The sequence below is a fragment of the Hoyosella altamirensis genome, assembly GCF_014191505.1.
Classification (GTDB): Bacteria; Actinomycetota; Actinomycetes; order Mycobacteriales; family Mycobacteriaceae; genus Hoyosella; species Hoyosella altamirensis.
The window spans coordinates 1-115,343 of record NZ_JACHWS010000005.1 but is presented as its reverse complement, the minus strand read 5'-3'; the positions used below and the strand labels follow the sequence as shown (position 1 = coordinate 115,343).

Here is a 115,343-nt window from a genome sequence, read left to right as displayed (position 1 = left end):
CTTGAAGGTGAAGCCGGCCAGGAGTTCGACACTCCTTTCGGTCGTGCCGTCATCAGCCACACATGTGCGAACGACGGGACCGTCGAGGGTGTGAAGCTCCTTGATGGCTCAGCTTTCTCCGTCCAGTACCACCCAGAAGCGGCAGCGGGGCCCCACGACGCCGCTTACCTCTTCGACCAGTTCATTTCCACGCTCGACGCAGCTTCGGCCAAGAAAGGCGCTGTGTAATGCCACGCCGCACTGACCTCTCCCACGTGCTCGTGATCGGCTCCGGGCCGATTGTGATCGGCCAGGCATGTGAGTTCGACTATTCCGGTACCCAGGCATGCCGCGTGCTCAAAGAAGAAGGCCTGCGCGTCACTCTGGTGAACTCGAACCCGGCCACGATCATGACGGATCCTGAGTTCGCTGATGCGACCTACATTGAACCCATTACTGCAGACTTCGTTGAACTGGTCATCGCTCGCGAACGCGACAATGGGCATCCGGTGGATGCCCTTCTCGCGACACTTGGCGGTCAGACTGCGCTGAACACAGCGGTGGCGCTGCACGAGCGCGGCATCCTCGAAAAGTACGGAGTTGAGCTTATCGGTGCAGATTTCGACGCGATTCAGCGCGGCGAAGATCGCCAGAAGTTCAAAGATATCGTGGCGAAGGTGGGCGGGGAGTCAGCCCGCTCTCGTGTGTGCTACACCATGGACGAGGTTCATGACACCGTTGCGGAACTGGGCTTTCCTGTGGTGGTCCGGCCGAGTTTCACGATGGGTGGCCTCGGTTCGGGGATGGCATACAGTTACAACGATCTTGATCGAATCGCGGGGGGCGGCCTGTCTGCGTCTCCCACAGCAAACGTGCTGATCGAAGAGTCAATTCTCGGCTGGAAGGAATTCGAGCTCGAGCTGATGCGCGACGGCCGCGACAACGTCGTGATCGTGTGCTCTATCGAGAACCTTGACCCACTGGGCGTTCACACCGGAGATTCCATCACCGTCGCTCCCGCGATGACGCTCACGGACCGTGAATACCAGGACCTTCGCGACCTCAGCATCGCAATTCTCCGCGAGGTGGGGGTCGATACCGGCGGCTGCAACATTCAGTTCGCTGTCAATCCCGACGATGGCCGCATCGTTGTGATCGAAATGAACCCTCGCGTTTCTCGTTCGTCCGCGCTTGCGTCGAAAGCGACAGGTTTCCCGATCGCCAAGATCGCCGCAAAACTGGCCATCGGATACCGCCTCGACGAGATCGTCAACGACATCACGAAGGAGACACCTGCATCCTTCGAGCCGACGCTTGACTATGTCGTTGTGAAGGCACCGCGGTTCGCGTTCGAGAAGTTCCCTGGCGCGGATGCGACGCTGACAACGACGATGAAATCTGTCGGCGAGGCAATGTCGATCGGACGCAACTTCCGGGAGGCGCTGGGCAAAGTCATGCGTTCGCTGGAAACCAGGGAAACCGGTTTCTGGACAGGCCCCGATCAGCATTTCGATACCGTCGAAGAGGTCCTCGACGATATACGTACGCCGCTCGACGGCCGACTCTACCGGGTAGAGACCGCGTTGCGGATGGGTGCCACCATCGAGCAGATCTACGAGGCGACAGGTATCGACCCGTGGTTCCTCGCAGAGATCGCCGCGCTAGTCGACCTTCGGGCTGAGCTTCTAGCTGCGCCTGTCATCGAGGAGTCACTGCTGCGCAGGGCGAAGAACTCCGGTTTATCGGACCGGCAGATCGCCGCCTTGCGTCCCGAGCTCGCTGGTGAGCAGGGCGTCCGGGTCTTGCGGCACCGACTGGGGGTGCGGCCCGTCTACAAGACGGTTGACACCTGCGCGGCCGAATTCGAGGCGAAGACCCCCTACCATTACTCGACGTACGAGCTGGATCCGGCGGCGGAGAGCGAGGTCGCGCCGCAGCGCGAGCGTGACAAGGTCATCATTCTCGGTTCTGGGCCGAACCGCATTGGCCAGGGCATCGAGTTCGACTACTCGTGTGTCCACGCTGCACTGACATTGTCCCAGGCCGGGTACGAGACAGTGATGGTGAACTGTAACCCCGAAACCGTCTCGACTGATTACGACACAGCTGACCGGTTGTATTTCGAACCTCTTACCCTGGAAGACGTCCTCGAGGTGGTTCACGTCGAACAACAGTCGGGCACCGTAGCTGGGGTGATCGTGCAACTCGGCGGACAGACTCCGCTGAAGCTGGCGCAGCAGCTCGAAGACGCTGGGGTCCCGATCGTTGGAACCACGCCGGAAGCCATCAACCTTGCAGAAGATCGTGGGGAATTCGGGGAGGTTCTGCAGGCAGCGGGGCTGCCCGCGCCCAGTTTCGGCACGGCCACGAGTTTCGCGCAGGCGCGTGCGGTAGCGGCGAATATCGGCTATCCAGTGCTGGTGCGCCCGTCATATGTGCTCGGCGGCCGGGGAATGGAAATCGTCTACGACGAGCAGTCGCTGGAGGACTACATTTCCAGGGCGACGGAGCTCACCCCTGAACATCCGGTACTGGTCGACCGGTTCTTAGACGACGCAATCGAGATCGACGTGGACGCCCTGTGCGACGGTACCGAGGTGTTCATCGGTGGCGTAATGGAGCACATCGAGGAAGCTGGTATCCACTCGGGCGACTCGGCGTGTGCCTTGCCCCCGATCACGCTCGGCCGGGCAGACCTCGACGCGGTACGCCGGTCGACTGAGGCGCTTGCTGCCGGAATCGGCGTTAAGGGCCTCCTGAACGTCCAGTACGCGCTGAAAGACGATGTTCTTTACGTCCTCGAAGCAAATCCGAGGGCAAGTCGTACGGTGCCATTCGTGTCGAAGGCCACCGCCGTACCGCTCGCGAAAGCGGCCGCGCGCGTCATGCTCGGCGAGTCAATCGCAGACCTTCGCCGCAGTGGTCTGTTGCCCTCAGCCGGTGATGGCGGCACGATGCCGGTGAACTCCGCTATCGCTGTGAAAGAAGCGGTGCTTCCGTTCAACAGGTTCCGCCGTGCCGATGGCGCGGCGATCGACTCTCTCCTCAGCCCCGAGATGAAGTCGACCGGCGAAGTGATGGGGATCGACGCAGACTTCGGGAGCGCTTTCGCGAAGAGTCAAACCGCGGCGTACGGATCGCTGCCCACCGAGGGAAAGGTGTTCGTTTCGGTCGCCAACCGTGACAAGCGTGCGCTTGTGTTCCCAATCAAGCGGCTAGCCGACCTCGGCTTCACCATCCTCGCCACCAAGGGAACTGCGGAGATGTTGCGCCGCAATGGAATTCCCTGCACCGAAGTGCGCAAACTGTCGGGCGAAGTGCTGGCCGAAGGCGAACGGACGATCGTCGATCAGATCCGGAACGGTGAGGTCGATATGGTGATCAACACGCCTTACGGCAACTCCGGCCCGCGGATCGACGGCTATGAGATTCGCAGTGCGGCGGTTGCGACCTCGACTCCGTGCATTACGACAGTGCAGGGCGCGGCGGCGGCCGTGCAGGGCATCGAGGCGCTCCGGCGCGGTGATATCGGGGTTCAGCCACTCCAGGTGCTGCACGCAGTCCTCCGGGGATGACAAAGTGGTGAGGGCACCGTTCGGTGCGCGGCTGAGCGCCGCGATGGATCAGCGCGGACCCGTCTGCGCGGGAATAGACCCGCATCCCCAGTTGATGCAGGCATGGGGGCTCTCGACGGGCATAGCGGGGCTTGTGGAGTTCAGTCGGCGGTGCGCAGACGCCTTTGCGGGGACTGCAGCGATTGTCAAGCCCCAGGTTGCGTTCTTCGAGGCGTACGGATCTCCGGGACTCGCCGTGCTCGAGGAGACGATAGCGGCGCTGCGTTCCGGCGGTGCTTTGGTTCTGGCTGACGCGAAGAGAGGCGACATCGGATCAACGATGTCGGCATACGCACGAGCGTGGCTCGACGACGCCTCTCCGCTCGCGTCAGACGCGGTAACCCTCTCCCCGTACCTGGGCTTCGGTTCTCTGCAGCCCGCGTTGGAGTTGGCGCAGCAAACGGGACGGGGAGTCTTCGCGCTGGCGGCGACGTCCAACCCGGAAGGCCAGACAGTTCAGCGAGCCCAGTGCAGCGGCGGAGCTACCGTCGCGCAGATGATCGTCGACGAAGCTGGAGACCGGAATCGGGGCGCTGAGCCTATGGGGTCAGTCGGTGTGGTGGTCGGCGCGACTTTGAGCGAGATTCCGGACCTGAAGTACCTCAATGGTCCAGTGCTACTGCCCGGCGTCGGCGCACAGGGCGGCACGCCGGGATCTGTCGCGAAACTCATGGGGGAGTACGGCCACCTTGCGGTGCCCGCAGTGTCTCGTGACATTCTGAAAGCAGGACCGGATGTGGCACGATTGCGCACCGCGACAGTGCAGGCAGCCGAAAGTTTCGCGTTCCTGAAACAACGCTGAGAGTGCCGAGTCTGAAGTTGCGCAGCGCACCAGTTCACGGACTGAAAGCCCAAGAAAACTCCACATTCGTGTGATCTGGATCACAAATTTGCCGGATTTGTGGAAAGTTGCCGGTTTCGTTTGACGTTTTCCCTGCGTGTCGCAAGGATTGCCACGGTGACCGGCGATTGTCGCGGTATGGTCGATGCGCGTTTCAGTGCTCCAGGCCGACACGCTGGCCCGAAGTGGCTTAGCGAACCGTTGGCTTCGTGTGTACGGTCGCACTCGCCGCGGGGTTGCGGTGAGAACAACGAAGGTAGATGAGACGGAGGAATCGTGGCCCTTCCCCAGTTGACCGATGAGCAGCGAGCCGCTGCTCTGGCGAAGGCGGCGGAGGCACGCCGGGCCCGGGCAGAGCTCAAGGATCGGCTCAAGCGCGGTGGAACCGACCTCAAGCAGGTTCTCGCCGATGCGGAAACCGATGAGATCCTCGGCAAGATGAAGGTCTCTGCGCTGCTCGAAGCCCTGCCAAAGGTTGGCAAGGTGAAGGCTCGGGACATCATGACCGAGCTGGAAATTGCACCAACACGCCGCCTGCGTGGCCTCGGCGAGCGCCAGCGTAAAGCGCTCCTGCAGCGGTTCGATTTCGAGGCGTGAGTGTGAGGTGTTTGCTGCCGTGAACGACTCGTCAGGCGCAGCTGTGTCTGGCACCGAATCGGCAGTACAGCGGAGGGGTCGGCTGGTTGTGCTAGCCGGTCCCTCCGCTGTAGGCAAGTCGACAGTTGTGAACCGCCTTCGCGAAGTGGTGCCTGACCTGTGGTTCAGTGTGTCAGCGACGACGCGAGATCCACGCCCCGGCGAGGTGTCAGGCAGGGATTACTACTTCGTGTCGCGAGCTGAGTTCGATCGGATGATCGAAGCCGGTGAACTTCTTGAGTGGGCAGAGGTGCACGGTGGCCTCCAGCGTTCAGGGACACCAAAGACGCCGGTCGCTGAGGCACTCGCTGCTGGAAAACCTGTTCTGCTGGAAGTGGATCTGGCGGGAGCGAGAGCGGTCCGTGAACGTCTGAGCGAGGCAACACTGGTCTTTCTTGCTCCGCCGAGCTGGCAGGTTCTGGTGGACCGTTTGTCGGGCAGAGGAACGGAACCGCCCGAGGTTGTCGCACGTCGTTTGGAGACGGCGCGCGGGGAACTCGCAGCGAAACATGAGTTTGATCATGTCGTCGTCAATGACGACGTGGAACGTGCGGTCGAGGAGTTGGTATCCTTGCTCGTTGGGGCATGACTGCGCAGCAGTTGCCCCTGGTTGGCCCAGATTGGCCCCGACCGCAGTATCAAGAGGAGTATGTGTGACAACGCCCAGCGCTGACGCCACTGCCAGTGCACTACCTGTGTATGATCCGCCGGTCGGTTTGACGAACCCACCGATCGACGAGTTGCTTGCGCGCACGTCGTCGAAGTATGCCCTGGTGATCTTCGCTGCGAAGCGTGCCCGCCAGATCAACGACTATTACAACCAGATCGGCAGCGGGATGCTCGAATATGTCGGCCCGCTCGTTGATCCTGGAATGCACGAGAAGCCTCTTTCCATCTCGCTGCGTGAGATTCACGGGGACCTTCTCATTCACAACGAAGGCGAATAGCGGGGGTACCCAGTGTCCGCGACAGAAGCTGGCGCGCTGGACGACACCCCACCTCGCAAGCGCGTCATCGTTGGCGTGACCGGTGGCATTGCGGCATACAAAGCATGTGCGCTGGTGCGATCGTTTGCTGAGGCGGGGCATGACGTTCAGGTCATCCCAACACAGTCGGCCCTGAAGTTCGTTGGTGCCGCGACTTTCGAGGCGCTTTCGGGCAACCCGGTGCACATCGGAGTGTTCGAAAACGTTCATGAAGTCCCGCACGTGCGCCTCGGGCAGGAGGCCGACCTTGTCGTCGTGGCCCCGGCGACTGCTGACGTCCTCGCGCGCGCCGCCCACGGGCGCGCTGACGATTTGCTTACGGCGACACTGCTGACTGCGCGGTGCCCGGTTCTCTTCGCTCCCGCGATGCACACTGAAATGTGGGAGCATCCCGCGACCGTAGACAACGTCGGAACGCTGCGCGGGCGCGGTGCCCTGGTCATGGAGCCTGCGGCGGGGCGGCTGACGGGAGAGGACACGGGTCCTGGACGGCTTCCTGAGCCTGACGAGATCTTCGGGCTCGGCAGCATGCTCCTGGAGCGCGCAGACGCACTGCCGCGCGACCTCGCGGGATGCAGGGTGGTGGTTTCCGCTGGAGGTACGCGAGAACCGCTTGACCCCGTTCGTTTCCTGGGCAACCGGAGTTCGGGCAAGCAGGGCTACGCTGTTGCGCGCCTCGCGGTGCAGCGGGGAGCATACGTGACCCTGATCACCGGGCCTACTGGGGGTCTAACGGATCCAGCGGGCGTGGAAATGGTCAGGATTTCCACTGCGGAGGAAATGCGTGCAGCGGTACGCAAACACAGCGACAACGCCGATGTTGTGATCATGGCTGCCGCAGTGGCAGATTTCCGGCCAGCCTCGATCGCTGAAAGCAAAATCAAAAAGGGTGCGGGGGAGCCGGACACCATTCCGCTGGTGCGAAACATCGACATTCTTGCTGAGACCGTGCAGCGTCGTGACGAGGGCGAACTTCCGGCGACACGCGTCATCGTGGGGTTCGCCGCCGAGACTGGGGATGAGCACGGTGACGTGCTCACTCACGCTCGAAGCAAGCTAGAGCGAAAAGGCTGCGAGCTACTTGTCGTTAACGCGGTGGGAGAAGGCAAAGCATTCGAGGTCGATTCCAACATGGGATGGATCTTGTCGCGGGATGGGGCAGAGAAGGCGCTCCCGCTGGGGTCAAAAAACCTGATGGCAAGCCGGATTCTTGATGCGGTCAGCGGCTTGCTATACGCCGGATAAAGGCACCCAGACCTCGCTCAGCGAGTACGGCAAAATACCTCAGCCGTGCCTAGACTGGGCGTAACAACCACAGGGTAAACAACCGAGAGGCAGACGACGTGAGCCCGTCCAGTCGCAGACTGTTCACAAGTGAATCGGTAACCGAAGGCCATCCCGACAAGATCTGCGACGCGATCAGCGATTCCATCCTCGATTCGATTCTCAAGGAAGATCCCCGCGCTCGTGTTGCGGTCGAGACTCTTGTGACTACCGGTCAGGTACATGTCGCGGGTGAGGTCAGCACGACTGCCTACGCCGATATCCCGACGATCGTCCGGGAGCGCGTGCTCGAAATCGGTTACGACTCGTCATCCAAGGGCTTCGACGGAAATTCCTGTGGCGTGAATGTGGCGATAGGCGCTCAGTCGCCGGAGATCGCCCAGGGCGTCGAGAACGCATATGAATCGCGAGTAGAAGGCCTCAGCGAGGACGACCTCGATCGCCAAGGAGCCGGCGATCAGGGCCTGATGTTTGGCTTCGCGTGCCAGGACACACCCGAGTTGATGCCGCTGCCGATCGCCCTTGCGCACCGGCTGTCGCGTCGCCTTACCGAGACCAGGAAGACCGGCGTGCTGCCATACCTGCGGCCGGATGGCAAGACTCAGGTCACCATCGAATACGTCGGCGAAAAGCCCGTCCGGCTTGACACGGTGGTGGTTTCCACTCAGCATGCCGCGGACATCGATCTTGATAACCTGCTCGCCCCCGATATCCGGGACCACGTGCTCGGCGCGGTCCTGAAGGATCTCGACCTTCCCAACCTCGACACTTCCGAGGTCAAGCTGCTGGTGAACCCTACAGGGCGCTTCGTTCTCGGCGGTCCGATGGGGGACGCAGGCCTGACCGGACGGAAGATCATCGTGGATACTTATGGCGGCATGGCCCGTCATGGCGGTGGGGCGTTCTCAGGAAAAGATCCGTCGAAGGTTGATCGCTCCGCTGCCTACGCGATGCGTTGGGTCGCGAAGAACGCTGTAGCAGCTGGTCTTGCAGACCGCCTTGAAGTTCAAGTGGCCTACGCGATCGGCAAAGCCGCACCTGTTGGCCTCTTCGTCGAGAGCTTCGGAACTGAGAAGATCGATCCACTCAAGATCCAGTCAGCGATCGTGGATGTTTTTGATCTGCGGCCCGCAGCGATCATTCGTGACCTGGATCTTCTCCGGCCGATTTACGCGCAGACCGCTGCTTACGGTCATTTCGGTCGCACCGATATCGACCTGCCGTGGGAGCAGACCGACCGGGCTGATGCGCTTCGCGCGGCAGCAGGTCTCTGAGCGGAGCAAAACTGGAGCGAACAGCGGCAGCGCAGCGGCCGATCGCCCGGGTGCTGCCGATGCTGCCGCTGCCGCACCTCGATCGCGAGTTCGACTACCTTATCCCCGCTGAACTCGATGAACAGGCTCAGCCGGGGGTCCGGGTCCGTGTCCGTTTCGCTGGGCGGCTCGTCGACGGTTACCTCGTTGATCGCGCGCAAACCAGCGAGCGAGAGGGAAAGCTCGGCTGGCTCGATCGTGTGGTCTCACCGGTTCAGGTGCTGACGCCCGAGATCTCCAGGCTCGTCGATGCCATAGCCGAACGATATGCCGGCACTCGCGCCGATGTGCTGCGGCTGGCGATCCCACCGCGTCACGCCCGTATCGAATCCGAGAACAGGGCGCCCGTCGACCCGCCGGTCAACGCGGCACCGGACGTATCAGCATGGTCGACGTACACGCTCGGCCCGGAGCTGTGCGAAGCCCTCGGGGATGGCAAGGCCGCTCGAGCGGTGTGGCAGGCTGCGCCGGGAGAGCAATGGCCGCGCCGTTGCGCAGAACTCGCCGGACAAGTAGCCGCGACGGGGCGCGGAGCCATCATCGTGGTCCCCGATCAGCGTGACCTCGACCGTGTAGCTGACGCATGCAACGAAATCATCGGTACTGGTACCGTCTCGGTACTTTCTGCCGGGCTGGGTCCAGCACAGCGTTATCGCCGGTGGCTCGCTGCGCTGCGAGGTGATGCGCGAGTTGTTGTAGGCACGCGTAGCGCGATGTTCGCGCCGGTGCACAACCTGGGCCTCATCGTCGTCTGGGACGACGGTGATGATCTTCACGCTGAACCTCGGTCACCGTACCCGCATGTGCGCGACGTCAGCATCCAGCGGGCGCATCTGTCGGGTGCTGCGTTTGTGTCGGCCGGCTTCGCCAGGACATGTGAATCTCAATTGCTTGTCGAGTCTGGGTGGGCCCAGGAAGTCGTTGCGCCGCGCGCTGAGGTTCGCGCCCGTGCCCCCCGGATCGTGGCGCTTGCGGATAGTGAGGCGGCCCTTGTGCGGGACCCCGCAGCCCGAGCGGCCCGGCTGCCCGCGATTGCGTTCGCCGCGGCACGCGATGCACTAGCCCGCGATGAACCGGTGCTTGTCCAGGTGCCTCGCCGTGGATACGTGCCCGCTTTGGCATGTCAGGACTGCCGGGCGCCATTGCGGTGCCGAGTGTGTGCGGGGCCGATGGAGATGGTGAGCGAGGATGGCCGTCAGGCGTTTCGTTGCAGGTGGTGTGCTACGAGAGTCGGTGCCCCGAAGTGTGATGCGTGCGGCTCAGGTCGCATTCGGGCGCAAGTTGTCGGCGCACGCCGGACTGCGGAGGAACTGGGGCGTGCTTTTCCAGGTGTCCCAGTACTGACGTCGGGTGGGGAGGCAGTGCTTGCGTCGGTGCAACAACGAAAATCGCTTGTGGTGTGTACACCTGGAGCCGAACCGGTGGCAGATGCTGGTTATGGCGCTGCGCTGCTGCTCGATGGCTGGGCCCTACTTGGCCGTGCTGACCTGCGAGTATCGGAGGATGCTTTGCGGAAATGGATGCTGGCTTGCACGCTCGTGAAGCCGGCGTCGGCGGGTGGGATGGTGGTGGTGGTTGCCGACTCGGGCATTCCTGTTGTTCAGGCGCTGATTCGGTGGGATCCAGCTGGATTTGCTGATGTGGAGTTGCGGCAGCGTGAAGAGGTGGGCTTCCCGCCAGCGGTAAAGATGATCGCGATTGACGGTGACTCAGCGGCAGTTGCGGATTTCGTAGCTCACGGCGAAATGCCCCAGGGTACGGATGTGCTTGGGCCCGTGCCGCTTCCATCAGGGGCCCGGTTGCCAGTTCAGGGCGCGGGCGCGGATCCCGAGGACGTCGAACGTGTATTGCTTCGAACGGGCCGGAGATCGGGGGCCGCATTGGCTGGGGAAGTGCGCAAAGTGCAGGCCGTGCGGAGCGCGCAGAAGGGGGCGGGTCCCGTGCGGGTGCAGGTTGACCCACTTCACATCGGATAGGATGTTGCAATGCGATAGGTTCCGATATATCGTTAGAAGTGCGATATATCGGAACTATTCAAGGAGGTGCGCTAATGCGCCACGAACATCGCAATCGCAACAGCCGAGTGGAAGAGCGTCGCGCGGAGCGGCGAGCACGTCAGGAACGCCCCCGCGGTGGCCTGCACATCGAAGGCTTCGGGGCAGGTCCAGGATTGATCAGGATTGGTGGCCCTGTGGCACGGCGGACGAGGGGGCGTCGCAGGGATGTCCGATCCGCGGTCCTGCTGCTGCTCGCTGAGTCGCCGATGCATGGATATCAGCTGATTCAGGAGATCGAGGAGCGCAGCGGTGGCGAATGGAAGCCAAGCCCAGGTTCCATTTACCCGACGCTATCCGCGCTTGAAGACGAAGGTCTCCTCGTCATCGAACGGATCGAAGGCCGCAAGACCGCTCGTCTGACCGCCGAAGGCACAGAGTACGTGGGTGCGCAGCGTGAAACACTTGGCGACCCATTCCTCTCTGACGGTGCAGGCGCCACTCAGGCACGCGACTTGCGTGAACTGGCCCGCCTGCTCGCTGCTGCAGCACGCCAGGTCGCAGCGGTCGGCACAGTCGAACAATACGATCAGGCGTCGACCATCCTCACCGACGCACGGAAGGCGCTCTATCGGCTCCTCGCTGAAGACAGCGGTCAAGGCGAGTAGAAAAGAAGAGTAGAGGGGGTAGCTGTGCCGTTTCCTGTGGTCCTTGCCAGATTCAACCGTCACGTCACGAATAGGCTGGCGATGCTCGCGGCTGGCCGCGTGCCTGGCTATGGGATCGTGGTGCACAAAGGGCGCCGTTCGGGCAACGTGTATCAGACGCCCGTGAATGTGTTTCCCGACGGCAGCGGCGGCTACCGGATTGCGCTCACCTACGGCACGGGCAGCGACTGGGTCCGGAACGTTCTTGCTGCGGGGGAGTGCACGCTGGAAACACGGGGTACTGCGGTAACTCTCGTGAACCCCGTCGTTGAAACTGACCGTCGGTACGGGTGGGCGCCTCCGTTTGCCCGGCTCGTTCTCAGGGCGATCAACGCGCCTCATTGCCTTCATTGCCGGGCTGAGTAGCGGCAACCGAAGTCAGCGCATCAGAAGCTCGATGTCACATTTGGTTTGCTAGCTCGTTGGCGGCTTCGACGGCGATGTCGATGGCACGGGCCACCAGTGGCGATTGCCTGCGCTCGGCCGACCAGTGCAGATACATCTCCCGGAGGGGTGACGGCCGCAATTGGTGGATGCTGAGCCGGTTGTCGGACCAAGCATCGGATCCGTGTAGGGCAAGCCATGGCAGCACCGCGGAGCCTATGCCTGCACGGACCATCGACAAGATTGTTTCGTGGCCGGCGGTGCGAAACACGAACCGTGGACGCGCGCCACCGCTGGCGAGGGCCCGCTCCAGCCATCTTTGGTGATAGGTGAGAGGCCAGCCCACCATGGGAGCTTCGTCAAGCAGCTTAATTTCTACTGGACCATCAGGGAACGCGCCGGTGCGGGCCACCAAGAGGTAATGCTCGTCCAGCAGCTTGATGTGCTCCACCTCGCCTTCGATCCGGCCGTCTTGGAACAACAGGTCGAGGTCTCCGATCTGCGGATCCTCCGGTTTTACCTCGGACAGCCTGATGTCACAGCCGGGGTATTCCTCCAGCAGTCGGCCCACGACAGCCGGCAAGATCAGACTGGATACGCTCGGAAAGGTTCCAACGTCGATCCGGCCGTTGCCTGCCCTGAAGCGATCGACGGCGTCGGCAAGTGCCGCGGCCTTCGCGAGCAGATCGCGTCCGTGCGCCAGAATCACCTCGCCAAGAGGTGTAATGCGCACCGGGTTAGCGGTATGACCACCTTTGGGGCATCGGCGCACGCAGTGAGGAAGGTCGTCGAACTCGACGGCATCGAGTTGGCGATCGAGCGTTTCGGGCCTGAGGGAGCACCTGCGGTTCTCCTCATCGCTGGTGGCGCCCAGTCGATGGACTGGTGGACGCCGGAGTTCTGCAACGCGCTCGGCGCCGGTGAACTGCAGGTAATTCGGTACGACCATCGCGATACAGGTCAGTCGAGCACATCGCCGCCGGGACGTCCCGACTACACGGGCGATGATCTCGCCGCCGATCCACTGCGCGTCCTCGATGCCCTGAGCATCGAGAAAGCGCACCTGATTGGCCTGTCGATGGGGGGCGGCATCGCGCAGAACATTGGGGTGCTCTCTCCCGACAGGGTTCGATCCTTGACGCTCGTCGAAACCAGCCCCGCAGGTGGCAACCATGATGAACTGCCGCCGCCGAACCCGGCGATCATTGCGACCTGGGAGTTGCCCGGGCCGGAAATCGATTGGGCCGACCAGGCGGCGGTCATCAATTACCGAGTCGAGGTCGAGCGCCCCTACGCCGGATCGCTCGGATTCGACGAGGAGGTTGTGCGTGCGCTGGCCACGCTCGAGGTGCGCCGGAGTCGCAACATGGAGTCGGCGATGACGAACCACTTCATCGCCGAATCAGGGGCTGCGGTGGACCCCGCCGAGATTCGTGTGCCGACTCTCATTCTGCATAGCGCTGCCGACCCGATGTTTCCTCTCCCGCACGGCGAGGCCCTCGCGGAAGCGATCCCGGGAGCCCGGCTCGTGCGGCTCGAGGGAGTGGGTCATGAAATCCCGCCGCCTGCCGTGTGGGATGTGGTAATGCCGGAACTGCACAGACACTTACATCGCACCTAGCGCAATTGCGGACCGCGCGCGATTTACAAGATCATTTGTGCGGTATTCTTATGGCAACAAGCTGTCGATTAAAATTGCACACATTGTGGTAATTAATTAGTAACCAATTTGATCTTTTTTGCCCCGTAGTATCCCGTGCCAGGATGTTTCAACCTGGCGCGGTGGAGGGTGGTCTGTGAGAAATTCGCGGAGGTTATTCTCAGGGGCGCGCGCGAGAATGGCGTGGGCATGTCTTGCTCTGGCGAGCCTGTTGGCCGTGCTGGTGGCGCTGCCGGTCGGCGCCGAGGTTCGGCATCCTGTTATGCCGGAGGCGCAAGGACCGCGCCAAACCTCGGCTCCTGATGCGAAACAATTCGATAAGAAGAATCCAGGGTATGTGCCCGCCGGAAGCAACGAATTCGATTGTTCACCCACAGAAACCCTGCCGTACCCGGTGCTGCTTGCGCACGGCACCGACGCGTCTGCATACGCCGACTACGCGAGGCTAGGGCCTGTTCTGCGCGATCATGGTTATTGTGTGTTCGCGCTGAACTACGGACTGGGAAAGCCTGGCGTTAATTTCAGTCCTGCCACGGGACTCGATGCGGATACTTACGGGACCACCGACATGCGGCAATCGGCTCAAGAAGTCGCGGAGGCAGTGACACGAATACGGACTGCGACTGGTGCTGAGAAGGTTCACTTAATTGGCTTCTCCCAGGGTGCGAATGTCACCCGCTACTACGTCAACAAGCTTGACGGTGCCGCGCATGTCGACGCCTGGGTGGGGATCGCGTCGCCTTCGTACGGCACCGACGCGCCGCCAGCGGTGGCAATGGTTCCGGGGGGTGAAACTCTCGCTGATGACTATTTTGCCCCAGCTCTGGTGCAGCAGATTGCGGGCTCAGAGTTCCTCAACGATCTCAACTCTCCCGCGGACACCGTCGAAGGAGTGCGGTACACGACAATCGGCACGAGGCACGACGAGGTGATCCAGCCGTTGCGCAACACGCACCTCAAGGGTGCAGGTGCTCGGAACGTCTTCATTCAAGATTCTTGCGAGATCGATATGAGCGGCCACTTCCAGCTGCCTTACAGCCCCCTGGTCAGCGAACTCGTACTGGAAGCACTGGAGCCTGGTTACCAGCGGAGCGACGTCTGCACCTTCGTGCCGCCAGGAGTGGGTTTGCTCGAAACCATCATCGTTAACAACTTCTAGAGCATCAGAGACCGGCGGCTGAACGAGCTCGCGCAAGCGGTCCCTAGACTGGTGCGGTCAGATCCGCTCAGCCACACCAAGGAGACCGATGCGGCTCGTTTTTGCGGGCACCCCCGAACCTGCTGTTCCATCGCTGCGCCGACTTGCGGAAAGCGGGAATCACGACGTAGTTGCTGTCGTCACCCGACCTGACGCAGTCGCGGGCCGCGGACGTAAGCAGAAACGTTCGCCGGTGGGTGTCCTCGCTGATGAGATGGGAATTCCCGTCCTCACGCCGCGCAGTCCGAGCGATCCGGAGTTCGTGTCAGCGCTGAAGGAACTCGAGCCTGAGTGCTGCCCTGTGGTTGCGTACGGCGCGCTGCTGCCGCCGAACGTACTTGCCATACCCCGCTTCGGTTGGGTCAACCTGCATTTCTCGTTGCTGCCTGCCTGGCGGGGAGCAGCGCCAGTCCAGGCTGCGATCAGGGCGGGCGACGACATCACCGGTGCCAGTACCTTCCTGATCGATTCAGGGCTAGACACTGGTCCAGTATTCGGGGTCGCCACTGAAACTGTGCGCGAGTCCGACACTGCGGGCGAGCTTCTCGGCCGACTCTCGGAAACAGGGGCTGCCCTGCTTGAGAAGACAATGGATGGCATCGCCGACGGCTCGCTTAACCCGATTCCGCAACCAGCGGAAGGCACCTCGTACGCCGGGAAGATCACGGTTGATACAGCGCACATCGACTGGCAACAGCCAGCGCACGCAGTTGCCCGGCACATACGCGCGATGACTCCGGAGCCTGGCGCATGGACGATGATCGACGGTCTGCGGATGAAGGTCGGGCCGGTCATGGTGACGGACAGCCCGGATGTTCCGCGGCTCGCGCCAGGAGTCATTGCGGCCACGAAATCCGCGGTCTTCATCGGCACAGCATCCGCGGCCGTGCGGCTCGGAACGGTTCAGCCGCAGGGAAAGAAAGTGATGGCAGCAGCCGATTGGTCGCGGGGTGCGCGGCTTACCGAAGGAACAGTTGCCCAATGAGGGGGATCCAGTGAACGCCGACGAGTCAAACAGCGGCCGGGAGCAGGGCCGCGGCCGACAGGGCCGCAACCGGAAAGACACCCCGCGCGGTGGGCGGCAGGCGGGAAACACGCGACCGGGTCCCAGGCGCAGCGGTGAAGACCCCGGCCGGCGCGGGCCGCGCCGGAGTGAGCCGAAATCACTAGTGGATCCAGCGCGACACGTGGCCTGGGACGTCCTGAACGCAGTCCGTACCCGCGATTCGTACGCAAACCTGATGCTGCCCGCGCTGCTACGGGAACGAAAAATCACCGGCCGCGATGCCGCATTCGCGACAGAATTGACGTATGGGACCTGCCGTGCGTTCGGTCTCCTCGACGCGATTATCGGCGCGGCGGCAGACCGCGACGTGTCCACCATCGATGGTGACGTCCTCGATGTGCTGAGACTTTCGGGATATCAGCTCCTTCGGACCCGAGTGGCCGCGCACGCTGCTGTCAGCACTGGGGTAGCGCTCGCAAGAGAACAGTCAGGCGAGCACATCACAGGATTCGTCAACGCTGTGCTGCGCCGGATATCCCAGAAGACCGAGGCGGAGTGGGTTGCTGAACTGTCGCCGCCCGATCCGATAGGACGGCTCGCGTTCACGCACGCCCATCCTCGATGGATTGCCCAGGCCTTCGCTGACGCTCTCGGAGCGGCGGCGGGTGAGCTGGCAGATGCTCTCGCTGCCGACGACGCGCGACCGGTCGTCCATCTTGCCGCCCGTCCGGGGGAAATCTCCGGTGAGGAACTCGCGCTGATCACGGGCGGCGAAGAGGGACCGTATTCCCCGTATGCTGTGCGCCTCGAATCGGGGGGCGACCCTACAGGACTGGAGCCCGTTCGCGATGGGCTCGCGTTCGTTCAGGATGAGGGGAGCCAGCTGGTCGCGCTCGCGGCGGTTCGGGCAGAGGTCGACGGTGACGACAGGGGCCGCTGGCTTGACCTTTGCGCAGGTCCCGGCGGGAAAGCCGTGATGATGGGTTCGCTTGCGCGGATCGACGGCGCGCACCTCGATGCGGTGGAGGTAGCGCCGCACCGGGCGAAGCTGGTCCGTCAGGCTGTTGACGGTTTACCAGTGACAGTGCACGAAGCGGACGGCCGTGACCCGAATCTGGCCCCAGGCTTCGACCGGGTCCTTGTTGACGCACCCTGCACGGGCCTTGGCGCGCTTCGGCGACGGCCCGAAGCACGCTGGCGGAGACAGTCGAGCGATATCCGGGAACTCGCGAAATTGCAGCGCGAACTACTGGAGTCAGCGGTAAAGCTCGTTCGCCCTGGCGGGGTAGTGGTGTATTCCACGTGCTCGCCGCATCTTGCTGAAACGACGATGATCGTGGCACAAGCCGTCCGCAAGCACACGTTGGAGGAACTTGACGCTTCCGCAATCCTCGGTGATATTGAACGCGCGTCCAACGGGAAGAGCGTGCAGCTGTGGCCGCACCGGCACGGCACCGACGCTATGTTAGTCGCGGTGCTGAAAAAGCCGCAGCACCCCCAGCAGCTAGCTGCCGAGTAGCATCGCTTGAGTGTTGGAGAACCAGACGTTCCCACGGCGCGGAACCGAGCGGACACATGCGTTCACAGATGACGTACTCGGAGATGCGGACGCGGTAGGTATCGCACAACGGATCCGAAGCCGGGATATCAGCCCCGCAGAGGCGCTCGAGGCGGCGATATCGCGGGCGCAGTCTGTCAACGGGCCTCTGAATGCGATACAGGTGCCTGCTTTTTCGCGTGCCCGGGACTCGCTGCGCGGCGGGGCGCACCCCGACGGCGAGTTCGGTTGCGTGCCCACGTTTCTGAAAGACAACGTGAATATGGCGGGGCTGCCCACAACGCGTGGCTCAGTCGCGTTTTCTCCGTCTCCGGTGCGGCGGGATGACCGCTTCGTCACCCAGTTTCTGTCGCTCGGTTTCAGTGTTCTCGGAAAGACGCGTCTCCCAGAATTTGGATTCAACGCGTCGACTGAATTCATGGACGACGAGCCGACGCGGAACCCGTGGAACCGCGCGTACTCGGCGGGGGCATCGTCAGGCGGGGCCGCGGCGCTCGTTGCGAGCGGGGTGGTCCCAATCGCACACGCAAACGACGGAGGCGGTTCCATCCGCATCCCGGCCGCGGCCTGTGGGCTTGTCGGGCTGAAGCCAAGCCGTGGGCGACTGCGGTCGGAGCCGTTACACGATGCGCTGCCGGTCCGGATCATCTCGGACGGCGTACTGAGCCGCAGTGTCCGGGACACTGCGGCGTTCTTCACCGCCGCTGAACGCGTTCATCGCAACTCAAGCCTTCCGCCCATAGGTGCAATCGACCGGCCTGGCCAGCGACGACTGAGAATCGGCGTGGTGACGGATTCGGTCCTCGGGCACCAGACCGACAGCGAGACGACAGCAGCGGTGCTGGCGACGGCCGAATTGCTCTCAGACCTCGGCCACCACGTCGACCAGGCGCCGACCCCAGTGGATCCCGGTTTCGCGGAGGACTTTCTGCACTACTGGGCATTGCTCTCGGTGATGCTCACGGTCCCGGGCCGGTGGATTCATGGCAAGGATTTCAGCATGGAGCGCATCGACGGACTGACTCGCGGCCTGGTCGAACGGTTCTGGCGCAACGCCCACCTGACACCGGCCGTGCTATACCGTTTGCGCCGGACCGGCGACCTCGTTCGGACGAAGCTCGAACGGTGGGACGTCATTCTGAGTCCAGTAGTCAGTCATACGACGCCGCCGATCGGCTACTTATCGCCGCGTCAGCCTTTCAGCGAGTTGATCGAACGGCTGACCAGGTACGTCGCATTCACACCGTTGAACAACGTGGCGGGTACTCCCGCGCTGTCCCTTCCGCTCGCCAGCACAGCGGCGGGGCTACCGATCGGAGTGCAGTTCTCGGCGCACGAGGGACAAGAGCGCGTACTCCTGGAACTTGCACTGGAACTGGAGGCGGCGGCGCCATTCCGGACGATCACCGCGTGAGTTCACTCGAGTTCACTCTGGAGTTTGATTACTCGTGTGCCGTCGTCTTGCGTGATGACGACGGCGGGATTGTCCGAGCTGCCATTGCGAGTGATCGTCTGTCCCTTGCTTTGAATGCTTGTTTTCTCAGGCGATACGCGCACAACCTCGCCTGAGGCGGTTCCATTGCCCCATTTCCACGCGACCATGTCACCGGCGCTGCAACTTTTGCTCATTTCTTGCCGACCGCCTAACTCGCTCGAGATGAGTTGCTAGTTGAAGATGTCCCCAACAAATCCATCAGTAAACGTCAACGAAACCCCCTGATTCAGGCATGTTTTGCTGACCTGGGCAGATGGATTTCTTCAGGGGGTGGACCTCAGCGCGCGGTATGGCGCAGCCACCACAGTCCGACGATGGGCAGCACGAGCGGGATGAAGAGGTATCCCTGGCCGAAATGTGACCACACCGTCGGCTCGGGGAACCATTCTGGGACAACGAAACTGATTGTTCCGACGGTGACGACGCCGACGAACTCGATGATGCAGGACCAGGTGGCGAGTCGCCGGGAAACCGAACTGGCGCGCGCGAGCGCGAACGTCGCGAGGATGTAGAACGCAGCAGCTACAGCGGACAGGATGAAGGCGATCGGTGCGACGTGAAATCGATCCACGATCTGTACGAACGAGCGCGCCGCCGCCGCGAGACTAAACACCGCGTAGACGGCGATGAGAATGCGGCCAGTCCCCGTACGGGTGCGTTCGCGCACCACGTCTTCGGAACTGCCAGATGTGCTGACTGTCATACTCCTGCGCTCCATAGTTCGTGCATTCGAAGCACCATCACGGGTACTGCGACGAGGCCTACTGTCAGTACTCCAGCGCCAGCGCGACTCCGGTCACCCAGCGCCCACCAGGTGGCGATGGGGATGATGAACGGAACGCCGATCAAGTAAAGCACCAACGTGAGTGCCGACACTTCGCGGTCACTTGTCAGGAGCAGCATAAACCCCGCGAATGCCTGCACGATGGTGAGCGCCTCAGTGAGTGCGAGCACGCCAAACAGGGCCTTGTCACTCACCCGGCGGAGATCGACGGGCCGATCGGCAATGAGTTTGATCAGCGCCCACAGCGCGGCGGCGAGAGCGAGCACTGTGATGGCGATGGAAAGTGCGGTGATCATCGGGTTTAAGACTTTAACACCGCACCTCTTAGACTCGCACCATGGCTGCTCACCCAAAGGGTCCGATGATCGCCCCTTCGATCCTGTCCGCGGACTTCGCGCATCTCGCCGATGAGGCCGACGCCGTCCGGGGCGCCGACTGGTTGCATGTCGACGTCATGGACGCACATTTCGTCCCAAACCTCACGCTCGGCCTCCCCATCGTCGAAAGCTTGCTTAAGGCGACGAACATCCCACTCGATTGCCACCTGATGATCGAAAATCCGGAACGGTGGGCGCCGCCGTACGCGGAAGCGGGTGCATACAACGTGACGTTCCACGCCGAAGCCACCGACAACCCGGTAGCGGTCGCACGTGACATCCGCGCCGCGGGGGCCAAAGCGGGCCTGTCGATTAAACCCAATACCCCGCTGGATCCGTATCTCGAGATTCTCCGTGAGTTCGACACACTGCTTGTGATGAGTGTCGAGCCGGGCTTCGGCGGTCAGAAGTTCATGCCGGAAGTGCTGGAGAAAGCTCGGCGTGTTCGCAATCTCGTCGATTCCGGTGAACTCACACTCCTCGTTGAGATCGACGGGGGTATCAACATGGATACCGTCGAGGCGGCCGCGGAAGCAGGGGTTGACTGCTTCGTCGCAGGGTCTGCTGTCTACGGCGCCGACGATCCCTCCGTAGCAGTGGAGAAGCTGCGTTCGCGAGCGCTTCACTCGTCCCCGCACTTGGCGATCTAGCAGGCAACCCATGCTTCATCTCAGTGATGCGATGCGGCTGGCGGTCGAGGCTTCGGAGCAGGTTCGGGGCACGACAAGCCCAAACCCGCCGGTCGGGGCTGTCATCCTCGGCGTGGGCGGCAATGTCGTCGGGGTAGGTGCGACACAGCCGCCTGGTGGACCGCACGCTGAGGTTGTAGCGCTCAACGAGGCGGGTGCGCAGGCTTTTGGCGGAACCGCGGTCGTGACGCTGGAGCCGTGCGACCACTTCGGCCGTACCCCGCCGTGCACCAGGGCGCTCATTGAATCGGGAGTCGCCCAGGTGCACTACGCGGTGGCGGATCCTGTCGCGGAAGCATCTGGCGGGGCGCAGACACTGGCGCATGCCGGCATCGTGGTCACGGCCTGGCATGACCCGGCGCCGGTGACGCAGGGGCCGCTGCGGGCCTGGCTGCACCGCCAGCGGACAGGACGGCCGCACGTCACGTACAAGTACGCGGCGAGCCTTGATGGGCGGTGCGCGGCGGCGGACGGTTCAAGCCAATGGATTTCCGGCGTGGAATCTCGTGCCCGAGACCGGCTCGAACGTGCCCGGGTTGACGCCATTGTCGTTGGAACTGGCACTGTCTGCGCCGACGATCCTTGGCTCACGGCCCGCGCGCCAGACGGGACGCTCGCCGATCACCAGCCGATTCGGGTCGTGATGGGCGTGCGGGAGCTCCCGAGCGGTTCACGGGTGAATGATGATGCCGCCCCGACGCGCATCGTACGGTCCCGTGATCCCATGGACGTGATCGAAGCGCTCGACGACTGTGTGGACGTCGTGGTGGAGGGTGGACCAACGGTCGCGGGTGCGTTCCTGCGCGCAGGTCTGGTCGATCGAATCACCGCCTATGTGGCTCCGATTGTGCTGGGGGCCGGCCCTGCAGCGGTCGCGGATGCTGGGGTAGGAAATATCACAGACGCAATTCGGTTTCAGTGTGAGAGCGTTGATCGGCTTGGGGACGATGTGCTTATAAGCCTCATACCGCGATAACGTGGTTGACGGACAGCGGTGAGGAGCGTAGGCGAGTGTTCACAGGGATCGTCGAAGAACTGGGTGAGGTTGTCGCTACGGAGATGCGTGGTGATTCCGCGCGCCTGACAGTGCGGGGACCCCTGGTGACCTCCGATGCGTCGCACGGAGATTCGATCGCGGTCAACGGTGTCTGTCTCACTGTGGTTGATGTTCTTTCTGACGGCAGCTTCACCGCAGACGTCATGGGCGAAACTCTCCGGCGCAGCAGTCTTGGTGGTGTAAGCGCAGGCGGGCGGGTCAACCTAGAACGTGCGCTGGCTGTTGGCGGTCGTCTCGGCGGGCATATCGTGCAGGGCCATGTCGACGGCACGGGCGCCATCATCAGCAGAAACCCCATGGAGCATTGGGAGGTGGTGCGCCTTTCGCTGCCCACCCACCTAGCGCGTTACGTCGTTGAGAAGGGATCGATCACCATTGACGGTGTCTCCCTGACGGTGTCGGCCGTCGGCAGGGATGAGTCCGGCGACTATTTTGAAGTGTCTTTGATACCCACGACGCGAGAGTTGACCACGTTGGGCAGCGCCAGCGCTGGCGCGACCGTCAACCTCGAGGTCGATGTGATCGCGAAGTATGTGGAGCGGCTTCACAGCGTCAGCAGTGAAAGCTCTCCCGGTGAAGGGCTCCGCTACGGCGGCGCCGCCCTACAGGACACCGCTTCGGGCGGGGTCGAGGAGTAAGTGCAGTGATCAGATTCGACAGTGTCGAACGCGCGATCGCCGATATTGCCGCGGGCAAGGCGGTTGTCGTCGTTGACGATGAAGATCGTGAAAACGAAGGTGACTTGATCTTCGCCGCGGAGAAAGCCACGCCGGAGTTGCTGGCCTTCATGGTGCGCTACACGTCAGGCTACGTGTGTGTGCCGCTCGACGGTGCTGATTGTGACCGCCTCGGCCTTCCGCCGATGTTTGCGACAAACCAGGACAAGCATCAGACCGCGTACACGGTAACGGTGGACGCGAAAGAGGGCGTTGGGACAGGGATTTCCGCGGCCGACCGTTCGATCACGTGTCAGCTGCTAGCGGACCCGGCTGCCCGCCCCGAGGACTTCACGCGGCCAGGTCACGTCGTACCACTGAGGGCGAAAGAGGGCGGCGTCATGCGGCGGGCCGGGCACACCGAAGCGGCTGTGGACCTGTCGCGCCTTGCCGGCCTCCGGCCTGCAGGCGTGATCTGTGAGATTGTCAGCCAGAAGGACGAAGGCTACATGGCCAAGGCTGATGAGCTTCGAGTCTTCGCCGACGACCACAATCTTGCGATGATTTCGATCGCTGATCTGATCTCCTGGCGGCGTAAGAACGAGAAGCACGTCGTTCGAGTCGCAGATGCGCGAATCCCAACGCCTTACGGTGAGTTCCGGGCCGTCGGCTTCCGCAGCATCTATGACGAGGTCGAGCATGTCGCCCTGGTTCTGGGGGATATTCCAGGTCCGGACGGCAAAGGCACGGACGTTCTGGTCCGGGTGCACTCAGAGTGCCTCACCGGAGACATCTTCGGTTCGCTCCGGTGTGATTGTGGTCCACAGCTTGATGCCGCGATGCGGATGGTTGCTGAGGAAGGCCGCGGTGTAGTCCTCTACATGCGCGGACACGAAGGCCGCGGAATTGGGCTGATGCACAAACTGCAGGCCTACCAGCTACAGGATGCCGGTTCTGACACCGTCGACGCGAACCTGGCGCTCGGCCTTCCCGCGGATGCGCGTGACTATGGAATCGGTGCACAGATCCTCGTTGATCTAGGGGTAACCACCATGCGGCTGCTAACGAACAATCCAGCTAAGCGTGCCGGGCTGGATGGATACGGGCTTGCCATCAGCGACCGAGTACCGATGCCCATCCGTGCTAACAAGGAGAACATTCACTACCTGCGCACGAAGCGTGACCGGATGGGTCATGAACTCGAAGGTCTCGATGAGCACTTTGACCAGCGCGGGATTGAAGGGGGCGCGACATGAGTGGCGGCGGCGAGCCCGAACTTCGCCTCGACGAGGCATTCGACGTAAAGCTCGGGATTGTGGCGGGCCAATGGCACACCGAGATCTGCGAAGCGCTCATCTCTGGAGCCCAGCGGATCGTTGACGAAGCCGGCGTGCGGAAGGTGACCCTTGTGCGCGTCGCCGGTTCGATGGAGATCCCAGTGGTGGTCCAGGAACTCGCCCGGACCCACGATGCGGTGGTCGCGCTGGGCGTCGTCATCCGCGGCGAGACGCCGCATTTCGAGTACGTGTGCCAGTCAGTCACGGACGGTTTGACACGTGTTTCGCTGGATGAGGCAACCCCGGTAGGTAACGGTGTGCTGACGGTCAACACGGAAGCGCAGGCGCGCGATCGTGCCGGACTGCCAGGTTCGTCGGAGGATAAAGGTGCGCAGGCGTGCAGCGCGGCACTGGACACGGCGGTTACGCTGCGCCGTCTGCGACAGACTGGGGGAGCAAGGGCATGACAGCGAAGACCGGCGAATGGGAACTCGTCGTCCGGGCGCGGAAGATGCCAAAGTGGGCTGCGGTCGCTGCGCTCTCAATGTTCCTCACCTTTGTGGTGCTTGGGATCTTGCTCGGCAGCGCAAACACAGGCGTGTATTTCCGGCTGGCGGATCAGATTGCGATGGTGCTGCTGGGCGCGTTCTTCGGTGGCCTATTCCTGCTTCTTGCGCGTCCGAGACTGCGAGTGGGCCGCGCCGGGGTGGGTGTGCGCAATTTCTTCTCGGAGCGCGTGATCCCGTGGGAAATTGTGGACGGACTCAGCTTCCGGAGCGGGGGAAGCTGGGCTCGCCTCGAGTTACCGGAAGACGAGTACATTCCGGTGCTGGCCATCCAGGCTAAAGACGGTCGGCACGCTGTCGCAGCGGTCGAAAAGTACCGCGATCTGGAGGCGCGCTACGGATTGCCGCGCATCGATGCGGTGTGATCTGCATGCGAGTTCGCTGCGTACGGGAGTTTGTCGGATCGTGCCGCTAATCTGGGCTCGTGCCTGATCCGTCGACCTACCGGCCCGCTCCGGGTTCGATCCCGCTAGAACCCGGGGTTTATCGTTTCCGTGATGCCAGCGGACGGGTGCTCTACGTGGGTAAGGCTAAGAGCCTGCGCAGTCGGCTGAACTCGTACTTTGCGGACCTAACCGGGCTGCAGCCCCGGACCCGCAAAATGGTGACGACCGCGTCCGGGGTGGAGTGGACAGTTGTAGGCACCGAGGTCGAAGCGCTGCAACTGGAATACAACTGGATCAAGGAATTCGATCCGCCCTTCAACGTTCGGTACCGGGACGACAAATCGTATCCCGTGCTCGCGGTGACGCTGAATGAAGAGTATCCCCGCCTATTCGTGTATCGCGGGCCGCGAAAGAAGGGCGTGCGGTATTTTGGGCCGTATTCTCACGCGTGGGCGATCAGGGAGACACTCGATCTGCTGCTCCGCGTATTCCCGGCCCGAACCTGTTCGGCGGGGGTGCTCAAGCGGCATCAGCAATTGGGACGGCCTTGCCTGCTCGGATATATCGGAAAGTGCTCAGCTCCTTGCACGGGGCAAGTAGACGCTACGGAGCATCGCCGGATAGTCGAGGATTTCTGCGACTTCCTTTCTGGCAAGACTGATCGTATGGTCCGCGAGCTTGAGCGTCAGATGAATGAGGCGTCGGAGGCCCTCGACTTCGAGCGCGCGGCCCGGCTGCGTGACGACATCGGCGCGCTGCGCCGTGCACTGGAAAAGCAGGCCGTTGTGCTGGGTGACGGCACTGATGCGGACGTTGTTGCTTTCGCCGCGGACGACCTGGAGGTGTCACTGCAGGTCTTCCATGTTCGCGGCGGGCGAGTGCGGGGCCAGCGCGGCTGGGTGATTGAGCGCGTCGGTGAGCAGGACGATTCCGAGATGGTGGAGGAATTCCTCACGCAGTTCTATGGCGAGCAGCAGGCGCTTGCCCAGGATTTGCCTGAAGGCGCGCGTAAGAGCGCGAGTCCGATTCCGAAGACGGTGCTAGTTCCCATGCTGCCACCCAATACTGAAGGTCTGGAGCGATGGCTCAGCGAGTTGCGGGGGTCGGCGGTGCGCGTCCGGGTACCACAACGCGGTGATAAGAAGGCACTTGCTGAGACAGTGCGGCGTAACGCGCACGAGTCACTCGCGCAGCACAAGTTGCGCCGCGCCGGGGACCTGACTGCGCGCTCTGCCGCATTGCAGGAACTGCAGGACACCTTGAGTCTCGACACAGCGCCGCTGCGAATCGAATGCGTCGATATCAGCCACGTACAGGGGACTGACGTGGTCGGTTCGCTTGTCGTGTTCGAAGATGGCCTGGCACGGAAATCGGATTATCGGCACTACACGATCAGGGAAGCTGCCGGTGAGGGCCGTTCCAACGACGTCGCGAGCATCGCAGAGGTAACGCACCGCAGGTTCGCGAGGTACCGGAGGACTGAAGAAACCGGCGTGCCTGCCGACGGGGCCGCGTTTCAGGCGCTGGATCCCGAAACCGGTCGGCCGCGAAGGTTTGCCTATCCGCCAAACCTATTCGTCGTGGATGGTGGCTTGCCTCAGGTCAATGCCGCGTCGGCGGCGCTCGAGGAGCTGGGGATCACCGACATCGCGGTTATCGGGCTCGCGAAACGCCTCGAAGAGGTGTGGCTGCCTGGCGAGGAATACCCCGTCATTTTTCCGCGTACGAGTGAAGCGCTATTTCTGCTGCAGCGAATCCGCGACGAAGCTCACCGGTTCGCGATCACGTTCCACCGCAGCAAACGGTCTCGCCGCATGACCGAATCAGTCCTCGACACCATCCCAGGACTTGGGCAGACGAGGAAGACCGCGCTCGTCACCCACTTCGGCTCCGTCGCGCGCCTGAAAGCCGCCTCATTGGGCGAGATCACCCAGGTTCCAGGGATCGGCGACATGACCGCGCGCGCCGTGCACGAGGCACTGAATAGGGATTCTTCGCCCGAGCGCTCCCCAGGGCGGGCCTCGGTCGAATAACCTCAGCTGTGGCGCTTCCGCGCCCGGCGAACCTCAGACGACTGCGAGGGACAGGAACACACGTGAGTGAGCTACAAAGCCCGCCCGATATTGACGTCACTCTCATCACGGGGCTTTCTGGAGCGGGCCGCGGAACCTCGGCGAAGGTACTGGAAGATCTCGACTGGTACGTGATCGACAATGTTCCGGCTGAACTCGTGCCGCAGGCCGTAGACCTGAGCCTTGCTGCCGACAACCCGACAAAACGTCTCGCGGTGGTGCTCGACGTACGTAGCCGGGCCTTCGCCGGTGGCCTCGATTCGGTGGTGCGCGAGCTTGCGACGCGCAACATCACACCCCGCGTGCTCTTTCTGGAGGCATCAGACGCCGTCCTGGTCCGGAGGTACGAGCAAGTCCGCCGGAGCCACCCGCTCCAGGGGGACGGCACCCTCCTTGAGGGGATCGCAGCCGAACGCAAGCTCGTGGCGCCTGTCCGTGCGATGGCTGACGTCGTCATCGATACGTCCAACTTGTCGGTGCACGATTTGCGCGCACGCATCGAACCGGTATTCGAGGATGCGAACACTCGCAAAGTGAAGATCGCGGTACTTTCTTTCGGGTTCAAGTACGGCCTGCCGATCGACGTGGACATGGTGCTTGACGTACGCTTCCTGCCCAACCCCCATTGGATTCCGGAACTCCGGCCCTTCACGGGACGTGACGATGGCGTGCGGGAGTATGTGCTCAGCCAAGCTGGTGCGGGTGAGTTTCTTAAAACGCTCCGCGACTTGCTCGCTCCGGTGCTGAAGGGCTATCGGACGGAGGGCAAGCGCTATATGACGATTGGGGTGGGCTGCACTGGTGGAAAACACCGGAGTGTCGCGATGACGGAAGCGATCGCACAGATACTGTCTGAAGACGACGGCATCACTGTTCGTACTCGTCACCGGGATCTGGGCAGGGAATGACAGCGCCGAACTCACACATGGAAACGCCCCGCTCGCCATCGATTGTTGCGCTTGGCGGCGGTCATGGCTTGTACGCGACGCTGAGTGCCGCACGGCAGCTCACCGACGACATCACCGCCGTGGTGACTGTCGCTGACGATGGGGGATCGTCGGGACGCCTTCGCTCTGAGCTTGATCTTGTGCCCCCGGGTGACCTTCGGATGGCGCTCGCAGCGCTCGCAGATCATGAGAGCCATGCGCAACTGTGGCGGGACGTGGTTCAGCACCGGTTCCGCGGTACGGGGGCACTCGCGGGCCACGCCGTTGGAAACCTCATCCTGGCGGGGCTTACCGATGTGCTCGGGGACATCATCAGCGCCCTCGACGAACTAGGCCGAATTCTGGGCGTACGAGGCCGCGTGCTGCCCATGGCCACGATCCCATTGCAGATTGAAGCCGACGTAGTAGGGCTTGAGGAAGACCCGCGTATCAACAGGGTCATCAGAGGGCAGGTCGCGGTCGCGACGACGCCCGGCCGGGTGCGCCGCGTACGCCTGTTGCCGAGCGAACCGGTTGCGTGCCGCGAAGCGGTCACGGCAATAGCGGATGCCGATCTGGTGGTGCTGGGGCCGGGCTCATGGTTCAGCAGCGTCATTCCGCACGTGCTCGTACCGGCCCAGCGCGACGCGCTGATCGAGAGCCGGGGCAAGCGCGCGCTGGTGCTCAACCTGGGCCCGCAGGCGGGGGAGACCGCTGGATTCTCCGCCGAGCGGCATCTTCACGTACTCTCGCAACACGCCCCCAGTTTCCGGGTAGATCAGGTCATAGTTGATGCGGGCACGGTGCCGCCTGGCAGCGAGCGAGCTCATCTGTGCCGGGCAGCCGCGCAACTGGGTGCAGAAGTGCGTTACGCCGACGTGGGCGTACCAGGTACCGCTAAGCACGACATCTTCAAGCTCGGCGCGGTGCTAGGCGAATTGCTGGGGGACGGCAGTCAGCGCACGGATTTACGGAAAGATACTGAAGTAAGGATCGACCGGAAGGAATCGGCGCCGTGGCAATGACTGCGGAGGTCAAGGATGAACTCAGCCGTCTGTCTGTCACCCAGGTCAGTGCGCGAAAGGCAGAAGTCTCTTCGCTGCTCAGATTCTCCGGGGGACTCCATATTGTCGCCGGACGAGTCGTTGTCGAGGCAGACGTAGACATGGGTTCGATAGCTCGCCGACTGCGGCGGGAGATCCACGACCTGTACGGATACAACGCAGATATTCACGTAGTTGGCGCGAGCGGACTACGAAAAAGCACCCGATATCTTGTTCGGGTCGCGAAAGACGGGGAAGCGCTCGCCCGGCAGACGGGTCTGCTTGATCTTCGCGGACGTCCGGTTCGCGGACTGCCCGCCCACGTCGTTGGTGGCGGCATTCAGGATTCGGAAGCCGCCTGGCGAGGGGCTTTCCTGGCGCACGGTTCCCTCACTGAACCCGGCCGTTCAGCCGCCCTCGAGGTCGGCTGTCCAGGCCCGGAGGCAGCGATGGCGCTGGTAGGAGCTGCGCGGCGGATGGGGATCGCTGCTAAAGCGCGCGAGGTGCGGGGCGCCGACCGTGTAGTGGTTCGCGATGGCGATGCCATTGGTGCGTTACTCACCCGTATGGGCGCTCAGGACACTCGCTTGGTGTGGGAGGAGCGCCGGATCCGCCGTGAGGTGCGCGCAACGGCTAATCGCCTGGCAAACTTTGATGACGCAAACCTTCGACGTTCGGCGCGGGCTGCTGTGGCAGCCGCAGCGAAGGTCGAGCGCGCATTGGAGATTTTGGGCGAAGAGGCCCCGGAGCATTTGGCTGCAGCGGGGCGGCTGCGTATCAAGCATCGGCAGTCGTCGCTCGAAGAATTAGGGCAGCTTGCCGACCCGCCATTGACCAAAGATGCCGTTGCGGGCCGTATTCGCCGACTACTGTCTATGGCCGACCGCCGAGCACGTGAACTGGGCATTCCAGACACGGATTCAGCGGTTACGCCCGAACTTCTCGACGAAGCATGAATGCCGGTCCGATTGGACCAGGGTTGAGACTAGGGTGAAGAAAAACCAGAGCAGGAAAGAACTACCCAGTAGGCCGCTGAGAATGTGCGGCAGATAATCACGACAGATTGAAAAGGAGCTCACAGTGACGATTCGCGTAGGTGTGAACGGCTTCGGCCGAATTGGACGTAACTTTTTCAGGGCAGTCGACGCATTGCGTTCCGCTGGAAGCAGCGATATCGAAATCGTTGCGGTCAACGATCTCACAGCCACGGAAACACTCGCTCACCTGCTGAAATATGACTCAATTCTGGGTCGCTTGCCTTACGACGTGTCGGTTGAAGGCGACGAGATCGTTGTGGGAGAGCAGCGGATCAAGGCCCTGAGCCTCCGTGAGGGCCCGGCAGCGCTTCCGTGGGGCGACCTCGGGGTCGACGTGGTGGTTGAGTCCACCGGTATCTTCACCGATGCAGCCAAGGCCAAGGGCCACATCGACGCGGGCGCGAAAAAGGTCATTATCTCGGCCCCAGCGAAGGGCGAGGACATCACGATCGTGATGGGTGTCAACGATGGCAAGTATGACGGCAGCCAGAACATCATCTCGAACGCCTCATGCACCACAAACTGCCTTGCTCCGCTCGCGAAGGTAATCGATGACGAGTTCGGCATCGAACGCGGTCTCATGACCACAATTCACGCCTACACGCAGGATCAGAACCTGCAGGACGGTCCGCACAGTGATCTGCGGCGCGCGCGTGCTGCCGCGCTGAACATCGTCCCGACCGGCACCGGCGCAGCGAAGGCGATCAGTCTCGTCCTTCCGCATCTCCGGGGCAAGCTCGACGGATACGCGCTGCGCGTTCCTATCCCGACGGGTTCTGTCACCGACCTGACGGTCAATGTGCGCAAGTCCGGTTCGATCGATGAGGTGAACGGGGCTTTGAAGTCGGCTGCAGAGGGTCCTCTCAAGGGAATTCTCAAGTACTCCACCGCGCCGATTGTGTCTAGCGACATCGTCACCGATCCGCACTCGTCCATTTTCGATGCACCGCTGACCAAGGTGATCGATGATCAGATCAAGGTTGTCAGCTGGTACGACAACGAGTGGGGCTACTCGAACCGCCTCGCGGATCTCGTTGGTCTTGTCGGCAAGTCCCTTTAAGAGGTCACCATACAAATGACGGTCAAAACTCTCCAGGAACTCCTGGCAGAAGGTGTTTCAGGGCGCACTGTGCTCGTTCGCTCTGATTTGAATGTTCCGCTCGAGAACGGACGCATCACGGACGCCGGCCGGATCATCGCATCCGCGCCGACGATCGGGGCTCTCGCGGACGCGGGTGCTCGCGTGATCGTGGCGGCTCATCTGGGGCGGCCGAAGGGTGCGCCGGATTCCGCGCTGTCACTCGCTCCGGTCGCGCAGCGGCTCGGCGACGAACTCGAGCGGTACGTGCAGCTAGCGGGTGACGTCGTGGGTCAGGACGCGCAGGAACGCGCTGCCGGACTGACCGAGGGCGATGTTCTCTTGCTGGAGAATGTGCGCTTCGAATCGCGGGAGACGAGCAAGGACGATGCTGAGCGTCAGGCGCTAGCGCGTGAACTGGCAGCGTTGACGGGAAATGACGGCGCCTTTGTCTCTGATGGGTTCGGCGTTGTGCACCGTAAGCAGGCCTCGGTATTCGATGTGGCGCAGCTCTTGCCGAACTATGCGGGCGGGTTAGTCGCGACTGAAGTTGATGTCCTCACACAACTCACCACGGAGGCTGCCCGCCCCTATGCGGTGGTTCTCGGCGGTTCCAAGGTGTCCGACAAGCTCGCGGTTATTGAAGCACTCGCACCGAAGGTCGACACCCTTGTGATTGGTGGCGGGATGTGTTTCACGTTCCTCGCCGCTGAGGGGCTGCAGGTCGGTTCATCCCTACTACAGGAAGAGATGATCGATACCTGTAAGGATCTGCTGGATCGCTATGCCGACGTCATCCATCTTCCCGTGGACGTTGTTGCCGCGGACAGTTTCAGCGCGGACGCGCAAACTCAGACGGTGCCCGCCACGGGCATTCCGGAAGGCTGGATGGGGCTCGACGTTGGCCCAGATTCAGTTAATCGTTTCTCTGCGGTGCTCAGAAACGCCAAAACAATCTTCTGGAACGGCCCCATGGGTGTCTTCGAGTTCCCGGCTTTCGCTGCTGGAACCCGCGGGGTCGCCGAGTCGATCGTCGAGGCTACCTCGAAGGGGGCATTCAGCGTCGTCGGCGGCGGTGATTCCGCGGCTGCTGTGCGACTTCTCGGTTTACCCGAGGATGGCTTCTCCCACATTTCGACGGGTGGCGGAGCCTCGCTAGAGTATCTCGAAGGCAAAGAGCTGCCGGGTATCTCGGTACTCGCTGACGACCCAGCATCGGAAGGATGAGGCATGCCGCGTAAGCCGCTCATCGCGGGCAACTGGAAGATGAACATGAATCATCTTGAGGCGATCGCGCTGGTCCAGAAGATCGCCTTCGCGCTCCCCGATAAGTACTACGAGAAGGTTGACGTAGTCGTCGTGCCACCGTTCACCGACCTGCGCAGCGTTCAGACCCTGGTTGAGGGCGACAAGCTGAAGGTCGCCTACGGAGCGCAAGATGTCAGTGTTCACGAATCGGGTGCCTACACCGGTGAGGTGAGCGGGCCGATGCTGGCGAAACTCGGCTGCAAGTTCGTGGTTGTGGGCCACTCGGAGCGTCGCATTTACCACGGTGAGGACGATGAACTCGTTTCGAACAAGGCCAAAGCGGCGCTGAAGCACGGGCTGACCCCGATCATTTGCATCGGTGAGGGGCTCGACATCCGTGAGGCGGGCTCGCATGTTGAATACAACATCAACCAGTTGCGAAACTCGCTCGCTGGGCTGTCGCAGAAAGAACTCGCGAAGATCGTAATCGCCTATGAGCCTGTGTGGGCGATTGGAACTGGCAAGGTTGCGTCCGCGGCTGACGCGCAAGAGGTATGTTCCGCTATCCGTTCAGAGCTGTCGCGAATAGCGACGCCAGAAACGGCCGGAAGCATCCGTGTGCTGTACGGCGGTTCCGTCAGCGCGAAGAACGTCGGTTCGATCGTGGGGGAATCTGACGTTGACGGTGCCCTTGTAGGTGGAGCCTCACTCAAGGCGGACGATTTCGCGCAACTGTGCGCCATCGCCGCTGGCGGCCCCTTCTGATTCGCGGCAGCGGCATGCACTAATTGTTGAGCGCCGCGGCCCCATCAAGCCCCAGGGCTGACATGATGGGCCGCGGCGTCTCGGCGTGTTCGAACTGATGCCGAACGACAGGTAAGATCGACCCGGCAACTGCGCCGATTCGGCGCCGAAGCGACGCAAACATAAGGACCTTCATGTCACTGTTTCTGGACATCGTGCTGGTCGCTACCAGTGTGATGATGATCCTGCTAGTCCTCTTGCACCGTGCTAAGGGCGGCGGTCTGTCCTCACTGTTCGGAGGCGGCATGCAGACCAGCCTGTCAGGGTCGACTGTCGCGGAGAAGAACCTCACCAAGCTGACGATCTACATTGCGATCGTATGGGCAGTGTCCATCGTCGGGATGGGTCTTAATATTCGCTACGCGTGACCTTAGGGTTGTGAATGCGGCTGCGGCCAGGCAGATGATGCTGGTCCGGCCGGATGGCCGGGACCTGACCGTCCTGGACCGTTCCCTGTGAAGCTCTCCAGCCGGTTGCGCACCGCGGGCACCCGGAGCACGATGAGCAGCAGGGGAGTCGCGACCGCGATGCTGAGTGCATTTAGGTGGCGCTCAGAAACCAGGTAGCCGACAACGGCCACCGCGCCGAGGGTGCCGTAGACGAAGGTGATGTAATCAACCGTCGGCCGCCAGTAGTTCCCTGCACCCCACGCTGCGACAACAGTGATGACAACGATGCACGCGGCCAGCACCCATGACTGCCACTGGGCGGCAAGGGACTCCTCTCGCGAATAGTCGACCTCCAGCCAGCGTGTAACGGTCATGAATGCGGCGGTAATACTCAGAACCGCACCCACCACGACGTTGGCCATTTCGTGGCGGCTTAGCCGTGCAGGGAGGCGGGTAGGCTCAGGCGGGCTTTCTGGCTCGGCGATCCGGGCCGGCGCGTGTGAATTTCTCTGATCATGTGTAGGCGAACGCGTGAGGGTGTCGATCCATCGGTGAACTCCGAGCAGGAAGATGACGCCAAAGAACAACGGAATCCACACGATGCCGATCAGCATCTCGAAGTAGCGGGCGGTGACACCATCGATGATGACGGAAACTACCGCGAAAACAAGGTAGACCCTCCCGAGGAAGCCTGCTGAGGACCGCTGGAAGTGCTGGGAGGTCCAGCCGCTGCCGGGCACGATCACAGCGGCACACAAGCCGAGCGCGATGCGCCGCCACAACGCTCCGTCGTCCGGCACCTCGGGCCACAAACTGCCAACACGAAAGAGCAACCCACCAGCTAGGGTGATAAAGATTGCGAGGTTGACTAGTTCGTGTCGTTTCACCGTAGGAGCTCTGCCGCGTTCTTGTCGAGGAACCAGGTTGTGCCGTCACGGCCTTGCGCTCCCGCAGCTGGGTAGTCAGCCGGTGACGCGCGACCCACGGCTTTTGCCACCGCGGGCGCCTTGTCCGCTCCTGCTACGAGGAACCACACTTCTCTCGAGCTGTTCACGACCGGGTATGTCAAAGTGATTCGCTGGAGCGGGGGTTTCGGGGAGTCGAACTCCGCGATGACAGCTCGTTCACGCTCGGCAAGTGTCGCTTTACCCGGAAAGAGTGAGTTGATGTGGCCGTCCGGGCCCATGCCCAGCAGGTGGACATCTAGCTGCGGAATATTGCCGTCAGGTGTGAGGGAGCGCAATTTTTCCTCGTATGCTCGCGCACCGGCAGTCACGTCCCCGGCGAAATCACCTTCGTCGCACGGCATGCGATAGACGCGAGCCGCATCCACAGGAACATGTGAAAGCAGCGCTTCGTCCGCTTGCGCATCGTTGCGGTCCTTGTGACCCGCTGGGAGGAAACGGTCATCGCCCCAAAAGATGTCCACCTTGCCCCAGTCAATAGGGTTGCCGACCGAACGCAAGGCGCGAAGCACAGCGATTCCTGTACTTCCACCTGTGAGCGCGATTCGCGCAACCCCGCGGTCCGACTGCGCAGTGACGATCGTCGCAGCAAGGCGTTGCGCCGCAGCCGAGGCGAGCGCATCGCTGCTGTCGAAGACGAGGATTTCGGGGGAATGCTGAGCGTGCTGAGAATTCATACCCGAATCCATCTCACGAGCGCTGACGTGCGGCGTCGATCTGCTGCGACGTTGCCTCGAGCAATTCGTTCCAGGACTTTTCGAACTTGTCGACGCCTTCTTCTTCAAGTTTAACGAAAACGTCAGCAAGATCGACTCCGGCATCCGCGAGAGCGCTGAATACGCGCTCCGCATCCTGAGCGGTGCCGGAGATGGTGTCGCCACGCACTTCGCCGTGGTCGGCGAATGCCTGCATTGTCTTTTCTGGCATGGTGTTGACGGTGTTCGGTGCGACGAGTTCACTGACATACAACGTGTCGGAATAGTCAGGGTTCTTGACACCGGTGGACGCCCACAGCGGTCGCTGCACGTGCGCGCCCGCAGCCTTCAGTCCGTTCCAGAGGTCATTCGAGCCCCCGAAGACACGCTCAAACGACGCGTACGCGAGACGTGCGTTCGCCACTCCGGCCTGGCCCAGGAGGCCGCGTGCCTCCTCTGTGCCGAGCTTCTCGAGCCGCGCGTCGATCTCGCTGTCTACCCGAGAAACGAAGAACGAGGCGACCGAACGGATCCGCGAGAGATCCCGGCCGATCTGCCGGGCTTGTTCGAGGCCCGCCAGGTAAGCGCTGATGACAGCCTCGTACCGTTCGACTGAGAAAATGAGCGTGACGTTCACGCTGATTCCGTCCGCGATGACCGACGTGATCGCAGGCAGGCCAGCCAGTGTCGCGGGGATTTTGACCAGCAGGTTGGGGCGGTCCACGATCTTCCACAGCTCGTGCGCCTGCGCGATAGTCCTATCGGTATCGTGAGCGAGCCGCGGATCGACTTCGATGGAAACCCGACCGTCCTGGCCTCCGGTAGCTTCATAGACTGGCATCAGCAGATCGCAGGCGTTACGAACGTCGTCCGTTGTGAGTTCCCGGACCACATCGTCCACACCGGCGCCCCGGCTGACCAGCTCGGTGAGCTGCGCTTCGTACGCGTGCCCGCTCGCAAGGGCGCCCTGGAAAATCGTTGGGTTCGTCGTTACACCAACAACGCTGCGGGTCTCGACGAGCTCCGCGAGATTGCCCGAGCTCAGGCGCTCACGCGAGAGGTCGTCGAGCCACACTGATACGCCTGCCGCGCTAAGTGCGGCAAGGTTTTCGTTCTGAGTCATAAGTGGTCACCTCTAACTAGAGAAATCCGCTACAAGTTGTCACCGGCGACCACGGACTGCGTGAAGCATTCCTAGCCGCTGGTGCGAGTGAGGGAACGACGTGCCGCGGCCTCTACTGCCTCCGCCGTGAAGCCGAACTCCCGGAAAAGCGTCTTGTGATCAGCGGACGCTCCGAAGTGCTCGATCGACACCGCTTCGCCGTAGGAGCCAAGGTGCCGGTGCCACGGCATCGCAATCCCAGCCTCTACAGTCACCCTAGCGCGAACCTCAGGGGGGAGCACACGATCCTGATAAGCCTGATCCTGCTGTTCGAACCAGTCGAGGCACGGAGCGGAAACGACGCGTGTACCAATGCCTTCCGCTTCGAGGGCCTTGCGTGCTTCAACCGCGTACTGCAGCTCGGATCCGGTACCGATCAAGATGACTTGCGCCTCGGTCGCCTCAGCTTCGCAGAGGACATAGGCGCCGCGCTTGACGCCCTCTTCGGCATTTTCGCGCGTCCCCTCCAGCACTGGGATGTTCTGGCGCGTCAGTGCGAGCGCGGTCGGACCGTCGAGATGCTCGAGAGCTGCCTTCCATGCGAAAGTCGTCTCATTCGCGTCGCCCGGCCGGATGACCGTCATGTTCGGGATCGCACGCAGCGCTGCGAGGTGCTCGATAGGCTGGTGCGTCGGACCGTCCTCACCGAGCCCAACTGAGTCGTGCGTCCACACGTACAGTGCGGGCACCTTCATCAAGGCTGCGAGCCGCACGGCCGGTCGCATGTAGTCGCTGAAAACGAGGAACGTTCCACCGTACGGGCGGGTCGGGCCGTGAAGGGCAATCCCGTTAAGGATGGAACCCATCGCGTGCTCACGCACGCCGAAGTGCAAGGTTCTGCCGTACGGGTGAGCGTTCCAATGCTTGGTCGAGATCGACACCGGGCCGAACGAATCAGAACCGCTGATTGTCGTGTTGTTGGATTCTGCGAGGTCGGCGGAGCCGCCCCAGAGTTCGGGCAAGATCGGCCCAATCGCGGCGAGAATGCTCCCAGAGGCCTTGCGGGTGGCCATGCCCGATTCGCTTGGATCCCAGGTGGGCAGCGCCGATTCCCAGCCCTCGGGCAGTGAACGCGACGTGAGGCGATCGAAAAGTGCCTTGCGCTCAGTTTCGCGCGCCGCCCAGGCATCGAACTCCGCCTGCCACCGTGCGCGCGCGGCGGCACCACGTGCGACGACCTCCCGAGTGTGGGCGATCACGTCTGGGGCAACGTCGAAGCTCTTCTCTGCGTCGAAACCCAGTGCTTCCTTGACTGCGGAAACCTCGTCGGCGCCGAGTGCGGCACCATGTGAGGCGCCCGTGTTCATTTTGTTCGGCGCAGGATAGCCAATGATGGTGCGCAAAATGATCATTGAGGGCTTGTCCGTCACAGACTTCGCGTTCTCAATCGCGTCGAGGATGCCAGCGACATTCTCGCCACCGGCGACGCTCTGTACATGCCACCCGTACGCCTCGTATCGCTTCGCGACATCTTCACCGAGCGCAATCGCGGTGTCATCCTCGATGGAGATCTCGTTGTCGTCGTAGATGGCAATGAGGTTGCCGAGTTCCTGGACACCTGCGATGGACGACGCCTCGGAAGTCACACCCTCCTGGATGTCCCCGTCGGAAGCGACGACGTAAATGAAATGGTCGAAGGGACTGGACCCCTGGGGAGTGTCAGGATCGAAAAGTCCGCGTTCGCGACGTGCCGCCATCGCCATGCCGACCGCTGATGCCAGGCCCTGGCCCAGAGGACCGGTCGTGATCTCTACACCAGGGGTGTGGCCGAACTCGGGGTGGCCGGGCGTCAGGCTTCCCCATTTGCGCAGCGCCTTCAGGTCGTCGAGTTCGAGACCGTAGCCAGAGAGGTAAAGCTGTATGTACTGGGTGAGGCTGGAGTGGCCGCATGAGAGCACAAACCGGTCACGGCCAGTCCAGTCCGGATCGGACGGATCATGCCGCATCACCTTTTGGTACAGGACGTACGCGAGAGGCGCGAGGCTCATCGCAGTACCCGGGTGGCCGTTCCCGGCGTTCTGAACCGCGTCCGCCGCGAGCACACGGATGGTGTCGACTGCCTTGGTGTCGAGTTCCGTCCAGTCCTCTGGAAGGTGGGGGGTGGTCAGGGTGCGGATCTCGTCTGTAACCGACACTGGCGAGGCTCTCCTGGATGCTGGCTGAATCGTCACGGGATGCTGGATCTTTTGCGAACCGGTAGGTCCAACTGTAATGGTGCCATTACATCAGCCAAGTCTCCGAATCCGGCGGCAGCGCGCCGTCGCCGCACCACGATGCGTTACCGTGGTTCGGCAGGGTCGTTCGCCAGGTCTACCATCAGAGGCATTCAGGCAAGGCGTTTAAGCAAAGACATTTGGGCGCGGGCTGCGGGGCCAACTAGAGTGCCCGGGTAATGCCGGTGGGTATCGCGAGGAGAAGCAGTGCGGATTAGGGCGCAGGCAGGCGGGCATGGTTTCGCCCCCAGCGCGCATAGCCACTCTCAGAGTGCCGGGACGGCCAATGAGAACGGTGATGGCAGCGATTCTGGGAACGCCTCCGGCAGTGCGCCTCAAGGCCCCCTGAACTGGGTCAACGGAAAGGTCATGGCGTACATAGCGCTGACCAAGCCGCGGGTTATTGAACTCCTGCTTGTCACCACGATTCCCGCGATGCTTCTTGCGTCCCGTGGGACTGTCGACCCGCTACTCATCCTTGCGACGCTCTTTGGCGGCGCGATGGCAGCAGCAAGTGCCAACAGCCTGAACTGTGTTGTCGACGCAGACATTGACAAGGTGATGAAACGCACAGCCCGTCGGCCGCTCGCTCGCGAAGCGGTGCCGACGTCGCATGCGCTTGTCTTCGGGCTCGTGCTGGGCGTGTTGTCGTTTACGTGGTTCTGGTGGGCGACCAACCTCCTCGCAGCGTCGCTGGCCGTCGTGACGATCTTGTTCTACATCTTCGTCTACACCCTTGTCCTCAAGCGGCGGACGTCGCAAAATATCGTCTGGGGCGGCGCCGCTGGCTGCATGCCCGTCATGATCGGCTGGGCCGCGACGACCGGGACGCTCGAATGGCCGGCGCTGGTGATGTTCCTCATCGTGTTCTTCTGGACGCCGCCTCACACATGGGCGCTGGCGATGCGCTACAAGGAGGATTACCGCGCGGCAGGGGTGCCGATGCTCCCCGTGGTGATGAGCGAACGGGAAGTCACCAAGCGGATCGTGCTCTACACGTGGGTGACCGTTCTGACCACCCTTGCGCTTGCCTGGTGGACAGGGGTGATCTACGCCCTGATTGCACTTCTCGTGGGCATTTGGTTCGTCGTCATGGCACACCGCCTGTATTCCGGTGTGAAGGCGGGGGTACCAGTGAAGCCGCTTCGCTTGTTCCTGATGTCGAACAACTACCTCGCTGCGGTCTTCTTCGGCCTCGCGGTAGATTCCATCCTCGGTTTCGCAACCGTGCCGCAACTGCTCGGGCTCTAATCGCGCAGATTCGTCAGAAACAGGACATCCTCAAGAGAAATTTCCCTTGAGGATGTCCTGTTTCTCTTGAAGATTGAGCGCGATTATTCGGGGAGTAGCACGATAGACCCGGTAGTCCGGCGGCCTTCAAGGTCACGATGGGCGTCAGCGGCGCGCTCGAGCGGGTATTCAGCGCCGACCCGGATGTCGAGAGCCCGACTGGCGATCGCATCGAAGACGTCTCCCGCCCGCCAGAGCAACTCGTCGCGAGTTCGAACGAAGTGCGCGAGCGACGGCCGGGTAAGGAAGACAGACCCCGCCTTGTTGAGGCGCTGAGGGTCAAACGGCGGTACCGGACCGCTTGCGGCGCCAAATAGCGCGACAATTCCCCGGACACGGACGCATTCGAGGCTCGTGTCGAAAGTGTCTCTTCCCACACCGTCGTACACGGCGGCGACACCCTCACCCGAAGTGAGATCTCGCACCCGGACTGCAAGTTCTTCAGAATAGCGGAGGACCTCCGAGGCGCCGGCCTCACGTGATAGTGCTTCCTTTTCCGCGGTCGAGACGGTGGAGATGACTCGCGCGCCACGTTCCACTGCCAGCTGCGTCAGGATCAGGCCGACTCCTCCAGCGCCTGCATGGACGAGGACAGTATCGCCCCTTTGAACTGGGTACACGGATGTGACGAGGTAGTGCGCCGTCATGCCCTGAAGCAGCGCGGAAGCAGCCACGGGTGCTGTTACCTCGGCGGGCACCGGCACGGCGACGGAGACTGGAACCCTCACCAGCTCGGCGTAGCTGCCTGGCGCTGACGCCCATGCGACTCGGTCTCCGACTGAGAATCCGGTCACACCGTCCGCCATGGCGACGACAGTGCCGGTCGCTTCAGAGCCAGGTATGTACGGCAGGTCGGTCCCATACGTACCGGTCCGGAAATACACGTCGATAAAGTTCACGCCGACGGCATCGGTGCGAACAAGAAGTTCCCCTGGTGCAGGCTCAGGATCGGGCAGATCAGTTGCAGCGAGAACTTCCGGCCCGCCGAGTCGTGTCACCTGTATTGCGCGCATGATCGATTTCTACCCTCCTCGGCGCGTCAGCGCGAGCAGAACGCGCCCCGTGGGAAACCGTTCCGGACACAACGGTAATCTTGAGAACATGAGTGACCAGGAGAATTCGGCCACAGGGACAGCAGGGCCAGTGATCCCGAGCGGTGTGCTTCCCGCGATCAAAGCGTTCATGAAGGACCACGGGGGCTCCGCAAAGGCGGTTCTGCAGCCACTTGGGCGCATCGGTGTCCGCATCACCCTCGTTGGGGCTGACGGCATTATGGGGGATCAGGTGGTGCCGAGCCTCCACATCGCGAGGGCTGTCGTTGACGCGGTTCCGCAGCTCGAGCTCGCTGACTGGGATCGCGAGCTGACCTCTACCGCTACACCCGCTCCGGAACACGCTCGCCGGATGGCGGCATGGGTAGCGAACTCGTAACCCGCTCCGACATGCTCGACCACAGCGCGGCCGTCGCGGCAGTGCATGCCGCCGCGCCCGCGATGTGGAAGGGAATCAGGTAGGCGGGTACCTGCAAGAAGTACTGGACGATACCTAGTGCGGCTTGCGCACTTGCGATCGCGATGACGAACTTCACGTTACGCAGAACATTGCGTGGCGCTGCTACTGCGTAAAGGGCGAAAACCAAGCCAATGAGCAGCGCAGCGTAAGCGACGGTGAGCTGCGAGTGTAAATGCACGAGCGTGACTATCTCGACTTCCAGCCGGTCCACATCTGGATCACCCGCGTGGGGTCCAGCACCGGTAACCATGGTGCCCGCGACCAGCACGCCCACCAGAGCCACCGCAGTGAGGGCTGTGAGGCTGCGTAGCGGCCTGGGCGCAACAGGGCGGTCGACTCCCTCATCGGGCTCGGAAATCTTGTTGTAGAGCACTACAGCGACCCAGACCATTGCCATGGAGACGAGCAGGTGGACAGCGACGGTCCACCACAGCAGGCCCGTGAGTACGGTGATGCCTCCGATGACCGCTTGCATGAGCGTCGAGAGCGGCATCACCCACGCGTACGCGATTACCTCACGACGCCGCCGGGCGCGCGTGACGACGAGGACGATCGCGACCGCCGCGGCAACCACCACGAAGGTGAGCAGCCGGTTCCCGAACTCGACGAGCTGGTGCAGCGTGGCGACCTCTTCGACCGGAACCGGCGTGAAGGAGCCCGGAAAACACTGTGGCCACGTCGGGCAGCCCAGCCCCGAAGCAGTAACCCGCACGACGGATCCCGTAACCGCGATACCCGCTTGGGTGAGGATCACAAGAATCGCGACGATCTTCTGGGTCCGCAGGGAAGGCATCGGAAGCCGGTCAACCAGGCTGAGATAGGTACGCGATAGCACAGTCTGATGGTAGAGGGAACGACGCGTAAACAAAGAAACGGGCCCGTGCGCTAAGGCCGCCGCGAGATATGCTCAACCGTCCCGAATAGCGGCTCGCGTCGGGCGCGTCAGGGCTGGGGCCTTGATTGCTTTAGCTGTGTCCGCTGGCTCGGCATATCTCAGACGCTTGAGCATATCTCGTGGCAACCTCAGCGCACGGGCCCGACTCTTCGAGCGGTTTTCATGACCATCGGGCAAACGTGACTCCCCGCCCAACCTGCTGGCCCGGCGTGTCCTCACACCCAGCGGAAGGTGCGAAACGCGCCAAATGCGCACGCGGCAGCCCATGCCGCGAGTACCGCATACCCAGTGAGGTCCGCGGCCCCGTCGAACGCCATCGCCAGCGACTCGACCAGTGCGCCCGACGGTGTGATTCGCGCGAAAGCATGTGCAAGGCCGGGGAACTCCTCGCCGTACAGCCGCGCCGCGATGACGAGGCTCCCGATGCCGGCGAGCGCGAACCACAGAATATTTGCGAGGGCCAGGACGATCTCTGCACGGAGCCAGCCGCCGATGAAGAGGCCCATTGCTGCGAACGCCACAGTGCCGAGCGCGACGGCGGGCACCGCTAATGCGAGTCCCGTGAGACTGGGGCGCCAGCCTAGTGCCACTCCAATCGCCACTAGCAGCGCCATCTGCAGGCAGACCACCAGCACTACAGCGCAGCTCTTCCCGCCAATGATCGCCCATTTCGGCAAGGCTGTCGCGCCGAGCCGTTTCAATGCTCCGTAGCGGCGATCAAATCCTACGGCTATCGCTTGGCCGGTGAATGCTGTGGACATGATCGCCAGGGCGAGGATCCCGGGAACGATCGCGTTGGTGCGTGATTCGCCGAGGTCACCGATGGGAAGTACCGCAAAACCGATCAGCAATGAGATTGGGATCAGCATCGTGAGCAGTAGCTGCTCCCCATTGCGGAGGAGCAAGACCAGTTCGAGACGCGTCTGCGCGGCAAGCATGGGGAGCGGGCGGCTGGGGTGCGGCGACGGCGTGAACGTTCCAGCAGGAAAGCGGTTCGCGGTGACGCGCGTGGAACCAGGCAGGTCAGACGGGTCAGACACTGTCAGCCTCTCAATTCACGGCCGGTGAGGTCGAGGAAGACGTCCTCGAGCGTGCGCTGTTCGACCCGCAGATTCGTGGCGAGGACATTGATCCGCGCGAACCATGCGGTAACCGTGGAGAGCACTTGCGGCGTGATTTCGCCTTCGATCAGGTATTCACCAGGTGAGCATTCGTGGCAGCGATAGCCTTCTGGCAGAGCAAGGAGCAGTAGGTCGGTTTCTAGGCGTGGCGGGGCGCTGAAACGCAGTTGATCCTGTGCGTCTCGCCGAGTGAGATCCGCGGGCGTGCCTTGATCGACAACACGGCCGTGATCGATGATCACGATGTGGTCGGCGAGGTGTTCAGCCTCATTCATCATGTGCGTCGTGAGGAGGACACTCACGCCGTCGCGCCGGAGCGCATCAATCAGTTCCCACACTAGATGCCGCGCCTGGGCATCGAGTCCTGCTGTGGGCTCGTCCAGAAACACTAATTCGGGGCGCCCGATAAGGGCGCTCGCCAGCGAAAGTCGCTGTTGCTGTCCCCCGGAAAGGCGACGGTAAGGGGTGTTGGCCGCTTCCGTCAGCCCCAGGGTGCTGAGTAGCCAGTCAGGATCGAGCGGGTTACGCGAATAGCGGGCTATGAGGCGAAGCATTTCACCGGCACGCGCGCCCGGATAGGCGCCTCCACCTTGCAGCATCACCCCGATCCGTGGCTTCAGTTGTGCGGCATGCGCCGCCGGGTCGAGCCCGAGCACCCGCACCTTGCCGCCATCCGCAGCCAGGAAACCCTCGCAGATTTCGACAGTGGTGGTCTTGCCAGCGCCGTTGGGCCCCAGCAGTGCGAGGACTTGGCCCGCTTCAACCGATAGGTCCAGACCTTTCACTGCCTCGGTGGCGCCAAAACGCTTCGTAACCCCGAGCAGTTCTACCGCTGGGGTGCGGGGCGGCGACGGCAGTTGAGTAGTCACGACGAACCAGATTAGGCGCTCGCGGCGCTCCGGCGAAAAACGCCGTCCAGGAACGAACGCCAGAGCGGCCGGGTGTAGAGGACCGCGAACAGGACCGTGAAGGTCGCGATCGTGGCGATGACGGCCTGAAAGATTGTCCACGCAGGATATTCAGCGCCGTTAGGCATGAGAATCACGCTGATGACGGCGGATACTCCAATCGCGGGTATGCGGAAGACTGGCCGCGTTGCCCACGCGGCGAGCGGAATGAGGGCCCACAGCAAGTACCACGGCTGCACCACGGGGAACAGAAACACAAGCGCGGCCATTGAGACTCCGAGCGCCCCGATTGCGTGGAGCCGCCCAGAGTGTGTCGCGAAGAGCATCCGGGTGATGAGCATGGCAGCAATCGCCGCGGCGATCGGGCGCGTCACATTGAGGATGGCCGTCGTGTGATCGCCCAGCCCGAGGAATACGCCAGCCTGCCCGGTAGCAAGGCCGAGCAGTGTGGGTATCGACATCCAGCTTCGCACCGCGTTGGCAGTCCCAAGGGTATTTACCCAGCCGAAGCCAAGCCCACTGATCAGGCTCATGCTGGCGATTCCGATAATCGCGACGATGCCAAGGAGGGCTGCGGCGGCAGCCATCGAGATCAGGCCGCGGCCCCATCGTCGCGCGAGCGCCATTCCGACGAACCCGAGCGCGAGCAGAGAAGGAATTTTGATCGTCGCCGATAAGACTATGACGAAGACTCCTGCAAGGAGCAGGGCAAGATTCAGCCGGGTGAGTGGACTCGAGGTTTCGATGGCGCGCAGCGCAAGTTCCACTCCGACCACCATCATGCCGATCATGAGTGCCTCGTTGTGGATGCCCGCGACAAGATGGAAGATCACGAGGGGGTTGGCAGCACCCAGCCAGAGGGCGATCACTGGGTCAACTCCGCACCTGCGGGCCAGCCGCGGCAAAGCCCAGATGATCATCAGCACGCCAACAACCGCGAGACCGCGGTGCAGGAGAATGCCCGGAACAATGTTGTAACCGGTCAGCGACGCGATCCCTTCGCCCATCCACAGGAAGAGCGGGCCGTACGGTGCTGGCGTTTCGCGCCAGATGTTCGGGACCGTTCGCGTCAGCACGTGATCCACGCCGAGCGCCTGGGCCGGTCCTAACGCGTATGGATCAAGTCCGCGCGCGCCGATTTCGCTTTGCGCGAGGTAGGAGTACACGTCACGGCTGAACATCGGAGGCGCCACCAGCAGCGGTGTGATCCACAGCAGAAGCGTGTAGTCGAGCTGTCCTCGTGTCATGCGCCGCGGTGCTGACTGTGTAACGAACCCGCCGAGGACGAAACGGCCGACCATGAGCCAGGCGAGCGTCACCATGACGGTTCCGGTGATACCGAGTGTCAGAGAAACAGTGGTCATGCGCGCGGGCAAGCCGAATATACGCATTCCCGTCACGGGATTCTGGAGGACAGGCTGCGCACCCGCTCCCAGGGCGGCGAAGGCCATGAGGATCGCCCCAGCAGCCCCGAATCGGCGCACACCCTTCAGTTGTGCGGTTTCCACCGCATCGAGCCCGGGCTTGCTGAATTCCTGTCCGTGAAGGTGTGCGACCTTTTCGTCGAGCTCCCGGAAGCGCGTGCGGCGGGCGGGCGCGGACCACTGTGTACGGTCGCTTTCTCCCTGTGAATCCGCGTGATCAATCTCCGGCACAGTACGAGCGTAGCGGTGGCATAAGACAGCGGTGCAGGTGGCGTGGTGAGCCACTCCACACCCGAGTGAGGGTGGCCTGGGTAGAATCATCCCGGGAATTGCGTCACACTAGTGTTGTGAAAACAGCAGGAGTGTCCGACGGTGCTAAAGGTGGAGCCAGCCGCTCTACCGGTGCGCCGCTGCGCTCCCAGGGTCTGGCACCGTCTGGTTTCGCGCACGAAGGGCACACACGCGCAGAGGTTGTGCGGCTGTTGCTGGAGCGCGGACCGATCACGGCTTCGGCGATCAGTTCTCGCCTTGGATTGAGTGCGGCGGGTGTGCGCAGGCACCTCGATGTACTAATTGACAATGGTTACGCGGAAATCGCTCCGCCCCGCGTCCTGAGAGATCGTGGGCGAGGCCGGCCAGCTAAGCAGTACATGCTGTCCGCAGCCGGGCGGGATCACTTGCAGCACGCCTACGATGACCTTGCTACCGCAGCGATGCGTGAACTCCGGGAAATCGGTGGCGAGCAGGCGCTTGAGCGTTTCGCGGACCGCCGGGTGCGTTCGATTGTCGGTTCCGTCCAGCGGGATCCGGAGTCTGTCGAACGTACTGCTGAGCGTGTCGCAGATGCCCTCACGGCTGCCGGTTACGCCGCCTCCACGCGCAGGGTGGGGCTCGGTGTTGAGATCTGTCAGCATCATTGCCCCGTGTCGCATGTTGCAGCGCAGTTCCCGCAACTGTGTGAGGCTGAGGAGCAGGTTTTCGCCGAAGTGCTCGGGACGCACGTGCAGCGCCTGGCGACGATCGCCAACGGCGACTGCGCCTGCACCACCCACGTCCCCCTTACGGTGTTTGGTGACGCTTCCAGCAAAGATGCCGCCGATGCGCCACAAGCCACACGAAATCCCTCCGTTGCACAGCCCGCAGCGGATAACCATCGACTCCGGGAGGAGCGCACATGACAGTCACGTCAGAGCCCGGTGCGGTTGCCACGGGAACGGCGCCGCTAACCCAGGAAGAGACGATCGCGTCGCTGGGCCACTATGCCTATGGCTGGTCCGACAAGGATGACGCAGGCTCGATCGCGCGCCGCGGACTCTCCGAGGAGGTCGTACGCGATATCTCATCGAAGAAGGACGAGCCTGAATGGATGCTCGACGCGCGCCTGAAGGCGTTGCGCATCTTCGACCGTAAGCCTCTCCCTCAGTGGGGCGCCGACGTTACCGGCGTTGATTTCGACAACATCAAGTACTTTGTGCGTTCGACTGAAAAGCAAGCAGCGAGCTGGGAAGACCTGCCTGAAGACATCAAGAACACCTACGACAGGCTCGGCATCCCTGAAGCGGAGAAGCAGCGCCTTGTGTCCGGCGTCGCGGCTCAGTACGAGTCCGAGGTGGTCTACCACCAGATTCGCGAGGATCTCGAACAGCAAGGTGTTATTTTCCTCGACACCGACTCAGGGCTGCGCGAGCATCCCGAGCTGTTCAAGGAATACTTCGGTTCAGTCATCCCCGCTGGTGACAACAAATTCTCAGCGCTGAACACCTCCGTGTGGTCCGGCGGTTCGTTTATCTATGTACCGCCCGGCGTTCATGTCGACATCCCACTGCAGGCGTATTTCCGCATCAACACCGAGAACATGGGTCAGTTCGAGCGGACGCTCATCATCGTTGATGAAGGCGCGTACGTGCACTACGTCGAAGGCTGCACCGCACCGATCTACAAGACAGATTCGCTGCACTCGGCTGTCGTCGAGATCGTCGTCAAAAAGGGTGGCCGCTGCCGCTACACGACGATTCAGAACTGGTCGAACAACGTGTACAACCTCGTTACCAAGCGCGCCAAGGCCGAGGCTGGCGCCACAATGGAATGGATCGACGGCAACATCGGTTCGAAGGTGACGATGAAGTACCCGGCCGTCTGGATGACGGGCGAGCACGCGAAGGGCGAGGTCCTTTCAGTCGCGTTCGCCGGTGAAGGTCAGCACCAGGACACGGGCGCGAAGATGCTGCACCTCGCGCCCCACACCTCTTCGACGATCATCAGCAAGTCTGTTGCACGGGGCGGCGGCCGCGCCTCTTACCGCGGACTTGTTCAGGTCAACAAGGGCGCTTACGGCTCGAAGTCAACGGTCAAGTGCGACGCACTGCTCGTCGATACCATCAGCCGCAGCGACACCTACCCCTACGTCGATATCCGCGAGGACGACGTGACGATGGGCCACGAAGCCACGGTTTCGAAGGTGAGTGAGGATCAGTTGTTCTACCTCATGAGCCGTGGGCTGAACGAAGACGAGGCGATGGCGCTCATCGTGCGCGGTTTCGTCGAGCCGATCGCGAAGGAACTCCCCATGGAGTACGCACTTGAACTCAACCGACTGATTGAACTGCAAATGGAAGGGGCCGTGGGCTAGTGACTGCCAGTACACCTGCTGGTGTCGGCGCCGCTGGAGTGCAGGGCGCGATTGCTGGTGAAAACCGGGAAGCGGCCGCGAGCACTGCAGGGGCGACTCCGGCCGTCAACAAGGGAGAGTTGTTCTCCTCGTTTGACGTGAACGCCTTTGAGATACCGTCTGGCCGTGACGAGCTGTGGCGGTTTACGCCCATGCGCCGCCTGCGTGGCCTTCATGACGGCACGGCCACGCCGAACTCGAAGGTTGGTATTGAGGTAACTGAGACGAAGGGCGTGACGGTGGAATCCGTCGGCCGCGATGATCAGCGCCTCGGCGAAGCCGGTGCCCCGACTGATCGTGTTGCCGCCGCCGCTTACTCCGGATTTGAGCAGGCCACAGTTATCACGGTGGGCCGGGAAGAGGAAGTCGCGGACCCGATCACGGTGACGGTGACCGGCCCCGGTGCGGGAAATGTCGCATACGCGCACCTCCAGATTCGCGTCGAAGCATTCGGTCGCGCAACCGTCGTTCTCGACCACAAGGGTGACGGTACGATCGCGGACAACGTCGAGTTCATAATCGGCGACAGCGCGCGTCTGAGCGTGGTATCAGTGCAGGACTGGGCGGAAACTGCTGTTCACGCCCGATCCGAGCACACCAAGGTCGGCCGTGACGCTGTTTTTCGGCACTTCGCGGTGAGCCTTGGCGGTGACCTCGCGCGTACCTCCACAACCGTGCGTTTCAGCGCGCCCGGTGGCGATGCTGAACTGTTCGGCCTGTATTTCGCTGATGCGGGCCAGCACATCGAGCACCGGTTACTGGTGGACCACGCGGTTCCGCATTGCAAGTCGAATGTCGTCTACAAGGGTGCCCTGCAGGGCGAATCGGCAGCAGCTCACGCTGCTCCCGGCAGCAAAGGCGACGCGCACACGGTCTGGATCGGTGACGTACTGATCCGTGCGGCCGCGGAAGGTACCGAAACCTTCGAGCTGAACCGCAACCTCGTACTGACGGACGGCGCTCGCGCTGACTCGGTTCCGAACCTGGAAATCGAGACCGGTGAAATCCGCGGGGCTGGCCATGCCAGCGCCACCGGCCGCTTTGACGACGAGCAGCTGTTCTACCTGCGCTCGCGCGGCATCCCAGAAGACCAGGCGCGGCGCCTCGTCGTGCGCGGCTTCTTCCGCGAACTCATCGACAAAATCGCGGTGCCCGATGTTCGGGAACGCATCGACGCCGCGATCGAGGCCGAACTCGGCGCGATCGGCGCCTGACCAGACTGCTCACTTTAAGACTCGTTAAGGAATCGAATGTCCACGCTTGAAATTCGCGACCTCCAGGTCGAAATCACCCCCGGTGATGATGCGCCGATCAAGATCCTCAAAGGTGTCGATCTCACCATCAAGTCAGGTGAGACGCATGCGCTGATGGGGCCTAACGGCTCGGGGAAGTCCACGCTTTCGTACGCGATCGCGGGGCACCCTAAGTACCACGTCACCGGTGGCTCGATCACGCTGGACGGTGAAGACGTTCTTGAGATGAGTGTCGACGAGCGCGCTCGTGCCGGGCTCTTCCTCGCGATGCAGTACCCCACTGAGGTCCCCGGTGTCTCAATGTCCAACTTCCTGCGCACGGCAGCTACTGCGGTCCGCGGCGAGGCACCGAAGCTGCGCCACTGGGTCAAAGAGGTGAAAGAATCGATGCGTGAACTCGACATTGAGTCGGCTTTCGCGGACCGGTCGGTGAACGAAGGTTTCTCGGGTGGCGAGAAGAAGCGCCATGAGATTCTGCAACTCGGTCTCCTCAAGCCGAAGATCGCCGTTCTCGACGAAACCGACTCAGGGCTCGACGTAGACGCGCTGCGGGTAGTTAGTGAAGGCGTGAACCGCTACAAGGAACGCGAAAACGGGGGAGTCCTGCTGATTACCCACTATTCCCGGATCCTCCGCTACGTTGAACCCGACTTCGTACATGTCTTTTCGGCGGGCAAGATCGTCGAGTCTGGTGGCAAGGAACTCGCCGACGAACTGGAGCGGAGCGGTTACGTTCGATTCACCCAGGCGGCGGTCTGACATGACGGCAACGGCGAACACTCCATTTGCGCAGCAGGTATCCCACGCGGACCGTGCTGTGTCGCTGGACGTCGCCCGTATCCGTGAAGACTTCCCGATTCTGCACCGCACCGTTCGTGACGGGAAGCCACTTGTCTACCTGGATTCGGGTGCTACATCGCAGCGCCCGATTCAGGTGCTCGATGCGGAACGCCGATTCCTGACCACGTCGAATGCGGCGGTGCACCGTGGAGCGCATCAGCTCGCGGAGGAAGCGACGGATGCGTATGAGGACGCGCGCGCACTGATTGCCGACTTCGTCGGTGCGAAGTACAGCGAACTCGTTTTCACCAAGAATGCCACTGAGGCGCTGAACCTGGTGACGCACACGCTAAGTGATGACCGCTTCGCCGGCCGGACGATCCGCGAAGGCGACGAGGTCGTCATCACTGAGCTCGAGCATCACGCAAATCTCGTTCCCTGGCAGGAACTTTGCCGACGCACGGGCGCGACGCTCAAATGGTACGGCGTCACGGACGAAGGACGGATCGACCTCGATTCGCTGACCTTGACTGAGAAGACGCAGGTAGTCGCGTTCACTCACCAGTCGAACGTCACCGGCGCGGTTGCTGATGTCCCCGAACTCGTGCGACGGGCCCGCGAAGTGGGCGCATTGGTAGTCCTCGATGCCTGCCAGTCAGTTCCGCATGCGCCAGTGAACTTCCCAGCGCTCGACGTCGACTTCGCTGCATTTTCCGGACACAAAATGCTCGCGCCGTCCGGAGTCGGTGTGCTGTACGGACGGCAGGAACTACTCGATGCGATGCCACCGTTCATCACGGGTGGGTCGATGATCGAGATGGTGTACATGGACAAGAGCACCTACGCACCACCGCCGCAGCGTTTCGAGGCGGGAGTCCCAATGACCTCCCAGGTTGTGGGGCTCGGAGCTGCCGTCGAATACTTGAATAACTTAGGCATGGACGCCGTTGCTGCACATGAACGACAGCTGACTGCTGCGACACTTGACGCGCTGACCAGTATCGAGGGTGTCCGCATCGTGGGTCCGCATACTGCTGAGGCCCGTGGTGCCGCTGTGAGCTTCGTGGTGGATGGAATTCACGCACACGATCTCGGTCAAGTCCTCGACGATGATGGTGTCGCGATCCGCGTGGGACACCACTGCGCGTGGCCCCTGCATCGACGATTCGGCATAGCGGCGAGCGCCCGAGCCTCGTTCTACCTGTACAACACACTTGACGAAGTTGAAGTTCTCGCCAAGTCAATCAGGCGGGCCCAGGAATTCTTCGGGACGGTCTGATGCGACTCGACCAGATGTACCAGGAAGTGATCCTGGACCATTACAAGCATCCGCACCATCGGGGCCTTCGCGAACCGTTCGGTGCGGAAGTGCATCACGTAAATCCCACTTGCGGTGACGAGATCACGCTTCGCGTGCACATCGAACAAGATGCTGTCGCCGATATCTCCTACGACGGTCAGGGATGCTCGATCAGCCAAGCTTCGACATCAGTGCTGACAGACCAGCTGATCGGTCTCCCACTGGGTGACGCGCTGAAAATCGTCGGTGCGTTCCAGGAAATGATCGGGAGCAGAGGGACGATCGAGGGTGATGAAGATCTCCTGGGGGACGGCATTGCATTTGCCGGGGTGGCGAAATACCCGGCTCGGGTCAAATGCGCGCTGTTGGGATGGATGGCATTCAAGGATGCCGTTGTTCAGATAACTGAAGGCACATCCAGAGAAGGACAGCAGTAATGACTGACGCTAATGTGACAATTCCTCCGCTCGACGATGTTGAGGAGGCCATGCGCGATGTGGTGGACCCTGAATTGGGCATCAACGTCGTGGATCTCGGACTTGTTTATGGCATCGAAATCGACGACGAAGCCGTGGCCACTGTCAACATGACGCTGACCTCGGCCGCTTGCCCTCTAACAGATGTTATCGAGGAGCAGACCCGGTCCGCGCTAGTGAGGAGTGGTTTGTGCTCCGACCTGAAGATCAATTGGGTGTGGATGCCGCCGTGGGGGCCGGAGAAGATCACTGATGACGGGCGGGAGCAGCTCCGCGCTCTCGGCTTCACCGTATAGCGACACTGGATTACCTCTCGCCACACGCGTAGCTGTCGAGAGGGATACCAGATTTCTCGTGCGGTACTTTACGTACAGTCTCGGGGCCAGATTTGTACAAATCGAACATGCCCGGGAAAAAGTACCCCTAGCGTTTGTGGCTACAGGCGCGGCCGCACAACTCCGCGGATCAGATGCGTCCGCTTGCGATGCGAGAGACCGCGGAAGATCCGCGTCATCGCTATGACGAGCCCGCTGAGGTCAGTTCGGCCCGAAAGGTACGCCCGCTGCAATTGCACGGGCATGGCGAAGAACTGATCGAAGAATTCGGGAACGTCGTCGCCTGGCAGGCGCAGAAAGCTAGCGAGTCCACGCTCGCGAAGTTCTGACACGAGACGGGCCCGTACCGGCCAAAGCACTGCTGAGAGATCCGATCTGAACGCGATCGCGTCTGCCAGCGGATCCGCCAGCGAGAGTGAGGCGGCGACGCTATAGCCACTCGCCGGGTGCAGGATCCCGCCGCGCGCACCGATGCTGGTGACGCCGCGCTGTGGGTGCCGTGGGGCCTGGACAGCGAACCGCACGCGTTCTATGGGTTCATGTCCGCCACGTCGTACACCATGCGCCCGCAGACGGGCATCAAGCCTGGTTTCGAGCTCACCGAATGGGATCGGTGGCCTACCGGCGAGACACGTCTCCTCCAGCAGAACACGTCCCTTCCCCAGCGGGATCGCGTAGAGAAACGACGGTGGACCCGAACTGGCAGGGGAAGGACGCCAGTCCATGAACCAAGCGGACCGCCCCGCGAGAATGGGCTCGGCCGCGCTGGCTGGGACCGCAACTCCAAATGCGGTTTGCTGCGGATGGTGCGCTGCGCGTAGTCCGCGCGCGTCTACGACCACCCTGCCGTAGAGATGCGTGCCGTCTGCAAGCTGAACGACTCCCGGCCGGATTCGCGTGACAGTCTCCTGGATGACGGTGCATCCGGTGAGGGTGAGCGAATGCTGGAGCGCAGTGGTGTCAAACACCACGTAGTCGCGGTCAATTCGCCATTCCTGCGTTCCGAACGCGTGCGGCTGATGCGCAATCGCTGCGACCGCTCGTGGCGATAGCCATGGCGGCAACTCGTCCGCCCAGGCGCCGTAGGTGGGCCGCCACGTTCTATCCGGATGCGTATCGACAGCGATGACGCGCAGACCGCGCTCGGCGCACCGGTGCGCCAGGGAACGTCCCGCCGGACCGAGCCCAGCGACAACGACGTCGCCGCTAGCCGCAGTCATGGCGCGCGCCTATCAGAGCCCCCCGGTAGCAAGGAGCCCACCATCGACGCGGACGGTTTCACCGGTGATCCACGCGGCGTCGTCCGAAACCAGGAAGCCGACCAGCGCAGCCACGTCCTCAGGCGTCCCTAGACGTTTCATTGGGTAGATACTCGCAGCCTGATCCTCGCCCGCTGTGTACAGCGCTTCGGCGAACTTCGTCTTGACAACGCCAGGCGCGACCGCATTGACGCGAATACTGGGCCCGAGCTGCCACGCGAGCTCCTCAGTGAGACGGATCAGCGCGGCTTTGGAGGCGCCGTATGCGGATATCACTCCAGAAGAACGCAGCCCCGCCACACTGGCGACGTTGATGATGGCCCCGCCGTGCTCGTTCATCCACGACTTGTAGGCCTCCTGAACGTAGCCAAGCGCCGCGACGACGTTGACGTCGAAGATCTTCGACACCCCGCCGAGGTCGGCTTCGACAAGCGGACCGTAAACGGGGTTGATACCTGTGTTGTTGATCAGGATGTCGAGCGAGCCGAAGCGATCGAGCGTCGCGGCGACCACGCCATGTCTTGATTCCGGGTCGCCGGTGTTGCCGGGAAGCGCCACTACGCCTGCCTGGCCCGCATCCTCAGCGAGTTCGTGGGCGGTCTCCTCCAGCGCCTCAGCCTTCCTCGCAGTGATCGCGACGTTAGCGCCGCGCCGCAGCAATTCGGCTGCGATCGCTTTCCCAATGCCGCGGCTTGCGCCGGTGACGAGTGCGGTACGGCCTGCGAGGTCCTGAGAGGTCATTGCACCACCGTAGTAGCGGCACCTGTGTGAGCGTCAATCTGGCTGAGCGTTTTGTGGCGTGTCGCGTGGGTACATGTGATTTATGACATCGCGATTTAGTGGGCGAGCCGGTACCCTAAGGGGCTGGACCTGAATGACGCGGGCTAGACGCCACGTTGCTGTCCTCATCCCGCGTCGCTGAGAACGCGGGCCACCGCGCTTGATTCGGCGCTTGATCCGCGAATTGCCAGGAGTTGTTGTGATTACCGCTACCGATCTTGAAGTGCGTGCTGGGATGCGTACCCTGCTTGCCGCGCCCGGGTCGGCTCTGCGCGTGCAGCCTGGTGACCGGATCGGGCTGGTGGGCCGCAACGGTGCCGGTAAGACGACAACGATGCGGATTCTCGCCGGTGAAGGGGAGCCCTATGCGGGAACTCTGACGCGGTCGGGTGAGGTTGGTTACCTCCCGCAGGATCCCCGCGAGGGCAATCTCGATCTCTTCGCCAAGGACCGTGTCCTGTCAGCAAGGGGACTCGACACCATTCTGCGTAAGATGGAAAAGCTCCAGGTTCAGATGGCCGAGTTCACTGATGACAGAGAACGCGACGCAGCTGTACGCAAATACGGAAATCTCGAAGACCGTTTCTCTTCCCTTGGTGGTTATGCGGCCGAAAGCGAAGCAGCGCGTATCTGCAGTTCGCTCGGTCTCCCAGACCGGGTTCTCGACCAGCCGCTCAGAACGTTGTCTGGTGGCCAGCGCCGCCGCGTTGAGCTCGCGCGGATCTTGTTTTCAGCCTCCGATGGCTCCGGTGGCAAATCGGGCACGACGTTGTTGCTCGACGAGCCTACAAACCACTTGGACGCCGATTCAATCACCTGGCTTCGTGGCTTTCTGCAAAGCCATGAAGGCGGCCTGATTTTGATCTCGCATGATGTGGAACTCCTTGATGCTGTGGTGAACAAGGTCTGGTTCCTCGACGCGGTCCGCGGTGAGGCAGACGTCTACAACATGGGCTGGAAGAAGTATCTTGATGCCCGCGCGACTGACGAAGCGCGGCGGCGGCGTGAGCGAGCCAACGCTGAGAAGAAAGCGTCGGCCTTGCGTGCGCAGGCTGACAAGCTTGGAGCCAAAGCCACGAAGGCAGCGGCAGCGAAGAACATGCTGCGCCGCGCTGACCGTATGATGTCTGAACTCGACGCCGAGCGTGTATCCGACAAGGTTGCGCGCATCAAGTTCCCGCAGCCAGCCACCTGCGGAAAGACACCCCTGACGGCGCAGGGCCTGTCGAAGTCTTACGGTTCCCTTGAGGTCTTCACTGGCGTGGATCTGGCGATCGACCGTGGCAGCCGAGTTGTCATCCTGGGCCTGAACGGCGCGGGGAAGACAACAATGCTCCGGATACTTGCGGGCCACGAAACCCCGGATACGGGTCAGATCGAGGCGGGTTACGGCCTGAAGCGAGGCTACTTCGCGCAGGAACATGACACGCTGAATGACGCCGCTTCGGTGTGGGAAAACATCCGGCAGGCTTCACCCGACGCTGGGGAACAGGAGCTACGAAGCCTGTTAGGCGCGTTCATGTTCACTGGCGCGCAACTCGAGCAGCCGGCGGGCACGCTGTCCGGTGGCGAGAAGACACGGCTCGCCCTCGCGGGACTCGTGTCGTCCGCGGCGAACGTTCTCTTGCTCGATGAGCCGACTAACAACCTCGATCCGGTCTCCCGCGAGCAAGTGCTCGACGCGCTGCGCACCTACGAGGGCGCGGTCGTCCTAGTGACACACGATCCGGGGGCTGCTGAAGCGCTGAACCCGGAACGGATCATCATGCTCCCCGACGGTGCCGAGGACCACTGGTCCGAAGAGTATCTGGAGCTCATTCAGCTCGCATAACGGCGTTTCGGGCAGTGCTGTCTTAAATCAGCCGCAATGGTTCTTGCCAACTTGTTGATCACCAGTTTGACGATTGTCTACGCTGGAGGGATACAGCATTGTGCCAGCGGAATGGCCCAGAGCACGCGCGCGGCGCGCACGCCCCGAGCACACGTTAGGTGCAATCACCCGGCGCCGAGCTCAGTGGAGGTTGAGATGGCCGGTTCAGCAGGGTCAGCGGGGCTCAATAAGGGAGCACGAATCACCGGCGAATCCAGAGAGCGCATCAGATCTGAGATCCGCCAGAAGTACGAGTCGGGAGCGAGTATCCGTTCGCTCGCCGAAGCAATGGGCAGAAGCTATGGCTTCGTCCACAAAATCCTTGTCGAGTCAGACGTGAAACTACGCGGTCGAGGTGGTGCGAACCGCCGTCGCCGTGTATCAGCCTGATCGCAACGACAACGGAAGATCCTGAAGTGCTTACGCTTTACTCAGCGTAAATACTTCAGGATTTGCTGTGTCCGCGACGCACCGAGGCCTCGACTAGGTCGAGCACTGCGTCGAGATGATCCGTTGACTGCCCTGAAGCCAAATGTGAAACCAGACCATCCAGCACCAGATCGAGATAGCGCAGAAGCACTTCGGTTGGGATGTCCTCGCGGAGCCGTCCTGCTGACCGCTGCCGTTCGAGCCGGGCGGTAGCGGCGGCGGTGAGCTCACCTGAGCGGTCGGACCATTCCCTCCGGAACTCGGGATCCGTTCGGAGTCTCCGAGTGATCTCGAGCCGCGTGCCGAGCCAATCGAATTGCGCTGGATCCTTGAGAAGATTCCGCATCACCTGGACGAGGCCCTGCTCTGCGGCGGTATCCGCCATGCGGCGTGCATCTTCATGCGCCAGCGCGAGGAACAGGGCGTCCTTGTCGCGGAAATGATGAAAGATCGCGCCACGTGAGAGTCCGGTCGCCTCTTCCAGCCGGCGAACCGTCGCTCCTTCGTAGCCGAACTCAGCGAAACACTGGCGCGCACCGTCAAGAATTTGCGCACGCCGCGCGACGAGATGATCTTCACTGACTCTGGGCACGTTCACTAGCCCTTCACGTGGTAGCCCAGACGGCTGCGGGCCCGGGCGACCACGAAGTGGTGCGTTCCCGGGCCCGCAGCCGTGTACTGGGCAAATGTTGCCTGCAGCGGACCGGTACGGGTCAGCTCTTGACCATGTTGCGGAGCACGTACTGCAGGATGCCGCCGTTGCGGTAGTAGTCCCGCTCACCAGGCGTGTCGATGCGGACTACGGCGTCGAACTCAATTTTCTCGCCGTTTTCCTTGGTTGCGGTCACCTTCATGGTCGGCGGCGTGACGCCCTCGTTCAGCTTCTCGATGCCCTCGATGTCGAAGACCTCGGTGCCGTCGATGCCGAGCGTCTTGGCGCTCTCGCCTTCTGGGAACTGAAGGGGGACGACGCCCATGCCGATGAGGTTCGAGCGGTGAATGCGCTCGAATGACTCGGTGATCACTGCCTTGACACCGAGCAGGCGTGTGCCCTTTGCAGCCCAGTCGCGCGACGAGCCGGAGCCGTACTCCTTGCCGCCGATCACGACGAGTGGGATACCCGCCTTCTGGTAGTTCATCGATGCGTCATAGATGAAGGCCTGCGGGCCACCCTCCTGCGTGAAGTCACGGGTGTAGCCGCCGGAGACGTCATCGAGGAGTTGGTTCCGGAGGCGAATGTTCGCAAAGGTGCCGCGAATCATCACCTCGTGGTTGCCACGCCGAGAACCAAGCGAGTTGTAATCTTTGCGCTCCACGCCATGAGAGTCGAGGTACTGCGCCGCCGGGGTACCAGGCTTGATGGGGCCAGCGGGCGAGATGTGGTCAGTGGTGACCGAGTCGCCCAGGAGCGCCAGCACGCGAGCACCCTTGACGTCAGAAACCGGAGTCGTCTCGAGCGTCATGCCATCGAAGTACGGAGCCTTGCGCACGTAGGTCGAGTCCTCGCCCCACTCGAAGGTGTTGCCCTCCGGGGTGGGAAGGTTGCGCCAACGTTCATCGCCCTTGAAAACGTCCGCGTAGGACTTCTTGAACATTTCCTGGCTGATCGCCGACTTGATGGTGTCGTCGATCTCCTGCGGCGACGGCCAGATGTCCTTCAGGTAGACGTCGTTGCCTTCTTTGTCTTTGCCGAGTGAGTCGGTTTCGAAGTCGAAGTCCATGGTGCCGGCGAGCGCGTAGGCAATGACGAGCGGCGGCGACGCCAGGTAGTTCATCTTCACGTCGGGGGAGATGCGACCTTCGAAGTTCCGGTTACCTGAGAGCACCGCGGTGACGGTGAGGTCGTGCTCGTTGATGGCCTTGGAGATTTCCTCGGGGAGGGGGCCGGTATTGCCGATGCAGGTGGTGCACCCGTAGCCACCAAGGTGGAAGCCGAGCTTTTCGAGGTACGGCCAGAGGCCAGCCTTTTCGTAGTAGTCGGAAACCACCTGCGACCCGGGCGCCATGTTGGTCTTGACCCATGGCTTGCTCGTCAGGCCCTTCTCGACAGCGTTGCGCGCGAGGAGCGCGGCGCCGATCATGACCGACGGGTTCGAGGTGTTCGTGCACGAGGTGATACCCGCAACCGCGACCGCGCCGTGGTCGAGAACAAACTCGCCGTGCTCTTCGGAAACCACCTTGATTGGTTTCGACGGGCGGCCTTCAGAACCGTTTGCGGCAGAGTTGAGATCCACTGCATCGTCGTCGGCGAAAGACAGCGCCGCCGGATCTGAAGCGGGGAAGGACTCTTCGACAGCCTCGTCGAGGTGGCTGTGCGGAGTCGCGTGATTCTCTTCGACGTAGTTGTGGATGTCCTTGCGGAACGCGGTCTTCGACTCAGACAGCAGGATGCGGTCCTGAGGGCGCTTCGGGCCGGCGATCGAGGGGACAACTGTGCTGAGGTCGAGCTCGAGATACTCGGAGTACTCAGGTTCCCTGTTCGCGTCGTGCCACATGCCCTGCTCTTTGGCATAGGCCTCGACGAGCGCTAGCTGGTCTTCGTCACGCCCCGTCAGACGCAGGTAGTTGATGGTCTCTTCGTCGATCGGGAAGATCGCGGCGGTTGAGCCGAATTCTGGGCTCATGTTGCCGAGGGTCGCGCGGTTGGCCAGTGGAACCTCTGCCACACCCTGGCCGTAGAACTCGACGAACTTGCCGACGACACCGTGCTTGCGCAGCATGTCAGTGACGGTGAGAACGACATCGGTCGCGGTCACGCCGGGGTTGATCTCGCCAGTCAGCTTGAAACCGACGACGCGCGGAATGAGCATCGAGACCGGCTGTCCGAGCATCGCGGCTTCGGCTTCGATGCCTCCCACACCCCAGCCGAGCACACCGAGGCCGTTGACCATGGTGGTGTGCGAGTCGGTACCCACACAGGTATCTGGATAGGCCTGGCCGTTCCGAACCATGACGGTACGCGCGAGGTATTCGATGTTGACCTGGTGGACGATGCCGGTGCCCGGCGGGACGACCTTGAAGTCGTCGAAGGCGCCCTGTCCCCAGCGAAGGAACTGGTAACGCTCGCCATTGCGCTGGTACTCGAGTTCGACGTTGCGCTCGAAAGCGTCAGGCCGGCCGAATACATCCAGGATCACGGAGTGGTCGATGACCATTTCGGCGGGTGAGAGCGGATTGACCTTGTCTGGGTCGCCCCCGAGGGTGGTGACTGCCTCACGCATCGTCGCGAGGTCGACCACGCAGGGCACTCCAGTGAAGTCCTGCATGATCACGCGGGCCGGTGTGAACTGGATCTCGACGCTGGGCTGCGCGCTCGGATCCCACTTCGAAATCGCGTTGATGTGCTCTTCAGTAATGTTTAGGCCGTCTTCGGTGCGCAGGAGGTTCTCGGCGAGAACCTTGAGTGCGTACGGCAATTTTTCGGTACCGGGAACCGCGGAGAGGCGGAAGATCTCGTAGGAATTGTCCCCGACCTCCAGTGTTCCGCGCGCTCCAAAGGAATCAATGCTGGTGCTCACGTCAGCTCCACTCGTCGATAAGTCTTCCGCCAGCTGGGCTGTGCCGACGGGGTCGCACGCCACTTTCGGCAGGTGCCGCTGGCGCATGGTCACGAGCATGCCAGAGCGCTACGACAGATACCTGGAGTGGCAAAAAGAATTCTAACAGTACGGTCGTACTGTGAAATCGCGGGGGTGGCATCACTGCCGGGCAGCGACACTCGCGCGGCAGAGCGCCGAGGTTGCAGGTGCTTGGTCGCGTATCATCGACTGCTGATTCGCCGAACCCGGCTGGCGCTAGCGGTGCCTCGATGTGCGCGACACTGATCTGCGGTGGTGGTCGCGCGGTGCCGCCGGAACCCGTCTTCGGCACCGGATGGAGACAAGGTGAGATTTGTGAACGCTGGACCGGTTACCGATGCGCTCACCAGTGGGGGGCCATTTCAGGCCAATACACCACCGGCGGTGAATCTCGACGACGTGCTAGCTGGGCTGGCGGAGGACAATGTCTACGCCCCGGAAGGGGAAGTCGACATTTTTCGGGATATCGTCGCTGAGGCTGCCGAGCAGGGCATAGACCTGAAGATCGTCGCTTTCCCGTACAACCCTTGGTACGGGGGTGGCCCGCGCGATCTGGCGAATGACATCGGTGCTGCGGACGGTGGAACGATTCTCGTTCTCGGGCAGAACGTCATTGCGTCTTATAGCGATTCCATTAGCCGGTTCACCCTTGAGGGCGCGCAGATGGAAATCGCTCGCCGTGAGCATCCCGATGCAGCTGCGATGTTTCTCGACGGAATCACCGCGTCTAGCTTCCCCTGGACTGGGCTGACGGTGGCCGTGCTGTTCCTTGTTGTCGCGGTGGTTGTCGCGACCCGCTGGTGGTCGCGTCGCGGCTATGACTATGCCGACTACACCGAAGATGCGGCGAGCCCCGGGGCGATTAGCTGAGGGTGGCTATTCCTTCCCGGGAAAGCCTGCCGAACGACGGCTCGTCTGATGAGCCGAAATCTGGTGCATTCCGGAGTAATCCCGTGTGCGCGTTTGCCGAAACGAAGTAGTAATACCCCGAATCGGCGCGAAAGCCGTACTCATACAAACGGACATTTGCAAATTACTGCTGTGTAGTTTTGTGCAAATTGATGTAATCGTGATGTGTGTTGTCGTACGGTTCACATGACACGTAGGTGGGTGAAGTGGCCCACTGTGTTTTGTGAGGCGGGCGGGTACGCGCAATATGCCCATGCCGGAGGGAGGCAGTCTGAGGTATCTCAGCGCCTAACTCAGTCTCGGTCGCACCTCCGGGCCGGACGGCACCTGCCACGCACGTAGGCAGAAATCGCCGGCCTTGAGGGAGTGGACTGTGAACCGACGAAGAGTCAGGCCGCCAGTCGGGGCGGTCCGGATTGTGGTCGGGCTTGGGTTGGCAGGCCTGCTGATGGCGACGCAATCAACTGTGTCGCTCGCGATTCCGCCACGCCCAAGTGATGGCGAAATTGCTGACGCGCAAGGCGCAGCGGCAAGCAGCGTGCGAACCGTAGCGCATCTCATTGATGAGCTCGCTACGAAGGAAGCGGAGCTCGCGAACCTCGATGCCGAGATCGCTACTGTGCGTCAGCAGGCGAACAAGGCTTTGGTCGACCTCGAGCGCGCGCAGAGCGAAGCGACACGGGCCGAGGACGAAGCCTCCGCTGCCCGTGCGCTGCTAGAGGAAGCAAGTCAGAGCATCCGAGAGGCTCAAGAGCGCTATGACGCGTTCGTACACCACAACTATGTTCAGGGTGGCCCTGCTGACTCGCTGGAGCTCTTCGCGGGTGCGCTAGGCCCAGGCGAAGTGCTTGATCGCGCGCACCTCCGGAATGTGGTCGGGCTGAGCCAGAAGAGCGCGATCGAGGCGCTCGAGCGCGCTCGAGCGCAGATGGCAAACCAGGACTCTTCCGCGCGGCTCGCGAGGGATCAGGCACGCTCCGCTGCCAGCCAGGCTCAGACGGCCAGAGAGGCCGCGATGTCGGCTTTCGGTACTGCGCTGGAACGTCAGCAGCAGGCTGTGGGAGAGCGTGAACGGCTCGCTCGCGAGCGGACTGCAGCACAGGCGTTACTGCAGGCGGCCAGGGACACGGTCGACGGACTTCAGGGGCAGCGGAGCGCACACGACAGCTGGGCAGCCGCGCAGGAGCCGGCCGCCGCTCAGGGGACTCCCGGGACAGAAGAAGTTGCCCAGAATCCTGAATTCACCGCGCCGCATGAGGAATTCACGGAGCAGGGGAACTCGGACGCGATAGGGCCAGTCGACAATGCTGAGCCTGTCGCGCCGGCTACATCCGCTCCGGCGGGGGTACCCAGCACCGGCTCGATGGGTGCGGCGCGCCAGGAAGCGAACCTCCTCGCCAATCTCGACCTGGGACGACTTGTTGACACGATCCTTGCGTCCGGCTCAATGGGTTCCCTCGAGAGCTTCACGCCGCCGCGGGCGGTTCCACCGCCCGGCGGCCAAAATCCGCCACCGTCAAGTGGAGACCCAGGTGGGGGAGATCCAATTCCGTCCACCCGGGCGCAGAAGATTGACGCTGTGGTCAATCGCGCGCTTTCTCAGGTTGGCGTCCCCTACGCGTGGGGCGGCGGCAACGCGAACGGGCCTACCTTGGGCATCAGGGACGGTGGCGTGGCGGACCGGCACGGTGACTACCTGAAAATCGGATTCGACTGTTCTGGGCTGATGGTTTATACCTTCGCGGGCGTGGGAATCAGCCTTCCCCGATTCAGCGGGTACATCTACAACGCCGGCACCAAAGTTCCAGTCGCCCAGATGGAGCGCGGCGACATGCTGTTCTGGGGTGCGGGCGGCAGCCAGCATGTTTCGCTGTACATCGGCAACGGGCAAATGGTCGAGGCGCCGTTCTCCGGCGCGACAGTCCGGGTCGTGTCAGTCCGCTGGAGCGGGATTCAGCCGTTCGCTGTCCGCATGATCTGACGTCGGCGGCGGGAGGTTCCGGCAGAGTCCGGCGGAACCTGGAATAGTGGACCAGGTACTGACATTGGCCGGCAAAATTCCGGCCCTGGCATGTAACGGTGGTCTGCAGAGTGACGTTCGAGCGCACAGGAGAACAGGGCAATCCGGTCGGCGACGGAACCGGCCATGGTCCCGGATCGTCGCGGCCCGGGCACCTCCCGCCGTCGGCGACGCTGGAAGACGATGCGAAGTTGCTCGAACGCACCGCGCATGAAGTGAAACGCGTCATCGTGGGGCAAGATGCTCTGGTAGAGCGGCTGCTCGCGGGAATGCTGGCCAGAGGCCACGTCCTGCTCGAAGGCGTTCCCGGTGTGGCGAAGACCCTTGCGGTGTCGACGCTGGCGCAGGTGATCGGTGGTAGCTTCTCGCGCGTCCAGTTCACGCCAGACCTTGTGCCGACCGACTTGATTGGTACACGCATTTATCGGCAGGGCCGAGAGCAGTTCGATACCGAACTCGGTCCTGTGGTTGCGAACTTCGTCCTTGCGGACGAGATCAACCGCGCCCCCGCGAAGGTTCAGTCCGCTCTGCTCGAGGTGATGGCGGAACGCCACGTGTCGATTGGCGGCAAGACATATCCAGTGCCTGATCCGTTTCTCGTACTAGCGACACAGAACCCGATCGAGAGCGAAGGCGTGTATCCACTGCCAGAAGCGCAGCGGGATCGCTTCCTCTTCAAAGTTCTGGTCGATTACCCCTCGATGGCCGAGGAACGCGAGATCGTCTACCGAATGGGCGTAACGCCACCGGAGGCGCGCCGCATTCTGGATTCTTCTGAGGTCATTCGCTTGCAGCGCACCGCGAGCAACGTATTCGTGCACCATGCTCTGATTGATTACGTTGTGCGAGTGATCACAGCTACGCGTGATCCTCGCAAGTTCGGCATGGATGAAGTGGCGGGATGGCTCGCATACGGAGCTTCCCCGCGTGCGACTCTCGGAATCATCGCCGCGGGGCGCGCTCTAGCGCTCATGCGCGGTCGGGATTACGTCGTCCCCCAGGACGTCGTCGAAATCATCCCCGATGTGCTCAGGCACCGTCTGGTTCTCAGTTATGACGCGATGGCCGATGAGATCACGCCCGACTCCATCATCGACCGTGTGCTGCGGACGGTGGGGTTACCGCAGGTGACCGCAGAGCCCGTGGGTGCAGCACCGCAGTCGCCCCGGTGACGTGGAATGACAATGCAGCAAGGCGATGGCCGAGCAGAGCGTCCTCCTGAGAAGCGGCGTCACCCCGCGCCGCCGTCATTTGCCAGCGGTGAACTGCGCGATCCCCAGCTCGCCGCAGCGCTACGAACTCTCGAACTCACAGTTCGGCGCAAGCTGGACGGGGTCCTCCATGGCGACCATCTGGGTTTGATTCCCGGCCCAGGTTCCGAGCCTGGTGACGCGCGCATGTACCAGCCGGGCGACGACGTCCGCCAGATGGACTGGTCGGTGACCGCCCGGACGACACACCCGCATGTCCGCCAGACGATTGCGGACCGTGAACTCGAGACGTGGATAGTGCTCGATCTGTCGGCGAGCCTTGATTTCGGTACTGCAGACAGCGACAAGCGGGACCTGGCAGTGGCGGCGTGTGCGGCAATCACCTACCTCACCGGAGGCGGCGGGAATCGCATCGGCGCGATCGTCGCGACCGGTGCTGATACGATCCGTGTACCTGCAGGTTCGGGTATGCACCACAGACAGACTCTGCTCCGGAAGATCGCGACGACGCCGCGCGCAGCATCAGGTACACGTGGCAGTCTCGATGCGGCTATCGACGCCCTGCGTCGGCCGCAGCGTCGCCGTGGACTCGCCGTGATCATCAGTGACTTCCTCGGCCCCATTGATTGGGAGCGTTCGCTGCGAGCTGTTTCGGGCCGTCATGACCTGCTCGCAGTCGAAGTGCTTGACCCGCGTGACCTGGAGTTGCCCGATGTGGGACTGGTAACCCTGCAGGACCCTGAGTCGGGCGCCACGAAGGAAGTGAAAACAACGAGGAAGCTGAGGAACGATTTCGCGGCGGCCGCTGAACAGCACCGCGAGGATGTGGCCGCGGTGTTGCGGCGATGCGGGTCGCCTCTGCTTTCCCTCCGCACTGACCATGACTGGATTGCCGACATCGTGCGTTTCGTCGTGTCGCGACGTTCCAGGCTCAGCGTGTCGGCTGGTATTCGTAGTGGAGCTGGACGATGAGTGTGTCGGATTTCGCGAACCCCTGGTGGTTGCTGTTTCTGCTCGTAATCGTGATCCTCGCTGGGGGATACGTCGTCGCGCAGCGGCTTCGGCAGCGAAACGTGATGCGGTTCACCAACCTCGCGCTTCTCGAGAAAGTTGCACCGCGACGGCCGAGAGCGGAACGGCACGTTCCGGCGGTCCTTCTCCTGGTGGGGCTTGCGATGCTCACGGTGGCCCTGGCGTCACCCACCAAAGAACAGCGTGAACCACGGGATCGGGCGACTGTCATCCTCGCTATCGACGTTTCGCTGTCGATGGAGGCGACGGATGTGCTTCCGTCCAGGCTGATCGCTGCGCAGGAGGCGGCGAAGAGCTTCGCGGAAGGTCTGCCTCCGGGCCTGAATCTGGGGCTTGTGAGTTATGCCGGAACCGCGTCCGTGCTGGTCCCACCGACAACGGATAGATCGCCAGTCACCTCTGCGATAGACCGATTGCAACTCGCTGAGCGAACAGCAACGGGTGAGGCCATTTTCACTTCCCTGCAGGCGATAGATTCGCTAGCCGCGATAGTGCCGGCCGGTGAAGAGCCCCCGCCAGCCCACGTGGTCCTGCTTTCCGACGGAAAGCAGACTGTTCCGCGCGAAATGGATGCGCCGCGAGGCGGATTCACCGCAGCGCGGCTTGCGGCAGACCGGGGAATCCCGGTGTCGACAATCTCCTTCGGCACCATGCTGGGCACAGTCACCATCGAGGGTCAGACGATCCCCGTCCCCATCGATGAGCCAGCCATGCGAGAGATAGCTGACATTTCTGATGGCGAGTTTTACACTGCGGCGAGCCAGGATGAACTCGAGGCTGTCTACGAGACACTTGAGTCCCAGATCGGGTACGAAATCGTCCGCGGTGACGCAAGCCAGCCCTGGTTGGTTCTTGGCACGATAGTGATTGCGGCCGCCGGTGGGGCTGCGCTGCTGATCAGCCGCCGCATCCCGTAAAACCTGTGGTCAACGATCACAATTTGTACGGAACCGCCATCCGGTGTCGAACCTGCTGGGCATACCAGATAAGTTGACAGCCATGCCTACCGACGAAGCTGCAGGTTTCACCTCTCGCTCTGTTCTGGTCACCGGTGGCAACCGTGGCATCGGTCTTGCGATAGCTCGCAGACTGGTCGCCGACGGGCACAAGGTGGCAGTCACGCATCGCGGCTCCGGTGTTCCGGATGGCCTCTTCGGTGTTAAGTGCGATGTCACGGACTCCGCATCGGTGGACGCGGCATTCAGCGAGGTCGAGGCGCATCAGGGACCGGTCGAGGTTCTGGTCGCGAATGCCGGCATCACGGACGACACATTGCTGATGCGCATGAGCGACGAACAGTTCGAACGTGTCGTCGATGCGAACCTGACTGGGTCGTTCCGGGTCGCGAAACGCGCGACACGCGCGATGCTTCGTGCCAGGTTCGGCCGTTTTATTTTTCTCGGCTCGGTGGTCGGCCTTGCGGGTGGCCCTGGCCAGATCAACTATTCGTCGTCCAAAGCGGGGCTTGTCGGAATGGCACGGTCCCTCACGCGGGAACTTGGATCCCGATCGATTACTGCGAATGTCGTCGCACCCGGCTTCATCGAAACCGACATGACCGCGGACCTGGCTGATGATCACAAGAAGATGATTGTGGGTGCAGTACCGGCGGGGCGTGCTGGCCAGCCGGAAGAGGTCGCAGCGGTTATCAGCTGGCTCGCGTCCGACGATTCCCGCTATGTCACGGGTGCTGTCATACCAGTTGACGGCGGTCTCGGGATGGGGCACTGATTTTCCGCTCGTTTGGCGCGGCGTTCTGGCAAGGTTCTGGCAGTCACACAACACGGAGGTAGATAAGTGAGCGGTCTGCTCGCGGGGAAACGACTCCTCATCACCGGTGTCATCACCGACGCGTCTATCGCTTTTCACGTCGCGAAGACTGCCCAGGAGCAAGGTGCTCAAGTAGTACTCACGGGCTTCGCACGGATGCGGCTGATCGAGCGGATCGCGAAGCGCCTGCCTGCGGAAGCTCCCGTGGTGGAGCTAGATGTGCAGAACCAAGAGCACCTCGACACGCTTGCAGATCGCGTGCGCGAACATGTGGATGGGATCGACGGGGTAGTGCACTCGATCGGTTTCGCCCCGCCTTCATGTCTGGGCAGTCCCTTTCTAGATGCGCCGTGGAGCGATGTCGCTGTCGCAATGGAGGTCTCTGCGTACTCGTATGCCTCGTTGGCGAAGGCAGCGCTGCCTCTAATGTCCGCGGGTGGGTCGATTGTGGGGATGGATTTTGATCCGCGCGCAGCCATGCCGTTCTACAACTGGATGGGCGTGTCAAAGGCGGCACTGGAGTCAATTAACCGCTATGTGGCACGAGAGGCCGGCGCGCGTGGAATCCGTTCCAATCTCGTTGCTGCGGGACCAATCCGGACCCTCGCGGCCAAAGCGATCGCGGGCGCCGCGACTGGCGCGGGTGAAGAGTTGCAGCGCATGAACGAGAAGTGGGAGGAGCGCGCGCCGCTCGGCTGGGACGTCGACGACCCGACGCCGGTGGCGCAAACGGTATGCGCCGTGCTGTCAGACTGGCTGCCGAAAACCACCGGTACCGTGATCTATGTCGACGGCGGTACCAGTACGCAGGCATTCTGAACGTCATGAGTTCTGGTGGATTTGACGCGTTACTGCTGCTGTCTTTCGGCGGTCCTGAGAAGCCGAGCGATGTGCGGCCCTTCCTGGAGAACGTGACACGTGGCCGAAATGTGCCGTCCGCGCGCCTAGATGAGGTGGAGCAGCACTATCTGCACTTCGGTGGCGTCTCTCCGATCAATAAGCTGAATAGGCAGATCATCGCAGCGGTCCAGAAGGAACTCGCTGCCGCGGGGCTCGACCTTCCCGTGTATTTCGGCAATCGGAATTGGCATCCACTGGCTGAGGACACAGTCGAAGAGATGGCGGACGCGGGCGTCGATCGTGCCTTGGTCTTCCCCACATCAGCGTGGGGTGGATACTCGGGTTGCCGCCAGTACCACGAAGACATCGCGCGTGCCAGGGCGTCCGTCGCGGAGAACGGAAATGAAGCGCGGAACGCTCCAGAGTTGGTGAAACTGCGGCACTATTATGACCATCCACTGCTGGTTGATGCGTTCGCCGACGCGATACGCAGGGCGCGGGACGAGTTGCCACCACCGCTGCGCAGCGGCGCGAGGCTTGTGTTCACGGCTCACTCCATACCTGTAGCGGCGGACGAGTCGGCCGGGGTACCGAGCGAGGGCGGCCACCTCTATAGTCGTCAAGTTCGTGAGGCAGCGAGGCTCTGCGCTGAAGCATCAGGGGTCGACGACTACGACGTGGTGTGGCAGTCGCGTTCTGGTCCAGCGCACATTCCTTGGCTTGAGCCAGATATCTGCGACCACCTTGAGTCTCTTTCTGAAGCGGGGGAGAAGGCGGTCATCGTTTGTCCGGTGGGTTTCGTGTCCGATCACCTCGAGGTTGTGTGGGACCTCGACACTGAGGCCAAGGAGAAGGCCGCAGAACTCGGCATGGGTTTCGCGCGCGCCGCGACACCGGGCACAGATCCGCGATTCGCGAAACTGGTGGTGGAACTCGTCCGCGAGGCAATCGGCCTGGCTGTACCGCGCCGTCTCGGCGCGGAGCCGTCGAGGGGCACGGCAGTGAACGGCTCGCCCTGCCTGCCAGGCTGCTGTCAGGTTCGCCGGCGGGTTTCGGCGACGCAAGCGTGAACCGCCGCGAGGCGTGCTTCACGGACTGCGGTGCGCAACGGGCGTAGCAGCGACTCCCGGTTTTCGGCCTGCGCTGCGGAGATCGCGCCGATCGGCCCATGCTGGTCTGCGACCGTCAGAATTGCATCAATCTCATTTGCCGCGTCGAAGACGCGTGCGGCGCGCGGCGGGATGCTGTCGGGGTAGCGGACAGCCGAGAGATCGGCGAGCGCTTCAACGATCATAGGTCGCACGTCCTGTCCACCGGACGTGTCGATGAACTCTAGTTTCGCCAGCGCCGTCGCGGCTTCCCTGGTGGCCTCCCGGAGCATGAGTTCCGCTTCACCGAGTGCCGGATAAACGGGTTCGGTTCCGGGACAGGGGAGGCTGTACACGGACCAGCGCAGCGCTTCGGCGCCTTCAGGTGCTGGAACGAGCCCGATAACGTCGGTAGCACCTGCGAGGATGACGCCTTCGCCCGCTCCTGCCGCTGCCGTGGCGAATGGCGATCCGAGCGGGACGCCACGGAAGTCACCCGGTGCGGGAAGAACCAGCCGGAACGACTGTGCCGCTGCGGCTCCGGATCTGAGAAGGCGCAGCAGGTGGGCAGCGGTGCCATCAGACTCGGAGAACCAGTGCGGGTCAACGCCGCCGCTGGCCACGCGATCCCCGGAAACCACAACGTGAAGCGGTGCCCACTGGCGCAGCGCATCGATCACATCGTCAGGCGCGGCGCGCCCGGCCAGCCAGGAACTGCCCCAGACTGTGAGTGTGGCGCTCGGAGTCGACATGACAGACCAGCATAGATCGGCGTGGCTGCTATCGGTACCTCGGTCTAGCTCATAAGGTTTCCGCCGTGGTGGATGACAGGTATTCAGGGGACATCCTTTCGGGCCATTCACGGTCGCAGCGAAAGTCATATCCGGCGATAGCCGCGGAGCACGGCATGGTGGTGGAAGACGCCGCGTCGGGCTACTGCGGGGCGATTCTCGGGTTCGAGCGCACCTACGATGGCGACTTCGTGCGGTTAGAAGACGCGTCACGATGCACGCGGCTTTTCCGCCTGCGCGAAGGCGGGTTCCTTCTCGAAGGGCGACGGGTAACGCTGACGAAACCCGCAGTCCGCGCTGCTGCGGCGCCGCGAAAGTCGGCGTCCGGTTCGGTGCGCGTAGCTGATGTCCGTGCGCGAACCGCGCGCGCGAGCCGGATCTGGGTAGAAGGCGTACATGACGCCGAACTTGTCGAGCGGGTGTGGGGGCACGATCTGCGCGTGGAGGGTGTCGTGGTCGAACCTCTTGACGGTCTCGATAATCTCGGCGAGAAGCTTGCTCGTTTCGATCTGGGGCCAGGCAGCAAAGTGGGTGTGCTCGTTGATCACTTGGTAGCCGGTTCGAAGGAGTCGCGTCTCACACAGAGTCTTGGACCGTACGTGATGGTCACAGGTCATCCATACGTGGACATTTGGGAGGCGGTCCGGCCTAAAGCGGTGGGAATCACGGCGTGGCCCAAGGTCCCGATGGGGCAGGACTGGAAAACCGGAGTATGTGACGCCCTCGGCTGGGGAACGCCGCAAGACGGCTGGCGGCATGTGCGAAATTCAGTATCAAGCTTTCGTGATCTCGAATCCGATCTGATTGGCGCGGTCGAGAGGCTCGTGGACTTCGTTACAGAACCCGAATAGGCGCGTGCGCTCGTAATTGTTCGCGAATACTTGCCGACGTCATACGGGCGCGGTTGCCGGAATCGGTAAACGCGACTTAGATGGAGGCGTGGCAGCGATTCTGTGGTTTGTAGGCGCAGTGCTTCTTGCTGTCGCTGAGCTTCTAGTCGGTGAGTTCTTTCTGCTGATGCTCGCCGGTTCGGCACTCGCGACAGCAGGATTCAGCTGGATTTTCGATTTCCCGGTCTGGGTGGACGCGCTCTTCTTCTTGGTGATGTCGATAGCGCTGCTTGTCGGTGTGCGGCCGATCCTGTTGAGGAAGCTTCATACCAAACCGGCGATCGAGGGGACCGTGGCGGAACTGGAAGGCCGTACCGCGATCGTCACGCGAGAGATTACCGGCGAACAGGGCCAGATCAAGCTCATGGGGGAGCTCTGGACAGCACGCGCACTCGACACTACGGAAAAGTACCCTGAGGGGACATCGGTGACCGTGGCACATATAGATGGCTCGACAGCCATCGTTTGGAGGCAGCTCTGATGGAAGTTCTCGTCGTTGTCGCAGTTCTCATACTGCTCGCCGTTGTGATACTCGCGAAGTCGGTGGTGCTGATTCCTCAGGCGGAGGCGGCGGTCATTGAGCGCTTCGGCAAATACACGCGAACAGTATCTGGACTTAACTTTCTCATCCCATTCGCTGATCGGGTTCGGTCCCGCGTAGATACGCGCGAGCAAGTGGTCTCTTTTCCGCCGCAAGCCGCGATCACGAAAGATAATTTGCGGCTGATGATCGATACGGTTGTCTATTTCCGCGTGACGGAGCCGAGAGCTGCGGTGTATGGCATCAACAACTACATCGGCGGTGTTGAGCAGCTGACGGTAACCACGCTGCGTAACGTAGTGGGTGGCATGACGCTCGAACAGACGCTGACATCTCGCGATGCGATCAACCAGCAGCTCAGTGGCGCATTGGATGAGAAAACCTCCAACTGGGGCCTGAAGATCGGTGGCGTGGAACTCCGCTCGATTGACCCGCCGCCGTCGGTGCAGGAATCGATGGAAAAGCAGATGAAGGCGGATCGCGAGAAGCGGGCGATGATTCTGACAGCTGAGGGGCAGCGGGAGTCCGCGATCCGCTCAGCTGAAGGTGAAAAGCAGAGCCGGATCCTGCAGGCAGAGGGTGCGAAGCAGGCGACGATTCTCGATGCCGAGGGTGAACGGCAATCCGCGATTCTGCGGGCGCGGGGCGACAGGGCGGCTGCGTACCTGAGGGCTCAGGGTGAGGCCAAGGCGATCGAAAAAACCTTTGCCGCCATCAAAAAAGGCCGGCCAACGCCAGAGCTGCTTGCCTACCGGTACCTGCAGACCCTGCCTGAGATGGCTAAGGGCGATGCGAACAAGGTCTGGGTCGTTCCCAGTGACTACAACGCTGCGCTGCAGGGCTTCGCGAAGCAGCTTGGCGCGCCAGGACAGGACGGGGTATTCCGGTTCGAACCGAGCGAACCGGACAGCGACCTCCCACGTCCGGAGGACGATCCCGACGACATTGAGGACTGGTTCGATATCAGTACCGATCCGGCGATCACCGCGGCCGTCCAGGCCGCCGAGGCAGAAGCGCAAAAGCCAGTCGAGATAGGCTTGTCGGAGCTGTCCGGTGGCGTGCCGGGCATGATTCCACCGAGTTCAGCACCACAGGAGTAGGTAGCGCCAGAGCAAGCCAATAGTGAAGCTTTTGCCCCCGTGAGGAGGGTAAAAGCTTCACTATTTTTGCTTACACGTCGGCCACCGCAATGTGGTGTTCCGGATCAGCTTTGGCTGTCAGCTTCCGGTAGGTGAAAGTGAAGCCAGGCCACAAAGTTGTGTTTCGGCCTTTGTCATCGATGTACCAGCTATTGCACCCGCCCGCCAGCCACACGGTGCCCTGCGACTTCTCCTGAACAAAGTCGACCCATTCTCGCTGGGCTTGCGGCATGGGTTCAATCGCGACGAGTTTTCTTTTGTCGAGTTGCGCGATGGCATCGAGGATATAGCGCAATTGCGATTCGATGATGAAAACGATCGAGCTGTGGCCAAGTCCGGTGTTAGGGCCCACCATGTGAAAATAGTTGGGGAAGTCAGCGACGGTAATCCCGAGGTACGCTTCTGGGCTACCTTTCCAAACCTCATCGAGTGTGCGGCCAGATCGCCCTTTCACGTTCTTCGCGATAGCGGCGTCGCTGACGTGGAAGCCGGTTCCGTAGATTATGCAATCGACGGGATACTCTGTGCCATCTTTGGCAATCACCGAGTTTTCAGTGATCCGTTCGATTCCCGTTGTGTTAACGTCCGCGTTGCCCTGGTCTAGAGCCCGGTAATACGTGTTGGACATAAGGACACGTTTGCAGCCGAGCTGGAAGGTCGGGGCTACCTTCTTGCGGAGTTCCCGATCTTTGATCTGGCGCCGGATGTTGTATCGTCCGACGGCTTCGGCAATGCGGAGGGCGGACCGTATCTGGGTGAAGCCAATAACGTAGCTTTCTCTGTACCAGTAGGTGATATATCGCGCTAGGCGCTGCATCAGCGGTACGTGGCGGAACATTCGTTTCTCGAGCTTGGTGTACGTCCGGTCGCGACGCGGCAGGATCCACGGCGCGGTGCGCTGGAACAGTACAAAGTGTTCGACCAGTGGCTGGATCTCCGGAACGAACTGAATCGCGGAGGCGCCGGTGCCGATGATGGCTACCCGTTTACCGGCGATGTCGTACTCGTGGTCCCACCGGGCAGAATGAAAAGCGTTGCCGGTGAACGCTTCTTGCCCCGGGATCTCGGGGATTGCCACATCAGAGAGTGGGCCCGTGGCGTTAATGAAGATTGTGGCGCTGACCGAACCGCGGTCGGTGGTGATCTGCCAGCGTTTCGCTGCATCGTCCCAGTAGGCGTCGAGCAATTCGGTGCGCAGGTGGACTTTCGGCATCACGCCGAACTCGCGCGCCATGCGCTGCAAGTAGGCGTAAATCTCGGGCTGCGGCGAGAATGTGGCGCTCCAGTGAGGGTTCTGCGCAAATGAATAGGAGTACAGCACCGAGGGCACATCGCAGGCGCAACCCGGATACGAATTGGCCTCCCACGTCCCTCCAACGTCAGCGGCTTTCTCAACGACCACGTAGTCGTTCATGCCTGATTGACTGAGCTGAATTGCGGCACCGAGGCCAGAGAAGCCGGCGCCAGCGACCAGGATGTGCACATGAGACGGAAGTGCTCGATTCGATTCTCGCCCGCCGAGACTGTTCGGTGCGGTCATGGATTCTCGCTTTCGCCGACTCTCCGAGTGCTTTGTGCAGCCGCGCGATACCCTCGCCGGTCCAGCTACGACGTTACTCCTGCGATGATCACGGTCCGATGAGATTGACGAGATCTCAGGTGACGATGAGGTATGCCGTGCCGCTCGCAGCCGCAGCCCAAAGAACACTTGTCGCAGTGCCGATGATGAATTGTTCCGAGGCATCGGGATTTCGGAGTTCCGGATAACGAGCGAGGCCCTTGACGGCCATGACGATTGCAATTCCTTGTGGCCACGCGGTGAGGATTGAGACAGCGACGGCCACGCGTTCAAGAATCCCGATTGTGAACCCGCCACGGAGTGGCCCCGGGGTGTCGAACTCGTCCTCGGTCGCGGTGCTGGGTTCCGCGTCTTCCCCAGCAGAATTGCCCGAGTCGCGGTTCTCCCGCTGCGGCGGGAGGTGGTGGCTCCGTCTTTCGCGTGCGGCCTCCCGGTGGGCCAGGCTGAATGCGCCGAGGACCACCGGTGAGCCGCCGACCGCAGCGACGGCAACGGCGATGACAAGTACGGCAACCTGCACGGCTGGTGCGGGTTCTGTGGCAACCGCTCCTGCTAGGGCCGCGGCCCCCAGGGCGAGCAGTGCTGATCCTGCGTGTACCCACGCTGGCAGTTCGGCGCGCTGCGGCAATTGGGCGGCAGGAGGGATGAGCGCGATGATGAGGGCGAGCACAAGGAACGCGATTGCGAGCGCTATCACTAGTCCTCGCTTCCTCTGTCCGCAACCTCCAGGAGGTATCTCGCGAGGTCGCGCGCGGGGCGCTCGACGTGCCACGCGGCGGCGGCCAGGCGCTGTGAGACTGCTTGTTTGCTGACTCCTAGCTGTGCGGCGGCTTCCGCTTGGGTCATGCCTTGCGCCATCAGTGCCACCGCTTCGTGCCCCTGCTGGGAGCGACGTGATACAAGGATCCCGAGCAGGGCGAGTGCGGTCTCCGCTCGCGCTGCCGTTTCCGGGACGGGCCCTGTCACCGCGATGCCCGCGAGGGAGTTCTTGGCTCGAGTGACAGCGTCACGAGCCGCTTCGAAGGCGGGCCCATGGCCGGCGCGTGTTGCTTGCGGCAGGGGTTCGCGTACCGTGCCGATTCCGATCCCGATGCTCCAGTGGCCATCACGGATGAGGCCTAGTGCTGCTTCGACCGCGGCATCAGCTCCGTCGATAACGCCCTGCAGTTCATCTCCGGCTGTGCGTTCGAACGGGCGAACCAGCACCTTCTGATTGAGTTCAGTCAGGACAGCGTCGACTCGGTCAATGTCGCGGCGGCTGTGCCGCTGGTCGACTGTCATAACGAACAAGGCGATGCCTCCCGCTGATTAAGTCAATACTCCCGACTTGATCTTAGTGCGCCGCGTCGCCGACTGGGTCGTGTGGCTGAAGGTGCAGTGCTTCACGCGCCCCGAGTTTGCTGTCCGCGATGAGGCCGATGACGCCGATGCCCAGCAGGGCGCCGGAAAGCAGGGCCAGCCGCGGATCGGTCTCGCCGGTAACTGCGTCGGCGAGGAGGATAACGCCCACAGTGCCGGGCATCATGCCGAAGAACGTCGCAACCGCGAAGGGGAAGACCCGGACTGACGACAGGGCGCAGCAATAGTTGACGACGGAGAACGGAATTGGCGCGATCAGTCGCAGCGACGCGACGGCCAGCCACCCGCGCCGCGCCAGGCGCGCGTTGACCTCGTGGAAGGTCGGTGCGGTGATCCGGGCGTGGACGAAATCCCGCCCGAGTACGCGGACGAGCAGAAGCGCGATCACGGCGCTGAGCGTCCCCGCTCCGATCGCGATCACGATGCCCGGAACGACGCCGAATAGCAGGCCACCGGTCACCGTGAACATGGTGCGGGGGATGGGGAACAGAGTGATTAGCACGTTTGCCACGAAGAAAAGGATCGGGAAGACCGGCCCAAATTCGGCCGCCCACTCACGCAACTCAGTCACAGTCGGTATCGGAACCCAGACGAGGACGACCGCGCAGGCGACAATCAGTATGAGTGCACCGAGAAGCCGTGTGCGGGAGAGTGAACGCGCCGACCGCGCGGTCTTCGACGCGGCCGCGGTCAGAGACTCCGTAACTACGGAAGCGGCGCGCCGGATTCCCCGAGATGTGCTTGGGGGCGCAATGGGCGGGTCGATAGTCACGAATGAAAAGACTACGGTGCTTTTTTCCGGCGGAGAAACAAAGCGGGCAAATGTCACATAGAGCCTGCGGCTTTTGTAGTGTGACGTGCATCTCTGCCGCCGCGTTGTTGGGAGGCGGGGCACTGACGGTTCATGTCGCACACTAAACTCATTCGAATGACGGTCGACCGAACAGTGGAAGCTGAGCCGGGTGTGGGCCCCGATATCGAGGCGTGGCGCCGGTCAGTCGCGGGCGTGCTGGCGAAATCGCGCCGAGTGAGTCCGGACGAACTGGGTGAACGTCCGGAAGATCTCCTGGCTATCAGAACCGAGGACGGCGTCACGATCCGCCCCCTCTATACGAGCGCGGATGTCGTACCCGAGCAGCCGCTGCCAGGCCAGTTCCCCTTCACTCGCGGTGGTGACCCCCTGCGCGACGTGAACCGTGGCTGGTCTGTCATGGCGCGGTTCGGGGTAAACGAACGGGATCCGGAGGCCGTCAACGAGAGCATCCTTGCCGCGCTTGAGAGCGGCACCTCTGCGTTGTGGCTGGCAGTGGGCGGCGACAACCTGCCCGTCGAAGCGATCGATCGTGCACTCAAAGGCGTGCTGCTCGATCTCGCTCCACTCACGTTGGACGCTGGCGATCAGGCCGGGGTGGCAGCTAACGCGGTGCTTGCCCTGCTCGATGCACGAGCACGTGAGGGTGACGGCGTCACTGACCGTTCTCGTGTTTCGATTGGACTCGGCGCCGCGCCACTTACAACGCTCTTCGCGAACGATCACAGCCCGGGTGTCGACCTGCCGGGCGCGGTCAGGCTGGCAGCGACGGCGGTGAATCGCGAGGAGACGATCCGCGCGCTGATGGTCGATGCGACTGTCTTCCATGACGCGGGCAGCAGCGACGCGCAAGAAATCGGTGCGGCGTGTGCTGCGGGCGTTGAGTATGTGGAGGCGATGCTCGAAGCTGGCCTCAGCATTGACCACGCACTGGGTCAGATCGAGTTCCGTTTCGCCGCCACTGATGACCAATTCCAGAGCACCGCTAAGTTCCGCGCTGCCCGGCAGGTGTGGGCGCGGGTCGCTGATGTATTTGAGGCTCGCGACGCGGGCGCCGCTCCGCAGCACGCGGTGACATCATCGGCGATGATGACCCAGCGTGACCCCTGGGTGAATATGCTGCGCACCACTGTGGCGGCCTTCGGAGCCGGTGTTGGTGGTGCGGACACGGTAACGGTGCTGCCGTTCGACGCGGCACTGCCCGCTGGTGCCCTGGGCGTGGCGGACAGCTTTTCGCAGCGCATCGCGCGTAATACGCAGTTGCTTCTCATCGAGGAATCGAACCTCGGCAGGGTTCTGGACCCGGCGGGCGGCTCGTGGTACGTCGAGAAGCTCACTTCCGACCTTGCCCACGCGGCCTGGGCTGTGCTCCAGAGCATTGACGCGGCGGGCGGCTACTCCGCCGTAGTGGAGTCGGGCTGGCTGCGCGGAAAGATCGAGGCGGTCCGCGCACACCGCGAGACGGAGATTTCCCGGCGGAAGATCAAGCTCACCGGTGTGAACGAGTTTCCTGACTCGGCGGAGAAGCCGCTGCCCGTCGGCGCGGACGGCACAGTGCCTGATCGCCTCCCCGCGGGTCGTGTCTTTCGGTACGCCGAGCCGTTCGAGAAGCTGAGGAATCGTTCTGATCGTCATCTTGCCGAAAACGGATCGCGTCCCACAGTGTTTCTGGCGCCGCTGGGTCCGCTGGCAGAGCACAACATCCGGACGACATTCATCGCGAACCTGCTCGGATCGGGCGGTATCGAGGCAGTTAACCCCGGCGCTGTCGAGTCGTCCGGCCTTGCCGATGCCGCACGGCAGTCGGGAACCACGGTGGCAGTCATCTGTGGTACCGACAAACGCTATGCCCAGGAGGCGCCGGACGCGGTGCGTGCGCTGCGGGAAGCGGGCATGACGAGCGTGATGCTCGCGGGACCTCAGTCCGCGTACCCGGACGAAAATACGGATGTGAGCCCTGATGCATATCTGGGGGCGGGAATTGACGCGGTCGCCGCTCTTGCGGAACTGCTTGACACTCTGGGGGTCCAGTGACCACTGAATCAGCCGACAGGACGCAGACAGCGGGTCAGCAGCGGGACCGGAAGATTCCGCGCTTCGCTGATATCCCCTTCGTGGCCGCGGGAGCTGACCACCAGGCTCCTCCCACTGAGGAGGAAGCGCGTGCCCATGAGGCGGCAGCCGCACAAGCGAACAATTACGCGGTTGAAGACGTCGTGTGGCACACCCCAGAGGGCATCGACGTTCGGCCCCTGTTCACGTCGTCGGACCGAGCCAGGACCGTTGCTGAGGGCTACCCGCTCGAAACCGTTCCGGGTGCGGCGCCGTTCATCCGGGGGCCTTACCCCACCATGTATGTCAATCAGCCATGGACGATCCGCCAGTACGCGGGCTTTTCGACGGCCGCGGAATCGAACGCGTTCTATCGGCGCAACCTTGCGGCAGGCCAGAAAGGCCTTTCTGTGGCGTTCGATCTCGCGACGCACCGGGGTTATGACTCCGACCATCCGCGCGTGCAGGGCGACGTCGGAATGGCAGGCGTCGCGATTGACTCGATTCTCGACATGCGGCAGTTGTTCGACGGTATCGACCTGGGCGCCGTGTCAGTGTCGATGACCATGAACGGTGCGGTTCTGCCGATCCTCGCGCTTTATGTCGTGGCAGCTGAGGAACAGGGGGTGCCAGCGGAGAAACTGTCTGGGACCATTCAGAACGACATCCTCAAAGAATTCATGGTCCGCAATACCTACATTTATCCCCCGAAATCGTCGATGCGTGTCATTTCGGACATCTTCTCCTTTACAAGCACGAAGATGCCGAAGTTCAACTCCATATCTATTTCGGGCTATCACATCCAGGAAGCTGGTGCGACAGCAGATCTCGAGCTTGCATACACACTCGCCGACGGTGTCGAATACATCAAGGCTGGCCTTGAAGCTGGTCTCGACATTGATGCGTTTGCGCCCCGCCTGTCCTTCTTCTGGGGCATTGGTATGAACTTTTTCATGGAGGTCGCCAAGCTTCGCGCGGGACGATTGTTGTGGAGCGAGCTGGTCAGTTCGTTCGATCCGAAGAACCCGAAATCGTGTTCGCTGCGTACGCACTCGCAGACGTCAGGCTGGTCATTGACCGCTCAGGACGTGTTCAACAACGTCGCCCGCACGTGTGTCGAGGCAATGGCAGCCACCCAGGGCCATACGCAGTCTCTGCACACGAACGCGCTCGACGAGGCGCTGGCGCTGCCCACAGACTTCTCCGCCCGTATCGCGCGCAACACGCAGCTGCTGTTGCAGCAGGAATCCGGAACGACTCGGCCCATCGATCCCTGGGGCGGCTCGTACTACGTCGAGACCCTGACTCACGAACTGGTGAAACGGGCACGAGCTCACATCGACGAAGTCCGCGAGCACGGGGGCATGGCGCAAGCTATCAGCGACGGCATACCGAAGCTGCGAATTGAAGAAGCCGCGGCACGCACCCAGGCGCGCATTGATTCGGGCCGGCAGCCGGTCATCGGCGTCAATAAATATCAGGTGGACGACGACCACCCGATCGAGGTTCTCAAGGTGGAGAATTCTCGTGTGCGGCGCGAACAACTCGAGAAGCTCGAGCGTTTGCGCGCAGACCGCGACGCGACGGCAGTTCGTGAAGCCCTTGAGAAGCTGACTCAAGCCGCCGCCAATCCGGCGCCGGGCCTGGAGCATAATCTCCTTGCTCTCGCGATTGACGCGGCGCGTGCGAAAGCGACAGTGGGGGAAATCTCCGATGCACTCGAGAAGGTGTACGGCCGTCATCAAGCCGAGATCCGCACTCTCAGCGGTGTTTACAAGGACGAGGCGGGATCCGTGAGTAACGTCGCTAAAGCCACCGAACTCGTTCAGCGTTTCGCCGAGGAGGAAGGTCGCCGCCCACGCGTTCTCGTGGCGAAAATGGGCCAGGACGGGCACGATCGCGGCCAGAAAGTCATCGCGACGGCGTTCGCCGATATCGGTTTCGATGTCGACGTGGGACCCCTGTTCCAGACGCCCGATGAGGTGGCACAGCAAGCTGCCGACAACGACGTGCATGTGGTGGGTGTCTCCTCACTGGCAGCCGGCCACCTCACCCTCGTGCCTGCGCTGCGGGACGCGCTCGCCGAGGCCGGCCGCCCCGACATCATGATCGTCGTTGGCGGTGTGATCCCGCCCGGTGATTTCGATGAGCTTTACGCAGCTGGTGCATCGGCGATCTTCCCGCCGGGAACCGTGATCGCTGACGCCGCGTCCGGCTTGCTGCGTACCCTCGCTGACCGCCTCGGCCACGACCTAGGTGAGACCGCCTGACGATGGATGCTGATGCGATCGCGACGGCGGTCCAGGAGAACCGCCGCGCGGATCTCGCGCGGGCAATCACGCTCGTGGAATCGACACGCAAAGACCATCGTGACGCTGCCCAGCAGATACTGCTCAAACTGCTGCCCGGCGCGGGCAGTGCCTACCGCGTCGGCATAACCGGTGTTCCTGGTGTGGGCAAATCCACGTTCATCGACGCGCTCGGCATGTATTTGCTCGAGCAGGGTCACAAGGTCGCGGTGCTGGCAGTAGACCCTTCATCGACGCGTACCGGTGGGTCGATTCTCGGCGATAAGACGCGGATGGCCCGTCTGTCGCTCGAACGTGATGCCTACATCCGTCCGTCCCCGACAGCGGGCACACTCGGTGGCGTCGCGAAGGCCACACGAGAGACGATGATCCTGGTTGAGGCAGCGGGTTACGACGTGATCCTCGTGGAGACCGTTGGTGTCGGACAGTCTGAGGTGGCGGTCGCGAACATGGTCGACTGCTTCTGTTTTCTCACACTCGCCAGGACGGGCGACCAGCTGCAGGGCATCAAAAAAGGTGTACTAGAACTCGCCGATGTAGTCGCGGTGAACAAGGCGGACGGCCCGTTCGAGAAGGACGCAAAACGTGCTGCTCGCGAACTCGCGGGCGCCATGCGACTGATTCATCCCCGTGACTCGCTGTGGATGCCGCCGGTGCTGACAATGAGTGCGCTCGAGGGCATCGGAATTGAGCGATTCTGGGAAACGGTTCTCAAGCACCGAGGCACGCTCACAGACGCCGGAGTGTTCGACGAGAATCGCCGTCGGCAGCAGGTCGAGTGGACGTGGAACATGGTGCACGACCAGATTCTCCAGCGTCTGGTGGATAGCCCCGAGGTGAAAGCGATCCGCGGTGACGTTGAGAAGCAGGTCCGCGAGGGCACGCTGACCGCCGCGCTTGGCGCGCAGCAGATTCTCGACGCGTTCGATAGCTGAGGCCGGGCCGAATTAGGCTGGCCGGGCGCCAAATGCGCTGCCGACCTCCGCGGGGGTGAGGGGGCACCAGCCCCACTGGAGGGCGCGGGCAAGCTGTGCGAGTTGCGGCAGCCGCCCGTAGAGGTCGCTGAGTATTTCACTGGCGCACATGTTGCGTGTTGTACGGTCCGCGGAAACACGCCCACCGCCCAGCAACACGATCCGGTCGCAGTTCTCGGCGACGAAATCGAGATCGTGGGTGATTGTCATAACGGTCCGGCCGGCGTCGCGCAGCTCCGCGATGATCCGGGCAACGAGACCGATGGCGCGCGCGTCGAGGCCGACTGTTGGTTCGTCGAGCACCACAATCGGCGTATTCATCGCCAGCACACTGGCGATGGTGAGGAGTTTGCGGTCCGCTTGCGACAGATCATGCGGGTGAATGTTTCGTTTGTCGCTTAGTCTCGTTGCCTCAAGCGCATCGTTCACAAGCTCGTCTATGGCTGTGCGTCTGAGCTGCCGTGGACCGAAGGCGACCTCGTCCTGAACGGTCCGGGCGAACAGTTGATCGTCAGGGTTCTGGAACACAAAGCCGATGGAGCGTGCGAGGATCTCAGGTTGCGTGTCCCGCGTGAGACGGCCACCGATTGAGACTGAGCCGATGTCCGGAAGCAAAGCCCCGCTGAGGACTCGCGCGAGCGATGATTTGCCGGCACCATTGCGCCCAACGATCGCGACCTGGTTTCCTGGCGGGACCTCTAGTGTGATGCCACGAAGTGCGTGCACGCCGCGCGGATAGCTGGCGTGGACGTTGCGCAGGACCACAGCGGGGACATTCTTCGGATGTGGCGCTGGCTCGGCCGGATCCGATGGCACTGCCATGGGGGGTTGAGGTTCACGCGCAAGAAAACCGTCGAAGGCGGCCACTGCATCGTCCAGCGAGACCGGTGGCATATCGGGTGCGATTGCGGCTTCCCATGCGGCCGCGGTGAACCGAGTCACCCCCGCCCCGGTCGCGGCTGCGAGTCGGGACCCAAGGACCGCACGCGGCGGACCCGAGATCACGCGCTGTCCCCCCGAGAGCAAGTGGATCGTGTCGGCATACTCGCGCAGAACCTCGGTTCGGTGCTCGACCATCACGACGGTCACGCCGGACGCCGCAATGTCACGGAGCGTTTCGCATACCCGTTCTGTGCCTTGCGGATCGAGCATGGTCGTGGGCTCATCAAGTACAAGAAGACGCGGGCGCTGGATGAGGGTTGCCGCGATTGCGACGCATTGTTGCTCTCCGCCAGACAGCGACTGCGGAGCGCGGTCGAGCAGCCCGCGTAAGCCGAGCCGGTCGGCGACATCGCGGACACGTGAAATCATGCGCTCACGCGGCACACCACGGTTGGCGAGCCCGAAGGCGATTTCCTCGGCGACTGATTCTGTGAAGCCTGTGAGCTGCAAAGGTGGATTGTCGCCGACGAACGCGACAAGCCGCGAACGCTGCAGAGCGCCCGCTTCGCGGATGTTCCGGCCACCGACTTGAATGGAGCCGGTGAACTGGCCGGGGCCGCGCCAGCCAGCGATCAGCTTCGCGAGAGTGGTTTTGCCAGCTCCGTTCGGGCCAACGATGCCGCAAATGCTGTTGCGCGGCACACTAAGGGACACGTCCCGCAACGCGAAATCATTCGTGCCGAAATACGTGTAGCTGACGTCCGAGATCGTGATCATGAGCGTCCCACCGTGAGCAGGACGAGGACGAACGTCAGCGTGACAATTGGCGCGAGAACACAGAATGCACGTTCGGCGGCCGAGAACGGTGCTGGTGAATACGCGGTCGGCCGCACCTGCGAACCGAAACCGCGCTGTTCGAGCGTGAACGCCCGTTGTTCGAGGTCGGCAAGCACGCCGAACACAACCGGTTTGACCACTGTAAGGAGCACGCGAGTGCGGTGAGCGAGGTTGCCCGTCGTTTGGAGCCCGCGGGCACGCTGCGCGGCGAGCACGGACTGTGCCCGATCATTCAGCGCGGGAATCAGCGCGATCCCTGACGTGACCATGTAGCTGATCTTGGGGTTCAGGCCCGCGGTCGTCAAAGACGTCATTAGCCTCGACGGCGCAGTGGTCGCGGTGAACAGTACGAAAGCCGCAAGGATCGTTGCGATTCGCAGCGCATAGAGCGCAGCGAACTCGAGCCCTTCCACGGTCAGCCGTGCCGGACCGAACCCTGCGAGCAGGGTTTCACCCTCGGGAAAAAACAAACCCTGCAGCAGGAAGGAAAGTACCGCGAAAGGCAATACCAGGCCAGCCCACCATTTGAGGATCTGCCGCGTGTTGTGCACCGTGACCGACAGCGTAAGCAGGGCGCCGAGTGGCACAACGAGCCACCACCATGCGGGAACAGCGAACACAAGCAGCGCGAGGCAGATGACCGCCACTAGTTTGGCCAAAGGGTTTCTGCGATGGAGCCATGATCGCCCGGGGGAATACAGTCGCACCGCTGCCTATTGTGCCGTACTGAGCGTGTGTTGCGCGGCAAACGTGAACTGCTGTGTGATCCGCAGCGGCAAGGCGGCGAGTATCAGCGCAACCATCGTAAACGTGATCGCTTTGTCGAGGGGATCGAAGAGCAATCCCTGGATTGTGGTCGACTCGAGTAGCGAGAGCTCGACCGCGCGCAAGGCAGCGACTACGGCAGTAGCCCCTCCGCCGGTGACACCGCCGAAGACGAAAGCCGCGATCGGAGCTGCGATGAGTGCCGCGCAAATTCCGGTCAGCCCTCCGCCGAATGGGACGAGATAGAAACGGCGGAACAATCCCGCTCGCGCGAGCAATCCGGCGAGAGCCCCAATCAGTGCGGCCACTACCGCAAAGGCGGCCGCGACGGGAGCAAGAGTCAGCCCCCAGACCACGCTTCCCAGTACGCCAGTTGCAACCCCAGCGGCAGGACCGGCGAGCGCTGCGACCAGAACGGTGCCTATCGAATCGAGATAGAGGGGGATACCCAGCAGCGACGTAATCTGGCCAACCACGATGTTCACTGCGATTGCGCTCGGAATAAGCACCACCGTCGTGAGTGGCAGCCGGTGCACGACACCGGCGAGGAGCAGCGCCGCGCCAAGCGTATTCCCGGCGAGAGCTGCGAGCGCGGGTACACCCGTGGCGTCTGCGAGGCCTTCGGGCCGCCAGTACACGAGTGACAGGTACGTCGCGATAATGAGGGCAGCACCAAGGCCGATGAAGATTCGATGCCGTATCAGAAGGTTCCCACCCGTAGAGGCCTCCGGGGCCGCCATTCCACACTCCTGCGTTGATCGTGCTGATTCAAAGTGGATATGCCAGCCGCCGCTGCCCCGACGGCGATGTCGAGATTATCAGGTGTCTTGGTTGTCCGGTGTTGCACCATCCTGGCCCCCATCACCGGTTTCCGCGCTGTCCTGTCGCGATGAGCGGTATCGCAGCGTGATGACCGTCGCGGAAAATAGCAGCACACCGGCGATTATGGTGGGGATGACGCCGACTTGGCTGACTGTCCACGTCGCGATCTGCCGCGACTCACTTCCCGGGTCAGCAAGCGCGACGAAGACGAATACGGCGGCGAGAACCGTCAGCACGCCAATGAGAGCCCTCGTGCGCCGCTGGCCGAATTCGGTCCGCTCGCTGAGGATGCGTCCAGCTTTGATGATTCTGCCCACCCGGAACAATCGGATGGCACCGACCCACATCAGGGCGCGGAGGACCTGTACTGGCCCGAATGTGAGCAACACTGCCGGGATCGTGACCAATGCGATGGCGAGTGTCCACCAGTGTCGCCGCGCCCAGCGAATCGCGTCGCCGCTGACGAAAAGCAGGATCAGCGACTCCCCGAGAATCACCACAGCCGATAGCCAGTTCAGGACTGTGCCGGTGGTTGCTGCCGCGCCGTCGAACAGCGTGAGAAAAACCGCCGGAACGGACACGATTGCCGCGATCAGGACGGGCAGGGCGAAGCGGCGTTCGAGTTCTTCGGCGCGGTCAAAGCTCCTGCGATGGTTGCCGCTGCCCGGCTTAGTCCCCACTGGACTCATTGAATGCGGCGGCGTAACCACCCACGCGCTCAATGAGGTGCTGAATAAACGCTTCAGGGTCGGTTGCCACAGCGATGTCCGCATTCGGGGCGCGGCCCCACATCCCAACCCAGTCGGCCACTGTGGCACCCCGGGTCAGCGTGCCGGCGAGTTCGACGTCGACGGTCGCTGCGCGCGTGCGCACCCACTGGGGGTTGAGCGCCACCGCAGCGGCGAACGGATCGTGGATGTGCGCGATGAACCCCTGCTCATAGGCCCGGTGAAATTCCATGTAGAACCGTAGAGCATCGGAGAGATGTCGTATCACGGGGTTCGGGCAGCGAGAGCGCTCGCCGAGGGGGTCGTCTGCGGCGATACGCTCAGGCGGCAGGCCCGCTGCCTTCGCGAGTTCAGCAACGTGGCCGGGTCGCAGGATGATGCGTTCGGTGAGGTTGAGCCCGCAGATGATCGGCGGCTCAGCCGAAGTGCCCTCGTCGAACGCATCGAAAACGATTTTTGCCGCCTCGGGATCGACGGAGATGTTCCACTCTGCGACGGGCGTGGTGTTTCCCGGATGGTTGAACGCACCGCCCATGACGACAAGACGTTTGAGCATCGACGGAAGTTCGGGCTCCTGCTCGAGGGCAAGCGCCAGGTTTGTCAGCGGACCGGTCACGACGCCGACGAGCTGGCCCGCGTGCTTACGTGCCAGATCCACCCAGACGTCGGCCGCACTGCGGCTGGACAGGGTCCGGGTGGGCTCAGGCAGTTCGGCGTATCCGACACCCTGCGGCCCGTGCGTCTCCTCGCTCGTCTGCATGGGCGCCGTCAAGGGAACATCCGAACCGAGCGCAACTTCGATATCCGGCGCGCCGCAAAGTTCAAGCCAGGCGAGGTTGTTCGTGGCGACCTGCCGCGCGGCTACGTTGCCGCCCGTGGCTGCGATGGCACGAATATCTGCCTCTGGACTTGCAAGGAGGTACAGGAGCGCGAGTGAATCGTCGATTCCAGTATCGACGTCTAACATCAACCGCTGGCGCAACGATCCTCCTCTCGACTCCCTGACGAACCTATCCGATGTGTAAACACAGGGCGCGGTGGGGGTGTGTGGTCATGCGCTGCCGGGCCCCTTCCGTGCTGCCGGAACATGCAGGATGACATAGACTTGAATTTCGGTGGCCAGTCCGGTGTGCCACGAGTGCGGAGGTGGAAGATGGCTGCGGCGCAGGGCTCACGCGTGAAGACCCGCGACAGAATGGTCTTCAGCGCGATCGAACTGATGCGCGAACGAGGGTCTGCAGGTGTGACGATTGATGCGATTCTCACGCGAAGTGAGGCGCCGCGTGGCTCGGTGTACTACCACTTTCCAGCAGGCCGAAATCAGATCATTGCGGAGGCGCTCGAGGGGTCGAGCAGAGCCATCAGCGCACTGATCGAGTCGTCGATCGCCGATGGACCGCTCGAGGGGCTGCGCAGGATCCGCGCGTTCTGGGCGCAGATTCTGCAATCGAGCGATTACCAGGCCGGTTGCCCAGTCGTCGCGGTCATCGCCGGTGGCGGTGAGGACGAACAACAGCACGCCCAGGTTGTCGCCGACACCTTCCAGGTATGGCAGGAAGCGTTACTCGAAGGGCTAGTGGGGGAGGGTGTCGCCCAGGCCCGCGCGCAGAGCCTGGCCACCATGATCATCTCATCCATCGAGGGCGCGGTGATCCTGTGTCGCGCAGAGCGGTCGGTGACGCCTCTGGATAGCGTGATTGCAGAGCTCGAGCAATTGATCACGCCCGCAATCGCGAAGGCCGGCTGACCAAAGTCCCTCCCGTTCAGGGACCAAGGGTCCACAATTCGTGGCTTGTGGCCGTGACGTGAGCACTCCTTCGAGAGCGATTCTGGTGAGGCAGAGATATCCGCGATATCCGCGACCAGTCGTACCGAATGGAGTGGCGATGAGCACCCCACCGAGCACCCCGGGCTACAGCCCAGTGGACAAAGTGCTGAATGCTGCCGCGCGTCAGTCAGAAACACCCGATTTCGCAGTGGTGCGTGAAGCCCTGAACCGCGCGCGCCGCGCTCCTTCAGTCTGGAACCGGCAGCCATGGCAGTGGCGTTACGACGGCGCACGCCTGCACCTTTTCGCTGATCCTGAGCGGATGTCTGGGGTGGTCGACCCTGACAGCAGGCTCCTTCTCGTGAGCTGCGGGACGGCTTTGCACCACGGCGTCATCGCAATGAAAGGCCTCGGCTGGGAGAGCACTGTATCGCGGTTTCCAGTTCCCGGAAATCACTTGCTTGTAGCGTCCATCCAGCTCTCTCGCTCTGTGAGTGGGGATGGTGACGAATTGGCGATGTTCCTCGCGCTCGATAGCCGGCGTACTGAGACCCGCCCGCTCGCGTCACTCGGTCCACTTTCACCGGTGCCGCGGCAACTCGCGCGTTTCGCCGAGCAGCGTGGTGTCGCCCTTACCGTCCTCGATGACCAGGGCGTTGATGCCATCGCCTCAGCAGCACGACTGCCAACCCGCTCGGCGCGGCTTTCCAACTGGGGACTAGAGCCCGACTTCGCGGACGTGTGTGTGCTCACGACGGCTGAAGACACCCCAGAGTCGTGGCTGCATGCCGGGGAGGCGCTTTCTGCTGTGCTCCTGTTTGCGACGTCGATGAATGTGGCGACGTGTCCTGTGGTGGACGTCGAGGAGCGGGCGGTGATCAGCCGGGAAGCCGGTCGGTGCGGCGGGCGGCCGCATCACCAGAACCGGGTAGCCAGCGAGCCGAGGTATGCCCAGGCAGTTGTCCGGCTCGGACTGCGCCGATTTCCGGTGCTGCGCAGGTCTCACCGGCGCAACGTTCGGGATGTCCTGCAATACCGCTGAAGCGAAGGCGCGCGACGCGCAAGTGCCCTAAACCGTAACGAACCGGGCGTATCCTGGGCGAGTAGTGATACCAGGACGACTGGGCGGTCGGTGCACGATGAAGGAATCACGTCGTTCGCGGGCCGAAGCGGAGGCAGCGTCCCGCAGTGGCCTGAGCTGGGCAGCGCAGGGCGTGACGCAGGGGCTTTCTGTACCAGCGGATGTAGCCCGGCGCTTTGCGCTCGAGTGGGAGTCTCAGGGCCAGCCACCTGAGCTGCGCCGGTTTGTGTCCACATCTCCTGAGTTGCGCCGGCTCTCGCTAATGGAACTCATCAAGGTCGATCTGCATTTTCGATGGTTGGAGTTCCATAACCCAAAGCGGCTGAGTGAGTATGTTGCGGAGTTCCCAGAATTGCAATCCGCTCCCTTGCCTGCCGATCTGATCGCGGTGGAGTTCACTGTCCGCAGACAAGCCGGAGAGAACGTTTCACTCAGTGAGTATCAGCGGCGGTATCCCGGAAATGCTGTGCGGCTCGGGGAGATGCTCGGAGAAGACACGCAACTTCCCGACGACCGAACCGCACCGCAGCCCGGCACCGGCTGGCTCGACGAGTCTGCTACTCGCACCGCCGCGAGCCCTCCGAAGAGTGACCGATCTGTGGGCAGCCGGGCGGCCACGGCTCCGGGCGCCGCACGTCCCACGCTCGACGACGTCGAGGTGGGTCAGCAACTCGACGACTTCGATCTTTTGTTATCGCTCGGCAGTGGCGCCTTCGCGCGTGTCTTCCTCGCACGCCAGCGATCCATGCAGCGCCTTGTGGCCGTCAAGGTCTCGCATGATCACGGGACAGAGCCTCAAACGCTCGCGCAACTTGACCACGATTACATCGTTCGCGTTTTCGACCAGCGGGTGCTGCGCAGCCACAATGCCCGGCTGCTGTACATGCAGTATGTTGCCGGCGGCACGTTGCAGGGCGTTCTGCAGCGTGTCCGGTCGACTCCACCGGACGATCGTACGGGCCGACTCCTGCTCGACGCGATAGATGACGTTCTGGCTGAGAAGGCGGCGATCCGTCCCAGCGAGTCCCCTGTGCGCATGATGATCAGCGCGATGTCCTGGCCGGAAGCGGTTGCCTGGCTGGGGAGATGTCTTGCTCTCGCCCTCGATTATGCGGCCGACCACGGCGTGCTGCACCGGGACGTGAAGCCAGCGAACATCCTCCTGACCACCGACGGTGTCCCTAAGCTCGCTGACTTCAACATCAGCTTCAGCAACGAGATCGCAGGTGATAATCCCGTCTCCTACTTCGGCGGGTCGCTCGCCTACATGTCGCCCGAACAGCTCGAAGCATGCCATCCCGGACATGGCCGGACACCGGCTGATCTCGACACCCGGAGCGACATCTACTCCCTCGGAGTTGTCCTGTGGGAGCTGCTCACCGGGAAGCGGCCTTTCGGAGAGGAGTCGCTGTCAGCGGAGACGCAGGTCGCGCTCGGCAATATGCTCGATCTGCGGGAACAGGGAATTGCACCGGAAGCTGAGGCGACGGTGCCGGTTGACTGTCCGGCCACGCTCCTGCGGGTCCTGCGTGTGTGCCTGGAGAGCGACCGTGACGACCGCTGGTCCTCAGGCGCGATCCTCGCGCAGCAGTTCGAGCTCTGCCTCGATCCACATGCGCGCGACCTCGTCGACCCGCCACCGCGAAGCTGGCGTGCCCGGATGGAGCGCTGGCTGTTCCCGATCGCGTTCCTTGCGATTGCCGCACCGAATGCTCTCGCTGGGGTGTACAACACCACACACAACCACTCGCTCATCATCGGCAAAACGGATGCCGCGACGGAGGCCGCCTTCTGGACAGCCGTGGGGCTCACAAATGGGATCCTCTGGCCGATCGGCGCTGTGCTGCTACTGACCTTTGGCCGACGGCTTCTGGTTATTCCCCGGGGCCTTCGCAAGGGAAAGCAATACGATCCAGAGACTCTCGCGCATGTGCGAGCGGATACCCTGTTGCTAGGGGACCGCGTCGTAATGGTGATCTTCGGGTTCTGGCTCACCGCCGCGTTCAGCATCCCCATCGGCCTGGAAGTGTCCGGCGGTACGCTTCCGCCTGGTGCGTATCTGCACTTTCTCAGTTCTCTTTCCGTTCATGGGGCGCTGGCAGTCCTCTATCCGTTCTTTCTTCTCAATTTTTATCTGTTGCGCTGCATCTATCCGATGTTCCTCAAACACGGTCAGCCAACCGTCGACGATGCGCGGAGGCTGCGGGGGCTGCGTAAGCGCTGCATGATTTATCTGCCAATCGCGGCGCTGGTCCCGCTGGCCGGCGTGTATGCGGTGACGTTCTTGTCGCCGGAGGACGTGCAGGAAGTGATTACCGGACTCAGCGTGCCCGCCATGTTCATAATCGTTGCTTTCGTGGTCGCCTACTGGCTGTACCGCTTGATGGAGGACGACCTCCGCGCTCTCGAGCGGGTGGTCGCCTCGGGCCTGCGCACAACGGAGCCCTCGCATCCCGCTGAGAGATCGTGATCTGCCGCACTTGAGCCGTGCGAGATTGATAATCTTTCGGCATCACGCCCTAGCGGTACTTCGCCGCGCTGGCGTTTACCAGGGGAGATGCGATGCGGCGCGAAATCATGACGGGGGCTGTTCTTGCGGCGAGCGCGCTGCTGATTGCGGGTTGTTCGTCGAGCGTTTCCACTAGCGATCTGGAAGCGGAGATTTCCGCGGGGCTCGAAGAGCAGACGGGTGAGGCGCCCGCGTCCCTGGAGTGCCCTGATTCTCTTGATGCCGAGGTAGGGGCGACAGTGAGCTGTACGTTCGTCGACTCACTCGACACCGAGTACCGCGTCGAAGCCCGCGCCGCCTCCGTTGATGGCAACGACGTCGACTTTGAGTGGGAGGTCGCGGACATCGTCACCTACGGGGCTGCAGACCTCGAACTCGACCTCTCGCGAATCACGGGATTCGATGCCACTGAGGTGTCGTGTGAATCCGAGCTGCAAAACACTGCCGACGCCTCAGTTCGGTGCGTGGTTTCTCCGGAGGACGACGAAGAGTTCGCGGCGGTCGCGACAGTGGAGGCTGATGGCGAGGTGTACTGGTCACTCGATGAGGACGAGTGAGTGGGAGAAATGGCCGGAGTGTCCGTGCCTTGGCTAGGCTGTGAACGAAGTCACAGCGAAATGAGGTCCCGTGGAAGAGCCCGGACGGTGGCGTGTTTACGTCAGTGACGCAGCAGGAAGGAGGCGGTACTGGGACTTCCCGACGGATGTATCGCGATTGACGATCGGGCGCTCTGAGCAAGCGGACATTTCGCTTGCGGGTGACAGTCAGGTTTCCCGCCTGCACGCGGCGCTCGAAACAATCGCGGGCGAATGGACGGTCGTTGACGATGGATTGTCCCGCAACGGGACCTTCGTCAACGGCCAGCGCATCACGGGTCGCCGTCGGTTGCGGCACAAGGACGTCATCCTGGTCGGCGAGACAGCGCTGACCTTCGAGGACATGCTGGGGTCTACCGGAACCACAACGCGCGTCGGATCTTCGAGCGGCGGAGTGCCGGTTCTGACGGAGACACAACGGAACGTTCTCATCGCGCTGTGCCGACCGTACAAGGACAATGCGTCTTTCGCGCGGCCGGCCGCAAACCAGCAGATCGCCGACGAACTTTTCCTAAGCGTTGACGCGGTGAAGACACACCTGCGCACCTTGTTTGCGAAGTTTCAGGTGGAGGAGTTACCGCAAAATCAGAAACGCTCACAGCTCGCCGAACGAGCGATGCAGCTCGGGGTCATCACCGTTCGGGACCTTTAGCGGCTGGCCACGATAGAGCGTCCTCGCCCCAGGGGTGGGTCGGCCAGCGATAATCGGGAAATTCGTTGAACACAGGACGCGCGTAGACACAGTCGCCGTGCCCGATTGTCGTGGACTGCGGGGGAGCGGCCTGATTACCGCGTTCGGACTGGCGTCCCGGCAGATCGAGAAGCCGGTTCGCTGTCCCCGCCAGCGATACCATGACATCGTGGCCGTGGCCGTCCTCGAGGCGCTTGGTAAGTGCCCTGATTATCCCGGCGGCCAGGAAGTAGCCAGAGGCATGATCGAGCGCCTGAGCTGGGAGCGCTCCGGGAGTTTCGCCATCCGCAGACTCGATCAGAGAGATCCCGCTTGCTGCCTGCACGATGCTGTCGAACCCACGGCGCATTCGCCACGGGCCGTGCCAGCCCCATGCGGAAACCTCGGCGCGAACCATCCCCGGGACGATTGGAAGGTCAAAGACCGCCAGCGAACCGGGCCGATAACCGGTGACAAAGACGTCTGCGGTGCTGATGATTTCTGCAACCGAGTGGCGATCAGCGTGAGTCCGCAGGTCGGCTACTGTGCTGAATTTCCCTTGTCCTGTATCGAGATGTTGCCAGCCAATCTCGGGCATGTGGGGCGGGTCGATACGGAGAACCGTCGCCCCCAGCAGTGCGAGCGTCCGCGTGCAGACAGGGCCAGCAATGACCCGCGTCATGTCGACCACTCGAAGGCCTGCGAGACCGTTCAGCGAAGGGGCTGCGCGTAACCGGTCATCGCGTCGCCTGAATTGAACATTGGCCGCAACACTGCCTTGCGGACTTGTCCGCCACACGGATTCGGGACGGACTTGCACCGCGATCGCGCCGGCATCGACGGCAGCTGACTCGATTTCGGCAGATGCGCGGCGACTCAGTTCGCGAGCCAGGCTGTCCCGGTCTGCACGGTCTGGCAAACCGAGCAATGTGAGAAGACGACTTCTGTGGTGCGGATAGTTCGCGTGGGTCCGCACCCAGCCGTCCACGGTCCGGAAGAATCCTGAGTGCGGCGCGAAGGCGCTTGCCGGTTTACCCCGCCACCGAAACAACTGGTCGGACCTGAACGCCGCCGCGATGCGTTCCGCTGTCGCTACCAGAGCAGGCGGCTGGGAGCCGATTGCGGCATGGTATTCGCTCAGTGCGCGCGAAACATCACGGACCGCGTTCTCCGCGAGCTGTCCAACTGGCAACCGCGCCACCAGGTACGGGTTCACGTGTGAACTGTAGCGGCCGTGTCCTGATCCACCCGCGCGCGTCTCGTCCGGATCCAGAAGTAGCCAGCCCACGAGATCAGGACGCACGTTAGCAGCACTGCTCGCGCGAGGCCGAGGTGATCCTGCGGATACACCACGCCCGAAAGATAGTGGTCGATGAAACCAGACTGAGGCAGTCCTTCCTGTCCTGCGCGGTCCCGTGCCCAGTTCTCGACGTAGGTGAGCGGACAGTAGAGGGCAACACCCAGAATGTTGACGATCGCGAGACCGATAACCCAGACGACGGAAATCACGTGTAATGCGAACGTCTGCGCCCACCGCCACGCAAGGAACCCGCCGAACATGACGTAAGCGATGAACGCGAAGTGCAGCAGCATGGTCGCTTCGCCGATGATGCGATAAACCATGCACACACCTCCCCGCCTTGACCATTCGCGGTGCCTGTGAAGCCCCACTTTCCATGGTATGTCCGATTCGCCTGCTGTTGTCGGGCGAGTACTTCACCAGGGCGACGGCCGATAGTCCTTCAAGAAGCATCCGTAGAGGTCGGTCCCGTTTTCCCCTTGCACAATCGGGTCGTACACACGGGCAGCGCCATCCACGAGATCGAGTGGCGCGTGGAAGCCTTCTTCCGCGAGGCGCATCTTCGTCGGGTGTGGCCGCTCATCGGTGATCCACCCGGTATCAACGGCGGTCATCAGGATGCCTTCAGCGAGCATGTCTTCGGCGCTGGTCCTGGTCAGCATGTTGAGTGCGGCTTTCGCCATGTTCGTGTGGGGATGTCCGGGTCCCTTGTAGCGGCGTGAGAACTGGCCCTCCATCGCAGAAACGTTCACGACATATTTGCGGCGAGCGGGAGACGCCGCAAGCACGTGGCGCAGCCGCGAAACGAGAATGAAAGGCGCGACAGAGTTACAGAGCTGAACCTCGAGCAGTTCGAGCGGGTCGACCTCATGCACGCGCTGGATCCAGCTGTTGGAATCGACAAGGTCCGGGAGCAGGCCGCCGGCGTCGATCGCGATCCCTTTACTGATGCGCTCGGGAGACGCGGATCCCGCGACAAGCGCGAGCGCAGACACCTGTTCGGCGGAGAGCTCGGTGGCGTCGAGGGCTCCTGACAGCGCCGCGGGATGCAACTGGCTCGGCTTGCCGAACGTCACGTGCTCAGGGAGTTGCCCAGGTGGCAGCGGTGCTGTTTCTGCGTCGGCGAGAGCGCTATAGGCGCCAGGGGAGCGGCGCACAGTCTGGGCCGCGTTGTTGATCAGAATATCGAGCGGGCCTTCGCTGGCCATCATATCGGCGAGGGAGACGACTTGTGCGGGGTCTCGCAGGTCGACACCGACTACGCGCAGCCGGTGCAGCCAGTCGGCGCTGTCCTCCATCGCGGCGAATCGCCGCATCGCGTCCCGCGGGAACCGTGTGGTGATGGTGGTGTGTGCACCATCGCGCAGCAGTCGCAGCGCGATGTACATCCCGATCTTGGCGCGACCGCCCGTGAGAAGTGCCCGGCGCCCGGCGAGGTCCGCGCGTGCGTTGCGCTTGCTGTGCCCGAACGCCGCGCACTCCGGACATAACTGATGATAGAACCAGTCAACGCGGGTGTAGTCCTGCTTGCAGATGTAACACCCTTGGGGGCGCAGAAGCTCCCCCGCGGAGTCCCCGCACGTTGCAGATTTCAGCGCGATTCCCTGAGTTTCGTCATCAATCCGGTTGGGCGAACCTGTCGCCGTTGCTGCGATGATCGACGCGTCATGGCTCGACTTGGCGTCGCGGGCTTCGCGGCGCCGACGGCGCTTTAGGGTTTTGAACATGCGACCGACAGCGCGCTGGACGACCACCGAATCGGGGTGTTCCTTGTCGAGTTCTGCTGCCTGGTCCAGGACTCGCAGACAGACCGCAAGGTCATCAGGGTCGATCATGATTGTTGCGCGCCAGCCGTTTCTTTGTTCAAGGAGCGGGCAGCCCCCGTGCCCGGGCGTCGATTCTAACGGTTGCATCGCGGGGGTAGCCAGCGGCGTAGCATCGGCGGAAACCACATTGGACGAGAGGAAGCTAGTGAGCGAATTCCGGGATCGCCTTCGCGTCATCGCCGAGTTTCGGGAGAACGAGACAGAGAAGGTCCGTGACGTGCTGTTCGGGCGGCTCAACAGTCGCCTCGCCCGGTGGGAACCTAGCCAGGTGGAACTCGAACTGTCAGTGAAGGAACGCGACACACACTCGCAGCGGATGGTTCTCGAGTGCTGGATCAGCGGGATGCCAAAGTTCGTCGCGACTTCGACGGAGAGCGAAATTGACAAGGGCCTCGTTGAGGTTCGGGATGACCTGTGGAATCAGATCAACCGTGAGGTGACCAAATCCGAGACAGCACGTAATCGCTGACTCTGGACCACGAACAAAGGTCAGGAACTCTGGGAGTTCCTGACCTTTGTTCTGAGGTGTCCGAGGGGGGACTTGAACCCCCACGTCCTATACCGGACACTAGCACCTCAAGCTAGCGCGTCTGCCATTCCGCCACTCGGACATCCACGCTTGTAATGCGTGTGCCGGAACAGGCTAGCCCATAATTGCGGCGAACCCAAAATCCGCAGGTCAAGTATCGTGTTTGTGGTCTGTTTCCGGTTTCATGCGGATGGGGGCTCACCGCTCGTGGCTGCGGAAGCGGGACACCACCGGCGCACGATGGTAGGAAAGTGGAGTGACGTCTGACAGGAACTCCGGCCCGAATCCTCCTACGCCTGCTGCTAACGCATCAGGCAGCGGTGAACAGGCGGTGGCGTCGCAAGCGGAAAGTGAAGTAGTCGACCTCGTCTGCCGTCTCATTCAATTCGACACGTCGAATACAGGTGACCCGGCCACCACCAAGGGCGAGCGGGAATGCGCCGAATGGGTGGCTGCTCAGCTGCAGGAAGCCGGTTACGAGACCACCCTGGTTGAGTCGGGTGCTCCGGGCCGCGCCAACGTGTTTGCGCGGCTGGCCGGAGCCGACCCGGCACGTGGGGCGCTGATGATTCACGGGCACCTTGACGTGGTGCCAGCCGAACCGGCCGACTGGAGCGTTCATCCTTTCTCGGGTGCCATCGAAGAGGGTTACGTATGGGGACGCGGCGCGATCGACATGAAAGACATGGTCGGAATGACCCTCGCCCTCGCGCGTCAGTTCAAGAAGGAAGGCATCGTTCCGCCGCGTGACTTGGTGTTCGCTTTCCTCGCGGATGAGGAAGCGGGCGGCAAGTACGGCTCTCACTGGCTGGTCGACAATCGGCCCGACCTTTTCGACGGCGTAACTGAGGCTGTCGGAGAGGTGGGCGGATTTTCGCTCACCGTTCCGCGCCCAGACGGTTCGGAGCGGCGCCTGTATCTGCTGGAAACAGCGGAAAAGGGCATCGCGTGGATGAAACTGACCGCGAAAGCTCGTGCTGGTCACGGTTCTTTTCTGCATGAGGACAATGCGGTCACGTACCTCGCGGAAGCTGTCGCGAAGCTCGGTCGCCATCAGTTCCCCCTGGTTCTGACCGAATCGGTCGAACAGTTCCTGGGAGCGGTGGGCGAAGAAACCGGTCTTGATCTCGATCCAGCTTCGCCGGACCTAGAGGGAACCTTGGCGAAACTAGGCAGCATCGCCAGGATCATCGGGGCGACACTGCGCGATACCGCGAACCCCACGATGCTGCGGGCCGGTTACAAAGCAAATGTCATCCCACAAACCGCGGAAGCGGTAGTGGACTGTCGTGTGCTGCCAGGACGACTCCCCGCGTTCGAACGTGAAGTTGATGAACTCATCGGCCCGCACGTTGAGCGTGAATGGGTGACGAAGCTCGACACCTACGAAACGACGTTCGACGGTGACCTTGTCGACGCAATGAATGAAGCGCTGCTGTCACAAGACCCGGAGGCTCGTACTGTTCCGTACATGCTCTCGGGTGGTACCGATGCGAAAGCACTCGCGAAGCTGGGGATCCGGTGCTTCGGCTTTGCTCCGCTCCGGCTGCCGCCGGATCTCGATTTCGCCGCGCTGTTCCATGGTGTCGACGAACGGGTGCCGGTGGACGCTCTGACCTTCGGGACCAGGGTTCTCGAGCACTTCCTTCGCAATTGCTGACCTCCTTAACACCAACAGAAAGGGACTCTTGCTGTGAGCAATAATCCGTATGCATCATTGCCCGTCCTGCCGACTTTCGAGTTGAAGTCGTCCGATGTGAGGGACGGCGAGAGACTCGCGAACCCGCAGGTTTCCGGCGTTTTCGGTGCAGGTGGAAGCGACATTTCGCCGCAACTGAGCTGGTCAGGGTTCCCGCCGGAAACAAAGAGCTTCACGGTGTCGGTGCTCGACCCAGACGCGCCGACTGGGTCAGGTTTCTGGCACTGGGCGGTGGCCAATATCCCCGCCTCGGTGACGGAGCTGCCGGCCGGCGCAGGTCAAGAAGACAATTCAGCGCTTCCTGACGGGGCAGTTCAGTTGCAGAACGACGCAGGCTTCCGCGGATATGTGGGCGCCGCGCCGCCGGCGGGACATGGCACGCACCATTACTACATTGCGGTGCATGCTGTCGCTACGGAGCGGATTGACCTGCCCGACAATGCGACCCCAGGCTTCCTGGGCTTCAACCTCTTCTCGCAGGCCATCGCTCGTGCGGTGATCGTGGGTACCTACAGTCAGGAGTGAGCACCGAAGCTGGATCGTGAAGCATTGACCCTCCAGGGGAGGGAAGATGCTTCACGATCCAGCGAGCGGGGCGCGGTGTTCAGCGCCTACAGCCTCCGCGAGCGATGAGTAGCCCCGAGCACGGAGGCGTTGCGCGATTCCCTTGTTGATACGCCGAGGCCATACGGGTCCGCCGTAGATGTACCCCGTGTAGCCCTGGAGGAGAGTGGCGCCTGCTTCAATGCGTTGCCACGCCTGGTCCACAGTCTCGATTCCGCCCGCGGAAACCAGCGTGATCTGGCCGCCGACGCGGCGGTACAAGCGGCGCAGGACTTCGAGGGACCGGTCCGCGACGGGCGCGCCTGATAGCCCACCGGCACCCATCTCGATCACTTCGCCACCGGGGGTGTTCAGGCCGCTGCGTGCGATCGTCGTGTTCGTGGCGACGATGCCCGCCAGCCCCAGTTCGACAGCAAGGTCAGCGATGGCGTCAATGTCGTCGTCAGAGAGATCAGGTGCGATCTTCACGAGCACTGGGACGGTGACGGCAGCCGTGATTGCGGCGAGGAGGGGGCGAAGCGACTCGACTGCCTGCAGGTCGCGGAGACCGGGCGTATTGGGCGAGCTGACGTTCACGACGAGAAAATCGGAAAGCGGCCCCAACAGTTGCGCACTGGCAATGTAGTCGCTCGCCGCTTCCTCCGCTGGCACGATCTTCGTTTTACCGATGTTCGCGCCCACCGGTATCGAAGTGCGCCGGGTGCGAAGCTTGTTCGCGGCAAAGCCCGCGCCGTGGTTGTTGAAGCCCATCCTGTTGATCAGCGCGTGATCCGCGGGCAGCCGGTAGAGCCGCGGGGAGGGGTTACCGGGCTGCGGATGTGCGGTGACGGTGCCGATTTCCGCATAGCCGAAGCCAAGCGGACCCCATGCGTTGATCGCGGCTGCATTCTTGTCGAACCCGGCCGCGAGACCGAGAGGGGCAGGAAATGCAACACCGAACGTCGTCGTACGGAGAATCGGGTCATGCTGGCTCAGCAGCTTGCCCGCGAGCCAGCGCAGCGGCGGGAGAAAGCCGATTGTTTTGATCATGCCGAAAGCGAATCGATGGATCGCCTCCGGGGGAAGGAGGAACATCACCCTCAGCAGAATGTTGTACACCTAGTTCTCCCTGATCATGCTTATTCGTCTGAGGTGGTCAGCGGGATGCGCTGCACACCGCCACCCGTCGCGGATGACACGTATAGGTATCCGCCCGCGCTGTCCACAGCGACCGAGTCGGGTTGTTGCACGGTCGCGAACCGGGCTACTTCGACCGGGATCCCAGTGTCCAGCGCATAGGCGGCGACCTCGTTGAGTCCGGTTTGCGTAACCCAGACGCGGTCCCTCTGAGCATCGTAGGCAATACCGAACGGAGAATCAGGTACCGGATACCGTTGACGTAGCACGAGTCGGTCCAGTGTGTAGACGAGTAGCTCACCATCACGGGTGTTGACAACGAAAACGCGACCTTCACCGTCGGTCACGGCGTTGCTGGCGCCGTTGCCGGCGCGCAGCGCAAAACCGAGTGTGCCGCGTTCAGGAAATACCTCGATGATCATGCTTTGCCGCCGGTCTATCGCCGCCAGATTCGCGCCGGAGGCGATGAGGACATCCGCCGAAACGAGACCGGTGACCGGGCGTTCGCTGTCTTCTCCGGCGAAAACCTGACCGCGATCAGTTCCTGCCGCGATCGTCCCATCGGGCCGCGCAACTGCTGCTGTCCACTCTGCGGTGATTCCGCTTGGGGAAGCTAGCTGGACTTCACCGCTCTCGAGGCTGACGACAGCGATGTCGCTTCCTGCAGCAGTGATGGCGTTGCCGGAACCATCTAGCGTCAGGCTGGTCCCAGGACCGGGGAGCGCGACCCGAGTGGCGTCACTCATCGGATCCTGGGTCGAGCCCGAAAAATAGAGGAGCTCATCATCGGCGAGCACAACGAGCGAATTGGTTGCCTCGTCAAACGCGGTTGCGGTCACCGATAGGTCGAGGGGGAGGACCTCTCCATCTGGATCAATGGACACGGGTGACTCCGCCGCCCTAGCTGGGGGCACGACCTGCACGTCGGGTTGTTCATCCGACGAGCACCCCGCGAGCGCGAGCGCCAGGGCTGATGAGAAGGCAACCGAAACAGCCACGGTACGCCGAGGGTGCCGCCGTCCCTCACAACACATTGGTGACAACTCTGCCATTCCTCCCGATCCGCCCCAATGAATTGTTGGAGGTTGTATCGTTGAATACGCAACTGAGTAGTACGCGCCCATGGCGGTCGCGCTGGCCTCCACGCTTCGCTTTGTGCGCCGTCCGAAGATCGAGGTGGTTACTTATGTGCAACCGGAGATCGATATGACAGCTCACAACGCCCCTGTGTTCGTCATCGATGACCTTTCCATCGGTCCGTATGCGCACGGCTTCGGCCAGACACGAGATGGCCGGACTTTCGCATTTCAGGTGCGTGATAGCACCCTCCACCGCAGAACACTTCACGTCGAGGTGTACCGGGCGGATCTCGAGACAACCGTACCTGACAGCTCTGACATTGAAGCATTCGTGGATCGTTCGGTAGTCGATGTTGACCTCTGCGACGAACGCAGCATTTCGGCGGCAGTGCGGGACGCCGTTGCTGAGGCTGAATCAATAGCTGTTAATGCCAGCGAAGGCAACGCCGTGCGCGCGCTGTTGAGCCGCATCACCTCAGCGATCAGTTAGCTGAACCAGTTAGAAACACGGCTTCGAGATCAGCGAATATCGCCGCATTGAGAGAGAACGAGCTGATCGCTTCCGCAACGAGGGCGTCGCGTTCGGCGGGAGTCAGGGGAGCGGAATCAAGGCTGCGGCGATAGGCGTCTTTGAACGGTTTGACTTTGGGAATGGCATCGAATCGGTAGAAGCGCACCCCGTCATGGGTGAAGCCATATGCGCGCTCAAGCGCGCGACGGATGATCTGACCACCGGACAGGTCGCCCATATACCGGATGTAGTGGTGTGCGATGAACGCGGCGTTCGAACTGTAAGCGACGTCCCGGATGCGGTGGGTGTAGTCCAGAGTCGCGGGTACAGGGTCGATCTGGTCGAGCCATCCCGGACCACTGAGAAAACGGAGGTCCTTTTCCAGTTCGGGAACGCGCAAGAGCGCCTCGTCGAGAAACGGGCGCACCACCGGATTATCGCGGTGTGCGGCCCCAGCGTCTTCGAGGCTTAGATACACGAGATGCAACTGCCCCAACATCTGTGTGTAGGCGTCGAGTGGCAGGTGGCCGCTGACTAGCGCGTCGACGAACGGTGATTCCTCCGCTGCACGGTGTGCTGCGCTCGTTTCGGATTTGAGCCGGGTGTGAAATGCCATGTCGCCCCCACAACGTTCTCGCGAAAAGCTAATCTGCGTAGGCTAGCCTGCCTTTGACCATATCTGCTGAGGACGAGATTCAGGGGGTTCCATGATGGCGTGGGCCCACAGCGTCCGTGCTGTATGCGCCGCTTTCGGTACCGCGGGATCACTCGCCGTTGCCGCAGGGGCGGCGTCCGCGGCGCCACTTGTCGACGTGTCACCGGCAGCCGGGCTCCGCAGTGGTGACGTCATCACCGTGGCAGGCAGCGGATTTGACCCGGACGCGGGTTATTACGTTTCCACGTGTATCGCAGGTTCCGCGGGACCAGCAGGACCTCGATGTGTGGGTGGCTCGCCGCAGCAGGGCACCTCCCTGTGGGTTACCAACGATCCGGAAGCGCCCGGAACAGCGATTCCCCTGAGCAGCGCTGGCACCTTTGAAGTAGAGCTCACTGTGGAAACGACCGGCAATGGCGTGGACTGCAGGGAAGACGAGTGTGCCGTCACCGTCTACTTCGATCATGTGAATGGCTTCGGGACCGTCCACGAAAGCCCTCTCGAGTTTGCAGCGGCCACCGTGCCGCCCACCGCGGAACCCGCGGGGACGACAGCGCGTGAACCGCTTGGGGTAAACGGTGGCGGTGCTGCTGAATCCGCGACTGAGGCCGCAGGCGATAGCTCTGCGCTCGCGTGGACGGCGCTAGCTGCGGCGTCGATCGTGATCGTTGCGGGTGGTATCGCGATTGTCACGCGCCGCCGGGCGCGGGGATAGGTCGCGGAGACTGGTCCTGTGCGATGCTGCGCACAGTTGAGGCACACCAAGGCGCTCTCGCCCACGCCGTCGCTAGCAGGAAGGTACGGTACTACCTCATGGAGCTCGGCCTGAGATTCGGAGTCGCGCAGTGACGTCGGTACTTGCCCAGGGCGGCGATGCCGCCATCGAGCATATGACGTGGCTTCAGGTGATTGTGCTGGCAGTGATCCAGGGCCTTACTGAATTCCTGCCCATTTCGTCCTCTGGTCACCTCCGGCTCGCGGATGAGCTGCTTTTTGGCACAGACGCTGGTGCTTCGTTCACCGCTGTCAGCCAGATCGGTACCGAGGCGGCCGTCATCGTGTTCTTCGCAAAGGACATCTACCGCATTGCGATTGCCTGGTTTCGCGGCCTGTTCAATCGCGATGAGCGTGATGTTTTCGAGTACAAGCTCGGCTGGTACATCATCATCGCATCGCTGCCTATTGGGGTGCTGGGCTTCATCTTCCGTGACGAAGTCCGCACCGGAGCGCGCAACCTGTGGATCATCTCTTCGATGTTCATCTTTGCTGGCCTCCTGCTCGCCGCAGCGGAATACTGGGGCCGCAAGAAACGGCATATGACTGAGTTGCGCATGCGGGATGCCGTGGTGATGGGTGTGGCCCAGGCGGGGGCGCTGATCCCTGGCGTATCCCGATCCGGAGGCACCATTACCGCTGGCCTAGCGATGGGGCTCTCCCGATATGCCGCCGCGCGGTTCTCCTTCTTGCTCGCAATCCCCGCGGTGGTCGCCTCGGGTGTGTTCAGCCTTCCGGATGCCTTCAATCCCGCTGGTGAAGGATTGGCCGCAAGCGGCATGCAGCTCGTTGTGACGACTGTCATCACCTTCATCGTTGGCTACGCGTGTATCGCCTGGTTCCTGAAGTTCGTTCAGCACTATTCGATGTACTGGTTCGTCGGCTACCGCGTTGTTGTAGGTCTGCTCATCATGGGACTGCTCGCCGGCGGCGTTATCAGCGCGACCTGACGGCTACCCTGGGGCCTTATGACGGTGTTGCTGGTGCGCCATGGCCGCTCCCACGCGAATACGTCGGGCCTCCTTGCGGGCCGGACTGCGGGGGTGAGCCTAGACGAGCGTGGTCAGGAGCAGGCTCTGTCCCTTGCTGGCCGCCTGGCCAGCCTTCCAATTCGCGGCATCGTGTGCTCGCCGCTACTGCGATGTCAGCAGACCGTCGACCCGCTGGCACAGAAACTCGGCCTTGAGCCGCTTCCTGATACGCGGCTGCTCGAGGTGGACTATGGGGAGTGGACGGGCAAGCCGCTGTCGGAGCTCGTGAAAGAACCGTTATGGGCGGTGGTGCAGCAGCACCCATCCGCCGTTGTTTTTCCAGGCGGTGAGTCCTTAGCGCAAGTGCAGTCTCGCGCGGTCGCGGCGATCCGCGAGCATGACAAGCGGTTGGCGGTTACCAGCGGTGGGGATGGGCTCTGGCTGGTGTGCACACACGGAGACGTGATCAAGTCCATCGTGGCGGACGCGTTAGGTCTGCACCTCGACGGTTTTCAGCGGATAATCGTCGAGCCCGCGTCCATCAGCGTCGTGCGCTACACCGAGACGCGGCCCTTCCTGCACCATCTCAATGACACGGGCGCGGATTTCGCGCACCTGAAGCCGCGCGAGTCAGGCAAAGAGGGAACATCTGATGCGGTCGTGGGTGGTGATGTGCCCCGGTGACTGTGTGCGACTCATCCCGTGTCCTATAGGCCGAGCCGGTTAGCCGATTCTTCACCAGATCTCGGGCCAGTTAATGTGGGAGGTGCCATGTCTCGCGTCATACACGTTTTCCGGACTCCCGACCGTTTTATCGCAGGAACAGTCGGTGAGCCCGGCGAGCGCACTTTCTACCTGCAGGCTGTGCATGTCAAGCGCGTGATCAGCGTCATGCTGGAGAAACAGCAAGTCAAAGTGCTTGCAGAGCGTATCGGTGCGATGCTCGACGAGGTCCAGCGGCGCTTCGGGGCGTCCATTCCGCCGCCAGAGACTGACCTGACTGACGCAAGTCCGCTTGAGACACCGATCGAACCCGAGTTCAGAGTGGGAACAATGGGGCTCGGCTGGGACTCTGAAGCGAGCACAGTCGTCGTTGAACTGCTCGCATTCACGGAGGGCGAGATCGACGAATCCGTCGTCCTGGGTGACAGCGAAGAGGGGCCAGACGCCGTTCGGGTTTTCCTTTCGCCTGCTCAAGCTAGACAATTTGTGGCCCGGGCTGAACGCGTTGTTTCGGCAGGCCGGCCTCTGTGCCCCCTTTGTGCCTCCCCGCTCGATCCGGAGGGGCACCTGTGTATCCGGCTGAACGGATACCGGAGAGGGGCGGAGATCGATCCGTCTGACATAGACATCGACGCCCTCGATGATCCGGACGACCCTAGTAATGACCCCAGTGACGACCCTGATGACCTCGACGATCCCGACTTGTAAGCCAGCGCCGTGACAGGTCCCCTGGGTAGCTCTCCTGAACCGGTGGCGGTGGACGAGGTGCTTCGTGACGGCGAACTGACGGTTCTCGGCCAGCTGCGCGCGGCGAGCAACGCGAGCTTCCTTTGTGACGCGTCCAAGGGTGCCACTGTCGTCCGGTGCATCTATAAGCCGATACGGGGGGAGCGCCCGCTCTGGGACTTTCCTGACGGGACTCTGGCAGCGCGTGAACTGGCTGCCTTCCGGATCTCCAGCGAACTGGGGTGGGGAATCGTGCCGACCACAATGGTGCGGGAGGGCCCTTTCGGGCTGGGTGCAGTTCAAGAATGGATTACCGAACTCGACGAGGACACAGTGGGCCAGGCGCTGCTGGGATTGTTCCCGATTGACGCTCTCCCGGCGGGCTGGCTGCCGGTGCTTCGCGCTGTGACGAGCGATGACGAAGAAGTCGTGCTTGCGCACGCTGACGATGTCCGTCTGGCCCGGATTGCTGTCTTTGACCTCGTTGTGAACAACGCGGATCGCAAGGGCGGTCACGTTCTGGCAGGTTCGGACGGCGCTGTCTATGGCATCGACCATGGTATTAGTCTGCACCGCGAGGATAAGTTGCGGACGGTGCTGTGGGGCTGGGCAGGCCGGGCGATCAGCGACGATCATCTTGCGGACCTGCAGCGCCTCGGTAAGGCTGTTGCGGGCGTGTTCGGTGATGAGTTACGGGCATTGATCACCGATGAGGAAGTGTCTGCGACGGTGAGGCGGATCCGGCGCATTCTGGACGAACCGTACTTTCCACGTCCGGTATCAGGGCTTGGTCCGGTTAGCCCCATTCCCTGGCCACCGTTCTGAACACATACAGTGGTTGCCATGCTCTCCTGGTCTGCACCTGAACTTCCGAGCGTCGGCGATCTGCCTGGAGGATTGCGCGAGTCCGGTCCCGCATTGCGTCTGTATGACACAGCAGACCGTGCGATACGTCCGGTGACGCCCGGTGAGACAGCCACGATGTACGTCTGCGGAATCACTCCGTACGACGCGACGCATCTGGGTCATGCCGCCACGTATTTGACCTTCGACGTCATCAACAGGATTCTTCGGGCCCAGGGGCACGACGTCCACTACGTCCAGAACGTCACTGATGTGGACGACCCGCTATTCGAGCGCGCGAACCGCGATGGTGAGGACTGGGTTGTACTCGGTATGCGCGAGACAGCACTGTTCCGCGAGGACATGGAAGCCTTGCGAGTGCTGCCGCCGCGTGACTACATCGGCGCTGTGGAGTCGATGGGCGAAGTCATCGAGATGGTTGAAAAGCTGATGGCATCCGGCGCCGCGTACGTCGTCGACGACCCAGTTTTTCCGGACGTGTACTTCCCGATCGATGCGACGGTTCAGTTCGGCTACGAGTCTGGGTACGACGATGCCACGATGCGGAAGTTCTTCGCGGAGCGCGGGGGCGACCCGGAACGTCCCGGCAAGCGGCATCCCCTCGATGCGCTGATCTGGAGAGCAGCCCGTGAGGGCGAGCCGAGTTGGGATTCTCCGTTCGGCGCGGGGCGGCCCGGCTGGCATATCGAGTGTTCGGCAATCGCGCTTAACCGGATCGGTACAGGGTTCGACATCCAGGGCGGCGGGAGTGACCTGATCTTCCCGCACCATGAGTTTTCGGCAGCACATGCGGAAGCCGCGACAGGTTCGGAGCGGATGGCCCGGCATTACATTCACACCGGAATGATCGGACTCGACGGTGAGAAGATGTCGAAGAGCCGCGGCAATCTTGTTTTCGTATCGAAACTGCGCGGCGAGGGTGTGAATCCTGCGGCGATCCGACTTGCTCTACTCGACGGGCATTATCGTGCTGACCGGTCCTGGACAGCGGAACTGCTGGGTCAGGCAGAGCAGCGTCTCGCACTGTGGCGCGCCGCGGCGGCGAGGCCGTCGGGCCCGCCCGCTGACGATGTTTTAGCCCGAGTTCGACAGCACCTCGCCGACGACCTGGATACGCCTAAAGCGATTGCTGCACTTGATTTCTGGGCGGAAGAAGCGGTGGCGAGAGGGGGATCCTCCAGCTCGGCACCCCGGGATGTGGCGCTCCTCACGGATGCACTTCTGGGAATCTCGCTTCAATAGGAAACGTTGACGGGTCAACTGCCGATACACCTATAGAAGCACATCTGCTGAGTTTGCTGGCGGATGTGGGGAGCGAACTACATGTGCGTGGGAGTTGATCCGGATGACCGGCGGCAGTGTCACCCTGAGTGTGACGAATATGACTGAGGAAACGCTCGAACTAGACACTGCTGGGCAGGATTATCTTGCGGTGAATCGGGCTGAGACTGCGCCGCGTGCGATACCAGGGCACGCGGCCGCGCGATTCTCAGCGCAGAAAAGCCAAAGCGTCACATTCCTGATCGGCGGGGATCCCGATCGCCCGGTGTTCATCCAGGTCGCCGACGGCGCGCAGGCTGTCGACGACAGCTGCGGAATTGATGTGTGGGCACCGCCCGTTTATTCGGTCGAGGTGATGGGCGTCGGCTCGGGACGTGTCGCGGTCTCCCTCGCGCCGTCTCATAAGCGCGCCGCTGCCCGGTTCGTCGCGTGAACGCTACAGGCTGAAACCGCCCGGATTGCCGGAGCCGCCGTGGCCCCCGTGCCCGCGCGGGCCCCGGCGCCGGAGATACCGCTCGAACTCGTGCGCAATCTGCTCGCCGTCAATTTTTGACATCAGCTCGCCAAGATCATCTTCCGCGTCCCCACGCTCTTCCAGCGCCCGCACGTAATCAGCAATCTCTTCGTCCTCGCTCGCCATCTCCGTGATCGACTGCTCCCACTCCTCGGCCTGGCTGGGCAACTCTCCAAGAGGTACTTCGATATCGAGGACATCCTCGACGCGCCGCAGCAGCGCAACGGTTCCCTTGGGATTCGGCGGCTGTGAGACGTAGTGGGGGATCGCCGCCCAGAACGACACGGCTGGGATGCCGTGCCGCACGCACTCGTCTTGCAATACTCCGATAATCCCCGTAGGACCCTCGTACTTGGTCTGCTCGAGGTTGTAAATCTTTGCTGCCTCGGCGCTGTACGCGGTTCCGCTTACGGGTACCGGCCGGGTATGGGGAGTGTCGGCAAGTAGCGCCCCAAGCATGATGACGGTGGCCACGCCCAGGTCATCCGTCGCGTCGATCAGTTCGCGGCAGAATGCTTTCCACCGCAAGTTCGGCTCGATGCCGCGCAGCAGGATGACATCACGCTCAGAGCCGGGAGGTCTGCAGACCGAAAGCCGCGTCGTTGGCCAGTCCAGTTCGCGGGAGACGCCACTGACGAGCCGGACTGTGGGCCGATTCACCTGGTAGTCGTAATAGTCATCTGGGTCAATCTCAGCGAGGGGCTCCGCATCCCAGATCAGCTCGAGATACTCGACGGCATCGCTAGCAGCGTCACCGGCATCGTTCCACCCCTCAAAAGCGGCGATGAGGATCGGATCGCGCAGCGGGCGCGATTCACGGGTCAGATTGCGGAGGGTCACCCTCGCAGCCTACGACCGCTAGGCGATCTGTGTGTATGCGGCACGAAACACGGGTGTTGCGCCAAACTGGTTCCGCGTCGATTCCGAATAGGCTCAGTGAGTGGGATAACCTGCCGAAGTACCCCGACTGTCGCACTACCCTGGAGTCCATGCCTGTGTCTGTTCGTACGTCCCTGCTTGATGCGCTCACTCAGCGTGTTGTCATCGGCGACGGGGCCATGGGAACAATGTTGCAGGCCGCGCACCTTACGCTTGATGATTTCCGTCAGCTCGAGGGCTGCAACGAGATCCTCAACGACACGCGTCCTGATGTGCTGCGCGATATCCACCTCGCGTATCTCGAAGCCGGTGCCGACGCGATCGAGACGAACACGTTCGGCTGCAACTTGCCGAACCTCGCCGATTACGACATCGCCGACCGGATTCGCGAGTTAGCGGAGAAGGGCACGCGCATTGCGCGCGATGCGGCCGACGAAACCGGTCCGAGTGCCGACGGGATGCCACGGTTCATACTTGGGTCGATTGGGCCGGGCACCAAACTCCCCACGCTCGGTCACGCGCCATTCGCATCACTGCGGGACGCATATACCGAGTGCGCGCTGGGCATGATCGATGGTGGAGCGGATGCCATCCTCATCGAGACATGCCAGGACTTGCTGCAGGTGAAGGCAGCGATCATCGGCGCGCAGCATGCCATGGATCAGGCGAACACGCGGTTGCCTATCATCACCCATGTCACCGTCGAGACGACCGGAACGATGCTGCTTGGCAGCGAGATCGGGGCGGCGCTGACAGCGCTGGAACCGCTCGGTATCGACCTGATTGGCCTGAACTGCGCGACGGGACCAGAGGAGATGAGCGAGCACCTGCGCCATCTTTCCAAGCACTCCCGGCTGCCTGTGTCCGTGATGCCGAACGCTGGCCTCCCAGTGCTCGGGGCCAACGGTGCGGAGTATCCGTTGACGGCGGAGGAACTTGCTGTTGCGCTGAGCGGCTTTGTGCGGGAATTCGGGCTTGCACTTGTCGGTGGCTGCTGCGGCACCACGCCGGAGCACATCCGCCAGCTGCGTGCCGCCGTACTCGAGACGCGGCAAGCTGAGCGCGATCCGCAGCCAGAGCCAGGGGTAGCGTCGCTGTACTCGCACGTGCCGTTCAAGCAGGACAGTTCGATCCTGATGATCGGTGAGCGCACCAACGCCAATGGCTCAAAAGCGTTCCGTGAAGCGATGCTCGCGGGCGACTTCCAGAAATGCCTTGATATCGCGAAAGACCAGACGCGCGACGGGGCGCACATGCTCGACCTGTGCATCGACTACGTCGGGCGCAACGGCGCCGAGGACATGTCGGAACTTGCAAGCCGTCTCGCGACGTCCTCAACGCTGCCGATCATGCTTGATTCAACAGAGCCAGAGGTTCTGCGCGCAGGACTCGAACACCTCGGTGGCCGCTGCGCGATCAACTCGGTCAACTACGAGGACGGCGACGGCCCGGACTCCCGCTTCCATCGCATCATGCGCCTCGTCAGGGAACACGGCGCTGCTGTGGTCGCGCTGTGCATCGACGAAACCGGACAGGCTCGTACCGCCGAAGACAAGGTCCGTGTGGCGGAGCGCCTCATCGATGACATCACCGGTAACTGGGGCTTGCGTGACGAGGACATCATCGTCGACTGCCTTACCTTCACCATCGGTACGGGTATGGAAGAAAGCCGCAAAGACGGCGCTGCCACGATCGAGGCGATCCGCCAGCTGAAGGAGCGGCGGCCCCAAGTGCACACGACGCTGGGGCTCTCGAACATTTCGTTCGGTCTTAACCCCGCCGCGCGGCAGGTGCTCAATTCAGTGTTTCTGCACGAGTGTGTCGAGGCTGGCCTCGACACGGCCATCGTGCACGCATCAAAGATCTTGCCGATGTCGAAAATCGGTGACGAACAGCGTGAAGTGGCGCTCGATCTCGTGTATGACCGTCGCCGCGAGGGATATGACCCGCTGCAGAAATTCATGGACCTGTTCGAGGGCGTGTCAGCTGCGTCGGCACGGGAATCCCGGGCTGAGCAACTTGCTGCACTGCCGCTCTTTGAACGGCTTGAACGGCGAATCATCGACGGTGAACGGAATGGCCTCGACACGGACCTCGAAGAGGCAATGAAAGAGAAGCCGCCGCTCGCGATTATCAATGAGAACCTCCTTGCCGGCATGAAGGTGGTCGGCGAGCTTTTCGGTTCGGGACAGATGCAATTGCCGTTCGTGCTGACCTCCGCGGAGGTCATGAAGACTGCTGTCGCGCATCTCGAACCCCACATGGAGGCGACGGGGGATTCCGGCAAGGGACGGATCGTCCTCGCGACCGTCAAGGGGGACGTTCACGACATCGGTAAGAACCTTGTCGACATTATTCTGTCGAACAACGGATACGAGGTTATCAACCTCGGTATCAAGCAGCCCATCGCGAACATCCTTGACGCGGCTGTCGAGAAGAAGGCCGACGTTATCGGGATGTCAGGTCTTCTAGTGAAGTCCACGGTCGTGATGAAGGAGAATCTCGAGGAGCTCAATTCCCGCGGGTTCGCGGATAAGTTTCCCGTGCTTCTCGGTGGCGCCGCGCTCACCCGTTCCTATGTCGAGAATGACCTGACTGCGGTCTATCACGGTGATGTGCTGTACGCACGTGACGCGTTCGAGGGCCTGCGGCTGATGGACACCATCATGGCAGAGAAGCGCGGCGAGGGTCCTGACCCGAACAGCCCAGAAGCGGTCGCCGCGCGCGAGAAAGAAGCGGAACGCAAGGCGCGCCACGAGCGGTCGAAGCGGATCGCCGAGAAGCGGAAAGCGGAGCAGGCTCCGGTGGTTGTTCCCGAGCGGTCCGACGTCGCTGAGGACCTCGAGGTTCCTGTGCCGCCCTTCTGGGGCACCCGGATCGTGAAGGGCATCAGTCTTGCGGAGTACTCGACCACGCTCGACGAACGTGCCCTGTTCCTCGGGCAGTGGGGCTTGCGCGGCGTGCGAGGTGGGGAGGGGCCTTCTTATGAAGAGCTTGTCGAATCCGAGGGCCGCCCACGCCTGCGCTACTGGCTCGACCGCCTGAGTACCGAAGGCATTCTCGCTCACGCAGCTGTCGTGTATGGCTACTTTCCTGCCGTCTCAGAGGGTGACACCGTCTTCGTTCTCGAATCACCGGATCCTGACGCTCCGGTGCGGTTCGAGTTCGAGTTCCCGCGCCAGCAGCGTGACCGGTTCCTGTGCGTCTCTGATTTCGTCCGGTCCCGGGCCAGGGCTCGTGCGACGGGACAGGTCGATGTGCTGCCGTTCCAGCTTGTGACCATGGGGCAGCCCATCGCGGACTTCGCGAATGAGCTGTTCGCAGAGGACCAGTACCGCGACTACCTGGAAGTGCACGGTATCGGCGTGCAGCTTACGGAGGCGCTCGCCGAATACTGGCATCAGCGAGTCCGGGAAGAACTCATCATGCCCAACGGGGCCGCTGTCGCTCGTGAAGACCCAGCGGACGTACAAGAATTCTTCCGGCTTGGCTATCGCGGCGCGCGCTACTCGTTCGGCTATGGCGCCTGCCCGAACCTTGAAGATCGGGTGAAGCTCGTCGAGCTGCTCGAGCCGGGCCGGATCGGTGTAGCGCTCTCGGAGGAACTACAGCTGCATCCGGAACAGTCGACCGATGCTTTTGTTCTGCACCATCCAGAAGCGAAGTACTTCAATGTCTGATCTTGGTCCGCGTGCCGTTCTCTGGGACATGGACGGCACGCTTCTCGATAGCGAAAAGATCTGGGATATTTCACTCGATCTGCTTGCTGAGCATCTTGGCGGTGAACTCTCTCATGCCGGCCGAGAAGCCATGGTGGGTTCGAACATGGCGCACAGTCTGACGATCCTGTTCAGCGACCTCGGCCTGGCCTACGAACCCGAAGATCTGATTCAGGCAGGAAAATGGCTGCGTAATAAGACATCGGAGCTGTTCGACCAGGGGATCGACTGGCGGCCAGGTGGGCAGGAGGCACTCGACATGGTCGCGGCGGCTGGCGTCCCGATGGCGCTGGTGACCAACACCGAGCGCGTGCTGACTGAGCGGGCTCTCGGAACGCTGGGGCGCAGCCGGTTCGATGCCATCATCTGCGGTGATGAGGTTGAGCGTGGCAAGCCGTCACCGGAGCCGTACCTCAGGGCTGCCGCCGAACTCGGTTTCGCCCCGGGGGACTGCGTCGCCATCGAGGATTCACCGACAGGCAGCGCAGCGGCCGAGTCAGCAGGATGCGCATTGCTTGTCGTGCCGTGTGCGGTACCGATGGCGCCGGCGCCGGGACGCGTGCTGCGGGAAAGTCTTGAGGGACTGTCCTGGGAAGACCTTCATACTGTCTGGACTCGATGAGTAGTCTGGCGTGGTGGCGCACCCCCGGATGTACACCGACTCGGACCCATGGCTGAATGAGATCCGTGACATCGCGCTGAGTTTGCCTGAGGCCGCAGAGGTTGAGGCGTGGGGAAGACCAACCTTCCGGGCGAAGAAGATGTTCGGCATCTACAACGGGAGTCTCAGCGAGCGATTGAGCCTTGAGTTCCGTCCGGACCTCTCGGAATCGGAAGCACTGCGGCAGGATCCGCGGATCTTCGTGCCGCCGTATACGGGCGCTTACGGCTGGCTTGCACTCGACCTCCTGGTGGAAACGCCGGACCTGCAGGAAATCGCCGAGTTGCTTGAGACGTCGTATCGGCTCGGAGCACTGAAACGGATGATCAGAGCGCTCGATGAGCGATAGCCCCAGAGCACTAGCTGATCTCCCATACGCGGAGTATTTGGAACGCCGCAGTGCATTGCCGGAATGCGACGATTCGGCTGATTGCGCACTGTTCGACGGGGTGGAAGCGACAGACCTTGCGGTGAAAGGTGTGAGGTTCACCGAATGCGCTTTCGACGCGCTGAGGACTACGGCGAGTTCTTTCCAGAGTTCTCACTTCAGTGAGGTGTGGGTACACGGTTCACAGTTTGTGAGCGGAACATTCGCGGACACGAGCTGGCAGAATTCGGAGCTGGTCACCTCGTCGTTCGCAGGGGTCGAGATGCACGGTGTGACGTTTCGCCGGGTTGTTTTTCACAATTGTAAGTTCGATTCTGTGAATTTTCGCAGTGCACGGATGCGGGATGTGACGTTCGCGGATTGCGTCCTCCGGGATACCGACTTCGGTGGTGCCTCGCTGGAGCGTGTGTCCGTGACGGGCAGCGAACTCGCTGGGATCAAACTGGACCATGCGACCCTCAAGGACGTCGATCTCCGGGGCGCGACGCGTCTCTCAATCGCTTCGGGAACTGAACGCTTGGGCGGAGCGATGATCACGCCGCTGCAGCTGGTAGAGCTCGCTCCAGTGTTTGCCCGAGCGCTTGGAGTGCTGGTGCGAGACTGACTGTCAATCCTGCTGGTTCGCGAAGCGTTCGAGACGGTCGAGGCGTTGCTCGTCGCTCGTTCGCGGACACGTTGCGCAGGTGACGCCACCATCCGCGACTTTGAAGTAGTAGCAACAGCTGATCCGTTTACGCGTTAAGTGCGCGCGCTGTTTCGAATCATGGACGACGGTAATCGTTGAGGCATCCCCGAATTCGCGAGTCCCGCCGGGAAGAACAGATTTCGCACCGGCCAGGATCCGGGCGGGCTCCGCGCCGGTCTGCATCGCCATCCCAGTGTCGAGACTGTCGAAGAACACGCCGAGGAGGTGCCGCCGCGGCAATCGGGCGCCCCCACGGTAGTCCGTGAGGAAGTCATCGGCATGTCGCCGGATTTCGGTGCGCAGGATGCGTGCCAGATCTCGTTCGGTGCTGACGACGTCCGCCTCGTGGTGTGTGGCATCGGGGTCTGACGGGAGGCACCAGAACCTGGGTGAAAGCAGGGCGATACCGTCGGGATACGCGTGTTCGCTGTGCCGATGGAAGGCCAGCGAATGACGGTCGAGTCGCGGTACCCGCCGGGCAAGACCGAAACTCATGCCGCCGATGCACCCGGAGAGGCTGGCATACCAGTCGAGGACGTACGCCGCTGAAGCCATAGGGTGGTGCCGATGGAAGTCGCGTCGCAGCATATGCGTGACACGGCCCTCCCATTCGGCGATGAAATCGGGGCCGGCCTGGCTGCACAGTGCCCATTCACCAGTGCTGGGCTGACCGGTCGTGATCGACGCCCACGCCACTCTCTCATTGATCTGTGCAACTGTGTGGGTCAACGGGTGGGACATGATTGGCTACGAGGCTCTAGCGTCCGCGAGTTTCGCCACGGCGAATTCAGCGTTGCGCTCGATTCGGTTTCGCGCGACGGCGGGGAGTGAATCAGTGGCCAGAAGCTGCCGCCAAACGTCGTGGGATTCACGATAATGCCCTGACCAGTAGGCGACGAGTGCGTATTCGTCGAGGAGACCGTAATCGTGGATCCATTCCTCGACAAAAAGGCCGGTTCTGCTCCACGACGTGTCGACGGCATGCTTGGCGAGAATGTAGCCCTGGTGATACTTGCCGAGCAGGCGGCACATCCGGATCGCGCCATGGAGGGCCTCGACACGCTGGCATATCTCGAAGGCTGCAAGGTAGCTCTGCACGACGTCGGCGCCGTCGAACTCAAGGGCCTCTTTGAGTTGCGCCGCCCGGTACAGACTGACGAACACCTCCTGCTCCCAATAGCCCTGCTGGGCCCGTTCGAGATACGCGGCGAGCGCATCACGCTGTGCTCCACCGTCTTTCAGTGACTGGGCTCGGTAGAACGTGTAGCGCGCACGCATAAGGGGATCGGTTTCGGTCTTCAGCGCATCCGCCAGGACATCCGCGTCGTCGAGGTACTTTCGCGGGTTCCTGTTCCGTGCGCTGTCCTGGAACTGCTTGATGACGAACCCGGAAACGGCGCCGCGAGACTGGGCGAGGGAAGTCTCAAGAAATTCGTGCAGAACGCCGCGATAGTAAAAGGCGGCACGATTGCTGAAGAGCAAAGGCAGTCGATAGCTCACCTTTCCTGTGATCATCGGTATGTCGTAGAGGTCGTATTTCAGGGCGTCTCGAAACCGTTCGGCATCGAAAGTAGCGTCGGGCACAAGAACGGCGTCGGCATCGATCATCAGTCCGTAATCGACGGTGCGGACTTCGCGCAGCTTCTGCATTGCGTAACTGCGGTTGTACGCAAAGTCTCGCCATGGTTCCTGCAGTACCTTTCCCTGCTTTCCTGACTCAGCGAGATATTCGTCGACGATGTCTTGCGTGCCGTCGGTCGACCCGGTATCCACGATCAGCACATAGTCGGCGAGAGGCTCCACGCTGGTGAGGCATCGGCGGATGACGTGGGCCTCGTTTTTGACGATCATGCAGATACCGATTGTTGGCATGCGTCACCCCTTTCGTGTATTGCGTAGATCACACTAGCGGTCCTAGCCTTGAGATCATCAGCTCCGGGCCGAGAGGG

General features: G+C 62.3%; 111 protein-coding genes and 1 tRNA gene (1 of these 112 running past the window's edge). 75 read left to right on the top strand and 37 right to left on the bottom strand.

Annotated elements, in window-relative coordinates; all coding sequences use genetic code 11:
• The 11 genes from carA to FHU29_RS21520 form a co-directional block, all read left to right on the top strand.
• On the top strand, positions 1-228 hold the end of the coding sequence (gene carA, locus FHU29_RS21570) for a glutamine-hydrolyzing carbamoyl-phosphate synthase small subunit (RefSeq protein WP_064438770.1). The gene continues 939 nt to the left of window position 1, outside the view; 228 of the gene's 1,167 nt are visible here — the last part of the coding sequence; the start codon falls outside the window, past its left edge; its stop codon occupies positions 226-228.
• On the top strand, positions 228-3,554 hold the full coding sequence (gene carB, locus FHU29_RS21565) for a carbamoyl-phosphate synthase large subunit (protein ID WP_064438771.1): 3,327 nt from the start codon (positions 228-230) through the stop codon (positions 3,552-3,554). Before carA ends, carB begins: the two co-directional genes overlap by 1 nt.
• A gap of 4 nt (positions 3,555-3,558) precedes the next feature.
• Positions 3,559-4,395 (top strand): orotidine-5'-phosphate decarboxylase, encoded by an 837-nt coding sequence (gene pyrF, locus FHU29_RS21560; protein ID WP_074390713.1) that lies wholly within the window; start codon positions 3,559-3,561, stop codon positions 4,393-4,395.
• 315 nt (positions 4,396-4,710) lie between these two features.
• A complete protein-coding gene (gene mihF / locus FHU29_RS21555) occupies positions 4,711-5,031 on the top strand; it encodes an integration host factor, actinobacterial type (RefSeq protein ID WP_013806658.1) in 321 nt (106 codons plus the stop codon).
• 43 nt (positions 5,032-5,074) lie between these two features.
• Positions 5,075-5,659: a guanylate kinase gene (gmk, locus tag FHU29_RS21550; protein WP_183377656.1), complete on the top strand. Its 585-nt coding sequence runs from the start codon at positions 5,075-5,077 to the stop codon at positions 5,657-5,659.
• Between the two features lie 64 nt (positions 5,660-5,723).
• Positions 5,724-6,017, top strand: coding sequence for a DNA-directed RNA polymerase subunit omega (gene rpoZ, locus FHU29_RS21545; protein WP_013806660.1), 294 nt, complete (start codon positions 5,724-5,726; stop codon positions 6,015-6,017).
• 12 nt (positions 6,018-6,029) lie between these two features.
• Positions 6,030-7,301 carry a bifunctional phosphopantothenoylcysteine decarboxylase/phosphopantothenate--cysteine ligase CoaBC gene (gene coaBC / locus FHU29_RS21540; protein ID WP_064438772.1) on the top strand — a complete coding sequence of 424 codons (1,272 nt, stop codon included), beginning with the start codon at positions 6,030-6,032 and terminating at the stop codon, positions 7,299-7,301.
• Positions 7,302-7,399: 98 nt separating this feature from the next.
• Entirely contained in the window at positions 7,400-8,614 is a 1,215-nt protein-coding gene (metK, locus tag FHU29_RS21535) for a methionine adenosyltransferase (RefSeq protein ID WP_064438773.1), read from the top strand.
• Positions 8,615-8,673: 59 nt separating this feature from the next.
• Positions 8,674-10,629 carry a primosomal protein N' gene (locus tag FHU29_RS21530; protein WP_183377647.1) on the top strand — a complete coding sequence of 652 codons (1,956 nt, stop codon included), beginning with the start codon at positions 8,674-8,676 and terminating at the stop codon, positions 10,627-10,629.
• Between the two features lie 74 nt (positions 10,630-10,703).
• Positions 10,704-11,315, top strand: a complete 612-nt coding sequence (locus tag FHU29_RS21525; protein WP_013806664.1) for a PadR family transcriptional regulator — start codon at positions 10,704-10,706, stop codon at positions 11,313-11,315.
• A gap of 24 nt (positions 11,316-11,339) precedes the next feature.
• Complete coding sequence (locus FHU29_RS21520; protein WP_083962100.1) at positions 11,340-11,720, top strand: nitroreductase family deazaflavin-dependent oxidoreductase; 381 nt, start codon at positions 11,340-11,342, stop codon at positions 11,718-11,720.
• A 34-nt stretch (positions 11,721-11,754) separates the two neighbouring features.
• Here the strand turns inward: FHU29_RS21520 and FHU29_RS21515 are convergent, their stop codons facing one another.
• Positions 11,755-12,471, bottom strand: coding sequence for a LysR substrate-binding domain-containing protein (locus FHU29_RS21515; protein ID WP_064438776.1), 717 nt, complete (start codon positions 12,469-12,471; stop codon positions 11,755-11,757).
• A 12-nt stretch (positions 12,472-12,483) separates the two neighbouring features.
• Between FHU29_RS21515 and FHU29_RS21510 the strand changes: the two genes are divergently transcribed.
• The 5 genes from FHU29_RS21510 to FHU29_RS21490 all read left to right on the top strand — a co-directional run bounded on the left by FHU29_RS21510 (position 12,484) and on the right by FHU29_RS21490 (position 18,574).
• The gene (locus tag FHU29_RS21510) at positions 12,484-13,359 is read left to right on the top strand and encodes an alpha/beta fold hydrolase (RefSeq protein WP_064438777.1); all 876 of its coding nucleotides are present in this window, start codon (positions 12,484-12,486) and stop codon (positions 13,357-13,359) included.
• Between the two features lie 256 nt (positions 13,360-13,615).
• Entirely contained in the window at positions 13,616-14,557 is a 942-nt protein-coding gene (locus FHU29_RS21505) for a lipase family alpha/beta hydrolase (RefSeq protein ID WP_183377646.1), read from the top strand.
• 88 nt (positions 14,558-14,645) lie between these two features.
• Positions 14,646-15,581 (top strand): methionyl-tRNA formyltransferase, encoded by a 936-nt coding sequence (fmt, locus tag FHU29_RS21500; protein WP_064438779.1) that lies wholly within the window; start codon positions 14,646-14,648, stop codon positions 15,579-15,581.
• Between the two features lie 10 nt (positions 15,582-15,591).
• Positions 15,592-17,121, top strand: a complete 1,530-nt coding sequence (locus tag FHU29_RS21495; RefSeq protein WP_064438780.1) for an RsmB/NOP family class I SAM-dependent RNA methyltransferase — start codon at positions 15,592-15,594, stop codon at positions 17,119-17,121.
• Positions 17,122-17,131: 10 nt separating this feature from the next.
• Positions 17,132-18,574 (top strand): amidase, encoded by a 1,443-nt coding sequence (locus FHU29_RS21490; protein ID WP_083962102.1) that lies wholly within the window; start codon positions 17,132-17,134, stop codon positions 18,572-18,574.
• 2 nt (positions 18,575-18,576) lie between these two features.
• Here the strand turns inward: FHU29_RS21490 and FHU29_RS21485 are convergent, their stop codons facing one another.
• From FHU29_RS21485 to FHU29_RS21475, 3 genes are all read right to left on the bottom strand, one after another.
• The gene (locus tag FHU29_RS21485; protein ID WP_064438781.1) at positions 18,577-18,789 is read right to left on the bottom strand and encodes a hypervirulence associated TUDOR domain-containing protein; all 213 of its coding nucleotides are present in this window, start codon (positions 18,787-18,789) and stop codon (positions 18,577-18,579) included.
• 143 nt (positions 18,790-18,932) lie between these two features.
• Positions 18,933-19,358, bottom strand: a complete 426-nt coding sequence (locus tag FHU29_RS21480) for a hypothetical protein (protein WP_064438782.1) — start codon at positions 19,356-19,358, stop codon at positions 18,933-18,935.
• Positions 19,355-19,735, bottom strand: coding sequence for a hypothetical protein (locus FHU29_RS21475; RefSeq protein ID WP_064438783.1), 381 nt, complete (start codon positions 19,733-19,735; stop codon positions 19,355-19,357). The genes FHU29_RS21480 and FHU29_RS21475 overlap by 4 nt, the downstream gene beginning before the upstream one ends.
• A gap of 41 nt (positions 19,736-19,776) precedes the next feature.
• Between FHU29_RS21475 and rpe the strand changes: the two genes are divergently transcribed.
• The 14 genes from rpe (at position 19,777) to secG (ending at position 33,023) form a co-directional block, all read left to right on the top strand.
• The gene (rpe, locus tag FHU29_RS21470; RefSeq protein ID WP_064438784.1) at positions 19,777-20,466 is read left to right on the top strand and encodes a ribulose-phosphate 3-epimerase; all 690 of its coding nucleotides are present in this window, start codon (positions 19,777-19,779) and stop codon (positions 20,464-20,466) included.
• Positions 20,467-20,476: 10 nt separating this feature from the next.
• Complete coding sequence (ribD, locus tag FHU29_RS21465; protein ID WP_064438785.1) at positions 20,477-21,481, top strand: bifunctional diaminohydroxyphosphoribosylaminopyrimidine deaminase/5-amino-6-(5-phosphoribosylamino)uracil reductase RibD; 1,005 nt, start codon at positions 20,477-20,479, stop codon at positions 21,479-21,481.
• 35 nt (positions 21,482-21,516) lie between these two features.
• Positions 21,517-22,200: a riboflavin synthase gene (locus tag FHU29_RS21460; protein ID WP_064438786.1), complete on the top strand. Its 684-nt coding sequence runs from the start codon at positions 21,517-21,519 to the stop codon at positions 22,198-22,200.
• Positions 22,201-22,205: 5 nt separating this feature from the next.
• Positions 22,206-23,474: a bifunctional 3,4-dihydroxy-2-butanone-4-phosphate synthase/GTP cyclohydrolase II gene (locus FHU29_RS21455; protein ID WP_064438787.1), complete on the top strand. Its 1,269-nt coding sequence runs from the start codon at positions 22,206-22,208 to the stop codon at positions 23,472-23,474.
• Positions 23,471-23,962 carry a 6,7-dimethyl-8-ribityllumazine synthase gene (gene ribH / locus FHU29_RS21450; protein WP_064438788.1) on the top strand — a complete coding sequence of 164 codons (492 nt, stop codon included), beginning with the start codon at positions 23,471-23,473 and terminating at the stop codon, positions 23,960-23,962. Before FHU29_RS21455 ends, ribH begins: the two co-directional genes overlap by 4 nt.
• Positions 23,959-24,426, top strand: a complete 468-nt coding sequence (locus tag FHU29_RS21445) for a PH domain-containing protein (protein ID WP_064438789.1) — start codon at positions 23,959-23,961, stop codon at positions 24,424-24,426. Before ribH ends, FHU29_RS21445 begins: the two co-directional genes overlap by 4 nt.
• Positions 24,427-24,485: 59 nt before the next feature.
• Positions 24,486-26,480, top strand: coding sequence for an excinuclease ABC subunit UvrC (gene uvrC, locus FHU29_RS21440; protein WP_064438790.1), 1,995 nt, complete (start codon positions 24,486-24,488; stop codon positions 26,478-26,480).
• A 62-nt stretch (positions 26,481-26,542) separates the two neighbouring features.
• Entirely contained in the window at positions 26,543-27,427 is an 885-nt protein-coding gene (gene rapZ / locus FHU29_RS21435; RefSeq protein WP_157094895.1) for an RNase adapter RapZ, read from the top strand.
• Positions 27,424-28,470: a gluconeogenesis factor YvcK family protein gene (locus FHU29_RS21430; RefSeq protein WP_064438791.1), complete on the top strand. Its 1,047-nt coding sequence runs from the start codon at positions 27,424-27,426 to the stop codon at positions 28,468-28,470. The genes rapZ and FHU29_RS21430 overlap by 4 nt, the downstream gene beginning before the upstream one ends.
• Positions 28,461-29,444, top strand: a complete 984-nt coding sequence (whiA, locus tag FHU29_RS21425; RefSeq protein ID WP_064438792.1) for a DNA-binding protein WhiA — start codon at positions 28,461-28,463, stop codon at positions 29,442-29,444. The genes FHU29_RS21430 and whiA overlap by 10 nt, the downstream gene beginning before the upstream one ends.
• Before the next feature lie 124 nt (positions 29,445-29,568).
• Complete coding sequence (gap, locus tag FHU29_RS21420; RefSeq protein ID WP_064438793.1) at positions 29,569-30,585, top strand: type I glyceraldehyde-3-phosphate dehydrogenase; 1,017 nt, start codon at positions 29,569-29,571, stop codon at positions 30,583-30,585.
• Positions 30,586-30,600: 15 nt separating this feature from the next.
• The gene (locus FHU29_RS21415; RefSeq protein ID WP_064438794.1) at positions 30,601-31,830 is read left to right on the top strand and encodes a phosphoglycerate kinase; all 1,230 of its coding nucleotides are present in this window, start codon (positions 30,601-30,603) and stop codon (positions 31,828-31,830) included.
• Between the two features lie 3 nt (positions 31,831-31,833).
• Positions 31,834-32,616 (top strand): triose-phosphate isomerase, encoded by a 783-nt coding sequence (gene tpiA, locus FHU29_RS21410; protein WP_064438795.1) that lies wholly within the window; start codon positions 31,834-31,836, stop codon positions 32,614-32,616.
• A gap of 173 nt (positions 32,617-32,789) precedes the next feature.
• Positions 32,790-33,023 carry a preprotein translocase subunit SecG gene (gene secG, locus FHU29_RS21405; protein ID WP_064438796.1) on the top strand — a complete coding sequence of 78 codons (234 nt, stop codon included), beginning with the start codon at positions 32,790-32,792 and terminating at the stop codon, positions 33,021-33,023.
• Between the two features lie 2 nt (positions 33,024-33,025).
• Here secG and FHU29_RS21400 read toward each other — a convergent pair whose 3' ends face one another.
• From FHU29_RS21400 to tkt, 4 genes are all read right to left on the bottom strand, one after another.
• Positions 33,026-33,931, bottom strand: coding sequence for a hypothetical protein (locus tag FHU29_RS21400; RefSeq protein WP_064438797.1), 906 nt, complete (start codon positions 33,929-33,931; stop codon positions 33,026-33,028).
• A complete protein-coding gene (gene pgl / locus FHU29_RS21395; protein ID WP_064439089.1) occupies positions 33,928-34,686 on the bottom strand; it encodes a 6-phosphogluconolactonase in 759 nt (252 codons plus the stop codon). The genes FHU29_RS21400 and pgl overlap by 4 nt, the downstream gene beginning before the upstream one ends.
• Before the next feature lie 13 nt (positions 34,687-34,699).
• Positions 34,700-35,827, bottom strand: coding sequence for a transaldolase (gene tal / locus FHU29_RS21390; protein ID WP_064438798.1), 1,128 nt, complete (start codon positions 35,825-35,827; stop codon positions 34,700-34,702).
• A 71-nt stretch (positions 35,828-35,898) separates the two neighbouring features.
• Positions 35,899-38,001, bottom strand: a complete 2,103-nt coding sequence (gene tkt, locus FHU29_RS21385) for a transketolase (protein ID WP_064438799.1) — start codon at positions 37,999-38,001, stop codon at positions 35,899-35,901.
• Between the two features lie 423 nt (positions 38,002-38,424).
• Between tkt and FHU29_RS21380 the strand changes: the two genes are divergently transcribed.
• Positions 38,425-39,330: a heme o synthase gene (locus tag FHU29_RS21380; protein WP_260153010.1), complete on the top strand. Its 906-nt coding sequence runs from the start codon at positions 38,425-38,427 to the stop codon at positions 39,328-39,330.
• 83 nt (positions 39,331-39,413) lie between these two features.
• Here the strand turns inward: FHU29_RS21380 and FHU29_RS21375 are convergent, their stop codons facing one another.
• Entirely contained in the window at positions 39,414-40,382 is a 969-nt protein-coding gene (locus tag FHU29_RS21375) for a quinone oxidoreductase family protein (protein WP_064438801.1), read from the bottom strand.
• Positions 40,383-40,515: 133 nt separating this feature from the next.
• Here FHU29_RS21375 and FHU29_RS21370 point away from each other — a divergent pair, with 133 nt between their 5' ends.
• Positions 40,516-40,800 (top strand): hypothetical protein, encoded by a 285-nt coding sequence (locus tag FHU29_RS21370; protein ID WP_183377652.1) that lies wholly within the window; start codon positions 40,516-40,518, stop codon positions 40,798-40,800.
• Here the strand turns inward: FHU29_RS21370 and FHU29_RS21365 are convergent.
• The 4 genes from FHU29_RS21365 to mptB all read right to left on the bottom strand — a co-directional run bounded on the left by FHU29_RS21365 (position 40,745) and on the right by mptB (position 45,460).
• Positions 40,745-41,716: a COX15/CtaA family protein gene (locus FHU29_RS21365; RefSeq protein WP_083962103.1), complete on the bottom strand. Its 972-nt coding sequence runs from the start codon at positions 41,714-41,716 to the stop codon at positions 40,745-40,747. The two genes, FHU29_RS21370 and FHU29_RS21365, sit on opposite strands and share 56 nt — an antisense overlap.
• Before the next feature lie 275 nt (positions 41,717-41,991).
• Positions 41,992-42,816, bottom strand: a complete 825-nt coding sequence (locus FHU29_RS21360) for an ABC transporter permease (RefSeq protein WP_083962104.1) — start codon at positions 42,814-42,816, stop codon at positions 41,992-41,994.
• A 2-nt stretch (positions 42,817-42,818) separates the two neighbouring features.
• Positions 42,819-43,766, bottom strand: coding sequence for an ABC transporter ATP-binding protein (locus FHU29_RS21355; protein WP_157094896.1), 948 nt, complete (start codon positions 43,764-43,766; stop codon positions 42,819-42,821).
• An 11-nt stretch (positions 43,767-43,777) separates the two neighbouring features.
• The gene (mptB, locus tag FHU29_RS21350; RefSeq protein WP_064439094.1) at positions 43,778-45,460 is read right to left on the bottom strand and encodes a polyprenol phosphomannose-dependent alpha 1,6 mannosyltransferase MptB; all 1,683 of its coding nucleotides are present in this window, start codon (positions 45,458-45,460) and stop codon (positions 43,778-43,780) included.
• A gap of 116 nt (positions 45,461-45,576) precedes the next feature.
• Between mptB and FHU29_RS21345 the strand changes: the two genes are divergently transcribed.
• From FHU29_RS21345 to FHU29_RS21315, 7 genes are read left to right on the top strand one after another with little or no spacing between them, the layout of a single operon-like run.
• Complete coding sequence (locus tag FHU29_RS21345; RefSeq protein WP_074390717.1) at positions 45,577-46,407, top strand: helix-turn-helix transcriptional regulator; 831 nt, start codon at positions 45,577-45,579, stop codon at positions 46,405-46,407.
• Positions 46,404-47,858 (top strand): Fe-S cluster assembly protein SufB, encoded by a 1,455-nt coding sequence (sufB, locus tag FHU29_RS21340; RefSeq protein ID WP_013806701.1) that lies wholly within the window; start codon positions 46,404-46,406, stop codon positions 47,856-47,858. Before FHU29_RS21345 ends, sufB begins: the two co-directional genes overlap by 4 nt.
• Complete coding sequence (gene sufD / locus FHU29_RS21335; protein WP_064438803.1) at positions 47,858-49,111, top strand: Fe-S cluster assembly protein SufD; 1,254 nt, start codon at positions 47,858-47,860, stop codon at positions 49,109-49,111. The genes sufB and sufD overlap by 1 nt, the downstream gene beginning before the upstream one ends.
• Before the next feature lie 36 nt (positions 49,112-49,147).
• Positions 49,148-49,909 (top strand): Fe-S cluster assembly ATPase SufC, encoded by a 762-nt coding sequence (sufC, locus tag FHU29_RS21330; protein ID WP_064438804.1) that lies wholly within the window; start codon positions 49,148-49,150, stop codon positions 49,907-49,909.
• Position 49,910: 1 nt separating this feature from the next.
• Positions 49,911-51,209: a cysteine desulfurase gene (locus FHU29_RS21325; RefSeq protein ID WP_064438805.1), complete on the top strand. Its 1,299-nt coding sequence runs from the start codon at positions 49,911-49,913 to the stop codon at positions 51,207-51,209.
• Complete coding sequence (gene sufU, locus FHU29_RS21320; RefSeq protein ID WP_064438806.1) at positions 51,209-51,667, top strand: Fe-S cluster assembly sulfur transfer protein SufU; 459 nt, start codon at positions 51,209-51,211, stop codon at positions 51,665-51,667. Before FHU29_RS21325 ends, sufU begins: the two co-directional genes overlap by 1 nt.
• Positions 51,667-52,002 carry a metal-sulfur cluster assembly factor gene (locus FHU29_RS21315; protein WP_013806706.1) on the top strand — a complete coding sequence of 112 codons (336 nt, stop codon included), beginning with the start codon at positions 51,667-51,669 and terminating at the stop codon, positions 52,000-52,002. Before sufU ends, FHU29_RS21315 begins: the two co-directional genes overlap by 1 nt.
• Positions 52,003-52,142: 140 nt before the next feature.
• Here the strand turns inward: FHU29_RS21315 and FHU29_RS21310 are convergent, their stop codons facing one another.
• Both FHU29_RS21310 and FHU29_RS21305 read right to left on the bottom strand, forming a co-directional pair.
• A complete protein-coding gene (locus FHU29_RS21310) occupies positions 52,143-53,261 on the bottom strand; it encodes a lycopene cyclase family protein (protein WP_064438807.1) in 1,119 nt (372 codons plus the stop codon).
• Between the two features lie 12 nt (positions 53,262-53,273).
• The gene (locus tag FHU29_RS21305; protein WP_064438808.1) at positions 53,274-54,041 is read right to left on the bottom strand and encodes an SDR family oxidoreductase; all 768 of its coding nucleotides are present in this window, start codon (positions 54,039-54,041) and stop codon (positions 53,274-53,276) included.
• Between the two features lie 238 nt (positions 54,042-54,279).
• Between FHU29_RS21305 and FHU29_RS21300 the strand changes: the two genes are divergently transcribed.
• Complete coding sequence (locus FHU29_RS21300; protein WP_064438809.1) at positions 54,280-55,911, top strand: ABC-F family ATP-binding cassette domain-containing protein; 1,632 nt, start codon at positions 54,280-54,282, stop codon at positions 55,909-55,911.
• A gap of 195 nt (positions 55,912-56,106) precedes the next feature.
• Positions 56,107-56,340: a helix-turn-helix domain-containing protein gene (locus FHU29_RS21295; protein WP_013806710.1), complete on the top strand. Its 234-nt coding sequence runs from the start codon at positions 56,107-56,109 to the stop codon at positions 56,338-56,340.
• A gap of 55 nt (positions 56,341-56,395) precedes the next feature.
• Here the strand turns inward: FHU29_RS21295 and FHU29_RS21290 are convergent, their stop codons facing one another.
• The gene (locus FHU29_RS21290; protein WP_064439095.1) at positions 56,396-56,971 is read right to left on the bottom strand and encodes a TetR/AcrR family transcriptional regulator; all 576 of its coding nucleotides are present in this window, start codon (positions 56,969-56,971) and stop codon (positions 56,396-56,398) included.
• A gap of 121 nt (positions 56,972-57,092) precedes the next feature.
• Positions 57,093-59,897 (bottom strand): aconitate hydratase AcnA, encoded by a 2,805-nt coding sequence (gene acnA / locus FHU29_RS21285; RefSeq protein ID WP_064439096.1) that lies wholly within the window; start codon positions 59,895-59,897, stop codon positions 57,093-57,095.
• A 366-nt stretch (positions 59,898-60,263) separates the two neighbouring features.
• On the opposite strand from acnA, the gene FHU29_RS21280 reads away from it, so the two are divergent.
• From FHU29_RS21280 to FHU29_RS21245, 8 genes are all read left to right on the top strand, one after another.
• The gene (locus FHU29_RS21280; protein ID WP_157094898.1) at positions 60,264-60,827 is read left to right on the top strand and encodes an Rv1476 family membrane protein; all 564 of its coding nucleotides are present in this window, start codon (positions 60,264-60,266) and stop codon (positions 60,825-60,827) included.
• 412 nt (positions 60,828-61,239) lie between these two features.
• Positions 61,240-62,847, top strand: coding sequence for an NlpC/P60 family protein (locus FHU29_RS23770; protein WP_064438811.1), 1,608 nt, complete (start codon positions 61,240-61,242; stop codon positions 62,845-62,847).
• Between the two features lie 212 nt (positions 62,848-63,059).
• Positions 63,060-64,058, top strand: coding sequence for an AAA family ATPase (locus FHU29_RS21270; protein WP_232322876.1), 999 nt, complete (start codon positions 63,060-63,062; stop codon positions 64,056-64,058).
• 12 nt (positions 64,059-64,070) lie between these two features.
• Positions 64,071-65,069, top strand: coding sequence for a DUF58 domain-containing protein (locus tag FHU29_RS21265; RefSeq protein ID WP_064438813.1), 999 nt, complete (start codon positions 64,071-64,073; stop codon positions 65,067-65,069).
• Complete coding sequence (locus FHU29_RS21260; RefSeq protein ID WP_064438814.1) at positions 65,066-66,046, top strand: VWA domain-containing protein; 981 nt, start codon at positions 65,066-65,068, stop codon at positions 66,044-66,046. Before FHU29_RS21265 ends, FHU29_RS21260 begins: the two co-directional genes overlap by 4 nt.
• 82 nt (positions 66,047-66,128) lie before the next feature.
• Positions 66,129-66,860: a 3-oxoacyl-ACP reductase FabG1 gene (fabG1, locus tag FHU29_RS21255; RefSeq protein ID WP_064439097.1), complete on the top strand. Its 732-nt coding sequence runs from the start codon at positions 66,129-66,131 to the stop codon at positions 66,858-66,860.
• 66 nt (positions 66,861-66,926) lie between these two features.
• Entirely contained in the window at positions 66,927-67,718 is a 792-nt protein-coding gene (inhA, locus tag FHU29_RS21250; protein ID WP_064438815.1) for an NADH-dependent enoyl-ACP reductase InhA, read from the top strand.
• Positions 67,719-67,723: 5 nt separating this feature from the next.
• Positions 67,724-68,809, top strand: coding sequence for a ferrochelatase (locus tag FHU29_RS21245; protein WP_064438816.1), 1,086 nt, complete (start codon positions 67,724-67,726; stop codon positions 68,807-68,809).
• Here FHU29_RS21245 and FHU29_RS21240 read toward each other — a convergent pair.
• On the bottom strand, positions 68,773-69,579 hold the full coding sequence (locus tag FHU29_RS21240) for a type I toxin-antitoxin system ptaRNA1 family toxin (RefSeq protein ID WP_064438817.1): 807 nt from the start codon (positions 69,577-69,579) through the stop codon (positions 68,773-68,775). The genes FHU29_RS21245 and FHU29_RS21240 overlap by 37 nt on opposite strands.
• A gap of 65 nt (positions 69,580-69,644) precedes the next feature.
• Between FHU29_RS21240 and FHU29_RS21235 the strand changes: the two genes are divergently transcribed.
• The 3 genes from FHU29_RS21235 to FHU29_RS21225 all read left to right on the top strand — a co-directional run bounded on the left by FHU29_RS21235 (position 69,645) and on the right by FHU29_RS21225 (position 72,149).
• Positions 69,645-70,469 carry a DUF3097 domain-containing protein gene (locus FHU29_RS21235; protein WP_064438818.1) on the top strand — a complete coding sequence of 275 codons (825 nt, stop codon included), beginning with the start codon at positions 69,645-69,647 and terminating at the stop codon, positions 70,467-70,469.
• Positions 70,470-70,557: 88 nt separating this feature from the next.
• Positions 70,558-70,989 carry an NfeD family protein gene (locus tag FHU29_RS21230; protein ID WP_064438819.1) on the top strand — a complete coding sequence of 144 codons (432 nt, stop codon included), beginning with the start codon at positions 70,558-70,560 and terminating at the stop codon, positions 70,987-70,989.
• Positions 70,989-72,149, top strand: coding sequence for an SPFH domain-containing protein (locus tag FHU29_RS21225; RefSeq protein ID WP_064438820.1), 1,161 nt, complete (start codon positions 70,989-70,991; stop codon positions 72,147-72,149). The genes FHU29_RS21230 and FHU29_RS21225 overlap by 1 nt, the downstream gene beginning before the upstream one ends.
• 70 nt (positions 72,150-72,219) lie before the next feature.
• Here FHU29_RS21225 and FHU29_RS21220 read toward each other — a convergent pair whose 3' ends face one another.
• The 4 genes from FHU29_RS21220 to FHU29_RS21205 form a co-directional block, all read right to left on the bottom strand.
• Positions 72,220-73,728: a flavin-containing monooxygenase gene (locus FHU29_RS21220; protein WP_064438821.1), complete on the bottom strand. Its 1,509-nt coding sequence runs from the start codon at positions 73,726-73,728 to the stop codon at positions 72,220-72,222.
• A 115-nt stretch (positions 73,729-73,843) separates the two neighbouring features.
• A complete protein-coding gene (locus FHU29_RS21215; protein ID WP_083962106.1) occupies positions 73,844-74,464 on the bottom strand; it encodes a hypothetical protein in 621 nt (206 codons plus the stop codon).
• The gene (locus FHU29_RS21210) at positions 74,464-75,057 is read right to left on the bottom strand and encodes a hypothetical protein (RefSeq protein ID WP_064438822.1); all 594 of its coding nucleotides are present in this window, start codon (positions 75,055-75,057) and stop codon (positions 74,464-74,466) included. The genes FHU29_RS21215 and FHU29_RS21210 overlap by 1 nt, the downstream gene beginning before the upstream one ends.
• Positions 75,058-75,100: 43 nt before the next feature.
• Complete coding sequence (locus tag FHU29_RS21205) at positions 75,101-75,898, bottom strand: TVP38/TMEM64 family protein (protein WP_232322858.1); 798 nt, start codon at positions 75,896-75,898, stop codon at positions 75,101-75,103.
• 156 nt (positions 75,899-76,054) lie between these two features.
• Here FHU29_RS21205 and FHU29_RS21200 point away from each other — a divergent pair, with 156 nt between their 5' ends.
• From FHU29_RS21200 to meaB, 3 genes are read left to right on the top strand one after another with little or no spacing between them, the layout of a single operon-like run.
• Positions 76,055-77,971: a methylmalonyl-CoA mutase family protein gene (locus FHU29_RS21200; RefSeq protein WP_064439101.1), complete on the top strand. Its 1,917-nt coding sequence runs from the start codon at positions 76,055-76,057 to the stop codon at positions 77,969-77,971.
• Positions 77,972-78,024: 53 nt separating this feature from the next.
• Complete coding sequence (gene scpA, locus FHU29_RS21195; RefSeq protein WP_064439100.1) at positions 78,025-80,259, top strand: methylmalonyl-CoA mutase; 2,235 nt, start codon at positions 78,025-78,027, stop codon at positions 80,257-80,259.
• A 2-nt stretch (positions 80,260-80,261) separates the two neighbouring features.
• Positions 80,262-81,233 (top strand): methylmalonyl Co-A mutase-associated GTPase MeaB, encoded by a 972-nt coding sequence (gene meaB / locus FHU29_RS21190; protein WP_064438823.1) that lies wholly within the window; start codon positions 80,262-80,264, stop codon positions 81,231-81,233.
• A 12-nt stretch (positions 81,234-81,245) separates the two neighbouring features.
• Here the strand turns inward: meaB and FHU29_RS21185 are convergent, their stop codons facing one another.
• From FHU29_RS21185 to FHU29_RS21165, 5 genes are all read right to left on the bottom strand, one after another.
• Positions 81,246-82,931 carry an ABC transporter ATP-binding protein gene (locus FHU29_RS21185; RefSeq protein WP_064438824.1) on the bottom strand — a complete coding sequence of 562 codons (1,686 nt, stop codon included), beginning with the start codon at positions 82,929-82,931 and terminating at the stop codon, positions 81,246-81,248.
• Positions 82,928-83,698 carry an energy-coupling factor transporter transmembrane component T family protein gene (locus FHU29_RS21180; protein ID WP_083962107.1) on the bottom strand — a complete coding sequence of 257 codons (771 nt, stop codon included), beginning with the start codon at positions 83,696-83,698 and terminating at the stop codon, positions 82,928-82,930. The genes FHU29_RS21185 and FHU29_RS21180 overlap by 4 nt, the downstream gene beginning before the upstream one ends.
• A 6-nt stretch (positions 83,699-83,704) precedes the next feature.
• Positions 83,705-84,496 (bottom strand): hypothetical protein, encoded by a 792-nt coding sequence (locus FHU29_RS21175; protein WP_064438826.1) that lies wholly within the window; start codon positions 84,494-84,496, stop codon positions 83,705-83,707.
• 78 nt (positions 84,497-84,574) lie between these two features.
• Positions 84,575-85,258 carry a hypothetical protein gene (locus FHU29_RS21170; protein ID WP_083962108.1) on the bottom strand — a complete coding sequence of 228 codons (684 nt, stop codon included), beginning with the start codon at positions 85,256-85,258 and terminating at the stop codon, positions 84,575-84,577.
• Positions 85,248-86,273, bottom strand: a complete 1,026-nt coding sequence (locus FHU29_RS21165; RefSeq protein WP_064438828.1) for a nucleoside hydrolase — start codon at positions 86,271-86,273, stop codon at positions 85,248-85,250. The genes FHU29_RS21170 and FHU29_RS21165 overlap by 11 nt, the downstream gene beginning before the upstream one ends.
• A gap of 186 nt (positions 86,274-86,459) precedes the next feature.
• Here FHU29_RS21165 and FHU29_RS21160 point away from each other — a divergent pair, with 186 nt between their 5' ends.
• The 5 genes from FHU29_RS21160 to FHU29_RS21140 all read left to right on the top strand — a co-directional run bounded on the left by FHU29_RS21160 (position 86,460) and on the right by FHU29_RS21140 (position 91,912).
• A complete protein-coding gene (locus tag FHU29_RS21160) occupies positions 86,460-87,053 on the top strand; it encodes a TetR/AcrR family transcriptional regulator (protein WP_064438829.1) in 594 nt (197 codons plus the stop codon).
• A gap of 139 nt (positions 87,054-87,192) precedes the next feature.
• Positions 87,193-88,116 carry a nitroreductase family protein gene (locus tag FHU29_RS21155; protein ID WP_064438830.1) on the top strand — a complete coding sequence of 308 codons (924 nt, stop codon included), beginning with the start codon at positions 87,193-87,195 and terminating at the stop codon, positions 88,114-88,116.
• A gap of 97 nt (positions 88,117-88,213) precedes the next feature.
• A complete protein-coding gene (locus FHU29_RS21150; protein ID WP_083962109.1) occupies positions 88,214-90,625 on the top strand; it encodes a serine/threonine-protein kinase in 2,412 nt (803 codons plus the stop codon).
• A 92-nt stretch (positions 90,626-90,717) separates the two neighbouring features.
• Positions 90,718-91,221 (top strand): DUF4333 domain-containing protein, encoded by a 504-nt coding sequence (locus tag FHU29_RS21145; RefSeq protein ID WP_064438831.1) that lies wholly within the window; start codon positions 90,718-90,720, stop codon positions 91,219-91,221.
• 70 nt (positions 91,222-91,291) lie between these two features.
• Positions 91,292-91,912, top strand: a complete 621-nt coding sequence (locus FHU29_RS21140) for an FHA domain-containing protein (RefSeq protein WP_064438832.1) — start codon at positions 91,292-91,294, stop codon at positions 91,910-91,912.
• Here FHU29_RS21140 and FHU29_RS21135 read toward each other — a convergent pair.
• The 3 genes from FHU29_RS21135 to FHU29_RS21125 all read right to left on the bottom strand — a co-directional run bounded on the left by FHU29_RS21135 (position 91,893) and on the right by FHU29_RS21125 (position 95,065).
• Positions 91,893-93,146, bottom strand: a complete 1,254-nt coding sequence (locus FHU29_RS21135) for a CoA transferase (protein WP_064438833.1) — start codon at positions 93,144-93,146, stop codon at positions 91,893-91,895. The two genes, FHU29_RS21140 and FHU29_RS21135, sit on opposite strands and share 20 nt — an antisense overlap.
• Positions 93,143-93,553: a DUF2784 domain-containing protein gene (locus FHU29_RS21130; protein ID WP_064438834.1), complete on the bottom strand. Its 411-nt coding sequence runs from the start codon at positions 93,551-93,553 to the stop codon at positions 93,143-93,145. Before FHU29_RS21130 ends, FHU29_RS21135 begins: the two co-directional genes overlap by 4 nt.
• Before the next feature lie 93 nt (positions 93,554-93,646).
• On the bottom strand, positions 93,647-95,065 hold the full coding sequence (locus FHU29_RS21125) for an SDR family NAD(P)-dependent oxidoreductase (protein ID WP_064439103.1): 1,419 nt from the start codon (positions 95,063-95,065) through the stop codon (positions 93,647-93,649).
• 136 nt (positions 95,066-95,201) lie between these two features.
• Between FHU29_RS21125 and FHU29_RS21120 the strand changes: the two genes are divergently transcribed.
• Positions 95,202-95,525 (top strand): hypothetical protein, encoded by a 324-nt coding sequence (locus FHU29_RS21120; RefSeq protein WP_083962110.1) that lies wholly within the window; start codon positions 95,202-95,204, stop codon positions 95,523-95,525.
• 57 nt (positions 95,526-95,582) lie between these two features.
• On the opposite strand, the gene FHU29_RS21115 is transcribed toward FHU29_RS21120, so the two are convergent.
• Positions 95,583-95,667, bottom strand: a tRNA-Leu gene (locus tag FHU29_RS21115).
• 249 nt (positions 95,668-95,916) lie between these two features.
• On the opposite strand from FHU29_RS21115, the gene FHU29_RS21110 reads away from it, so the two are divergent.
• Both FHU29_RS21110 and FHU29_RS21105 read left to right on the top strand, forming a co-directional pair.
• Entirely contained in the window at positions 95,917-97,245 is a 1,329-nt protein-coding gene (locus FHU29_RS21110) for a M20/M25/M40 family metallo-hydrolase (RefSeq protein WP_064438836.1), read from the top strand.
• Positions 97,246-97,278: 33 nt separating this feature from the next.
• Complete coding sequence (locus tag FHU29_RS21105) at positions 97,279-97,809, top strand: YbhB/YbcL family Raf kinase inhibitor-like protein (protein ID WP_064438837.1); 531 nt, start codon at positions 97,279-97,281, stop codon at positions 97,807-97,809.
• Positions 97,810-97,860: 51 nt separating this feature from the next.
• On the opposite strand, the gene FHU29_RS21100 is transcribed toward FHU29_RS21105, so the two are convergent.
• A complete protein-coding gene (locus FHU29_RS21100; protein WP_064438838.1) occupies positions 97,861-98,946 on the bottom strand; it encodes a quinone-dependent dihydroorotate dehydrogenase in 1,086 nt (361 codons plus the stop codon).
• 20 nt (positions 98,947-98,966) lie between these two features.
• Positions 98,967-99,962, bottom strand: a complete 996-nt coding sequence (locus FHU29_RS21095; protein WP_064438839.1) for a YncE family protein — start codon at positions 99,960-99,962, stop codon at positions 98,967-98,969.
• 124 nt (positions 99,963-100,086) lie between these two features.
• On the opposite strand from FHU29_RS21095, the gene FHU29_RS21090 reads away from it, so the two are divergent.
• A complete protein-coding gene (locus FHU29_RS21090; RefSeq protein ID WP_232322859.1) occupies positions 100,087-100,533 on the top strand; it encodes a hypothetical protein in 447 nt (148 codons plus the stop codon).
• On the opposite strand, the gene FHU29_RS21085 is transcribed toward FHU29_RS21090, so the two are convergent.
• The gene (locus FHU29_RS21085; RefSeq protein WP_064438840.1) at positions 100,526-101,170 is read right to left on the bottom strand and encodes a biliverdin-producing heme oxygenase; all 645 of its coding nucleotides are present in this window, start codon (positions 101,168-101,170) and stop codon (positions 100,526-100,528) included. The two genes, FHU29_RS21090 and FHU29_RS21085, sit on opposite strands and share 8 nt — an antisense overlap.
• Before the next feature lie 91 nt (positions 101,171-101,261).
• On the opposite strand from FHU29_RS21085, the gene FHU29_RS21080 reads away from it, so the two are divergent.
• The 7 genes from FHU29_RS21080 (at position 101,262) to FHU29_RS21050 (ending at position 106,981) form a co-directional block, all read left to right on the top strand.
• The gene (locus FHU29_RS21080) at positions 101,262-101,924 is read left to right on the top strand and encodes a neocarzinostatin apoprotein domain-containing protein (protein ID WP_064438841.1); all 663 of its coding nucleotides are present in this window, start codon (positions 101,262-101,264) and stop codon (positions 101,922-101,924) included.
• 175 nt (positions 101,925-102,099) lie between these two features.
• The gene (locus FHU29_RS21075; RefSeq protein ID WP_064439105.1) at positions 102,100-102,933 is read left to right on the top strand and encodes an undecaprenyl-diphosphate phosphatase; all 834 of its coding nucleotides are present in this window, start codon (positions 102,100-102,102) and stop codon (positions 102,931-102,933) included.
• An 18-nt stretch (positions 102,934-102,951) separates the two neighbouring features.
• Positions 102,952-103,638 carry a histidine phosphatase family protein gene (locus FHU29_RS21070; RefSeq protein WP_064438842.1) on the top strand — a complete coding sequence of 229 codons (687 nt, stop codon included), beginning with the start codon at positions 102,952-102,954 and terminating at the stop codon, positions 103,636-103,638.
• A gap of 87 nt (positions 103,639-103,725) precedes the next feature.
• Positions 103,726-104,385, top strand: a complete 660-nt coding sequence (locus tag FHU29_RS21065; protein WP_064438843.1) for a DUF3090 domain-containing protein — start codon at positions 103,726-103,728, stop codon at positions 104,383-104,385.
• Positions 104,386-104,394: 9 nt separating this feature from the next.
• Positions 104,395-105,228: an SCO1664 family protein gene (locus FHU29_RS21060; RefSeq protein ID WP_232322860.1), complete on the top strand. Its 834-nt coding sequence runs from the start codon at positions 104,395-104,397 to the stop codon at positions 105,226-105,228.
• Between the two features lie 18 nt (positions 105,229-105,246).
• Positions 105,247-106,509, top strand: a complete 1,263-nt coding sequence (gene mshC / locus FHU29_RS21055) for a cysteine--1-D-myo-inosityl 2-amino-2-deoxy-alpha-D-glucopyranoside ligase (protein ID WP_064439107.1) — start codon at positions 105,247-105,249, stop codon at positions 106,507-106,509.
• Positions 106,510-106,648: 139 nt separating this feature from the next.
• Complete coding sequence (locus tag FHU29_RS21050) at positions 106,649-106,981, top strand: hypothetical protein (RefSeq protein ID WP_157094900.1); 333 nt, start codon at positions 106,649-106,651, stop codon at positions 106,979-106,981.
• A 3-nt stretch (positions 106,982-106,984) separates the two neighbouring features.
• On the opposite strand, the gene FHU29_RS21045 is transcribed toward FHU29_RS21050, so the two are convergent.
• The gene (locus FHU29_RS21045) at positions 106,985-107,902 is read right to left on the bottom strand and encodes a PAC2 family protein (protein ID WP_064438845.1); all 918 of its coding nucleotides are present in this window, start codon (positions 107,900-107,902) and stop codon (positions 106,985-106,987) included.
• 149 nt (positions 107,903-108,051) lie between these two features.
• Between FHU29_RS21045 and metH the strand changes: the two genes are divergently transcribed.
• Genes metH through FHU29_RS21025 form a run of 4 tightly spaced genes read left to right on the top strand, consistent with a single transcriptional unit; the run spans position 108,052 to position 113,313 of the window.
• Complete coding sequence (metH, locus tag FHU29_RS21040) at positions 108,052-111,621, top strand: methionine synthase (protein WP_064438846.1); 3,570 nt, start codon at positions 108,052-108,054, stop codon at positions 111,619-111,621.
• Positions 111,614-112,282, top strand: a complete 669-nt coding sequence (locus FHU29_RS21035; RefSeq protein WP_064438847.1) for an HAD family hydrolase — start codon at positions 111,614-111,616, stop codon at positions 112,280-112,282. Before metH ends, FHU29_RS21035 begins: the two co-directional genes overlap by 8 nt.
• Positions 112,283-112,295: 13 nt before the next feature.
• Positions 112,296-112,670, top strand: coding sequence for an MmcQ/YjbR family DNA-binding protein (locus FHU29_RS21030; RefSeq protein WP_083962143.1), 375 nt, complete (start codon positions 112,296-112,298; stop codon positions 112,668-112,670).
• On the top strand, positions 112,660-113,313 hold the full coding sequence (locus FHU29_RS21025) for a pentapeptide repeat-containing protein (protein WP_064438849.1): 654 nt from the start codon (positions 112,660-112,662) through the stop codon (positions 113,311-113,313). Before FHU29_RS21030 ends, FHU29_RS21025 begins: the two co-directional genes overlap by 11 nt.
• 3 nt (positions 113,314-113,316) lie before the next feature.
• Here the strand turns inward: FHU29_RS21025 and FHU29_RS21020 are convergent, their stop codons facing one another.
• A complete protein-coding gene (locus tag FHU29_RS21020) occupies positions 113,317-114,135 on the bottom strand; it encodes a (2Fe-2S)-binding protein (RefSeq protein WP_083962111.1) in 819 nt (272 codons plus the stop codon).
• Positions 114,136-114,141: 6 nt separating this feature from the next.
• Positions 114,142-115,266 (bottom strand): glycosyltransferase, encoded by a 1,125-nt coding sequence (locus FHU29_RS21015; RefSeq protein WP_232322861.1) that lies wholly within the window; start codon positions 115,264-115,266, stop codon positions 114,142-114,144.
• Positions 115,267-115,343 lie beyond the last annotated feature (77 nt).

What these genes read in the sequence shown, in the direction of transcription:
- FHU29_RS21175 (WP_064438826.1), bottom strand. Translation starts at nt 84,496, where the DNA reads ATGGCGGCCCCGGAGGCCTCTACGGGTGGGAACCTTCTGATACGGCAT.
- FHU29_RS21475 (WP_064438783.1), bottom strand. Translation starts at nt 19,735, where the DNA reads ATGATCACCGCACTTTCCATCGCCATCACAGTGCTCGCTCTCGCCGCC.
- FHU29_RS21020 (WP_083962111.1), bottom strand. Translation starts at nt 114,135, where the DNA reads ATGTCCCACCCGTTGACCCACACAGTTGCACAGATCAATGAGAGAGTG.
- FHU29_RS21375 (WP_064438801.1), bottom strand. Translation starts at nt 40,382, where the DNA reads ATGCGCGCAATACAGGTGACACGACTCGGCGGGCCGGAAGTTCTCGCT.
- FHU29_RS21525 (WP_013806664.1), top strand. Translation starts at nt 10,704, where the DNA reads ATGCGCCACGAACATCGCAATCGCAACAGCCGAGTGGAAGAGCGTCGC.
- sufC (WP_064438804.1), top strand. Translation starts at nt 49,148, where the DNA reads ATGTCCACGCTTGAAATTCGCGACCTCCAGGTCGAAATCACCCCCGGT.
- FHU29_RS21075 (WP_064439105.1), top strand. Translation starts at nt 102,100, where the DNA reads ATGACGTGGCTTCAGGTGATTGTGCTGGCAGTGATCCAGGGCCTTACT.
- FHU29_RS21185 (WP_064438824.1), bottom strand. Translation starts at nt 82,931, where the DNA reads ATGATCACGATCTCGGACGTCAGCTACACGTATTTCGGCACGAATGAT.
- FHU29_RS21485 (WP_064438781.1), bottom strand. Translation starts at nt 18,789, where the DNA reads ATGAGCAAAAGTTGCAGCGCCGGTGACATGGTCGCGTGGAAATGGGGC.
- FHU29_RS21090 (WP_232322859.1), top strand. Translation starts at nt 100,087, where the DNA reads ATGGCGGTCGCGCTGGCCTCCACGCTTCGCTTTGTGCGCCGTCCGAAG.
- sufB (WP_013806701.1), top strand. Translation starts at nt 46,404, where the DNA reads ATGACAGTCACGTCAGAGCCCGGTGCGGTTGCCACGGGAACGGCGCCG.
- FHU29_RS21480 (WP_064438782.1), bottom strand. Translation starts at nt 19,358, where the DNA reads ATGACAGTCAGCACATCTGGCAGTTCCGAAGACGTGGTGCGCGAACGC.
- meaB (WP_064438823.1), top strand. Translation starts at nt 80,262, where the DNA reads ATGGATGCTGATGCGATCGCGACGGCGGTCCAGGAGAACCGCCGCGCG.
- FHU29_RS21530 (WP_183377647.1), top strand. Translation starts at nt 8,674, where the DNA reads ATGCTGCCGCTGCCGCACCTCGATCGCGAGTTCGACTACCTTATCCCC.
- FHU29_RS21200 (WP_064439101.1), top strand. Translation starts at nt 76,055, where the DNA reads ATGACGGTCGACCGAACAGTGGAAGCTGAGCCGGGTGTGGGCCCCGAT.
- FHU29_RS21015 (WP_232322861.1), bottom strand. Translation starts at nt 115,266, where the DNA reads ATGCCAACAATCGGTATCTGCATGATCGTCAAAAACGAGGCCCACGTC.
- FHU29_RS21225 (WP_064438820.1), top strand. Translation starts at nt 70,989, where the DNA reads ATGGAAGTTCTCGTCGTTGTCGCAGTTCTCATACTGCTCGCCGTTGTG.
- FHU29_RS21130 (WP_064438834.1), bottom strand. Translation starts at nt 93,553, where the DNA reads ATGGTTTATCGCATCATCGGCGAAGCGACCATGCTGCTGCACTTCGCG.
- FHU29_RS21160 (WP_064438829.1), top strand. Translation starts at nt 86,460, where the DNA reads ATGGCTGCGGCGCAGGGCTCACGCGTGAAGACCCGCGACAGAATGGTC.
- FHU29_RS21325 (WP_064438805.1), top strand. Translation starts at nt 49,911, where the DNA reads ATGACGGCAACGGCGAACACTCCATTTGCGCAGCAGGTATCCCACGCG.
- FHU29_RS21145 (WP_064438831.1), top strand. Translation starts at nt 90,718, where the DNA reads ATGCGGCGCGAAATCATGACGGGGGCTGTTCTTGCGGCGAGCGCGCTG.
- tpiA (WP_064438795.1), top strand. Translation starts at nt 31,834, where the DNA reads ATGCCGCGTAAGCCGCTCATCGCGGGCAACTGGAAGATGAACATGAAT.
- FHU29_RS21510 (WP_064438777.1), top strand. Translation starts at nt 12,484, where the DNA reads ATGACCACCTTTGGGGCATCGGCGCACGCAGTGAGGAAGGTCGTCGAA.
- ribH (WP_064438788.1), top strand. Translation starts at nt 23,471, where the DNA reads ATGAGTGGCGGCGGCGAGCCCGAACTTCGCCTCGACGAGGCATTCGAC.
- FHU29_RS21065 (WP_064438843.1), top strand. Translation starts at nt 103,726, where the DNA reads ATGTCTCGCGTCATACACGTTTTCCGGACTCCCGACCGTTTTATCGCA.
- FHU29_RS21260 (WP_064438814.1), top strand. Translation starts at nt 65,066, where the DNA reads ATGAGTGTGTCGGATTTCGCGAACCCCTGGTGGTTGCTGTTTCTGCTC.
- FHU29_RS21085 (WP_064438840.1), bottom strand. Translation starts at nt 101,170, where the DNA reads ATGGCATTTCACACCCGGCTCAAATCCGAAACGAGCGCAGCACACCGT.
- metH (WP_064438846.1), top strand. Translation starts at nt 108,052, where the DNA reads ATGCCTGTGTCTGTTCGTACGTCCCTGCTTGATGCGCTCACTCAGCGT.
- FHU29_RS21315 (WP_013806706.1), top strand. Translation starts at nt 51,667, where the DNA reads ATGACTGACGCTAATGTGACAATTCCTCCGCTCGACGATGTTGAGGAG.
- rpe (WP_064438784.1), top strand. Translation starts at nt 19,777, where the DNA reads ATGGCTGCTCACCCAAAGGGTCCGATGATCGCCCCTTCGATCCTGTCC.
- FHU29_RS21070 (WP_064438842.1), top strand. Translation starts at nt 102,952, where the DNA reads ATGACGGTGTTGCTGGTGCGCCATGGCCGCTCCCACGCGAATACGTCG.
- FHU29_RS21080 (WP_064438841.1), top strand. Translation starts at nt 101,262, where the DNA reads ATGATGGCGTGGGCCCACAGCGTCCGTGCTGTATGCGCCGCTTTCGGT.
- FHU29_RS21430 (WP_064438791.1), top strand. Translation starts at nt 27,424, where the DNA reads ATGACAGCGCCGAACTCACACATGGAAACGCCCCGCTCGCCATCGATT.
- FHU29_RS21310 (WP_064438807.1), bottom strand. Translation starts at nt 53,261, where the DNA reads ATGACTGCGGCTAGCGGCGACGTCGTTGTCGCTGGGCTCGGTCCGGCG.
- FHU29_RS21445 (WP_064438789.1), top strand. Translation starts at nt 23,959, where the DNA reads ATGACAGCGAAGACCGGCGAATGGGAACTCGTCGTCCGGGCGCGGAAG.
- carB (WP_064438771.1), top strand. Translation starts at nt 228, where the DNA reads ATGCCACGCCGCACTGACCTCTCCCACGTGCTCGTGATCGGCTCCGGG.
- fmt (WP_064438779.1), top strand. Translation starts at nt 14,646, where the DNA reads ATGCGGCTCGTTTTTGCGGGCACCCCCGAACCTGCTGTTCCATCGCTG.
- pgl (WP_064439089.1), bottom strand. Translation starts at nt 34,686, where the DNA reads ATGAATTCTCAGCACGCTCAGCATTCCCCCGAAATCCTCGTCTTCGAC.
- FHU29_RS21125 (WP_064439103.1), bottom strand. Translation starts at nt 95,065, where the DNA reads ATGATCGACCCTGATGACCTTGCGGTCTGTCTGCGAGTCCTGGACCAG.
- FHU29_RS21265 (WP_064438813.1), top strand. Translation starts at nt 64,071, where the DNA reads ATGCAGCAAGGCGATGGCCGAGCAGAGCGTCCTCCTGAGAAGCGGCGT.
- ribD (WP_064438785.1), top strand. Translation starts at nt 20,477, where the DNA reads ATGCTTCATCTCAGTGATGCGATGCGGCTGGCGGTCGAGGCTTCGGAG.
- FHU29_RS21245 (WP_064438816.1), top strand. Translation starts at nt 67,724, where the DNA reads ATGAGTTCTGGTGGATTTGACGCGTTACTGCTGCTGTCTTTCGGCGGT.
- sufU (WP_064438806.1), top strand. Translation starts at nt 51,209, where the DNA reads ATGCGACTCGACCAGATGTACCAGGAAGTGATCCTGGACCATTACAAG.
- FHU29_RS21220 (WP_064438821.1), bottom strand. Translation starts at nt 73,728, where the DNA reads ATGACCGCACCGAACAGTCTCGGCGGGCGAGAATCGAATCGAGCACTT.
- FHU29_RS21240 (WP_064438817.1), bottom strand. Translation starts at nt 69,579, where the DNA reads ATGTCGACTCCGAGCGCCACACTCACAGTCTGGGGCAGTTCCTGGCTG.
- secG (WP_064438796.1), top strand. Translation starts at nt 32,790, where the DNA reads ATGTCACTGTTTCTGGACATCGTGCTGGTCGCTACCAGTGTGATGATG.
- FHU29_RS21025 (WP_064438849.1), top strand. Translation starts at nt 112,660, where the DNA reads ATGAGCGATAGCCCCAGAGCACTAGCTGATCTCCCATACGCGGAGTAT.
- tal (WP_064438798.1), bottom strand. Translation starts at nt 35,827, where the DNA reads ATGACTCAGAACGAAAACCTTGCCGCACTTAGCGCGGCAGGCGTATCA.
- FHU29_RS21035 (WP_064438847.1), top strand. Translation starts at nt 111,614, where the DNA reads ATGTCTGATCTTGGTCCGCGTGCCGTTCTCTGGGACATGGACGGCACG.
- FHU29_RS21305 (WP_064438808.1), bottom strand. Translation starts at nt 54,041, where the DNA reads ATGACCTCTCAGGACCTCGCAGGCCGTACCGCACTCGTCACCGGCGCA.
- FHU29_RS21165 (WP_064438828.1), bottom strand. Translation starts at nt 86,273, where the DNA reads ATGTTAGACGTCGATACTGGAATCGACGATTCACTCGCGCTCCTGTAC.
- FHU29_RS21295 (WP_013806710.1), top strand. Translation starts at nt 56,107, where the DNA reads ATGGCCGGTTCAGCAGGGTCAGCGGGGCTCAATAAGGGAGCACGAATC.
- FHU29_RS21155 (WP_064438830.1), top strand. Translation starts at nt 87,193, where the DNA reads ATGAGCACCCCACCGAGCACCCCGGGCTACAGCCCAGTGGACAAAGTG.
- fabG1 (WP_064439097.1), top strand. Translation starts at nt 66,129, where the DNA reads ATGCCTACCGACGAAGCTGCAGGTTTCACCTCTCGCTCTGTTCTGGTC.
- FHU29_RS21050 (WP_157094900.1), top strand. Translation starts at nt 106,649, where the DNA reads ATGACTGAGGAAACGCTCGAACTAGACACTGCTGGGCAGGATTATCTT.
- mshC (WP_064439107.1), top strand. Translation starts at nt 105,247, where the DNA reads ATGCTCTCCTGGTCTGCACCTGAACTTCCGAGCGTCGGCGATCTGCCT.
- FHU29_RS21415 (WP_064438794.1), top strand. Translation starts at nt 30,601, where the DNA reads ATGACGGTCAAAACTCTCCAGGAACTCCTGGCAGAAGGTGTTTCAGGG.
- FHU29_RS21150 (WP_083962109.1), top strand. Translation starts at nt 88,214, where the DNA reads ATGAAGGAATCACGTCGTTCGCGGGCCGAAGCGGAGGCAGCGTCCCGC.